General features: G+C 69.8%; 110 protein-coding genes and 3 tRNA genes (2 of these 113 running past the window's edge). 54 read left to right on the plus strand and 59 right to left on the minus strand.

Annotated features, from left to right (window positions below; all coding sequences use genetic code 11):
* On the plus strand, positions 1 to 1,154 hold the 3' portion of the coding sequence (locus J2Y42_RS06295) for an ABC transporter ATP-binding protein (RefSeq protein WP_309855960.1). Its footprint begins 826 nt before the window's first position; only the last 1,154 of its 1,980 coding nucleotides appear in the window; the start codon falls outside the window, past its left edge; the stop codon is at positions 1,152 to 1,154.
* A 144-nt stretch (positions 1,155 to 1,298) separates the two neighbouring features.
* Here the strand turns inward: J2Y42_RS06295 and J2Y42_RS06300 are convergent, their stop codons facing one another.
* Complete coding sequence (locus tag J2Y42_RS06300) at positions 1,299 to 1,865, minus strand: hypothetical protein (protein ID WP_309855961.1); 567 nt, start codon at positions 1,863 to 1,865, stop codon at positions 1,299 to 1,301.
* A gap of 24 nt (positions 1,866 to 1,889) precedes the next feature.
* Complete coding sequence (locus J2Y42_RS06305; protein WP_309855963.1) at positions 1,890 to 3,038, minus strand: zinc-dependent alcohol dehydrogenase; 1,149 nt, start codon at positions 3,036 to 3,038, stop codon at positions 1,890 to 1,892.
* A gap of 147 nt (positions 3,039 to 3,185) precedes the next feature.
* Between J2Y42_RS06305 and J2Y42_RS06310 the strand changes: the two genes are divergently transcribed.
* Positions 3,186 to 3,608 (plus strand): hypothetical protein, encoded by a 423-nt coding sequence (locus J2Y42_RS06310; protein ID WP_309855964.1) that lies wholly within the window; start codon positions 3,186 to 3,188, stop codon positions 3,606 to 3,608.
* Between the two features lie 56 nt (positions 3,609 to 3,664).
* Here J2Y42_RS06310 and J2Y42_RS06315 read toward each other — a convergent pair whose 3' ends face one another.
* Both J2Y42_RS06315 and J2Y42_RS06320 read right to left on the minus strand, forming a co-directional pair.
* Positions 3,665 to 3,946: a Fe-S cluster assembly protein HesB gene (locus J2Y42_RS06315; protein WP_309855966.1), complete on the minus strand. Its 282-nt coding sequence runs from the start codon at positions 3,944 to 3,946 to the stop codon at positions 3,665 to 3,667.
* 104 nt (positions 3,947 to 4,050) lie between these two features.
* Positions 4,051 to 4,593 (minus strand): type 1 glutamine amidotransferase domain-containing protein, encoded by a 543-nt coding sequence (locus tag J2Y42_RS06320; RefSeq protein ID WP_309855968.1) that lies wholly within the window; start codon positions 4,591 to 4,593, stop codon positions 4,051 to 4,053.
* Between the two features lie 58 nt (positions 4,594 to 4,651).
* Between J2Y42_RS06320 and J2Y42_RS06325 the strand changes: the two genes are divergently transcribed.
* Positions 4,652 to 5,476, plus strand: a complete 825-nt coding sequence (locus J2Y42_RS06325) for an aldo/keto reductase (protein WP_309855970.1) — start codon at positions 4,652 to 4,654, stop codon at positions 5,474 to 5,476.
* Positions 5,477 to 5,488: 12 nt separating this feature from the next.
* On the opposite strand, the gene J2Y42_RS06330 is transcribed toward J2Y42_RS06325, so the two are convergent.
* The 13 genes from J2Y42_RS06330 to J2Y42_RS06390 form a co-directional block, all read right to left on the minus strand.
* Complete coding sequence (locus J2Y42_RS06330; RefSeq protein ID WP_309855971.1) at positions 5,489 to 6,112, minus strand: GyrI-like domain-containing protein; 624 nt, start codon at positions 6,110 to 6,112, stop codon at positions 5,489 to 5,491.
* Positions 6,109 to 8,247, minus strand: coding sequence for a S9 family peptidase (locus tag J2Y42_RS06335; protein ID WP_309855972.1), 2,139 nt, complete (start codon positions 8,245 to 8,247; stop codon positions 6,109 to 6,111). Before J2Y42_RS06335 ends, J2Y42_RS06330 begins: the two co-directional genes overlap by 4 nt.
* Positions 8,248 to 8,309: 62 nt before the next feature.
* Positions 8,310 to 9,287, minus strand: coding sequence for a zinc-binding dehydrogenase (locus tag J2Y42_RS06340; protein ID WP_309858052.1), 978 nt, complete (start codon positions 9,285 to 9,287; stop codon positions 8,310 to 8,312).
* A 21-nt stretch (positions 9,288 to 9,308) separates the two neighbouring features.
* Positions 9,309 to 9,731 carry an organic hydroperoxide resistance protein gene (locus tag J2Y42_RS06345; protein ID WP_309855974.1) on the minus strand — a complete coding sequence of 141 codons (423 nt, stop codon included), beginning with the start codon at positions 9,729 to 9,731 and terminating at the stop codon, positions 9,309 to 9,311.
* On the minus strand, positions 9,731 to 10,204 hold the full coding sequence (locus tag J2Y42_RS06350; RefSeq protein ID WP_309855976.1) for a MarR family transcriptional regulator: 474 nt from the start codon (positions 10,202 to 10,204) through the stop codon (positions 9,731 to 9,733). The genes J2Y42_RS06345 and J2Y42_RS06350 overlap by 1 nt, the downstream gene beginning before the upstream one ends.
* A 108-nt stretch (positions 10,205 to 10,312) precedes the next feature.
* On the minus strand, positions 10,313 to 11,803 hold the full coding sequence (locus tag J2Y42_RS06355) for an FUSC family protein (RefSeq protein WP_309855977.1): 1,491 nt from the start codon (positions 11,801 to 11,803) through the stop codon (positions 10,313 to 10,315).
* Positions 11,804 to 11,877: 74 nt separating this feature from the next.
* Positions 11,878 to 12,780, minus strand: coding sequence for an ROK family protein (locus J2Y42_RS06360; RefSeq protein WP_309855979.1), 903 nt, complete (start codon positions 12,778 to 12,780; stop codon positions 11,878 to 11,880).
* On the minus strand, positions 12,777 to 13,532 hold the full coding sequence (locus J2Y42_RS06365; protein WP_309855981.1) for a copper homeostasis protein CutC: 756 nt from the start codon (positions 13,530 to 13,532) through the stop codon (positions 12,777 to 12,779). Before J2Y42_RS06365 ends, J2Y42_RS06360 begins: the two co-directional genes overlap by 4 nt.
* The gene (locus J2Y42_RS06370) at positions 13,529 to 14,545 is read right to left on the minus strand and encodes an asparaginase (protein ID WP_309855982.1); all 1,017 of its coding nucleotides are present in this window, start codon (positions 14,543 to 14,545) and stop codon (positions 13,529 to 13,531) included. The genes J2Y42_RS06365 and J2Y42_RS06370 overlap by 4 nt, the downstream gene beginning before the upstream one ends.
* Positions 14,538 to 15,491, minus strand: a complete 954-nt coding sequence (locus J2Y42_RS06375) for an amino acid ABC transporter permease (RefSeq protein ID WP_309855983.1) — start codon at positions 15,489 to 15,491, stop codon at positions 14,538 to 14,540. The genes J2Y42_RS06370 and J2Y42_RS06375 overlap by 8 nt, the downstream gene beginning before the upstream one ends.
* Positions 15,488 to 16,132, minus strand: coding sequence for an amino acid ABC transporter permease (locus J2Y42_RS06380; RefSeq protein ID WP_018189376.1), 645 nt, complete (start codon positions 16,130 to 16,132; stop codon positions 15,488 to 15,490). Before J2Y42_RS06380 ends, J2Y42_RS06375 begins: the two co-directional genes overlap by 4 nt.
* A gap of 107 nt (positions 16,133 to 16,239) precedes the next feature.
* On the minus strand, positions 16,240 to 17,178 hold the full coding sequence (locus J2Y42_RS06385; RefSeq protein WP_309855985.1) for a glutamate ABC transporter substrate-binding protein: 939 nt from the start codon (positions 17,176 to 17,178) through the stop codon (positions 16,240 to 16,242).
* Between the two features lie 73 nt (positions 17,179 to 17,251).
* Positions 17,252 to 18,004: an amino acid ABC transporter ATP-binding protein gene (locus tag J2Y42_RS06390; RefSeq protein ID WP_309855986.1), complete on the minus strand. Its 753-nt coding sequence runs from the start codon at positions 18,002 to 18,004 to the stop codon at positions 17,252 to 17,254.
* A gap of 164 nt (positions 18,005 to 18,168) precedes the next feature.
* Between J2Y42_RS06390 and J2Y42_RS06395 the strand changes: the two genes are divergently transcribed.
* Genes J2Y42_RS06395 through J2Y42_RS06410 form a run of 4 tightly spaced genes read left to right on the plus strand, consistent with a single transcriptional unit; the run spans position 18,169 to position 22,512 of the window.
* Complete coding sequence (locus J2Y42_RS06395) at positions 18,169 to 19,356, plus strand: ROK family transcriptional regulator (protein WP_309855988.1); 1,188 nt, start codon at positions 18,169 to 18,171, stop codon at positions 19,354 to 19,356.
* Positions 19,353 to 20,261: a Gfo/Idh/MocA family oxidoreductase gene (locus J2Y42_RS06400; protein WP_309855989.1), complete on the plus strand. Its 909-nt coding sequence runs from the start codon at positions 19,353 to 19,355 to the stop codon at positions 20,259 to 20,261. Before J2Y42_RS06395 ends, J2Y42_RS06400 begins: the two co-directional genes overlap by 4 nt.
* 9 nt (positions 20,262 to 20,270) lie before the next feature.
* Positions 20,271 to 21,995, plus strand: a complete 1,725-nt coding sequence (locus J2Y42_RS06405; RefSeq protein WP_309855991.1) for an alpha-glucosidase — start codon at positions 20,271 to 20,273, stop codon at positions 21,993 to 21,995.
* 46 nt (positions 21,996 to 22,041) lie between these two features.
* Positions 22,042 to 22,512, plus strand: coding sequence for an SRPBCC family protein (locus J2Y42_RS06410; RefSeq protein WP_309855992.1), 471 nt, complete (start codon positions 22,042 to 22,044; stop codon positions 22,510 to 22,512).
* A gap of 36 nt (positions 22,513 to 22,548) precedes the next feature.
* Here the strand turns inward: J2Y42_RS06410 and J2Y42_RS06415 are convergent, their stop codons facing one another.
* From J2Y42_RS06415 to J2Y42_RS06440, 6 genes are all read right to left on the minus strand, one after another.
* Entirely contained in the window at positions 22,549 to 23,133 is a 585-nt protein-coding gene (locus J2Y42_RS06415; RefSeq protein ID WP_309855993.1) for a TetR/AcrR family transcriptional regulator, read from the minus strand.
* A 98-nt stretch (positions 23,134 to 23,231) separates the two neighbouring features.
* On the minus strand, positions 23,232 to 25,511 hold the full coding sequence (locus J2Y42_RS06420; protein WP_309855995.1) for a transglycosylase domain-containing protein: 2,280 nt from the start codon (positions 25,509 to 25,511) through the stop codon (positions 23,232 to 23,234).
* Positions 25,512 to 25,643: 132 nt separating this feature from the next.
* The gene (locus tag J2Y42_RS06425; protein ID WP_309855997.1) at positions 25,644 to 26,111 is read right to left on the minus strand and encodes a MarR family transcriptional regulator; all 468 of its coding nucleotides are present in this window, start codon (positions 26,109 to 26,111) and stop codon (positions 25,644 to 25,646) included.
* Between the two features lie 372 nt (positions 26,112 to 26,483).
* On the minus strand, positions 26,484 to 26,924 hold the full coding sequence (locus J2Y42_RS06430) for a DoxX family protein (RefSeq protein WP_309855998.1): 441 nt from the start codon (positions 26,922 to 26,924) through the stop codon (positions 26,484 to 26,486).
* 167 nt (positions 26,925 to 27,091) lie between these two features.
* Entirely contained in the window at positions 27,092 to 27,325 is a 234-nt protein-coding gene (locus J2Y42_RS06435) for a histidine ammonia-lyase (RefSeq protein WP_309856000.1), read from the minus strand.
* A gap of 78 nt (positions 27,326 to 27,403) precedes the next feature.
* Positions 27,404 to 27,601, minus strand: coding sequence for an excisionase family DNA-binding protein (locus J2Y42_RS06440; RefSeq protein ID WP_309856001.1), 198 nt, complete (start codon positions 27,599 to 27,601; stop codon positions 27,404 to 27,406).
* 136 nt (positions 27,602 to 27,737) lie between these two features.
* Between J2Y42_RS06440 and J2Y42_RS06445 the strand changes: the two genes are divergently transcribed.
* The 3 genes from J2Y42_RS06445 (at position 27,738) to J2Y42_RS06455 (ending at position 30,401) form a co-directional block, all read left to right on the plus strand.
* Positions 27,738 to 28,412, plus strand: coding sequence for a PadR family transcriptional regulator (locus J2Y42_RS06445; RefSeq protein WP_309856003.1), 675 nt, complete (start codon positions 27,738 to 27,740; stop codon positions 28,410 to 28,412).
* Between the two features lie 154 nt (positions 28,413 to 28,566).
* Complete coding sequence (locus J2Y42_RS06450) at positions 28,567 to 29,580, plus strand: ABC transporter ATP-binding protein (protein ID WP_309856004.1); 1,014 nt, start codon at positions 28,567 to 28,569, stop codon at positions 29,578 to 29,580.
* The gene (locus J2Y42_RS06455) at positions 29,577 to 30,401 is read left to right on the plus strand and encodes an ABC transporter permease (RefSeq protein ID WP_309856006.1); all 825 of its coding nucleotides are present in this window, start codon (positions 29,577 to 29,579) and stop codon (positions 30,399 to 30,401) included. Before J2Y42_RS06450 ends, J2Y42_RS06455 begins: the two co-directional genes overlap by 4 nt.
* Before the next feature lie 98 nt (positions 30,402 to 30,499).
* On the opposite strand, the gene J2Y42_RS06460 is transcribed toward J2Y42_RS06455, so the two are convergent.
* Together J2Y42_RS06460 and upp are read right to left on the minus strand one after the other, a co-directional pair.
* On the minus strand, positions 30,500 to 31,231 hold the full coding sequence (locus J2Y42_RS06460; RefSeq protein WP_309856009.1) for a winged helix-turn-helix domain-containing protein: 732 nt from the start codon (positions 31,229 to 31,231) through the stop codon (positions 30,500 to 30,502).
* 382 nt (positions 31,232 to 31,613) lie between these two features.
* Positions 31,614 to 32,246 (minus strand): uracil phosphoribosyltransferase, encoded by a 633-nt coding sequence (gene upp, locus J2Y42_RS06465; RefSeq protein ID WP_026307013.1) that lies wholly within the window; start codon positions 32,244 to 32,246, stop codon positions 31,614 to 31,616.
* A gap of 58 nt (positions 32,247 to 32,304) precedes the next feature.
* Here upp and tadA point away from each other — a divergent pair, with 58 nt between their 5' ends.
* Positions 32,305 to 32,772 (plus strand): tRNA adenosine(34) deaminase TadA, encoded by a 468-nt coding sequence (gene tadA / locus J2Y42_RS06470; protein WP_309856012.1) that lies wholly within the window; start codon positions 32,305 to 32,307, stop codon positions 32,770 to 32,772.
* Positions 32,773 to 32,812: 40 nt separating this feature from the next.
* Here tadA and J2Y42_RS06475 read toward each other — a convergent pair whose 3' ends face one another.
* Both J2Y42_RS06475 and J2Y42_RS06480 read right to left on the minus strand, forming a co-directional pair.
* The gene (locus J2Y42_RS06475; protein WP_309856014.1) at positions 32,813 to 33,514 is read right to left on the minus strand and encodes a glutamine amidotransferase; all 702 of its coding nucleotides are present in this window, start codon (positions 33,512 to 33,514) and stop codon (positions 32,813 to 32,815) included.
* Positions 33,511 to 34,473 (minus strand): cation diffusion facilitator family transporter, encoded by a 963-nt coding sequence (locus J2Y42_RS06480; RefSeq protein WP_309856016.1) that lies wholly within the window; start codon positions 34,471 to 34,473, stop codon positions 33,511 to 33,513. Before J2Y42_RS06480 ends, J2Y42_RS06475 begins: the two co-directional genes overlap by 4 nt.
* Positions 34,474 to 34,496: 23 nt before the next feature.
* Between J2Y42_RS06480 and proC the strand changes: the two genes are divergently transcribed.
* Entirely contained in the window at positions 34,497 to 35,342 is an 846-nt protein-coding gene (gene proC, locus J2Y42_RS06485) for a pyrroline-5-carboxylate reductase (RefSeq protein ID WP_309856018.1), read from the plus strand.
* A gap of 70 nt (positions 35,343 to 35,412) precedes the next feature.
* Here proC and J2Y42_RS06490 read toward each other — a convergent pair whose 3' ends face one another.
* From J2Y42_RS06490 to J2Y42_RS06500, 3 genes are all read right to left on the minus strand, one after another.
* A complete protein-coding gene (locus tag J2Y42_RS06490) occupies positions 35,413 to 36,309 on the minus strand; it encodes a hypothetical protein (RefSeq protein WP_309856020.1) in 897 nt (298 codons plus the stop codon).
* A gap of 137 nt (positions 36,310 to 36,446) precedes the next feature.
* Positions 36,447 to 37,118: a TrkA family potassium uptake protein gene (locus J2Y42_RS06495; RefSeq protein ID WP_018189412.1), complete on the minus strand. Its 672-nt coding sequence runs from the start codon at positions 37,116 to 37,118 to the stop codon at positions 36,447 to 36,449.
* Positions 37,111 to 38,550, minus strand: coding sequence for a potassium transporter TrkG (locus tag J2Y42_RS06500; RefSeq protein WP_309856025.1), 1,440 nt, complete (start codon positions 38,548 to 38,550; stop codon positions 37,111 to 37,113). The genes J2Y42_RS06495 and J2Y42_RS06500 overlap by 8 nt, the downstream gene beginning before the upstream one ends.
* 78 nt (positions 38,551 to 38,628) lie before the next feature.
* On the opposite strand from J2Y42_RS06500, the gene J2Y42_RS06505 reads away from it, so the two are divergent.
* The 5 genes from J2Y42_RS06505 to J2Y42_RS06525 all read left to right on the plus strand — a co-directional run bounded on the left by J2Y42_RS06505 (position 38,629) and on the right by J2Y42_RS06525 (position 40,107).
* Positions 38,629 to 39,054, plus strand: a complete 426-nt coding sequence (locus tag J2Y42_RS06505; protein ID WP_309856027.1) for a metalloregulator ArsR/SmtB family transcription factor — start codon at positions 38,629 to 38,631, stop codon at positions 39,052 to 39,054.
* 41 nt (positions 39,055 to 39,095) lie between these two features.
* Positions 39,096 to 39,308 (plus strand): helix-turn-helix domain-containing protein, encoded by a 213-nt coding sequence (locus J2Y42_RS06510; RefSeq protein ID WP_020075898.1) that lies wholly within the window; start codon positions 39,096 to 39,098, stop codon positions 39,306 to 39,308.
* 70 nt (positions 39,309 to 39,378) lie between these two features.
* Positions 39,379 to 39,477 (plus strand): 30S ribosomal protein bS22, encoded by a 99-nt coding sequence (locus tag J2Y42_RS06515; RefSeq protein ID WP_003792170.1) that lies wholly within the window; start codon positions 39,379 to 39,381, stop codon positions 39,475 to 39,477.
* Between the two features lie 70 nt (positions 39,478 to 39,547).
* A complete protein-coding gene (locus J2Y42_RS06520; protein ID WP_309856030.1) occupies positions 39,548 to 39,811 on the plus strand; it encodes a glutaredoxin family protein in 264 nt (87 codons plus the stop codon).
* Positions 39,808 to 40,107 carry a Dabb family protein gene (locus J2Y42_RS06525; RefSeq protein ID WP_309856032.1) on the plus strand — a complete coding sequence of 100 codons (300 nt, stop codon included), beginning with the start codon at positions 39,808 to 39,810 and terminating at the stop codon, positions 40,105 to 40,107. Before J2Y42_RS06520 ends, J2Y42_RS06525 begins: the two co-directional genes overlap by 4 nt.
* 51 nt (positions 40,108 to 40,158) lie before the next feature.
* On the opposite strand, the gene J2Y42_RS06530 is transcribed toward J2Y42_RS06525, so the two are convergent.
* Positions 40,159 to 40,860: a GntR family transcriptional regulator gene (locus tag J2Y42_RS06530; protein WP_309856034.1), complete on the minus strand. Its 702-nt coding sequence runs from the start codon at positions 40,858 to 40,860 to the stop codon at positions 40,159 to 40,161.
* Positions 40,860 to 41,528, minus strand: coding sequence for a GntR family transcriptional regulator (locus J2Y42_RS06535; RefSeq protein ID WP_309856036.1), 669 nt, complete (start codon positions 41,526 to 41,528; stop codon positions 40,860 to 40,862). Before J2Y42_RS06535 ends, J2Y42_RS06530 begins: the two co-directional genes overlap by 1 nt.
* A 214-nt stretch (positions 41,529 to 41,742) precedes the next feature.
* Here J2Y42_RS06535 and J2Y42_RS06540 point away from each other — a divergent pair, with 214 nt between their 5' ends.
* Positions 41,743 to 42,963 carry an isochorismate synthase gene (locus J2Y42_RS06540; RefSeq protein ID WP_309858055.1) on the plus strand — a complete coding sequence of 407 codons (1,221 nt, stop codon included), beginning with the start codon at positions 41,743 to 41,745 and terminating at the stop codon, positions 42,961 to 42,963.
* Between the two features lie 32 nt (positions 42,964 to 42,995).
* Here J2Y42_RS06540 and J2Y42_RS06545 read toward each other — a convergent pair whose 3' ends face one another.
* Positions 42,996 to 43,850: a PPK2 family polyphosphate kinase gene (locus tag J2Y42_RS06545; protein WP_309856038.1), complete on the minus strand. Its 855-nt coding sequence runs from the start codon at positions 43,848 to 43,850 to the stop codon at positions 42,996 to 42,998.
* 135 nt (positions 43,851 to 43,985) lie between these two features.
* On the opposite strand from J2Y42_RS06545, the gene J2Y42_RS06550 reads away from it, so the two are divergent.
* The 5 genes from J2Y42_RS06550 to J2Y42_RS06570 all read left to right on the plus strand — a co-directional run bounded on the left by J2Y42_RS06550 (position 43,986) and on the right by J2Y42_RS06570 (position 49,063).
* Positions 43,986 to 44,372 carry a hypothetical protein gene (locus J2Y42_RS06550; RefSeq protein ID WP_309856041.1) on the plus strand — a complete coding sequence of 129 codons (387 nt, stop codon included), beginning with the start codon at positions 43,986 to 43,988 and terminating at the stop codon, positions 44,370 to 44,372.
* A gap of 101 nt (positions 44,373 to 44,473) precedes the next feature.
* Complete coding sequence (gene ubiE, locus J2Y42_RS06555) at positions 44,474 to 45,529, plus strand: bifunctional demethylmenaquinone methyltransferase/2-methoxy-6-polyprenyl-1,4-benzoquinol methylase UbiE (RefSeq protein ID WP_309856043.1); 1,056 nt, start codon at positions 44,474 to 44,476, stop codon at positions 45,527 to 45,529.
* Positions 45,530 to 45,549: 20 nt separating this feature from the next.
* Entirely contained in the window at positions 45,550 to 46,605 is a 1,056-nt protein-coding gene (locus J2Y42_RS06560; protein WP_309856045.1) for a polyprenyl synthetase family protein, read from the plus strand.
* A 30-nt stretch (positions 46,606 to 46,635) separates the two neighbouring features.
* Positions 46,636 to 48,033, plus strand: a complete 1,398-nt coding sequence (locus tag J2Y42_RS06565; RefSeq protein ID WP_309856047.1) for an FAD-dependent oxidoreductase — start codon at positions 46,636 to 46,638, stop codon at positions 48,031 to 48,033.
* 13 nt (positions 48,034 to 48,046) lie between these two features.
* On the plus strand, positions 48,047 to 49,063 hold the full coding sequence (locus J2Y42_RS06570; protein ID WP_309856049.1) for an alpha/beta hydrolase: 1,017 nt from the start codon (positions 48,047 to 48,049) through the stop codon (positions 49,061 to 49,063).
* Here J2Y42_RS06570 and J2Y42_RS06575 read toward each other — a convergent pair.
* The gene (locus J2Y42_RS06575; protein ID WP_309856050.1) at positions 49,050 to 49,538 is read right to left on the minus strand and encodes a YajQ family cyclic di-GMP-binding protein; all 489 of its coding nucleotides are present in this window, start codon (positions 49,536 to 49,538) and stop codon (positions 49,050 to 49,052) included. The genes J2Y42_RS06570 and J2Y42_RS06575 overlap by 14 nt on opposite strands.
* A gap of 128 nt (positions 49,539 to 49,666) precedes the next feature.
* Here J2Y42_RS06575 and J2Y42_RS06580 point away from each other — a divergent pair, with 128 nt between their 5' ends.
* The 5 genes from J2Y42_RS06580 (at position 49,667) to J2Y42_RS06600 (ending at position 54,482) form a co-directional block, all read left to right on the plus strand.
* Positions 49,667 to 50,356 (plus strand): VTT domain-containing protein, encoded by a 690-nt coding sequence (locus J2Y42_RS06580; RefSeq protein WP_309856052.1) that lies wholly within the window; start codon positions 49,667 to 49,669, stop codon positions 50,354 to 50,356.
* On the plus strand, positions 50,353 to 51,585 hold the full coding sequence (locus J2Y42_RS06585) for a sensor histidine kinase (RefSeq protein ID WP_309856054.1): 1,233 nt from the start codon (positions 50,353 to 50,355) through the stop codon (positions 51,583 to 51,585). The genes J2Y42_RS06580 and J2Y42_RS06585 overlap by 4 nt, the downstream gene beginning before the upstream one ends.
* On the plus strand, positions 51,582 to 52,253 hold the full coding sequence (locus tag J2Y42_RS06590) for a response regulator transcription factor (RefSeq protein ID WP_309856056.1): 672 nt from the start codon (positions 51,582 to 51,584) through the stop codon (positions 52,251 to 52,253). Before J2Y42_RS06585 ends, J2Y42_RS06590 begins: the two co-directional genes overlap by 4 nt.
* Before the next feature lie 176 nt (positions 52,254 to 52,429).
* Positions 52,430 to 53,806, plus strand: a complete 1,377-nt coding sequence (locus J2Y42_RS06595; protein ID WP_309856058.1) for an acyltransferase — start codon at positions 52,430 to 52,432, stop codon at positions 53,804 to 53,806.
* Between the two features lie 28 nt (positions 53,807 to 53,834).
* A complete protein-coding gene (locus tag J2Y42_RS06600; protein WP_309856060.1) occupies positions 53,835 to 54,482 on the plus strand; it encodes a biliverdin-producing heme oxygenase in 648 nt (215 codons plus the stop codon).
* 30 nt (positions 54,483 to 54,512) lie between these two features.
* Here the strand turns inward: J2Y42_RS06600 and J2Y42_RS06605 are convergent, their stop codons facing one another.
* From J2Y42_RS06605 to J2Y42_RS06615, 3 genes are all read right to left on the minus strand, one after another.
* Positions 54,513 to 55,250 (minus strand): nucleotidyltransferase domain-containing protein, encoded by a 738-nt coding sequence (locus J2Y42_RS06605; protein WP_309856061.1) that lies wholly within the window; start codon positions 55,248 to 55,250, stop codon positions 54,513 to 54,515.
* Between the two features lie 15 nt (positions 55,251 to 55,265).
* A complete protein-coding gene (locus J2Y42_RS06610) occupies positions 55,266 to 55,409 on the minus strand; it encodes a hypothetical protein (RefSeq protein WP_166645306.1) in 144 nt (47 codons plus the stop codon).
* Positions 55,410 to 55,476: 67 nt separating this feature from the next.
* Complete coding sequence (locus J2Y42_RS06615; RefSeq protein ID WP_309856064.1) at positions 55,477 to 55,959, minus strand: nucleoside deaminase; 483 nt, start codon at positions 55,957 to 55,959, stop codon at positions 55,477 to 55,479.
* Between the two features lie 127 nt (positions 55,960 to 56,086).
* Here J2Y42_RS06615 and J2Y42_RS06620 point away from each other — a divergent pair, with 127 nt between their 5' ends.
* The 3 genes from J2Y42_RS06620 (at position 56,087) to J2Y42_RS06630 (ending at position 57,677) form a co-directional block, all read left to right on the plus strand.
* A complete protein-coding gene (locus tag J2Y42_RS06620) occupies positions 56,087 to 56,437 on the plus strand; it encodes a helix-turn-helix transcriptional regulator (protein ID WP_309856065.1) in 351 nt (116 codons plus the stop codon).
* 110 nt (positions 56,438 to 56,547) lie between these two features.
* Positions 56,548 to 56,629: transfer RNA gene (locus J2Y42_RS06625), tRNA-Tyr, on the plus strand.
* Positions 56,630 to 56,864: 235 nt separating this feature from the next.
* A complete protein-coding gene (locus J2Y42_RS06630) occupies positions 56,865 to 57,677 on the plus strand; it encodes an inositol monophosphatase family protein (protein WP_309856067.1) in 813 nt (270 codons plus the stop codon).
* A gap of 13 nt (positions 57,678 to 57,690) precedes the next feature.
* On the opposite strand, the gene J2Y42_RS06635 is transcribed toward J2Y42_RS06630, so the two are convergent.
* The 3 genes from J2Y42_RS06635 to J2Y42_RS06645 form a co-directional block, all read right to left on the minus strand.
* On the minus strand, positions 57,691 to 59,439 hold the full coding sequence (locus J2Y42_RS06635) for a glycoside hydrolase family 13 protein (RefSeq protein WP_309856069.1): 1,749 nt from the start codon (positions 59,437 to 59,439) through the stop codon (positions 57,691 to 57,693).
* A gap of 25 nt (positions 59,440 to 59,464) precedes the next feature.
* A complete protein-coding gene (locus J2Y42_RS06640; protein WP_309856070.1) occupies positions 59,465 to 60,493 on the minus strand; it encodes a LacI family DNA-binding transcriptional regulator in 1,029 nt (342 codons plus the stop codon).
* Between the two features lie 133 nt (positions 60,494 to 60,626).
* On the minus strand, positions 60,627 to 61,484 hold the full coding sequence (locus tag J2Y42_RS06645) for a pentapeptide repeat-containing protein (RefSeq protein ID WP_309856072.1): 858 nt from the start codon (positions 61,482 to 61,484) through the stop codon (positions 60,627 to 60,629).
* 110 nt (positions 61,485 to 61,594) lie between these two features.
* Here J2Y42_RS06645 and J2Y42_RS06650 point away from each other — a divergent pair, with 110 nt between their 5' ends.
* The 3 genes from J2Y42_RS06650 to J2Y42_RS06660 all read left to right on the plus strand — a co-directional run bounded on the left by J2Y42_RS06650 (position 61,595) and on the right by J2Y42_RS06660 (position 62,860).
* Positions 61,595 to 62,551 (plus strand): aldo/keto reductase, encoded by a 957-nt coding sequence (locus J2Y42_RS06650; RefSeq protein ID WP_309856073.1) that lies wholly within the window; start codon positions 61,595 to 61,597, stop codon positions 62,549 to 62,551.
* A 118-nt stretch (positions 62,552 to 62,669) separates the two neighbouring features.
* A tRNA-Thr gene (locus tag J2Y42_RS06655) sits at positions 62,670 to 62,741 on the plus strand.
* A gap of 45 nt (positions 62,742 to 62,786) precedes the next feature.
* Positions 62,787 to 62,860: transfer RNA gene (locus J2Y42_RS06660), tRNA-Met, on the plus strand.
* A gap of 236 nt (positions 62,861 to 63,096) precedes the next feature.
* On the opposite strand, the gene J2Y42_RS06665 is transcribed toward J2Y42_RS06660, so the two are convergent.
* A complete protein-coding gene (locus J2Y42_RS06665; protein ID WP_309856075.1) occupies positions 63,097 to 64,611 on the minus strand; it encodes a hypothetical protein in 1,515 nt (504 codons plus the stop codon).
* Between the two features lie 136 nt (positions 64,612 to 64,747).
* On the opposite strand from J2Y42_RS06665, the gene J2Y42_RS06670 reads away from it, so the two are divergent.
* Entirely contained in the window at positions 64,748 to 67,501 is a 2,754-nt protein-coding gene (locus tag J2Y42_RS06670; RefSeq protein ID WP_309856077.1) for a BTAD domain-containing putative transcriptional regulator, read from the plus strand.
* On the opposite strand, the gene J2Y42_RS06675 is transcribed toward J2Y42_RS06670, so the two are convergent.
* Positions 67,435 to 67,668: a hypothetical protein gene (locus tag J2Y42_RS06675; RefSeq protein WP_309856079.1), complete on the minus strand. Its 234-nt coding sequence runs from the start codon at positions 67,666 to 67,668 to the stop codon at positions 67,435 to 67,437. The two genes, J2Y42_RS06670 and J2Y42_RS06675, sit on opposite strands and share 67 nt — an antisense overlap.
* The gene (locus J2Y42_RS06680) at positions 67,665 to 68,051 is read right to left on the minus strand and encodes a DUF4870 domain-containing protein (RefSeq protein ID WP_309856081.1); all 387 of its coding nucleotides are present in this window, start codon (positions 68,049 to 68,051) and stop codon (positions 67,665 to 67,667) included. Before J2Y42_RS06680 ends, J2Y42_RS06675 begins: the two co-directional genes overlap by 4 nt.
* Positions 68,052 to 68,404: 353 nt before the next feature.
* Here J2Y42_RS06680 and J2Y42_RS06685 point away from each other — a divergent pair, with 353 nt between their 5' ends.
* Both J2Y42_RS06685 and J2Y42_RS06690 read left to right on the plus strand, forming a co-directional pair.
* Positions 68,405 to 71,011, plus strand: a complete 2,607-nt coding sequence (locus tag J2Y42_RS06685) for an Ig-like domain-containing protein (protein WP_309856083.1) — start codon at positions 68,405 to 68,407, stop codon at positions 71,009 to 71,011.
* A 66-nt stretch (positions 71,012 to 71,077) separates the two neighbouring features.
* Positions 71,078 to 71,296 carry a dodecin gene (locus J2Y42_RS06690; protein WP_309856085.1) on the plus strand — a complete coding sequence of 73 codons (219 nt, stop codon included), beginning with the start codon at positions 71,078 to 71,080 and terminating at the stop codon, positions 71,294 to 71,296.
* Positions 71,297 to 71,307: 11 nt separating this feature from the next.
* Here the strand turns inward: J2Y42_RS06690 and J2Y42_RS06695 are convergent, their stop codons facing one another.
* Both J2Y42_RS06695 and J2Y42_RS06700 read right to left on the minus strand, forming a co-directional pair.
* Positions 71,308 to 71,826, minus strand: a complete 519-nt coding sequence (locus J2Y42_RS06695) for a hypothetical protein (RefSeq protein WP_309856087.1) — start codon at positions 71,824 to 71,826, stop codon at positions 71,308 to 71,310.
* A gap of 158 nt (positions 71,827 to 71,984) precedes the next feature.
* A complete protein-coding gene (locus tag J2Y42_RS06700; RefSeq protein ID WP_309856089.1) occupies positions 71,985 to 72,887 on the minus strand; it encodes a LysR substrate-binding domain-containing protein in 903 nt (300 codons plus the stop codon).
* Between the two features lie 85 nt (positions 72,888 to 72,972).
* On the opposite strand from J2Y42_RS06700, the gene J2Y42_RS06705 reads away from it, so the two are divergent.
* Entirely contained in the window at positions 72,973 to 73,965 is a 993-nt protein-coding gene (locus tag J2Y42_RS06705) for a nitrilase family protein (RefSeq protein ID WP_309856091.1), read from the plus strand.
* A gap of 68 nt (positions 73,966 to 74,033) precedes the next feature.
* Here the strand turns inward: J2Y42_RS06705 and J2Y42_RS06710 are convergent, their stop codons facing one another.
* On the minus strand, positions 74,034 to 75,758 hold the full coding sequence (locus J2Y42_RS06710; protein WP_309856093.1) for an RICIN domain-containing protein: 1,725 nt from the start codon (positions 75,756 to 75,758) through the stop codon (positions 74,034 to 74,036).
* Between the two features lie 233 nt (positions 75,759 to 75,991).
* On the opposite strand from J2Y42_RS06710, the gene J2Y42_RS06715 reads away from it, so the two are divergent.
* From J2Y42_RS06715 to J2Y42_RS06735, 5 genes are read left to right on the plus strand one after another with little or no spacing between them, the layout of a single operon-like run.
* Positions 75,992 to 77,305, plus strand: coding sequence for an extracellular solute-binding protein (locus J2Y42_RS06715; protein WP_309856095.1), 1,314 nt, complete (start codon positions 75,992 to 75,994; stop codon positions 77,303 to 77,305).
* A 5-nt stretch (positions 77,306 to 77,310) separates the two neighbouring features.
* Positions 77,311 to 78,219: a sugar ABC transporter permease gene (locus J2Y42_RS06720; protein ID WP_309856096.1), complete on the plus strand. Its 909-nt coding sequence runs from the start codon at positions 77,311 to 77,313 to the stop codon at positions 78,217 to 78,219.
* Positions 78,219 to 79,106: a carbohydrate ABC transporter permease gene (locus J2Y42_RS06725; RefSeq protein WP_309856098.1), complete on the plus strand. Its 888-nt coding sequence runs from the start codon at positions 78,219 to 78,221 to the stop codon at positions 79,104 to 79,106. The genes J2Y42_RS06720 and J2Y42_RS06725 overlap by 1 nt, the downstream gene beginning before the upstream one ends.
* Positions 79,103 to 80,203 carry a LacI family DNA-binding transcriptional regulator gene (locus tag J2Y42_RS06730; protein ID WP_309856099.1) on the plus strand — a complete coding sequence of 367 codons (1,101 nt, stop codon included), beginning with the start codon at positions 79,103 to 79,105 and terminating at the stop codon, positions 80,201 to 80,203. Before J2Y42_RS06725 ends, J2Y42_RS06730 begins: the two co-directional genes overlap by 4 nt.
* A complete protein-coding gene (locus tag J2Y42_RS06735; RefSeq protein ID WP_309856101.1) occupies positions 80,200 to 82,530 on the plus strand; it encodes a glycoside hydrolase family 3 N-terminal domain-containing protein in 2,331 nt (776 codons plus the stop codon). Before J2Y42_RS06730 ends, J2Y42_RS06735 begins: the two co-directional genes overlap by 4 nt.
* Positions 82,531 to 82,558: 28 nt before the next feature.
* Here the strand turns inward: J2Y42_RS06735 and J2Y42_RS06740 are convergent, their stop codons facing one another.
* The 4 genes from J2Y42_RS06740 to J2Y42_RS06755 form a co-directional block, all read right to left on the minus strand.
* Complete coding sequence (locus J2Y42_RS06740; RefSeq protein ID WP_309856103.1) at positions 82,559 to 83,521, minus strand: hypothetical protein; 963 nt, start codon at positions 83,519 to 83,521, stop codon at positions 82,559 to 82,561.
* 28 nt (positions 83,522 to 83,549) lie between these two features.
* The gene (locus tag J2Y42_RS06745) at positions 83,550 to 84,503 is read right to left on the minus strand and encodes a hypothetical protein (RefSeq protein WP_309856104.1); all 954 of its coding nucleotides are present in this window, start codon (positions 84,501 to 84,503) and stop codon (positions 83,550 to 83,552) included.
* A 42-nt stretch (positions 84,504 to 84,545) separates the two neighbouring features.
* The gene (locus J2Y42_RS06750) at positions 84,546 to 85,064 is read right to left on the minus strand and encodes a cyclophilin-like fold protein (RefSeq protein WP_309856105.1); all 519 of its coding nucleotides are present in this window, start codon (positions 85,062 to 85,064) and stop codon (positions 84,546 to 84,548) included.
* Between the two features lie 96 nt (positions 85,065 to 85,160).
* Complete coding sequence (locus tag J2Y42_RS06755; protein WP_309856106.1) at positions 85,161 to 86,117, minus strand: DUF389 domain-containing protein; 957 nt, start codon at positions 86,115 to 86,117, stop codon at positions 85,161 to 85,163.
* Positions 86,118 to 86,305: 188 nt separating this feature from the next.
* On the opposite strand from J2Y42_RS06755, the gene J2Y42_RS06760 reads away from it, so the two are divergent.
* Positions 86,306 to 87,436 carry a ScyD/ScyE family protein gene (locus J2Y42_RS06760; RefSeq protein WP_309856108.1) on the plus strand — a complete coding sequence of 377 codons (1,131 nt, stop codon included), beginning with the start codon at positions 86,306 to 86,308 and terminating at the stop codon, positions 87,434 to 87,436.
* 61 nt (positions 87,437 to 87,497) lie between these two features.
* Here the strand turns inward: J2Y42_RS06760 and J2Y42_RS06765 are convergent, their stop codons facing one another.
* Entirely contained in the window at positions 87,498 to 88,283 is a 786-nt protein-coding gene (locus J2Y42_RS06765) for an SDR family oxidoreductase (RefSeq protein ID WP_309856109.1), read from the minus strand.
* Between the two features lie 61 nt (positions 88,284 to 88,344).
* Here J2Y42_RS06765 and J2Y42_RS06770 point away from each other — a divergent pair, with 61 nt between their 5' ends.
* On the plus strand, positions 88,345 to 88,935 hold the full coding sequence (locus J2Y42_RS06770) for a TetR/AcrR family transcriptional regulator (RefSeq protein WP_309856111.1): 591 nt from the start codon (positions 88,345 to 88,347) through the stop codon (positions 88,933 to 88,935).
* 65 nt (positions 88,936 to 89,000) lie between these two features.
* On the plus strand, positions 89,001 to 89,762 hold the full coding sequence (locus J2Y42_RS06775; RefSeq protein ID WP_396427139.1) for a GntR family transcriptional regulator: 762 nt from the start codon (positions 89,001 to 89,003) through the stop codon (positions 89,760 to 89,762).
* A 30-nt stretch (positions 89,763 to 89,792) separates the two neighbouring features.
* On the opposite strand, the gene iolD is transcribed toward J2Y42_RS06775, so the two are convergent.
* The 5 genes from iolD to J2Y42_RS06800 are packed head-to-tail and all read right to left on the minus strand — an operon-like array spanning position 89,793 to position 95,753.
* The gene (gene iolD / locus J2Y42_RS06780) at positions 89,793 to 91,688 is read right to left on the minus strand and encodes a 3D-(3,5/4)-trihydroxycyclohexane-1,2-dione acylhydrolase (decyclizing) (protein WP_309856114.1); all 1,896 of its coding nucleotides are present in this window, start codon (positions 91,686 to 91,688) and stop codon (positions 89,793 to 89,795) included.
* Positions 91,685 to 92,602: a 5-deoxy-glucuronate isomerase gene (gene iolB / locus J2Y42_RS06785; RefSeq protein ID WP_309856116.1), complete on the minus strand. Its 918-nt coding sequence runs from the start codon at positions 92,600 to 92,602 to the stop codon at positions 91,685 to 91,687. The genes iolD and iolB overlap by 4 nt, the downstream gene beginning before the upstream one ends.
* Positions 92,599 to 93,543: a deoxyribose-phosphate aldolase gene (locus tag J2Y42_RS06790; protein WP_309856118.1), complete on the minus strand. Its 945-nt coding sequence runs from the start codon at positions 93,541 to 93,543 to the stop codon at positions 92,599 to 92,601. The genes iolB and J2Y42_RS06790 overlap by 4 nt, the downstream gene beginning before the upstream one ends.
* The gene (iolC, locus tag J2Y42_RS06795; RefSeq protein ID WP_309856119.1) at positions 93,530 to 94,504 is read right to left on the minus strand and encodes a 5-dehydro-2-deoxygluconokinase; all 975 of its coding nucleotides are present in this window, start codon (positions 94,502 to 94,504) and stop codon (positions 93,530 to 93,532) included. The genes J2Y42_RS06790 and iolC overlap by 14 nt, the downstream gene beginning before the upstream one ends.
* Before the next feature lie 37 nt (positions 94,505 to 94,541).
* A complete protein-coding gene (locus J2Y42_RS06800) occupies positions 94,542 to 95,753 on the minus strand; it encodes an ROK family transcriptional regulator (protein ID WP_309856120.1) in 1,212 nt (403 codons plus the stop codon).
* 219 nt (positions 95,754 to 95,972) lie between these two features.
* Here J2Y42_RS06800 and J2Y42_RS06805 point away from each other — a divergent pair, with 219 nt between their 5' ends.
* The 7 genes from J2Y42_RS06805 to J2Y42_RS06835 all read left to right on the plus strand — a co-directional run bounded on the left by J2Y42_RS06805 (position 95,973) and on the right by J2Y42_RS06835 (position 106,673).
* Positions 95,973 to 97,316 (plus strand): extracellular solute-binding protein, encoded by a 1,344-nt coding sequence (locus tag J2Y42_RS06805; protein ID WP_309856121.1) that lies wholly within the window; start codon positions 95,973 to 95,975, stop codon positions 97,314 to 97,316.
* Complete coding sequence (locus J2Y42_RS06810) at positions 97,316 to 98,260, plus strand: sugar ABC transporter permease (RefSeq protein WP_309856122.1); 945 nt, start codon at positions 97,316 to 97,318, stop codon at positions 98,258 to 98,260. The genes J2Y42_RS06805 and J2Y42_RS06810 overlap by 1 nt, the downstream gene beginning before the upstream one ends.
* A gap of 1 nt (position 98,261) precedes the next feature.
* Positions 98,262 to 99,155 carry a carbohydrate ABC transporter permease gene (locus tag J2Y42_RS06815; protein ID WP_309856123.1) on the plus strand — a complete coding sequence of 298 codons (894 nt, stop codon included), beginning with the start codon at positions 98,262 to 98,264 and terminating at the stop codon, positions 99,153 to 99,155.
* Between the two features lie 8 nt (positions 99,156 to 99,163).
* Positions 99,164 to 100,327: a Gfo/Idh/MocA family oxidoreductase gene (locus J2Y42_RS06820; protein WP_309856124.1), complete on the plus strand. Its 1,164-nt coding sequence runs from the start codon at positions 99,164 to 99,166 to the stop codon at positions 100,325 to 100,327.
* Complete coding sequence (locus tag J2Y42_RS06825) at positions 100,324 to 101,139, plus strand: ThuA domain-containing protein (protein ID WP_309856126.1); 816 nt, start codon at positions 100,324 to 100,326, stop codon at positions 101,137 to 101,139. Before J2Y42_RS06820 ends, J2Y42_RS06825 begins: the two co-directional genes overlap by 4 nt.
* 171 nt (positions 101,140 to 101,310) lie before the next feature.
* Positions 101,311 to 104,448 carry a glycoside hydrolase family 2 TIM barrel-domain containing protein gene (locus J2Y42_RS06830; RefSeq protein ID WP_309856128.1) on the plus strand — a complete coding sequence of 1,046 codons (3,138 nt, stop codon included), beginning with the start codon at positions 101,311 to 101,313 and terminating at the stop codon, positions 104,446 to 104,448.
* A 32-nt stretch (positions 104,449 to 104,480) separates the two neighbouring features.
* Complete coding sequence (locus J2Y42_RS06835) at positions 104,481 to 106,673, plus strand: alpha-galactosidase (RefSeq protein WP_309856129.1); 2,193 nt, start codon at positions 104,481 to 104,483, stop codon at positions 106,671 to 106,673.
* A 37-nt stretch (positions 106,674 to 106,710) separates the two neighbouring features.
* Here the strand turns inward: J2Y42_RS06835 and J2Y42_RS06840 are convergent, their stop codons facing one another.
* The 3 genes from J2Y42_RS06840 to J2Y42_RS06850 are packed head-to-tail and all read right to left on the minus strand — an operon-like array spanning position 106,711 to position 109,521.
* Positions 106,711 to 107,370 (minus strand): response regulator transcription factor, encoded by a 660-nt coding sequence (locus tag J2Y42_RS06840; RefSeq protein ID WP_309856131.1) that lies wholly within the window; start codon positions 107,368 to 107,370, stop codon positions 106,711 to 106,713.
* Positions 107,367 to 108,641 (minus strand): histidine kinase, encoded by a 1,275-nt coding sequence (locus J2Y42_RS06845; protein WP_309856132.1) that lies wholly within the window; start codon positions 108,639 to 108,641, stop codon positions 107,367 to 107,369. The genes J2Y42_RS06840 and J2Y42_RS06845 overlap by 4 nt, the downstream gene beginning before the upstream one ends.
* 7 nt (positions 108,642 to 108,648) lie before the next feature.
* The gene (locus J2Y42_RS06850; RefSeq protein WP_309856133.1) at positions 108,649 to 109,521 is read right to left on the minus strand and encodes a type II CAAX endopeptidase family protein; all 873 of its coding nucleotides are present in this window, start codon (positions 109,519 to 109,521) and stop codon (positions 108,649 to 108,651) included.
* 261 nt (positions 109,522 to 109,782) lie between these two features.
* Between J2Y42_RS06850 and J2Y42_RS06855 the strand changes: the two genes are divergently transcribed.
* Positions 109,783 to 111,300: the 5' portion of a DUF4832 domain-containing protein gene (locus J2Y42_RS06855; RefSeq protein WP_309856135.1), read on the plus strand. Its footprint extends 276 nt past the window's final position; 1,518 of the gene's 1,794 nt are visible here — the first part of the coding sequence; its start codon is at positions 109,783 to 109,785; the stop codon falls past the right edge of the window.

Here is a 111,300-nt window from a genome sequence, read left to right on the forward strand (position 1 = left end):
GCCGCGACGAGGTCATGCTCGGCGAGTTCGACGAGCGCAACTCGAAGCTGCACCGGGCGCAGGTCGGCGCGCAGTTCGTCTCCGGCAGCATCATGCCGGCGATGAACTTCGTCTCGTACCTCTCGTACGTGCTCATCGCGGTCGTCGGCGGCCTGATGGTCGCCGGGCGCACGCTGACCATCGGCGACGCGACCGCGTTCATCCAGTACTCCCGCGAGTTCTCGCAGCCGATCGGACAGATCGCCGGCATGGCCAACATGCTGCAGTCGGGTGTCGCCTCGGCCGAGCGGACCTTCGAGTTCCTCGACTCGGAGGAGCAGATGCCCGAGACGCCGACCCAGCACCTACCGGAGCGTGCGGACGGCCGCGTGGAGCTCGACAAGGTGGAGTTCTCGTACGACCCCGAGACGCCGCTCATCCAAGACCTGTCCCTCAGCGTCCAGCCGGGCAGCACGGTCGCGATCGTCGGTCCGACAGGCGCGGGCAAGACCACGCTCGTCAACCTGATCATGCGGTTCTACGAGCTGAACGGCGGCACGATCCGCCTCGACGGGATCGACACCACGCACCTGTCGCGGGATGAACTCCGCGGCCAGGTCGGCATGGTGCTGCAGGACGCCTGGTTGTTCTCGGGGACCATCCGCGAGAACATCCGGTACGGGCGCCTCGAGGCGACGGACGACGAGGTGATCGAGGCGGCGAAGGCCACCATGGTCGACCGCTTCGTCCGGCAGCTGCCCGACGGCTACGACACGGTGATCGACGCCGAGGGCGGAAACGTCTCGGCCGGTGAGCGCCAGCTCATCACCATCGCCCGGGCGTTCATCGCCAACCCGTCGCTGCTGATCCTCGACGAGGCCACCTCCTCGGTCGACACCCGGACGGAGCTGCTCGTCCAGCACGCGATGGCGGCGCTGCGCACCGACCGGACCTCGTTCGTCATCGCGCACCGCCTGTCCACCATCCGCGACGCGCACACCATCCTCGTGATGGAGCACGGCCGGATCGTCGAACAGGGCGACCACGCGACCCTCCTGGAGAGGCGCGGGGCGTACTACGACCTATACATGACGCAGTTCCGTGGCGACGACGCGGGGAGCGAGGCCGACCAGCAGGATGCGGCCGGCGTGCCCGAAGAGGTCGCCGCTCCGTAAGGGGTGGCGCGCGGACCGCCTAGCGGGGTTGGGGCGGTCCGCACGCCGGACACCAGTGAACAACCACCGCGGCACCGGGTCACTCTCGTTGACACCGGTGCCGCGGCGTGCGGCTAGACCGAACGGTACAGCGGCACCAGGCGCCTAGCGCCGGGCCAGCTTGGCCACCGTTCGCACCGCCACGACCCCAGCAAGCACCCAGGGCCCCAGGACGATGATCGGGTCGAGCCAGGTGTGTTTCAGGTCGGCGCGACGCATCCCGAACCGCGAAGACACGGGACGGTGGCCGGCCTCGGCCAGCACGCCCGACTCCGTGATCGGGTCGTCGGGCCGACGGGACGCAAGCGACTTGACATGTGCGCTCACCGAATCCACCCGATCCCCCAGCACTAGCAGCAGCCAGTGCGCGGTCTGGCCCTCGCTGTAGCGGTCGTAAGCGAACCGCCGGACCGCACCCGAGATGCCGTGGAGCGGCTGCGCCGTTCCGAACACGGGAGTCATCCGGGTGTGCTCGATCGAGCGCTCACGTCCCTCCGCCGGCTGTTGCTGCGGCGGTACCTCCCAGTGGGCCCCCGTCGGCTCCAGGTCGAGACGCTCCCGCGGGTGCGACGGCCGGTCGGCCGGGTCGCTGTCCACCCCCCAGCCCGGGATGCGCCGCCGGAGCTCCTCCGGGTCGAACTTCTTCGTGTGATCGCTGGCGACGTACGGCATCTGTGATCCTCCCTGCGTTCGCGGTTACGCCGCGCTCGGCACGACGAGCGGCTTGATGATCCCGTCGAGCTTCGACGAGAACAGGTGGTACCCCTCTGCGATGTGCTCCAGGGGGATGCGGTGGGTGACGATGTCCGACGGCGTGAGGTATCCGTTCCGGACATGCTCGAACAGGCGGGGCCACTGACGTTTCACCGGGCACTGGTTGGTGTGGATGGTGAGGCCCTTGTTCATGGCGTCGCCGAACTTCACCGCGCTGAACAGCGGGCCGTACGCCCCCATCACGGAGATCGTGCCGCCCTTGCGGACGGAGTCGATCGCCCAGTTCAGCGCGATCGGGGAACCGCCCTGCAGCTTCAGCTTCGAGGCGGTGATGTGCTGCAGCGCAGCGCCGTCGGCCTCCGCACCCACCGCGTCGATGACGACGTCCGCGCCGAGGCCGTCGGTCGCCCGCTTGAGCGTGAGCACCACATCCCCCAGCTCGACGAAGTTGTACGTCTCGGCGTGCGCGAACTCGCGCGCCTTGGCCAGCCGGTAGTCGAGGTGGTCGACCACGATGACCCGGCCGGCGCCCATCAGCCACGACGACTTCGCGGCGTACAGGCCCACCGGGCCGGCACCGAACACGACGACCGTGTCACCCTCGACGATGTCGCCGAGCTGAGCGCCGAAGTAACCCGTGGGGAGGGCGTCCGTGAGCGTGACGGCGTCCTCGTCCGACATCCAGTCCGGGATGATCGTCGGCCCGACATCGGCGAGCGGGACCCGGACGTACTCGGCCTGGCCGCCGTCGTAGCCGCCGGTCGTGTGCGAATAGCCGTAGATTCCCCCGACCGCGGTGGCGTTCGGGTTCACGTTGTGGCAGTTGGAGTAGAGCCCCCGCTGGCAGAAGTAGCAGGTGCCGCAGAAGATGTTGAACGGCACCATCACCCGGTCGCCGACCTTCAGCGTCTCGACGTCCGGCCCGACTTCGTCGACCACCCCGATGAACTCGTGGCCGAACGTGTGGCCGATCCGGGTGTCCGGCATCATGCCGTGGTAGAGGTGCAGGTCGGATCCGCAGATCGCGGCCAGCGTGACCCGGACGATGGCGTCTCCCGGGTGCTCGATTTTGGGTCGGTCCTTCTCCTCCACGCGGACCTTGTACGGGCCGCGGTACGTCATCGCCAACATGGCTCTCCTCTCGTCCCGACCCACTTCATGCCGGATGCACGAGTGAATCGAGGAGTTGACAGCCCGGAGGGGCGGTGTAGCCCTACACCTTTTTGCTAGGCAAGTGAACGAGTTGCCGGGCGGGTCGGAGCGCCGTACAACGGGGACATGACGAAAGACGAGCGCGCCTCCCTGCCTCCCGGACCCGACTTCTCCTACGGCGGGTACACGGTGAAGCTGGAGCCCGAGCACGGGCAGACCGGGCGCTGGCGCGTTGTCGACGACGAGAACTACTACGGTCTGGTGGCCGCGGCGGAGCCGCTCCGGGGTGAGCCCGAGGTCCATTTCGCGGCGCACTTCCCGGGCGAGGAGGACATCCCGCCGATGAAGATCGTGCCGCTGTGGACGCTGGCGGTCGAGTTCCTGCTGGATGCGGGCAAGGGCGAGGCGCTGTGGGGCCTCCCCGACGACCGGACGGCGCCGCATCCGATCGTCGCGGACGCCCTTCCGGAACCGCCGGCCGAGCCCGAGCCCGAGCCCGAGCCCGAAGCCGAGCCCGAGCCCGAAGCCGACGCGAGCAGACAGGCCTGACAACGCACGAAGGCCCGGAGCCGAGTGGCTCCGGGCCTTCGTCGCGTCGCGTCGCGCTAGGCGGTGACGCCGATCGCGAAGCTGACGGCTCCCTGGTCGTCGACCTGTGCGTCGAGCACCTTGTCGTCGAGCACCTCGGCCGCCTGCGTCTCGAGGAAGATGCGGGCGCCGCCTGACTCGACCACCTGGTCCGAGGCCTCCGGCTCCGGGGTGACCGCCGCGGCGAACGCGGTGTTGTCGGGGTTGCTGCTGCTGATGCGCAGACCCGCGGAGTCGTCCGGGGACTGGTCGGTCAGCGTCTTGACGATGGTGCTGGCGTTCTCGGTGAGGGTGAGCATGTGCTCTCCTTCCTATCGATGGTCCAGGAGTCGACTACGTTCCCGCGCACTCCCGCCGGCCGCAACCGGCTCGGAGGCCATTGCCAGGGAACGCTCACGAGGCTCTACTCGAAGGCCTTCACGAGCTCGCGGCCGAAGGCGTCCAGGTCGTCGGGCTTGCGCGACGAGACGAGGGCGAACGGGCCGTCGTCGACCACCACCTCCTCGTCGACCCAGGTCGCCCCCGCGTTGCGGTAGTCCGTCTGCAGGCTCGGCCAGCTCGTCAGCGTCCGGCCGCCCACGACGCCCGCCTCGATCAGCACCCAGCCGCCGTGGCAGATGACGGCGATGGGCTTGCCGGCTGCGGCGAAGTCTTTCACCAGCGACACGGCCTCGGGGAACGTGCGGACCTGGTCACCGTTGGCGACACCGCCCGGAAGCACGAGGGCGTCGAACTGGTCGGCGCTCGCAGAACCGAGGGTGACATCCACCGGGAAGGTGTCGGCCGGAGTGAGGTGGTTGAACGCCTGCACCTCGCCCTCCTCCTTCGACACGAGCTTGGGCGTGCCGCCGGCTTCTGTCACCGCCTGCCAGGGCTGCACCAGCTCGGCCTGCTCGATGCCCTCGGGGCCCACCAGGAATGCGATCGTCTTGTTGTTCAGTGCCATCTTGTCGGTCTCCTTCCGATGCCCCACCTGTACGCCGGGGGCACGGCAGAATGAACCCATGGCGAGCATCCCGCAGCTGACTCTCAACGACGGCAACACCATCCCGCAGCTGGGCTTCGGCGTGTACAAGATCCCGGAGGCCGAGACGGCGGACGCTGTGGTGGCGGCGCTGGAGGCGGGGTATCGCCACATCGACACGGCGGCGTTCTACGAGAACGAGCGCGGGGTCGGCGAGGGCGTGCGACGCAGCGGGCTCGACCGGTCGGACGTGTTCGTCACGAGCAAGGTGTGGTGGACGGAGAACGGGTACGACTCGACCCTGCGGTCATTCGACGCCAGCCTGGAGAGGCTCGGCTTCGAGACGATCGACCTCTTCCTCATCCATTGGCCGGCGCCGCGCAGCGATCGCTACGTGGACACCTGGCGGGCGTTGGAGAAGGTGCGGGAGGAGGGTCGCGCGCGGTCGATCGGAGTGGCGAACTTCCACACGCATCACCTCGACCGGCTGGCGCGGGAGACCGCCACGGTGCCCGCGGTGAACCAGGTGGAGCTGCATCCCTGGCTCCCGCAGGCCGAGGTGCGCGCGTATGACGCGGCCCACGGGATCGTGACGGAGGCGTGGTCGCCGCTGGCGCGTGGGCGCGTGCTCGGCGACCCCGTCCTCGACGCGCTCGCCGCGAAGCACGGGGTGACGCCGGCGCAGGTGGTGATCCGGTGGCAGCTGCAGCTGGGCAACGTGGTCATCCCGAAGTCGACCTCGCCGGAGCGCATCCGGTCGAACATCGACGTCTTCGGCTTCGAGCTGGATGCGGAGGACCTGGCCGCTATCGCGACGCTCGAGTCGGGGGAGCGCACGGGCAAGGACCCGGACGACCTGGGCTGAGCGCGCTGCGACCTAGTCGGCGCGGGTGACCGGCTGCCGCAGGATCGTCCGCAGCTTCTCCGGCGCCGTCCTCCGGGCGTCGCTCAGGTAGATCTCGTGGTGGCGCCCGGTCATCGTGAGTCCCGCATCCGGGATGAACACGTCGTGCAGCTCGGCCAGCACCGGCGCCTCGTCGTCGTAGGAGCCGACGTGGAGGGTCTGCACACTCAGCCCTTCGTCGAGGGTCTCGACGCGCAGCTCGTCCAGGCGCGGGGCGCCGCCCTTGCTCCGCAGGGTCGCCGTCGCCTCCTCGACGTGCGCGTCGGTGATCCAGTCGGGGACGAGGGTGAGCGCGGTCCAGTGCCACTGGGACTTGTCGCGGGCACTCGTGAAGGACGCCATGTCGTCCGCCCACCACAGCGCCTCCAGCGGCATGACGGTGTAGTCGCGGTCGAGGCTGCGCTTGCTGAGGAACTTCAGCGCGTAGGCGAGCGGGAAGATCGTCTGGATCGCATCCCGGTACTCGTCCGAGGTGTTCGGGTCGCCGTGGCCGTCCACCATCAGGTAGCGCAGCGGCGGAACGGTGACGACCTCGAAGCGCCCGCGCCGGGGAGCGTAGAGCCCCAGCTCCTTCTTCAGGTCGGTCTTCACGGTCACTCGCCCGATGGATGCGCCCCGACGACGTCGAGGAGCCATGCCAGCGCGAACGCCCGCTCGCGCCAGGCGGCGTATCGCCCGGAGACGCCGCCGTGGCCGGCGGCCATCTCGATCTTGAGCAGCGGGTCCGCATCCACCTCGCGCAGTTTCGCCACCCACTTCGCGGGCTCGACGTAGAGCACGCGGGTGTCGTTGAGGCTCGTGATGGCGAGGATGCGCGGGTAGTGCGTCGCGTGCACGTTCTCGAGCGGCGAGTACGACTTCATGTAGTCGTAGACCTCCGGATCGTGCAGGGGGTCGCCCCACTCGTCCCACTCGATCACGGTGAGCGGCAGGGACGGGTCGAGGATGCTGGTGAGCGGATCGACGAAGGGCACCTCGGCGAGGATCCCGGCGAAGTCGCGGGGCGCCAGGTTCGCCACGGCGCCCATAAGCAGGCCGCCGGCGCTGCCGCCCTGTGCGGCCATGCGCGACGGATCCGTCCATCCGCGGTCGACGAGGTGGCGGGCGGCCGCCACGAAGTCGGTGAAGGTGTTCTTCTTGTGGAGCTTCTTGCCGTCCTCGTACCAGAGCCGGCCGAGTTCGCCGCCGCCGCGGACATGGGCGATGGCGAACACGACGCCGCGGTCGAGCAGGCTGAGGCGCGGGATGCTGAACGACGGGTCCATGCTCGCCTCGTACGAGCCGTAGCCGTAGAGCACGAGCGGGGCCGGCTCGCCGGGCGTGACCAGGTCGCGGCGGTACACGAGCGAGATCGGGACGCGTGCGCCGTCCGGTGCCGTCGCCCACTCCCGGCGCTGCTCGAACAGCGAGGCGTCGAACGCCCCGAGCACCGGCTGCTGCTTGCGCAGGGCGAGCTCGCGGGTGCGGACGTCGTAGTCGTACACCGTGGAGGGCGTCACGAAGCTGCCGTAGCCGAGGCGCAGGAACGGCTGCGTCCACTCGGGGTTGCCGCCGACCCCGACGGTGAAGAGCTCCTCGTCGAAGTGCAGCTCGTGCGGGGTGTCGTCCGCCGGTTCGTCGCTGTTCGGATCGGGCACGCAGGCCACGGCGACCCGCGTCATCCCCTCGCGGCGGTACTCGACGCTGACGAAGTCGCGGAACGCATCCACGCCCTCGATGCGCACGGCCGGATCGTGGGCGAGGAGCACCCGGCGGGGCCCCTGCGGGTCGTCCGCCGAGACGCTGACGAGCTCGAAGTTGACGGCGCCGTCGTTGTGGACGATGAGGAGGCGGTCGTGGCCGCCGACGATGGCGTGCTCGACGTCGTACTCGACGCCCTCCTTCCGCGGCCAGACCACGCGGAACTCGCCGGTGGGGTCGTCGGAGCGGAGCAGCCACGCCTCGCTGGTGATGTTCGAGCCGGCCTCGATGACCAGGAAGCGCCGGCTGCGGGTCAGCCCGACGCCGATCCAGTAGCGCTCGTCCGGTTCGTGGAACACCTGCGTGTCAGGGACCGCAGGAGCGTCGCCCACCCGGTGGCGCCAGACGGTGTCGGGGCGCCAGGACTCATCCACCGTCGTGTAGAAGATGTAGGCGCCGGTCTGGTCGAACAGGGCGCCGCCCGCGGTCCCCTCGATCTCATCGGGGAAGGTCACGCCGTCGTCGACGAGCGAGCGGACGCGGAGCGTGTAGCGCTCGTCGCCCTCGGTATCGACGGCCCAGAGCAGGCGCGTGCCGTCGGCGCTCACGTCGAAGCTGCCGAGCGCGTAGAAATCGTGCCCTTCCGCCTCGGCGTTGTCGTCGAGCAGGACCTGCTCGCCTGGAAGGCCGCTGCGCTGGGCCGACTCATCGAGCGTCGGGGGAACCCAGTCGTCGGCGGAGGCGATGGGGGCCCGGCAGTGGATGCCGTACTGCTTGCCCTCGACCGTGCGGGTGTAGTACCACCAGTCGCCCTCGCGGACCGGCACGCTCAGGTCGGTCTCGCGGGTGCGCGCCTTGATCTCGTCGAAGATCTGCTCGCGGAGCAGCGCGAGGTGCTCGGTGCGGGCGTTGGTGTACGCGTTCTCCTCGTGGAGGTGCGCGATGACCGCCTGATCGTCCTTCTCGCGCAGCCACTCGTAATCGTCGACGTAGACGTCGCCGTGGTGGATGCGTTCGACGGGCTTCTTGGCGGTGACCGGCGGGGTGAGCATGTGCCCAGGCTATCGGGCGGTGCCCACCCCGCACGCCGTCGCGGCCGTCGTCGCGGCCATCGTCAGGGGCGCAGCAGCACCTTGCCGACGCGTCCGGCCTCGCCGCTCGCGGCGACGGCTCCGGCGATGTCGTCCAGCCCGTGGACGCCTGCGACCGGGAGGGTCAGCGTGCCGTCCTGGAGGCGGGCGAACAGCTCCTGGAAGAGCCGCCCGCGCTGGTCGGCCGGCATCTCGCGGCTGACGACGCTGCCCCAGAAGCCCTTGACCGTGGCCTGCTTGAAGATGATGTCGCCGGAGGCGAGCTCGAGCGTCGGCGATGCCATCGCGCCGAACACGACGAGGGTGCCGTTCTCGGCGAGCGTGGAGAGCACATCCCCTGCCGACGAGCCGCCGACGGAGTCGACGCCCGCGGTGATCGGTGCGCCCCCGGTGATGTCGGCGAGTCGGTCGCGCCAGCCCGCGTCGTCGGTCGCGACGACGCGCTCGATGCCCTGGGCGCGCAGCTCCTCCACACCGGCGGACCGGCGGACGAGACCGACGACGTTGAGCCCGCGTGCGGCGCCGAGCTGGGCGACCATCCGGCCGACAGCGCCGTTCGCGGCGTTCTGGATGAGCCAGTCGCCCTCGCTCAGGCCGAGCGACTCGAGCAGGCTGATCGCGCTGAACGGCATCGACACCAGCTGGGCGGCGGACTCGTCGGGGAGCCCATCGGGCACGGGGATGAGGCCGGCGGCCCGGGTGACGAAGTACTCGGCCCACACGCCGAACGTCCCGCCGGTGACGACCCGCTGGCCGACCGTGAGCTGCTCGACGCCCTCGCCGACCGCATCCACGACGCCGAGCGCCTCGGTGCCGGCCTGCGCGGGAAGCTCGGGCTTGAAGCCGTAGGTGCCGCGCACGGTCCACAGGTCGTGGTTATGGATGGGCGAGAGCAGCATGCGCACGCGGACCTCGCCGGCGCCCGGCTGGGGGAGGGGACGCTCTTCGACCGCGAGCACTTCGGCGGGGTCGCCGAACTCGTGGTGGACCAGGGCGTGCATCGTGGTGGCGTCTGTCATGGCTCAGTCCTCCGAAACCGTGATGGTGACGTCGATGTTGCCGCGGGTGGCGTTGGAGTACGGGCAAACCTGGTGCGCCGCGTCTGCGAGCGCCTGGGCCTGCTCGGCCTCGATCCCGGGCAGGACGACCTCGAGCAGCACGGCGAGCTGGTAGCCGCCGTTGCCGTTCGGGCCGATCTCCACGCGGCCTCCGACCGACGAGCCGTCGAGCTTCACCTTCTGGCTGCGGGCGACCGCCTGCAGCGCCGAGTGGAAGCAGGCCGCGTATCCGGCGGCGAACAGCTGCTCGGGGTTGGTGCCGGCTCCCGATCCGCCCATCTCCTTCGGGACGGCGAGGTCGAGGGCGAACGAGCCGTCGCTGGTGGCGACACGGCCGTCGCGGCCGGCGCCGGTCGACAGGGCTTCTGCGGTGTAGAGGACGTTCATCAGTTCCTTTCGGAGGGTGTTCTGTTGTGCGCGGGGGCCTGCGGCTGCGCTGCAGCGTGCATGGTCTCCGTGAGCCGGTGGAGGGTGTCGATGAGGGCGCCCGCCGCCTGCTGGTCGGGCAGGCCGGTGCCTGCCGCGATCCGGGCGGGGATGTGGGCGAGCTCCGAGCGCAGCTCCTGGCCGCGTTCGCCGAGCGTCACCGTCACGACGCGCTCGTCGCCCGCGCGGCGTTCGCGCCGGACGAGACCGGACTGCTCCATCCGCCGCAGCAGCGGGGACAGTGTCCCCGAGTCGAGTTGCAGGTGTTCGCCCAGCGACCCGACGGTCTGCTCGCCCTCGACCCAGAGGGTGATGAGGACGAGGTACTGCGGGTAGGTGAGCCCCCACGGCTCGAGGAGCGTACGGTACGCCTGCGTGGTGGCACGCGTGGCGGCGTAGAGCGAGAAGCACACCATCTCATCGGTCACCGGCATGACCTTATAGTTGCACACAATCAAGTTGTGCACAATCTAAGTGGCAGGCGATGGGACGCGACACGCCGTTATGCGGAGCGGATAACGGCGTGTCGCGACCTACGGACGTCAGGGGGCGGGGGATGCGCGCAGCGCGGCCGCGAGGGCGACGAGGGCCGCGCGGACGCGGGCGAGCTCCGGAGGGGATGCGAGGGTCGCGCGGGCGCGCTTGACTGCGGTGAGCGCGCGGTCGGCATCCTCCGGTCCGCGTCGGGAGAGATGCTCGTCGAGGGCGTCCGGGAGGTCGGCAGCGGCGTCGATGCAGTCGATCGGCAGCACGGGCCGCGACGTGTTCGTGCGGCCTGGGTGTCGGAGCAGCCGCCGCGCGCGATGCGCCGGCGCCAGTTGCTCGACGCGCGCCGCTGACGCCTGCACGGCGGCGACCGCGCGGGTCCGCTCCTCCTCGTCGTCCGACGGCGCAGCGATCGCCGCCCCAACCGTCGTCAGCAGCTCCGAGAGCCGGCGCCGCAGGACGTCGATGCTGCGCACGGGCAGCACGAACCAGCTGGCGGCGATGCCGAGCGCGGCGCCGAGGATGATCGCCAGCATCCGCTCGGCCAGCATCCCGGTCTCGCCGGTGAGCGATGCCGTTCCAGTCAGCTGCTGAAGAAGCGTCAGGACGAGCGTCACGGTGAGTGCCCAGAAGGCATAGCTGTACGCGCGCAGCCAGGTACCGGCGAAGAGCGCGACGAAGATGATGACGATGCCGCCGAAGCCGGAGGCGTGCGGGGCGGCAGCGGTCAACGCGACGGCAGCGATCGTTCCGGCGAGGGCCCCCACCACGCGGAGGGCGCTCTTGTGCACGACGTCCCCGCGCCCCCGGTTGCCCGAGCACACCAGGAAAGCGGTCAGCACCACCCACATCGCATGCTCGGGAAAGAGCAGCCAGCCGAAGAGAAAGGCGGCGGTGAGCGCGACGGCGAGCTGGATCGCCATCCGGGTGCTCGCGGGCAGACGCGCGCGGCCCGATCCGACCGCAGCGCCGCGGACTGCCGACGGAGAAGGGTCGGCCGGTGCGGCCTCCTGCCGCCGCCCCGGCAGCAGGCGCAGGATCTCGCGGGCGACGGCCACCCACACGGTTGCGATCACCCCGGCGAGCAGGACGAGCAGCGTCGTGACCCATCCGGGCTGGCCGGAGACGGGCGACACCGGCGCGATCAGCATCGCGGTGAACGGCAGGGCGACGAGGGCTCCCAGCCGGGAGAGGCGGGGACCGAACCGCCGGAGCCAGATCGGCACGCTCATCCCGGCGACGAAGAGCGCCGCGCCCACGGGAGGAGCGACGACGAGCAGCCATCCGACGCCTCCCGCCACGAGTCCGATGAACGGCAGCACGACGGCCGAGCGTGCGAACTCAGCCCGGGATGCGAAGGTCCGCCGACCGAGGCTGAGCGCCACGACCGTCGCCAGCACCGCGGCACTCGTCACGCCCGCGGTCGCGCCGCCCGCCAGCAGGGACCCGAGCCACCACACTGTCGCGCACGCGGCGGCGGCAGCGGCGGTGGCGACGAGCGCGGTCGTCCCGTCCGCCAGCATGGCGCCGATCTGCCGCGTGCCCACCGGCACATCCTCTCACCGCGTGGGAGGAGAAGTGGGTGGCGCGGCGAAGGTCGGCCCGGCTCAGCGCGGAACGCTCAGCGCGCGGCGTCGAACGCCAGCAGGGCGGCCCCGGCACGACCGGCGTCGCCGCCGAGGGCGCTCTGGACGACCGGCGGCCGTTCCCGCCAGGCCAGCCCCGCCGACATGCGCTCGCCGAGCGGCCCGAAGAGCGCGTCGCCGGCGTGCGAGACCCCGCCGCCGAGCACGATCAGTCCGGGATCGAGCAGCAGGGTCAGGATGTTGAGGCCCTGCGCGAGCACATCGAGCGCCTCCGACCAGATGCGGTCGGCGAGCGGGTCTACCCCGAGCCGCTCGACGATACGGCGGGTGCTGAGCGCCTCCCCGCCCGCCGCCCGGTACCGCCGGGCCACGCCCGCGCCGGACATGTACACCTCGAGGCAGCCGCGCTGGCCACAGGTGCACGGTTCGCCGTTCGGGATGACGGGGATGTGGCCGAACTCGCCGGCGGCGCCGGTCGCGCCGGTCACGGCGCCGCCGGACGAGACGAGAGCGGCGGCGACCCCCGTGCCGATCGGCACGAGCGCGAAGTCGCCGAAGCCTCGCGCCGCTCCGCTGTTGCGCTCCGCCAGCCCGGCGGCGCGCACATCATGACCGACCGCCACCGGCAGGTGCAGCTCGGAGCGGAGGATGTCGAGGAGGGGGACGTCGCGCCAGCCGAGGTTGGAGGCGTAGTGCACCAGACCGCGCTGCTCGTCGAGCATCCCCGGAGTGGCGACGCCCGCGCCGACGACGTCGTGACCGTCGTCGGCCGCGGTTCGGCGCAGCTCGCCGAGCAGGCCGACGAGCGCGGTGAGGATGCCGTCCGTCGGGGTCGCGAGCGTCGTCTCCGTCACGGTCGCGCCGTCCTCGCGGACGACCGCGCCCTTCATCGCAGTACCGCCGAGGTCGACGGCCAGGACGACCGGGAGGCCGCTCATGCGGACTGCTCGCTCGCCGTGTCGCGGACGGCGGCGACCACGGCGCGGACCACCTCGGCCGAGGTGACATCGCGCGCTCCCGAGTCGTACGCCGTCGGGGCGCCCGCGCCAGGAGTGGCGACAGCGCGCGGCGCCCGCAGATGGACCTCCGCGACGCCGGTCCGCCGCACGACCTCCGCGACGTTGGCGGGACGGACGCCGCCGCCCGCAAGGATCGTCACCCGGTCACCCGAGAGCTCCACCAGTCGCGCGAGCTCGTCTGCGCCCTCCAGCGCCGTCGCGGCGCCGGCCGAGGTCAGCACGCGTGTCACGCCGAGATCGGCGAGCTGCTGCAGCGCCTCCGCCCGGTCCACGACCTGGTCGAACGCCTTGTGGAAGGTCACCGGCGCATCGCCGCACGCGGCCACCAGGCGGCGGGTCGCATCCACGTTCACCCGTCCGTCGGCGCGCAGCGCTCCGACGACGAAGCCCAGGACGACGCCCGAGGGGTTGGGGAGCGCACGGATCGAGTGGATGTCGTCCACCATCGCCTGCAGCTCATCGTCGTCATACACGAAGTCGCCCGGCCGCTGGCGGATGAGCACGTGGATGCCGATCCGCGTCGCCGCGCGCAGCGCTCCTGCGACCGTGCCGATGGACGGCGTGATGCCGCCCTCGCCCAGCGCCGCGCACAGCTCGATCCGGTCGGCGCCGGCCTCCTCGGCCACCCGGACGCCGGCGAGGTCGTCGAGGCAGATCTCGACGACGGTCACGCGAGGCGCTCCAGCGCGGCCGTCAGGTCCGCGCCGAGCTCGATCGCACCGACCGGGACGCCGCCGCCCAACACGGGGAGGTCGGTGAGCGCGCGCGCGTCCGCGATCGGGGTCCCGAGCACCTCGAGCACGCGGAGCGCGATGAGAGTCGTAGCCCGTGGGCTGCCGTCCACGATCTTCATGGCGACGGCCGTGCCGTCCGCTGCCGCGACTCCGATCACGCCCTCGGCGCCGCCCTTGGCGAGCGCTCCGGGGACCGTCTCCATGAGCGTCGTGTTCTGGTGGCCCGTGCCGCCGACGTAATAGGGGTGCTCGCGCATCGCGTCGGCGACGGCGCGCTCGGGCGTGCCCGGCTCCGCCTGCACCAGCCGGCCGAAGGCGCGCGCGATCCCGCGGACGCTCGTGCCGAAGAGCGGTGCGCCGCAGCCGTCGATCGCATCGTGCCCGACCGGCACGCCGGTCAGCTCCGCCATGGTGGCACGAATGTGCTGCTGCAGCGGATGCTGCGGGTCGAGGTAGCCGTCGGTCGGCCACTCGTTGGTCGCCGCGGCGAGGAGCATCGCGGCGTGCTTGCCGGAGCAGTTCATCCGCACGCGCGAGCGTCCCTCGCCGTCGCGCAGCATCCGCTCGAACGTCGCCTCGTCCTCGGGCCGGTCGACCGGGCAGCCGAGCGCAGCGTCGTCGACGCCCGCGCGGGTCAGCAGCTCGCGCACCAGCCGGACGTGCTCGTCCTCGCCCATGTGGCTGCCCGCAGCGATGGCGAGCTCCGGACCGGCCAGCGGCGCGCCAGCGGTCAGGCAGCCGAGAGCCTGCAGCGGCTTCACGGTGCTGCGCGGCAGCACCACGGCATCCGGGTCGCCGAGCTCGATCAGCGGGCGGCCCGCGGGGTCGAGTGCCACGAGGCTCCCGAAGTGCCGGCTCTCGATGAGGCCGGAGCGCCGCACGACGGCCAGCTCGGCCAGCTCGGTCGAGGAGTCGGCGGCGCGGACGGACACGGTGGGGGCGTCAGACATGGTCGGCTTTCGTGGAATCGGTGCCGTCGTCGACGTGCTCGACGGCGACGACGGCGGGAAGCGTCGGGAGGACGGGCTGCGGCGAGGTGCGCCGACGCGAGCCGCGCTGCAGCCGCGACGCGAAGGCCGAGAGGCTGCCGTTGACGATGAGGTAGATCACCGTCACCGCGACGTAGGTGGGGATGAGCAGGTGCAGGTACGAGGCGAGCACCTGCCCGCGGTACAGCAGCTCGGTGAAGGCGACGATGTAGCCGAGCGAGGTGTCCTTGAGGAGGCTGACGAACTGGGTCACGAGCGACGGTGTGACGTTGCGCACCGCCTGGGGGAGCACCACGTACGTCATCGCCTGGACCGGACGCATCCCGAGGCTGAGGGCCGCCTCGCGCTGTCCGCGCGGGAGGCTGAGGATGCCGGCGCGGATGATCTCGGCGAACACCGCGGCGTTCGCGATGGTGAGCGGCACGACCAGCTTCCAGAGCGTCGGCAGGTTGATGCCGATCTGGGGGAGGCCGAACAGCATCAGGTAGATGACCAGAAGTACCGGGACGGTGCGGGCGATCTCGATGTAGAGCCCGCAGATGAAGCGGATCCACCGCACCTGGCTGACCCGGCCGAGAGCGAGCACGGTTCCGAACGCAGCGCCGAGCACCGCGACGATCGCAGCCGCCTCCAATGTGCCCAGGAGTCCGACCAGCAGGTACTGCCAGATCGCCCACTCCGTGAACGGCGCCCAGCGCTCGACCGCGAGCTGGCCGTGGGCCGCGAACTGCCAGAGACCCAGACCGACGATCATGGCGAAGACGACGACGCTGACGATCGACCCGATGAGGATGTTGCGACGGCCGCGCGGGCCGGGAACGTCGTAGATGAAGGAGGCGCCGTACTGGCGCTTCGGGCGGCGAGGGCGCGCAGGAGCCGGCCGGTCCGGGATGAGCTGTGCGGTCATCGGGCGATCGCCACCTTCCGCTCGACCCAGCCGGCGGCAAGGCCGATGGCGAGGGCGATGGCCATGTAGATGAGTCCCGCGCTGGAGAAGATCAGGATGGGCTGCGCGGCGACGAGGTTGACCTTGTTGACCTCGGCGGTGAGCTCGACGACGCCGACGGCCGCCGCCAGCGCGGTGTTCATGGCGAGCGCGATCATGACGTTGCCGATGGGCTGCACGACCGCCCGAAGCGCCTGCGGGACGACGACGTAGCGCAGCGACTGCCACAGCGTGAGTCCGAGCGCACGGGAGGCCTCGACCTGGCCGACAGGGACGGTGTTCACACCCGATCGCACCGCCTCGGCGACGTACGCCGCCTCGTAGACCGTGAGCACGATGATCGCGGTCGGGGTCAGCGGAAGGAGGATGCCTGCGTCCGGCAGGGCGAACACCGCGAGCAGCAGCAGGGCCAGCAGCGGGACGTTGATGAAGAACTGGACGTACAGGAACGCAGCCGCGCGGAGCACCGGGATGGGGCTGACGCGGGCGATCGTGACCAGCACGCCGAGCACGATGGAGCCGACGCCGGCCACCACGGCCATCAGCAGCGTGGTGCCGAGTGCCTGGGCCAGCGGCCCGAGGTTGTCGATCAGGGGATTCATCGTTCTCTCGTCGAGTGGTCGGGAAGGAGCGTCAGCGGAGGGGCCGGATGCGCGCGGGCCTGTGTGGGTGCCTCTCGCGCGCATCCGGCCGGTCTGGTGCGGTCGGATCAGGAGCCGGGGACGGACCCGATCTCCGGCGGCGTCGGGATCTCCGAGTCGGTCACGGTGCCGAGCGTGGTCTTCCACGCCTTGCCCCACTGGCCGTCCTTCTGGATGGTCTTCAGCCACTCGTTGACGAACTTCTTGAAGTCGTCGTCCCCGTGCTTCAGGCCGATGCCGTACGGCTCCTTGGTGAAGGGCTGCCCGACGACCTTGATCTGCTTCTCGCTGGCGGCGTCGCTCGCGAGCAGCGTGTAGTCCTGCACGTAGGCGTCGCCGCGGCCCTGAATGAGCGCCTGGACGGCTGCCGGGTCGGTGCCGAACGCGGTGACGGTCGCCTTCGGGGCGATCTTCGGCACCTCGGTGACGGCCGGCGTGTTGGCGCCGACGATCACGTTCTTGCCGTCGAGGTCCTTCTCGCTCTTGATGTCCTTGTTGTCGCTCTTGACCGCGACGGCGAGGCCGGACTCGAAGTACGGACCGGCGAAGGCGACCTGCTTGGCCCGCTCCTCGGTGATCGTGTACGTGTTGAAGACGACGTCGACGGTGTCGTTCTGCAGCATCGCCTCGCGGGTCTCGGAGGCGGGCGGCACGATCTCGACGTTCGGCTTGCCGATGATGTAGATCGCGAGCAGCTTGGCCAGCTCGGCGTCGAAGCCGTTGACCTTCTGCGGGTCGGTCGGGTCCTGCTGCGACAGCAGCGGGGCGTCGAGGGCCTCGGCGACGATGAGCTTGCCGCGCTTCTTGATCTTCTCCATGGTCGAGCCGGAGAGGATCAGGTCGGCCTTCGCGACGGGCGCGCCGGCGAGGACGGAGTCCCCCGACGCGGTCGAGCTCGCGTCGTTGCCGGGCAGTGCCGTGTTGCCGGAGCAGGCGGTGACGGCGAGCGTCACGGCCGCGAGCAGGACGCCGGCGACGGCGCTCTTCCTGCGGATGCTGCGGGTCATGGGATGCATCCCTTTCTGATTGGACTTCGGTGTGATGTGGAACGGTGGTGCGCGGCCTCGTGCGGTGCGGGTGCTAGTGCGAGAGCACGGAGGCCAGGAACGACTTCGCCCGCTCGGTGGCGGGGGAGTCGAAGAACTGTGCGGGAGGGGCCTGCTCGACGATCTGCCCGCGGTCCATGAAGACGACGCGGTCGGCGGCGCGGCGGGCGAAGCCCATCTCGTGGGTGACGACGATCATCGTCATGCCCTCCTTCGCGAGGGAGGTCATCACATCGAGCACCTCGCCGACCATCTCGGGGTCGAGGGCGCTGGTCGGCTCGTCGAAGAGCATGACCTTCGGCTGCATGGCGAGAGCGCGGGCGATGGCCGCGCGCTGCTGCTGGCCGCCCGAGAGCTGCGCCGGGTGGCTGTCGGCCTTGTCGGCGATGCCGACCCGGTCGAGCAGCTCCATCGCCTGGACGCGTGCGGCATCCTTGCTCAGCTTGCGCACCTTGAGGGGAGCGAGGGTGACGTTCTCGAGGATCGTCCGGTGGGCGAACAGGTTGAACGACTGGAACACCATCCCGACCTCCGCCCGGAGCTTGGCGAGCGGTGCGCCCTCTTCCGGCAGCAGCTCGCCGTCGACGCGGATCTCGCCCGAGTCGATGGTCTCCAGGCGGTTGATGGACCGGCACAGCGTGGACTTGCCGGATCCGGACGGCCCGATCACCACGACGACCTCGCGCTCGGCGACGTCGAGGTCGATGTTCTGCAGCACGTGGAGGTCGCCGAAGTGCTTGTCGACCGCGCGCAGGCTCACCATCGGCCGTGCGTCCGTTGCTGTCATCCGGGTCCTCGCATCGTCGTCGGGAAGGTTTCGATGAGCGTACTAAGTATCGACGCTTGGCCGCAATATCGAAATTAGTTAATCCGATATCGAACGAAGTCGGTACAGTATCCTCGACGCAGGACGGCGGGCAGCAGGCCCATCGCCGCAGAGGGGATGCCGCGATGACGAGCACGATGGAGGGGACGTCCGTCCTTGCCGGGCCGGGCAGTCCTGGCGGCATCCTGGAGCTCGTCCGCTCCGGCCGGTCCCGTTCGCGGGCGGATCTCGCCCGCAGCACCGGCCTCTCGCCCTCGACGGTTTCGCAGCGCGTCGACGCCCTCATCGCCGCCGGTTACCTCCGCGAGGCGGGTGCGGGCGTCTCACACGGCGGCCGCCGCCCGCGCGCCCTCGAAGTGGATGCGTCCACCGGCGTCGTCTGCGCCGCCGACCTCGGCTCGCATCACGCCACCTTCGGGCTCATCGACCTGAGCGGGCGCGTGCTGGCCTCCCGGACCGAGCCGATGGACATCTCCACCGGCCCCACCGCCATTCTCAGCTGGATCGCCGAGGTCGGCGCCGAACTGACGGAGGCGCACGCGCAGCCGGGCCAGACGCTCCGCGGATTCGGGATCGGACTCCCCGGCCCTGTCGACTCCACCACCGGCCGTATGGTGTCGCCTTCGCGCATGCCCGGCTGGAACGGTGTGGATGTGGCCGCCGAGCTCTCCGCGATCACCGGGCTCCCCGCCGCGGCCGATAACGACGCCAACCTGATGGCGCTCGGCGAGTACGACACCCTGGGCGGCAATGTCGGCGAGCTCGTCTTCGTGAAGGCGGGATCGAGCATCGGCTGCGGCATCGTCGCCTTCGGCGGCGTCTACCACGGCCACCACGGCATGGCGGGCGACATCAGCCACGTCACCGTCCCCGGCGCCCCCGCGGTGCTCTGCTCGTGCGGCCGGATCGGCTGCCTGGATGCGGTGGCCGGCGGCGCCGCGATCGTCCAGGCGCTGCGGTCCTCCGGCGTCGAGATCTCCGACACCCGCGAGGTGCTCGCACTGGCCCGGGACGCGCATCCACGCGCCACGCAGGAGCTCCGGGAGGCGGGCCTCCGCACGGGTGGAGTGCTCGCGACGATCATGAACTTCTTCAACCCGCAGCGGCTGGTGCTCGGCGGCATCCTGGGCGAGGCCGAGGCGTTCGTCGCCGGCGTGCGCTCGGCCATCTACTCGGACTGCCTGCCGATGATCACCGACCAGCTCGACATCGCGGTGAGCGTCGCCAAAGAGCAGGCGGGCATCCGCGGGGCCGGGCGGCTCATCCTCGACTCGGTGTTCGACCCGGCGCGCGTCGACCTCGTCGTCCGATGACCCAGGCCGTCGCCATCGTCGGCGCCGGCCGGATGGGCCGGGCGCACGCGGCGGCATGGGCGGCCAACGACGTCCCGGTGCTGTACGCGGTGTCGCCGCGACGCCGTCCGGATCTCCCGGAGGCGCCCGACGCCCGCTGGGCCACCCGGCTGGCGGAGGCGCTCGACGACCCCGCCGTCACCATCGTCTCCATCTGCACCCCGACCCCGTCGCATGCCGACCTGGCCATCCAGGCGCTCGAGGCGGGTCGTCACGTACTGCTCGAGAAGCCCATCGCGCTGACCGTGGAGGACGCCGAGCGTGTGCAGGCCGCGGCGGCCCGGGCGCGTGGGACGCTGATGGTCGCGCACGTCGTCCGGTTCTTCCCCGGCTACGCGGCACTCGCGGAACGCGTCGCGGCCGGGGCCGTCGGCCGTCCACGCGTGGTGCGCGCGTCGCGGATCTCGGCGGCGCCGGTCGGCTATGACTGGCTGGAGGACGAATCGCGGTCCGGCGGGATGCTCGTCGACTTCGCGATCCACGACATCGACCAGGCGTCCTCCTACCTCGGTCGCGCTGTCGCCGTGACCAGCATCCCGTCGGCGGGTGCGGGCTTCGGCGTCCCGGTCATGACGACGATCGAGTACGAGGGCGGCGGCGTCGCCCAGGTGCTCAGCGTGTCCGACCTCCCCGAGGGCCAGGCCTTCCGCACGACGTTCGAGGTCGTCGGCGACACGGGGGTGGATGCGGCGGAGCCGGAGGCCGGCGACGCGTTCGCCGGGCAGGCGCGCTACTTCCTCGACTGCGTGACCGCGGGCGTGCCGACCACCCGAGCGCCCGTCTCCTCCGCGGTCGAGGCACTGCGTGTGGCCGTCGCGGCGCGGGAGTCCGCGCGCACCGGGCGACGAATCCTGCTGCCCCGGTAGGGTGGGCGCGTGAGCGACAAGTGGTGGCAGTCGGCGGTCGTCTATCAGGTCTATCCGCGCAGCTTCGCGGACAGCGACGGAGACGGGATCGGTGACCTGCGCGGGGTGATCGAGCACCTCGACTACCTGAACGAACTCGGCGTCGACGTGGTCTGGCTCTCGCCGATCTACGCGTCCCCGCACGACGACAACGGCTACGACATCAGCGACTACCGCGCGATCGACCCGCTGTTCGGCACGTTCGACGACTTCGACGAACTCCTCGAAGGGATGCACGCCCGCGGCATGAAGCTGGTCATGGACCTCGTCGTCAACCACACGTCCGACGAGCATCCGTGGTTCATCGAGTCGGCGTCCTCCACCGACAACCCCAAGCGCGACTGGTACTGGTGGCGTCCGGCGCGCGAGGGCACGCAGCCGGGCGAACAGGGCGCGGAGCCGACCAACTGGGGCTCCTTCTTCTCCGGACCGGCCTGGCAGCTCGACCCGCAGACCGGCGAGTACTACCTCCACCTGTTCTCGCGCAAGCAGCCGGACCTCAACTGGGAGAACCCGGAGGTGCGCGACGCGGTCTACGAGATGATGAACTGGTGGCTCGACCGCGGGGTCGACGGCTTCCGGATGGACGTCATCAACTTCATCTCCAAGGTCACCTCGCTGCCCGACGGGGTCGTCCCGGAGGGCGCCCTCTACGGCGACGCGTACCCGTACTTCGCGCAGGGCCCGCGCATCCACGAGTTCCTGCACGAGATGCACGAGCGCGTGTTCGCCGGGCGCGAGGACCGCTACCTGACCGTCGGCGAGATGCCGGGCGTCGACATCGAGCAGGCACGCAGGTTCACGGACCCCCGCAACGGCGAGCTCGACATGGTGTTCCAGTTCGAGCACGTCGACCTCGACCACGGACCGGGCGGCAAGTGGGACCACCGCCCGCTCAGCGTCCTCGACCTCAAGCGCAACCTCTCCACGTGGCAGGAGGGGCTCGCCGACCTCGGCTGGAACAGCCTGTACTGGAACAACCACGACCAGCCGCGCGTCGTCAGCCGCTTCGGCGACGACGGCGAGCACCGCATCCCGTCGGCGAAAGCGCTCGGCACCGTGCTGCACCTCATGCGCGGCACGCCGTACGTCTACCAGGGCGAGGAGCTCGGGATGACGAACGTCCCGTTCTCCTCGATCGACGACTTCCGCGACATCGAGTCGCTGAATCACTACGCGGAAGCCGTCGACATCCTGGGCGCTCCCGCGGAGGACGTGCTGGCGGCGCTGCGGCGGACCAGCCGCGACAATGCCCGCACGCCGATGCAGTGGACGTCCGGTCCGCACGCCGGCTTCACCACCGGGACGCCGTGGATCACGGTCAACCCGAACGCGGCCGAGATCAACGCCGAAGCCGAGGTGGCCGATCCGAACTCGGTGTTCGCCCACTACCGGGCGCTCATCGACCTGCGCCATCGGTCGGAGGTCGTCGCGACCGGGGACTACGCGCTCGTGCTTCCGGAGCATCCCCAGGTCTTCGCGTACACCCGCAGTCTCGGCGAGCGGTCGTTGCTGGTGCTGGCGAACCTCAGCAGCGAGCCGGCGACGTTCGATGCTGCGCAGCTTCCCGCCTGGGCGGTCGGTGGTGGCGATGCGCGTGCGGCCGAACTGGTGCTCTCCAACCTGGGCTCCGCGACCGAGGCGACGAGCGGATCGCTGCGCCCCTGGGAGGCCGTGGTCTACTCCCGGGCCTGACGCTCAGGTGAGGTCGTCCTTGCGCCGGCGGCGTGCCGGGTGTGGGATGGGCGACACGACCCGGGAGGCGACGATGGGCAACTATGTGGCGCGTGCGGAGATCGACGTGGCCGCACCGCGGCGTGCGGTGTGGGATGTGCTGACCACGAACGGCGCGCGGCCGGAGATCCTGTTCGGCGCCGAGGTGGTGTCCGACTGGCGCCTGGGGTCGGAGATCGTCTGGCGCGGCGAATGGCAGGGCAAGGCGTTCGAGGACCACGGGCGGGTGATCGAACTGGAGGATCGCGAGGAGCCGTGGCGCGTGGTGCTGACGCATTTCAGCCCGTTGAGCGGCCTGCCCGACGAGCCGGAGAACTACCACACGCTTCGGTTCGAGCTGGATGAGATCCCCGGCGGAACGCGGGTGACGCTCGACCAGGACAACAACCCGACGCGGGAGGCCGCCGAGCACTCCCGGGCGAACTGGGCGCAGATGCTGGAGGGCGTGAAGACGGTGGCCGAGCGCGACGCGCGGTAGGCGTCCGGTCGCCGGTTGGTCGGCGCGGGCGTCCGATCAGGCGTCGAAGGCTTCGCGGAGGAACGCGACGAGGAACACGTCGAACGCCTGCACGGTGCCGTTCCGGTCGCCGGTCATCAGGAAGCCGAAGTGGAGTCCGGCCGCGGAGTCGACGAGCCAGGTGGCGAGGATGCCCGCCCGCCGGGTCTCGACGCCCTGCTTCTTGAGCCACGCTTTGACCGTGTCGCGCCACTGCATGAAGGACGTCGTCACGCGCTTGCCGATGTCGGGGTCGATCGGCTCCAGCGCTCCCGCCTCGAACTGCAGCCGCAGTCCGGTGCGGTTGCTCTCGCGCAGGGAGTGGCGGAACGCCTCCTTGTACCAGTCGTGGAACTGGTCGCGGTCGAACGCCGTCACGTCGACACCGGCGAGCGACTCGGTCTGCTGACGGACGCCCTCTTCGAGGATGGCGTCGATCATCTCCTGGCGGGAGCCGAAGTGGTACACGAACGAGTAGGTGCTCACCCCGAGGGCGCTGGCCAGGCTGCGGAAGGTCATGCGGGAGAGCGGCTCCGTCGCCACGTGCTCCATGATGCGGCCGAGCAGTTCCGGTTTGCGGTTCGGATCTGGTGTGCGTCCCACGCGATAACACTAGTCCGGATATCGGGCCGGATGGCTAGACAGCAGTGGGCTTTCTCGCTGTCGATCGGCCGGCCGGAACTGCCCCTCCGGGTCGCCGATCAGGGCTTGCCGGGCTTGCCTGGACCGCCGCCCTGACCGCCGCCGTTACCGGGGTTCCCACCGGCTCCCGGAGCGGGTGCTGTGGGCGCTCCCGGAGCGGTCGGCGGCTTGGGCGCGACCGGAGCCGTCGTGAACTTGCCGCTCGGCGACGGGAAAGCCCCACCACCGTAGGCCGCGTTCAGTGCGGTCAGGATGCGCTTGGCGATCGAGAACTTGACGTTGCCGCCTCCGACGCCCTGGAAGCCGACGCTCCGGAGCGCCACCCCGCCCTGGACGTTGCCGACCCAGGTGGCCTGGGCGACCTTGGTGGTGGAGGTGACGAGCCAGTTCTCGACGGAGTTGTCCGTCGTGCCGGTCTTGCCGAAGATCGGGATGCCGTCGCCGGGGTTGGCCGACGCCGCTGTTCCGCCACCGCGCAGCACGCCCTGCAGGGCGTAGATCGCGGCAGCGGCGACCTGCGGGTCGATCGGAGTCGGCGAGCACGTCGACTTGGGCACCGCGTGCTCAGCGCCGTCGGCGTCGACGATCTTGTCGATCGCGATCGGGCTGCAGGCGACGCCGTTGTTGGCGAGTCCCGCGTACGCGGTCGCCATGGTGATCGGGGCGATGTAGTTCGTCCCGAGCACGGCCGACGGGTTGGCCATGAACCGGTTGGCCGACTCGTCGGCGCCGTGGACCAGCAGATCCTGTGCGCGCTGCTTGATGCCGCAGAGGTCGAGCTGGGTCGCCATCTTCGCGAAGACCGTGTTGATGGACTGCGCGGTCGCGTTCATCACGGTCGTCGCCGTGACGCTCTCGCCCTCGTCGTTCGACACGTTCCAGGGGGCGCCGCCGATGTCATTGCACGGGTCGCTCGCGTGGAACTGCGTCTGCGGGAAGACGTGCTGGGTTCCGCTCACCGTCTGGTAGAGGGAATGCCCCTCCTGCAGCCACTCCAGCAGGTCGAACACCTTATAGGCCGAACCGGTCTGGAAGCCCTCGGAGCCTCCGTAGTCGTAGTCGGTGTTGTAGTTGACGGCCGTGGTCGCCGGAGCGGGATTGGCCGTGTTGTCGTACGGGCGGTTCTGCACCATGGTGACGACGCGCCCGGTGCCGACCTCGACCGAGACGTTCGACGATCCGACGTCGAGGCGCGGGTCGGCGGGCGGGATGTACGCGCTGATGGCCTCCTGCGCTTGGCTCTGCAGGTCGAGGTTGAGCGTCGTGTAGATCTTGAGGCCGCCGCGGGTGAGGAAGTTGGAACGGTCGTCCTCCGTCTTGCCGAAGATGGGGTTCAGTTCGATGGTGCGCTCGACGTAGTCGCAGAAGAACGCGGCGTTGTACTGCTGCGCCGTCATGCAGCCGTTCTGGGTCGGAGTGATCTTCGGCTCCACCTTGGTGGCGCGCGCAGCGTCGTGCTCCTCCTTGGTGATCTTCCCGTTGGCGAGCATCCGGTCGAGCACGTAGTTGCGCCGGTCGAGGGTCTCCTTGTACCCGTTGGCCGCGCCGTTCTCCTTGTCGTCCGGACGGTCGATGCGCAGGTTGTCGGGGTTGTTGAGGATGGCGATGAGGGTCGCCGCCTGCTGGATGTTCACATCCTTCGCCGCGACACCGAAGTAGTACTCGGCGGCGGACTGGACGCCGTACACACGGCCGCCGAAGAGCGCGATGTTCAGGTAGCTCTGAAGGATGTCGTTCTTCGAGTACTCCTTCTCGAGCCCGATCGCGTAGCGCATCTCCTTCAGCTTGCGCGACGGGTCCACCTTCGTGGCGTCGTCGTAGCAGGCCTCGTAGATGGTCAGCTGCTTCTTCTGGACCGCATCGCTCGCGGTCGGGTCGGGCTGCTTGTTCTCGCAGCGCTGCACGAGGATGTTCTTGACGTACTGCTGGGTGATCGAGGATCCACCCTGCACGGATTTGTGCAGCGCCGTCAGGACGGCCCCGCGCACGGTGCCCGTGACATCCACGCCTCCGTGCTCATAGAACCGCGGATCCTCCGTGGCGATCGCGGCGTCCTTGAGGTTCTGCGAGATGCCGTCCCAGCCGACCTCGACGCGGTTCTGGGAGTAGAAGCTGGCGATCGGGACCTGCTGGCCGTGGCTGAGCGCGTACATCGTCGACGCCTGCGCGAGCGGCTCGACCTTGATGTATTCCGGCAGCCCGTCGAAGACGCTGATGGTCGAATCGGCCGCGCTGCCGGTGAGCGCGACAGCCGGTGTCACAGCCGCCGCAGCCAGCACGCCGGCAAGCCCGCTCAGTGCCACGAAGCCGGCCAGGGCAGGCGCCCATCCCCATCTCATGCGTCTTCTCCCTCAGTGGAACTACCGTTCGTCCGTGGCGGCAATGATACGCGTCGCATCCGACGCGTCCGGGACGCGCACGCTCAGGTTGGTGGATGGAACGAAGACCGCCGAGCCTGTGGAGAACTTCCGTCAGGACGGGTCGCGCAGCTTGTCGCAGAGCACGGCGAGGGTCTCCAGCTCTTCCGGGGTCAACCGGCCGCCGACCCGATCTGTGATGGTCTTCATATGATCGACGGCGACACGGCGGAACATGTCGTATCCCGTGTCGGTCAGCCGGATCACCGTGCCGCGCGCATCGGACGGCTCAGGGCATTTCGCCACCAGTCCGCGTGCGACGAGCCGATCGACGAGACGGCTGACACTCGGCTGGGTGAGCAGCACGTGCTTGTTCAGATCGCGCAGACGCAGTTGACGGTTCGGCTGGCGCGACAGGTTGAACAGCACGTCGTACTCGTTGAACGAGATGTCGCGGGTGGGGAACTCGGCCGCCAGCGTCCGCATCACGGCCACCTGGGCCCGGAACAGAGACTCCCACGCGGAGACGGCGCTGATTCGGGTACGTTTCGTGGGCTCCGCCGCCGTCGCGCTCTCGGCCATGACCCGTCCTCCCTACGCGAGCTCAATGCATTCGCATCTTCCCATCATGCGCGCGCGACCGACATCCGTGCCACCACGGGGGAGCGGCGAGGGCGGAAGGAGAGGACGGGCGAGAAAAAGATTGAGGGCCGGCCGCAGAGGCTAGCGGCCGGCCCTCTCCCTTGCACCAAGAGTGTCCTGCAATCACATTCCGCGATGGCTGCCACAGCAAACAACCATTGCTCTTGAACTATATAACGAAGAGGTAACGGCATCTAGTTATCAAGTCGTTATTTTTTCTGCGAGTTCGCTATGCGTACGTGAGAACCGTCGACGGAACGACATCGCCGATCCCGCACGCCGCGGTTTTCCCTCGAACTCGACCGACCGGGCTCAGGCCGCCAACGGCATCCGCCCATGCAGGACGGCCGCGTGCAAGGACAGGCGTCCGGGACCGGTCAAGGCGAGTGCGACGGCCGCACAGGCCAGCAGCAGCGGGAACTCGAATCCGCCGTCACTGGCGAAGAACCCGGCGGAGAGGTGCGCGGTGAATACCGCGCCCAGCATTGCGACCGCGGCGAAGAGCCCGGCGATGCGTGTGCCGACTCCCGCCACGATGAGCGCGCCTCCGAGCAGCTCGATGGTCGCGACCGCCGGCGCCACGAGTTCCGCGGCGGGGACTCCCATCCCTGCGAAGGATTCCGTCACCCCGGGCAGGGTGTAGACGAACAGCTTCTGGATGCCGTGGGCGATGAGTATGCCTCCGACGGCGATGCGGAGCAGGAGCAGACCGAGGTCGCGAGTCGACGGTCGAGACGTTGCACGTGGGCTCATGGAGTCCTCCAGGTCGTGGTGACTTCCGGTGTGGGATGCACCGTGCGGTCTACCCTCGCAACGCTTTCTGGAGCGCCGGTGGACATGCTCCGGGAATCGGCGGACAGCGGCGTGTCAGGTGAACCGATCCGATCGCGATCTCGTGTCGCCGAGCGCACCGCACCCGCTCAGGCGTGCGACGCGCCCGGGAAGGCCGGGTTCCCTGGGCCGTGGTGGCGGCCGGTCGCCGGGTCGATCCAGTTGCCCGAGCCGGTGAGCCGGTGCCAGCGTTTGTGGAACGCGAGGTCGGTGCCCTCACCTTCGACGACGGCCGCACCGCACAGATCACAGATGCGGAGGATGACGATGTCGCCGTCCGCGGTCGTGACTGAGATCATCCCCTCTGGGAATGCAACGCTCATGGTGCTCCTCCTCCTGCCGCCATCGCGCCCCGCATCCATGTTCCGGAACTTCTGTCAGGGTACGTGATCGACCCCGTCTCACCTTCCAACCCGTTGAGTCCCGACACCCGACAGGCTCTCGAGATAACGGTTCACTTCGTCGAGTGCTATCCGTACGGCTCCGCGGTAGAACACGGTCCGAATTCCGCCGGCAGCGATGAGTTCATGCACCTGCAACTCTCCGACGCCGAGCCGGGAAGCGGCCACCTCGGGGAGGAGAAAAGTCGGGTCGTCCACACGAAGACCGTAACCGCGTGCGTCGAGGCGGGCAGCCGCGAGTACGGGTAACCGAACCCCGTGGGCTGCGGGGGTGGACAGCGTTACTCTGAATCGAATACTCTACTCAGAGTAATCACCGTTCGGAGGAGACGTCATGGCGAAGCGCGCGGTATCCAACCCGCTGGCGTTGGCCGTTCTGGCCTGCCTCTGGGAGCGGCCGATGTACCCGTACGAGATGACGACGACCATGAAGGAGCGCGGCAAGGAAGACAGCATCCGCCTGAACTTCGGGTCGCTCTACGCCGTCATCAAGTCGCTCGAGAAGCACGGCTTCATCGAGGTGGCGCAGACCGAGCGCGAGGGCAACCGGCCGGAACGCGTCGTCTACGCGATCACTCCCGCCGGGCGGCAGGAGGCCGAGGAGTGGCTGCGGGAGCTCGTCGAGATCCCGGTCAAGGAGTACCCGGCGATCGAGACCGGGCTCTCGCTGCTCCCCATGCTGCCGCCGGACGTCGCGGCCGAACTGCTCGAACGTCGCCGCGACCGGATCGACACCGACCTTGCCGAGCGCACCGTGCTGCTCGCAGAAGCGGGCAGCCTCCCCGAACTCTTCATGGTCGAGTTCCACTACCGGATGGCCGTGCTGCAGGCGGAGCGCGCGTTCGTGGCCGACCTGGCCGCACGCATCCGTGACCGCTCGATCGGCGGCTACGACTGGTGGGAGCAGCTGCATGAGCTGCTCGCCCAGGGGATCGGCATGGAGGAGCTGCGCGAGCGCATCGCCGCGGGCGCCTTCGGGAAGGAGGCGGCCGAGCTGTTCCTGTCGTAAGGCCTCGTGCCACAGAACGATGGCCGGAGAGCGGCAACTCTCCGGCCATCCACACCTTCAGTCGTTCCGTGAGGAACCTGCGTCAACAGTCACCGAGGGCTGTCTTCAAGGATATCCCCGTCGGTGGCTGCCTACCTGAAAGAGAGAAGCCACCATGGCAACCGCAAACGGTCCGGCGCTCGCCGCCGACCACCTCGTGAAGACGTATCCGGGAGGGCGGGGGAACCCTCCGCTCCGCGCCCTCGACGACCTCGGCTTCGAAGCCGAGAAAGGCACCGTGTTCGCCCTGCTCGGCCCCAACGGCGCCGGCAAGTCGACGACCATGAAGATCCTGTCGACGCTCACCCGCCCGGACTCGGGAACGGCCTACGTCGCGGGAATCGATGTCGCGCGTCATCCGGCACGCGTGCGCCGAGCCCTCGGGTTCGTCGCCCAGAAGCCGGTCTCCGATCCGATGGACACCGGAGTGGAGAACCTCGTGCTCGCCGGCCGACTGCAGGGCATGTCCGGCCGGGAGGCCGCGGCCCGCGCACGCGAACTGCTCGACCGGTTCGGCCTGACCGATCACGCCCGCCGTCAGGTCAAGACGTACTCGGGCGGCATGGCGCGAAAGCTGGATGTGGCGATCGGCCTCATGCACCGGCCGGAGGTGCTGTTCCTCGACGAACCGACCACCGGCCTCGACCCGGAGGCGCGCGCCGAGCTCTGGCTGGAGCTGGAGCGGATGACCACCGCCGAGAACCTGACGGTGCTGCTGACGACGCACTACCTCGACGAGGCAGACCGCCTGGCCGACCGGCTGGCGATCGTCGACCACGGCCGGGTCGTCGCCGGCGGGACTCCCGAGGAACTCAAGAACGACCTCCGCGGCGATGCCGTGATCGTCGAACTGGCCGGCGACGCGGATCCGTTCGCGGGGCTCACCGCCCTGCAGCGGGTGGATGCGCTCCGCGAGGTGGGCGGAGACGGCCGCACCCTGCGCGCCCGCGCCGACAACGGCGCTGCGACGCTCCCTCTGGCACTCGCCGCGCTGGAGGCCGCGGGCGTCGCCGTCGCCTCCGCCACTGTCGCCCGACCGAGTCTGGACGACGTCTACCTGCGGCACACCGGCCGCACATTCACGCGGGCGCAGGAGTCCGCCGAGTTCGTCCTGGAGAACGCATCATGACCACGACCGCCCTTCCCGCATCCCGCCCGCAGCGGCGGAACGGCCCCACGTTCCTGACGCACACGCTGCTGCTGACCGGACGGCAGCTGCGCGCCGCCTGGCGGATGCCGGCCTTCCTGGTGATGAACCTGGTGCAGCCGGTGATCTGGCTCCTGCTGTTCGGTCAGCTGTTCAAGTCGGTGATCGACATCCCGGGCTTCGGCGTCGGGCAGAGCTACCTGGAGTACCTGACGCCCGGCGTCGTCATGATGCTGGCGTTATTCGGGTCTGCGTGGTCAGGGACCGTCTACATCCAGGACATGGATCGCGGCGTGATGGACCGCTTCCTCACCTCGCCGACGAACCGCGGGGCGATGATCGTGTCGACGCTCGTGTACCAGTCTCTGCTCGCGGTGGTGCAGTCGCTGGTGGTGGTCGGCATCGCGTTCTGGGCAGGGGCTCGCTTCGAGGGAGGTGCCGTCGGCATCCTGCTCCTCCTCCTCGGAGTGGTGCTGCTGACCGCGGTCTTCTGCTCGCTGTCGAACGCGGTCGCGCTGCTGGCTCGTGAGCAGACGGCGCTGATCGGCATCTCGCAGCTCATCACGCTGCCGCTGATGTTCCTCAGCTCGGCGATCATGAACACGAAGCTCTCGCCGGAGTGGGTGCAGAACGTCTCGGCCTACAACCCGTTCGAGTGGGCGGTGATCGTCGGTCGCCAGGCGCTCAGCGCACATCCCGACTGGGCGACACTGTGGGCGCACGCCGGTCTGCTGGCGGCACTCGCGGTCGTCATGGCCGCCTGGGCGACCAGCGCCTTCCGCGTCTACCAGCGCTCCGCCTAGCTCCCAAGCCGACAGCTCCTGAGTTTTTCGCGTTAACGGGGTCGAAAACGCGGAAAAACTCAGGAGCTGTTGGCTGGGCTGCGGGGCGGGGGCGAGGCTCAGAAGAGGTCGGGGGAGGGAGCGCTCGCGTAGCGGATCGAGACGTCGGCGTGACGGTCGAAGCGGTAGCCGACGCCACGGACGGTGCGCACGATGTCCTCGTAGCGGCCGAGCTTCGCGCGCAGACGGCGCACGTGCACGTCGATGGTGCGCTCGTTCGGGATCTCGTCCTCATCGGCGCCGCTCCACAGCGACGAGATGAGCTCGGAGCGCTCGATGGTGCGGCCCTCGCGCAGCACGAGGTACTGCAGCAGCTCGAACTCCTTGTACGTGAGCGCGACGGTCTGGTTGTCGAGCACGAGACGCTTCCGCGAGATGTCGACCACGACGCCGGATGCGGCGCGGTCCTCATCCTCGTCGACGGTGACGGCGTGGCGGTGCTTCGCGATGGCGGCCGGGTCCTGCAGGGCGAGGCGCACCACATCCACGTCGCGTCCACCGGCGCCGGCCGGGGCGAGGGCGACGGCGGCGTAGGTCTCGGCGGTCGGGGCGATCTCGGCGGTGAGGCGCTTCAGCGCCTCCACGATGCGACCGAGGTCGGTGCCTGCGGCGGCGGCCTTCGCCTCGTCGATGCCGACGTAGAGCACGAAGCCGCGGGCCTCGGTGCCCTCGGGGACGGCGCGGATACGGGGGGCCGGCTCAGCAGCCGGTGCGGGCGCCGGGCGGACCGGGCTGACCGGAGAGACGGCGGAGGTGCGGGGGAAGGCGGTGTCGACGGTGGCCAGAGACATGGGAATCGAGTCCTTAGTGATGATGTTCCGGATCCCGATGCGATGAGGCTCCGCGGGTACGGCGGAGTGCGGGGATTTCCGGGGAATGTCGTGTTGTGTGCCCCTAGACGGTGGGGCGGATGCGCGGGAGCGTGAGTGTGGCGCTCCCGGGGAGCGTGCGCCCGGTCACGACGAGATGACGTCGGAGGGCTGCTGCTCGGCGAAGGGTCGTCAGATCAGCGACACATTCGGCAACACATGACGGAGTCGCGGCCGGCCATCATCATGCCGGCATCCCCAAGGGCCTCGAAGGAGGTCAGGGTACGCGAGTTGTCAGTCATGCAGGTTAGTAAAACCGACGATGACTCGACGTGTCAAATCATTACGCAATGTTTCGTGCTGGCTAGACCGTGCCGTAGAGGCGGTCTCCGGCGTCTCCGAGGCCCGGGACGATGTAGCCGTTCTCGTTCAGCCGCTCGTCGAGCGCGCCCAGGACGATGGTCACATTGCGGCCCTCTGTCGCCTTCTCGAGCGCCTCCAGGCCCTCCGGGGCGGCGAGCAGGCAGATGGCCGTCACGTCGACGGCATTGCGCGCGAAGAGGAACTCGATCGCTGCGCCGAGCGACCCGCCCGTCGCGAGCATCGGGTCCAGCACGAAGCACTGCCGGTCGGACAGGTCCATCGGCAGGCGCTCCGCATACGTGGTGGGCTCGAGCGTCTCCTCGTTGCGGACCATGCCGAGGAAGCCGACCTCGGCGGTCGGCATGAGCCGCACCATCCCCTCGAGCATCCCGAGGCCCGCACGCAGGATCGGGACGACGAGCGGGCGCGGCTCGCTCAGGGCGACGCCGGTCGTGGTGGTGACCGGGGTCTGGATCTCGACGGGCTGCACACGGACACCGCGCGTCGCCTCGTACGCGAGCAGCGTCACGAGCTCCTCGGTGAGCTGGCGGAACACCGGCGACGGCGTCCGCTTGTCACGGAGCACCGTCAGCTTGTGGGTGATGAGTGGGTGGTCCGCAACGTGCACTCGCATAGGCTCAAGGCTAGCCGAACCCCGAACAGCCGAACCCCCGAACGCCGAGAGGACCGCCGTGAGCCTGCCCGTGCCCAGCGACTACGAGCAGTGGATGCGGCGCGCGCTCGACGACGCCCGGCTCGCCTTCGACACGGGCGACGTACCGGTGGCCGCCCTCGTGCTCGATGAGCGCGGCGAGGTCATCGGACGGGGCCGCAACGAACGCGAGCTCCGGCACGACCCGACGGCGCACGCCGAGGTGCTGGCCCTGCGGGAGGCTGCGGCGACCCGCGACGACTGGCACCTCGAGGGATGCACGCTCGTGGTCACGCTGGAGCCGTGCGTGATGTGCGCGGGCGCCGTGCTGGCGGCACGCGTGCCCACCGTCGTGTTCGGGGCGTGGGACGAGAAGGCGGGCGCCGCGGGATCGGTGTACGACGTCCTGCGCGATCGCCGCCTCAATCATCGCGTCGAGGTGTTCGCGGGCGTGCTCGCGGAGGACTGCGGCGAGGTGCTGCTCGACTTCTTCCGCGCAAAGCGCTGAACGCTCGGCGCTGAACGCTGGGTGCTGACGGCACGACCCGTCAGGCGGGAAGGCGCTCCAGCCACTCGGAGAACGCCGCGCGCGACGCCTCCTGCATCCGCGCCGAGTACGCCTCGCGGTCGCGCCGCAGGGCGTCCGGGTCGATGGCCAGCTCATCCAGCTCGTTGTATCCGTCCGCGACCCACGCCTCGTGCATCTCGTCCGTGACCTCGGGATGGAACTGCACGGCGAGCGTGAAGTCGCCGATCGCGAACGCCTCGTTGGAGTAGTCGCTGGAGGAGGCCAGCAGCGTCGCCTGCTCGGGCAGCTCGAATGTGTCGCCGTGCCACTCGACGACGGGAACACCGTCGAAGTGGCGGATCGGCGAGTCCGCGCCGGCCTCCGTCGGCTCGACCCGGCGGTAACCGATCTGGGTGGTGTCACCCTTGTAGACCCGCTCGCCGAGCGCACCGGCGATCAGCTGAGCGCCCAGGCACACGCCGAGCACGGGCCGCTCCGCGCTGATGCGCTCGCGCAGCAGCTCCTTCTCCTGCTCGAGGAACGGGAACCGGTCGGTCTGGTAGGCGCCCATCTCTCCCCCGAGGACGACGACGAGGTCGGCCTCCGCCGGGTCGATCGCCGATACGTCCTCGGTGGTCACATCCACGATCCGCAGGTCGTAGCCGTGCTCGGTGAGCACAGGGCCGATGTTGCCGAGGTGGATGCTGGGGTCGTGCTGCAGGATGACGGCGGTGCGGGTCACTCGAGTCCTTTGATCACGATGGTGTCGGTGGCGGGAGCGGCGTCGTTGGGGTCGACCCAGACATCCGGCTCGATGTAGATGACGCGCGCGGCGGGCACGGCCTCCCGAATGCGGCGTTCGACGACGTCGATCGCGGCGGCGACATCCGCCAGGCGATGCTCGCCCGAGAACGCCAGCTTCGCGGCGACCATCAGCTCGTCCGGGCCGAGGTACAGGGTCTTCATGTGGATGATGCGCTCGACCTCGGGGCCGGCGGTCACCGCGCCCTCGATCGCGGCGAGATCGGCGTCCGACGCACCCTCGCCGACGAGCAGGCTCTTCGTCTCGATGCCCAGCACGACGGCTACCGCGACCAGCAGTGCGCCGATGAAGAGGGTGCCGATGCCGTCCCAGACGCTGTTGCCCGTGATGATCGTCAGTCCGACGCCGATGAGGGCGAAGACGAGGCCGGTGAGTGCCGCAACATCCTCCAGCAGGACGACGGGGAGTTCGGGAGCCTTGGCGCGGCGGACGAACTGCGGCCACGACATCCCCTTTTTGTGCGGGCGGGACTCGTGGACCGCGGTGCGCAGCGAGAAGGACTCCAGACCGATGGCGATGAGCAGCACCAGGATCGGTAGCCAGGCGTTCTCGAGCGGATGCGGGTGGGTGAGCTTCTCGATCCCCTCGTAGATCGAGAACACGCCACCGACCGAGAACAGGATGATGGAGACGACGAAGGCGTAGACGTAGCGCTCGCGCCCGTAGCCGAACGGATGCTCGCGGTCGGCCTTGCGGCGCGACTGCCGCCCGCCGAGCAGCAGGAGCAGCTGGTTGCCCGAGTCGGCGACCGAGTGCACGCCCTCCGCGAGCATCGACGACGAGCCCGAGAACGCCCACGCGATGAACTTGGTCAGGGCGATCCCCAGGTTGGCCGCGAAAGCAGCGATGATCGCTCTGTTACCGCCGGATGCGCTCATGCCCTTCATCCTAGGATGGCCGCATGGACGACGCGCAGAACGTGACCCTTCCGACCATCGCGATGCTCGGCGCGGGCTCCATGGGCCGCGCGATCCTGAGCGGTCTGCTCGCGCCCGGCGTGCAGGTCGCCGGCATTCGGGTCACGAACCGGTCGGAGGCGCGGGCGGCAGAGCTCGCCGGGACGCCGGGCGTGACCGCCTACGCGACGGAGACGAAAGCGGACGCCAACCGGCTCGCCGTCGATGGAGCGCAGGTCGTGATCGTTGCGGTCAAGCCGGCGATGGTCCGGGAGCTGCTGGCGGAGATCACTGACTCGCTGGCACCGGGGACCGTCGTGGTCAGCGTGGCGGCCGGGGTCACCACCCAGACGATGGAGTCGCTCCTGCCGGACTCGGTTTCCGTCATCCGCTCGATGCCGAACACCCCCGCCGTCGTCGGTAAGGCCGTGACCGGCATCAGCGCGGGTTCGCGCACCGACCCGGAGGATCTGCAGGTCGTGCGCGCCCTGTTCGAGACCGTCGGCGAGGTCGTCGAGGTCCCGGAGTCGCAGCTGGATGCGCTAAGCACGATCTCGGGATCCGGCCCCGCGTACGTGTTTCTCCTCATCGAGGCGCTGACCGAGGCGGCCGTGCAGAAGGGCTTCACGCCGGAGCAGGCGGCGACCCTGGTCAACGGGACGTTCCTCGGGGCGTCCGAGCTGCTCGTCTCCTCCGGAGAGGACCCGGCGGAGCTGCGCCGCCGCGTCACCAGCCCGAACGGCACCACCGAGCGGGCGATCGCCGTGCTCTCCGAGGCTGACCTCCCGGCCCTCTTCGCCCGCGCGACCGACGCCGCCCTCGCCCGAGCCCGCGAACTAGCCGCCGGCTGACCCCCGCCCCTCTCTCAAGCCAACAGCTCCTGAGTTTTTCGCGCGAAACGCCGCGGCCCGCGCGAAAAACTCAGGAGCTGTTGGCGTGGGCGCGCGCGAGGGCTCGGCGGACAAGCATCACCGCTCGAGGGACGGGCTCGCGCACGTCGGCCGACGTGATGAAGACGGTGTCCCATCCCGCGCCGGTGAGCCGCTCGCGCCGGTTGATGTCTTCTTGGTAGGTCGCCTGATCGGTGCGGTGATGGTCACCTAAGTACTCGATCGCAATCCGTTCGATCGGATACGCAAGGTCGACCATGGCGACGCGACGTTCGCGATCGAAGACCCGGTAGTTCAGCTCCGGTTCGGGTAGCCCGGCATCCACGAGCATCAGCCGGAGCCGGGTCTCCTGCGGGGACAGCGCTCCGAACCGCACGAGCTCGATCGCCTGTCGGAGGCGTTGGACACCGGGCCGCCGACCATGATGGCGGAGTGCCCGCTCGAGGTCCTCTCTCGTTCCGTGGGCCGTGTCGCCTGAGTACGGCTCGTCGCCCGTGACGATGTAGTCGCCGATCACGACGAGCTCGGCGACAGAGAGGGTCGATGACAGCTGCGCCCAGGCGTCCTCAGCCGAGAAACAGCGCAGCTCATCCACGCGCGTGATGCGGTGTCCTGCGGGACGGAGCTCGTGCGCGGCGACTCCCTTCATCTGCGGCGGCTTCGTGGGTGTGAACGTCGCGACATGCACGTCGTCGGGAACACGCGAGCGCGATAGGGGGAGGCCGTGGATCAGTGCGGCGGAATGGTGGCTGAACAGGTGCGCGTCTCTCTCGAGCAGCGCGTAGGCACGGCACTTGGCGAGATGGTCCGTCAAAACGCCCGATCGCGCTCGCACTCCGCGGAACGGTCGTGTGGACGCATCCCGATACAGCCGCGTGCGCGACATGCCCGATTCCAGCGCCGCGCGAATGGTGAAGCTCTCCTGCATCCGGACATCATCGCCGCCCGCCGCCGGCCCGAAGCACTTATGCACACCCCAGCCAACAGCTCCTGAGTTTTTCGCTCGATTGGCGCGCGAAACGCAGAAAAACTCAGGAGCTGATGGCTTGTGTCTGGGGGGAGGGGTCAGGCGTCGAGGGCGGCGAAGCGCTCGATGTCGGCGGAGGCGCCCGAGACGATGACGAGGTCGTGGTCGGAAACGACCGTGTCCGGCGTCGCGTAGGTGAACGGCTTGCCGGGGCTCTTCACGCCGACGACCGTGATGTTGTACTTGGAGCGGACACCGGATGCGCCCAGGCGCAGGCCGCGGATCGGCTTCGGCGGGTACATCTTGACCAGCGCGAAGTCGTCGTCGAACTCGATGAAGTCGAGCATGCGGCCGGACACCAGGTGCGCCGCCCGCTCGCCCGCCTCCGCCTCCGGGTAGATCACGTGGTTGGCGCCGATGCGCTCCAGGATCTTGCCGTGCGACTTCGAGATCGCCTTAGCCCAGATCTGCGGAACCTTCAGGTCGACCAGGTTGGCCGTGATCAGCACGCTCGCCTCGATCGACGACCCGACGGCGACGACCCCGATGGAGAAGTCCTCCGCGCCGATCTGCCGCAGCGTCTCGATGGAGCGCGCGTCGGCCTGCACGGTGTGGGTGACGCGGTCGGCCCACTTCTGCACGAGGTTCGCATCCGTGTCGATCGCGAGCACCTCGCGGCCGAGGCGGTCGAGCTGTCCGGCGGTGGCGGCGCCGAACCGCCCGAGTCCGATGACGAGGACGGGCGCGTTGTGTCTGATCCGGTCAACCAACGAGCGGCCTCTCCTCCGGGTTGTGGTACAGCTGGCGGCGTTGGCTCTGGGCCAGCGCCGCGGCGAGAGTCACTGTACCAACGCGCCCGCAGAACATCGTCGCGGCCATGACGTACACCCCGGCGTCCGGAAGACGCTCGGTCAGACCGGTGGACAGACCGCAGGTGGCGAACGCCGAGATCACGTCGAACAGCACATGGTCGAGCGGCGCCTTGGTGATCTGCAGGATGAGGATGCTCGACACCGCCACGATCGTCGCGCCCCACAGCGCAACGGCGACCGACAGCCGCAGCACGTCGATGGGGATCCGGCGGCGGAACGCATCCATCGACTCCACCCCGCGCGCCTCGGCGAAGGCGGCCAGGAAGAGGACAGCCAGCGTCGTGACCTTGATGCCGCCGGCGGTGGATGCGGACCCGCCGCCGATGAACATGAGCATGTCGGTGACGAGCAGGCTCGACCCGTGCAGGTCGTCGATGGGGATGGTCGAGAAGCCGCCCGATCGCGCCATGGTCGACAGGAAGAACGACTGGAACACCGTGTGCCCGGCATCCAGTCGGCCGAACGTCTTCGGGTTGTCGTATTCGAGCACGATGTAGAGCACGGCCCCGGCGACGAGCAGGATGACCGAGGTGAGCAGCGTCAGCTTCACGTGGATGGACCAGCGGCGACGCTTCTGACGCAGATTGGATGCGATGGCCAGGATGACCGGGAACCCGATCGCGCCGAGGAAGACGCCGATCATGAGCGCGCTCAGGAACCAGTAGTCCGTCGCGAACGCAGCGATGCCCTCCCGGTTGGGGGTGAAGCCGGTATTGGTGAACGCCATGGCCGAGTAGTAGAGCGACTCCCACGCGGCGGTGCCGACGTCGATGCCCGCGATGAGCATCCGCGGGAAGAGCAGCAGGGCGACGGCGCCCTCGATGACCACCATGCTGATCGCGACGGTGGTGAGCAGCTTGCCGACCTCGCCCAGCCGGACCGCCTGTCCTTCGGCGACCGGGCCGCCGTGCACGCGGAGCGGGTTGCTGTCGCTCGCCGCCATCAGCTTGGCGCGCAGCCCGAGCTTCCGCGAGATGACCAGCCCGAGGATGGACGCCATGGTCAGCACCCCGACGGCGCCGACCTGAACGCCGATGTAGACGAGCAGGTGTCCGAACACCGACCAGTGAGTGGCCATGTCGACGGTCGCGAGCCCCGTGACGCAGATGACGGAGACCGCGGTGAACAGGGAGTCTGCCAGCGGCGTCCACCGCCCGTTCGACGACGAGATCGGCAGCGAGAACAGCAGCGTGAAGACCAGGATCAGGAGGGCGAACACGAGGATCGCAAACCGGGAGGGGCTGCGTGCCGCGAAGCCGTTGAGGGCGGCGCGGATGCGCCCGACGGCCGACGCGGGCCGTCCGGGGACCGCCCGGGTGGTGGCGCTCATGTCTCGTCCTTCCCGTCTTCGGCTGTCGGGCGGGCTTCGGACATGGTACTGCGTCGGGGGAATGGCTAGCCTGGGGACATGGCCGACATCTTCGACGTGATCGCCGATCCGACGCGGCGCGACATTCTGCGCGTGCTGCTCGATCGCAATACGGACGCGGCGCATTCCGTGGGCGAGATATCCGTTTCCGAGATCGTCGCGACGCTCGAGCTGAGCCAGCCGACGGTGTCCAAGCACCTGAAAGTGCTGCGCGAGGCAGGCCTCGTGTCCGTGCGCGAGGAGGGTCAGCACCGCTATTACAGCCTGGACGCCCGCCCCCTGGTCGCGGTCGAGGACTGGATCATTCCGTTCACGGCATCCGACGAGGACATGGAGTTGAGCGTCCGGCTGGCGGAGGAGACGCGCGAGTTCGCGAGCACGGTCGGAAAGGTGCTCGCCGACACGCGTCACCGGGTGTCGTCGGCGACCGAGCGCGTGACGCCGAAGAAGTGGCGCAAGGACTGACCCTCCGCGAGTACGATGACCGGAAAGAGGAGGACGGACTCATGGCACACGATCTGAGGGACGTGCGCTTCCTGACGGTCGCCGAGGTGGCCGACATGATGCGCGTCTCCCGTATGACCGTGTACCGGCTCGTCCATTCGGGCGAACTGCCCGCCATCCGGTTCGGCCGATCGTTCCGGGTTCCGGAGTCCGCGGTCGACCAGCTCCTGCAGGCCGCGACGTTCCGTGAGGGCGGCGTCGCGGACTCTGCGTGACGTCAGGTAGACTGGCTGCTCGTGTCGCCGCGCGCCCCGCGGCATGCCCCCGATTCTTTGTGAGGTCCACGTGGGTTCCGTTATCAAGAAGCGTCGCAAGCGTATGGCGAAGAAGAAGCACCGCAAGCTTCTTCGCAAGACGCGCCACCAGCGTCGCAACAAGAAGTAGACCTCGAGTCTGCGGCTCCAAGCGTCGGTCCATCCGGTCCGGCGCTTTTTGCTGCGTCTAGAGTGGATCCGTGTCCAGCGTCTCCGTGACTCTCATCGGCAAGCCCGGCTGTCATCTGTGCGATGACGCGCGGGAGGTCATCCACTCGGTCATCGGCCAGCTGCCGGACGGCTCGCCCACGGTGACCGTGGAGGAGCGCGACATCCTTCAGGACGCCGAACTGCACGAGAAGTACGTGGAGGAGATCCCCGTCGTGCTCCTCGATGGACGCGTCCACACCTATTGGCGGGTCGACCCGGCACGCCTGCGCACCGCACTCCTGGAGGCCGAATGACCATCCGCCACGTCGTCTCGTGGAAGCTCGCGACCACTGACGAGTCGGAGCGCGCCGAGCAGGCCGCCGAGATCAAGCGCGGCCTGGAGTCGCTTCCCGCTGTCATCCCGCAGCTGCGTTCGCTACAGGTCGGTGTCAACGCCGTGCCGGGGGACAACTTCGACGTCGTGCTGATCAGCGATTTCGACGACCTGGATGGCATCCAGGCGTACCTCGACCACCCCGCGCATCTCGAGGTGGCGGGATACATCCGCTCCGTCGTGGGCTCTCGGGCCGCGGTCGACTTCGAGGTCTGACCCCGCAGGGCGACGCTGCAGCGCGACGCCACAGCGCGACGCCCGCAGGGGTCAGAAGACCGGCGTCTTGGTGATGTCCGCGTCGCGGCGGCGGTAGTCCTCGAGGAACTGCGCGAGGGTTCCGGCGTAGAGCTCCTTGACGAGGTCTCCCGCCTTGGCGCCGTCACGGTCCTTCGCGGCGGTGAGGATGTCGGCCAGCGCACCCGGGAGGTCGTCGATCCCGAACGGCTTCTCCCAGACCGAGATGTAGCGGAGCAGCTGCGGGCTGAGGCCCTCGCTGACGGAGGCCAGGACGTCGTTCCCGCCCGCTCGGGTCAGCTCGAGGAAGAAGTCGTTGAATGCACGCCCGAGAGCGGGGAGGTCGCGGGCCTTGGCGGACTTCTTGACCTCCTTCTGCGCTTTGTCGAGGCGCGTGACGACCGCGTTCTCGAGCTCGGGCACGTTCGCGCGAGCCGCGTGCTCGTGGAGCAGACCGGTCGTGTAGATGGCCTCGTCGATCGCCTTGAGGTCGATCGGCGCGACGCGGGTGTACCGGTTGGGCGCCATCTCAACGAGGCCGATGTCGGCGAGCTTCATCAGGGCTTCGCGGATCGGGGTCCGCGAGACGCCGAGCCAGGCGGTGAGCTTCTCGTCGAGGAGGGTCTCACCCGGCTCGAGGGTGCCGTCGAGGATGCCCTCGTACAGGCGGTTGTAGACCACATCGCGCAGCAGCCGGCGCTCGACCGGTGCGGTGTCGCTCACGGGCAGCGGCATCAGCGGGCCTCCTTCGATGACGTGCCGAACTCGTCGGCGATCGAGACGATCGACTTGTCGAACAGGTCGCCGGCGGCACGGGCGGCCTTGTCGGCCTTGCCGGAGACAGCGGCGTCGATCAGGGTCTTGATCGCGGGGAGGGCCTTGTCGAGCGGCGCGGAGGAGGGAGCGGCGTTGAGCGCTCGCTGCACCTCCGGAAGGTGTCGCTTGAGGAGGCGCGCGACGGTCGCGTTGTCGAGACGGCGGACGAAGACACCGAGGAAGCCGTCGGCGGAGAGCCCGGTCCGGACGGCCTCGGATGCGTCGCCGGAATCGAAGGAGCGGAGCGTCTCGCGGTCGCCCTCGGTGAGGAGCGGCGTCGCGTCGCGCACGACACCGGCGACGAGCACACCGACGGTGGTGAGCAGTTCGCGGAGCCGGCGCGACTCGATCGGCGTGACGCGGGTGCGTCGCTGGGGCAGGATCTCGACGAGGCCCATGGCCGCCAGCTGGTTGAGCGCCTCACGGACCGGGGTGCGGGACACCCCGACCCAGCGTTCGATCTCGGCGTCGTAGAGCTGCTCGCCGGGGAGCAGGTCGCCGTCGACGATGGCGTCGAGCAGGCGCAGGAAGACTTCGTCTCGGATCAGCCGCCGGGGGCTGGCGGCTCCGGTCACGGGCACGGGCATAGTTGGATGTTACATCCAGGTGGATCGGTCATCGGGCTGATGTACTGAGTGTCGAAAGCGCGCATTGCGTGCTCTATTTATCTGGTGGAGCGGCTCCTTCGTCGGCCGGCGTCCATGCAGTCCCCATCCGCTCCCCAACGGGCGCACAGCATCGCGGGCGTAGGCTGGCTCCGTGAGATCAGCCCCGACCGCTCGGCGGGATACGGGCGTTACGGTGCTCGTGGCCGAGACCGCACCGCTCGACGACGTCCGCCAGCTCATCCCGTTCCTCGACTCCCGCGCACCCCTGCTGTGGCTTCGCAAGGGCGAAGGGATGGCGGCGATCGGGGAGGTGCTCCGGCTCGACTTCACCGGCCCGGACCGCATCCAGGAGGCGTCCGCCGCCTGGCGGGCCACCGCGGCCGCCGCGGAGGTCGACGACACCGTCCGCACGCCCGGAACGGGTCTCGTCGCATTCGGCACTTTCGCGTTCGACGACGAGAGCACGGCGACGAGCACGCTGATCGTGCCGGAGGTGGTCATCGGCCGTCGCGGAAGCCGCAGCTGGATCACCCGCATCCGTCGCGCCGACGCACAAGCTTCGGCATCGCTGCCGCGGCCGACCGCGTTCGGCGACGAGTACCGGCTCGCCCTCCTCCCTGGTGAGCTGGGCGGCGATGGCTACCGTTCGGCTGTGGCGGCCGCGGTCGAGCGCATCCGCGAGGAGGATCTCTCGAAGGTTGTGCTGGCGCGCGACCTCCGCGGCCACCTGCCGGTCGAGTCGGACCTCCGCCGAGCGCTGGTCGAACTCGCGCTCGGCTACCCGGACTGCTGGACGTTCGCGGTGGACGGCCTGGTCGGCTCGTCCCCCGAGACGCTGGTGCGCGTCCACCACGGAACGGTGACGGCACGGGTGCTGGCCGGCACGATCTCGCGCGGCTCCGACGCCACCCTCGACGCCGCCGCGGCCGCCGAGCTGGTGGCCAGCGCGAAGGATCAGGGCGAGCACCGCTTCGCCGTGACGAGCGTGATGGATGCGCTCCGCCCGCACAGTGCGGACCTCGCCGCGAGCGACGAGCCGTTCACGCTCAAGCTGCCCAACCTGTGGCACCTCGCGACGGACATCGCCGGGATGCTCAGCGACGGATCCAGTTCCCTCGACCTCGCCGCCGCGCTGCACCCGACGGCCGCGGTCGCCGGGACGCCCCGCCGCGAGGCGCTGGAGCTGATCCGCGAACTGGAGCCGTTCGACCGCGGACGTTACGCGGGCCCGGTGGGCTGGGTCGGCGGGGACGGCGACGGTGAGTGGGCGATCGCGCTCCGGTGCGCGCAGGTGACGCCGAGCGGTGACCTCACGGCGTATGCGGGTGCCGGCATCGTCGCGGACTCCGACCCCGAGCGGGAGCTCGCCGAGACGACGATGAAGTTCCGGCCGATCGTGGAGGCGTTCGGCTGAGCGGCATCCCTGCGCTCGTCTGACTCCGGCGGTCAGGAGTCGGCCAGGCGGCGCTTCTGCTCCTGCACGTTGTAGTCGGGCATCGGCCACTCGAGGTCGAGCCCCTGGAGTGCGCGGATCAGCAATTGCTGGACGGCCACGCGGGCGTACCACTTGTGGTCGGCGGGGACGACGAACCACGGCGCCTCCGCCGTGCTCGTGCGCTCGAGGGCGATCTGGTACGCCTCCTGGTAGTCGTCCCAGCGGAGCCGCTCGTCGACGTCTGCGGGGTTGAACTTCCAGAGCTTGGCACGGTTCTCGAGCCGGGCGGCGAGGCGCTTCTTCTGCTCGGCCTTCCCGAGGTGCAGCATCACCTTGACGATCGTGGTGCCGGAATCGGCCAGCTCATGCTCGAATCCGGTGATCGCGCCGTAGCGGCGCTCCAGCTCCTCCGGCGGGGCGAGCTGGCGCACACGACCGATCAGGACGTCCTCGTAGTGGGAGCGGTCGAAGACGCCGACCTGGCCGGCGGCCGGGACCTCGCGCCAGACGCGCCAGAGGAAGTCGTGCGAGAGCTCCTCCGGGGTCGGCTTGCCGAAGCCCGCGTAATGGACGCCGCCGGGGTTCATCGCTCCGATGACGTGCGAGACGATACCGCCCTTCCCGGCCGTGTCCATCGCCTGGAGCACGAGGAGGACGGACAGCGGGGCGCCCTCCCTGCCGCACGCGAACAGCTTCTCCTGCAGTTCGGCGAGCACGTCCTTGCCCGCCGAGAGCGCATCCTTCCCCTCGTCCTTGCCGCCCGCGAAGCCGGGAGTGCCGTCGGTGGGCTGGTCGGCGAGGCGGAAGCCGGGTCTCACCCGGAGCAGCTCGGAGGGATCCGTCGTCCAAAACGTGTCGTGGGACACCGTCGCTCCTCACCCGTGAGGCGGCCGTCCGCCCCGCGATCTCTGGGATCGCCATGGTAGTCCCGCTGGTTCAGATGTGGTCTAGCCGTGGGTCGGCGCGCAGCATTACGGTGTGCGCGATGAGAGGCGGCTGAGATGGGCTCTTTCTGGAATGTGTTCTTGTACGTCTTCTGGATCTTCGCGTTCGTGGCATTCGTGATGATCCTGTTCACCGTGCTGGTGGACCTGTTCCGCGACAGCGCGCTCAACGGATGGTGGAAGGCCCTGTGGGTGATCTTCCTCATCTTCGTCCCGCTGCTCTCGGTGCTGGTGTACCTGATCGCGCGCGGACGGGGCATGGCGGAGCGGAGCATGGCGCGTCGCGCGCAGGTGCCGGAGGACGACGACTGGGGAGCGAGGCCGACGGCATCCGCGACTCCGGCGGCCGACATCCAGCAGGCGCAGGCCCTGCTTGACCAGGGCGTGATCTCGCGGGGCGAGTTCGACGCTCTTCGGGCGAAGGCGCTGGGACAGCGGTTCTGATGGCCGGATGCGCGCTGTTGCGCCGGGTCGCCTGGCTGACCGTTCGGCGTGCATCCTGTCGTCGGCATGCACCCGCTGACGGCGCAGCCTAAGCTGGTGGGGTGAGTAAGGCCGACCTCAGCAAGCAGCCCGCGCAGGTCGCCGCCATGTTCGACCAGGTGTCGACGCGCTACGACCGGACCAACAACGTCCTGTCGGTCGGCAATGCGGCCCTCTGGCGCGTCGCGACAACGCGTGCGGTCGCCCCGCGCGCCGGCGAGACGATCCTCGACGTCGCGGCCGGGACGGGCACGTCGAGCGCCTCCCTCGCCCGCAACGGGGCCTCGGTCGTCGCCGCCGACTTCTCGGCGGGGATGATCGATGTCGGCCGGCAGCGTCAGTCCGGCAATCCGTTCATCCGTTTCGTCCAGGCCGACGCGATGGACCTCCCGTTCGACGACGACACCTTCGACGCGGTGACGATCTCGTTCGGCCTGCGCAACATCGTCGACCCGAAGAAGGCGCTCGCCGAGTTCTTCCGTGTCGTGAAGCCCGGCGGCCGCGTGGTGGTGTGCGAGTTCTCCCAGCCGCCGCTCGCTCCGGTTCGTGCCGGATACTCGGCCTACCTCAAGTTCGGCATGCCGATGCTGGCGCGTGTCGCCAGTTCGAACCCGGCCGCCTATGAGTACCTCATGGAGTCCATCCAGGCGTGGCCGGACCAGCGGGCGCTCGCCGGGTGGATGCGCGAGGCCGGTTTCGAACGCGTCGCGTACCGCAACCTGACGGCCGGCATCGTCGCTCTGCACCGCGGTTTCAAGCCAGAGCGCCAGGCAGCGCCGGTGGCGCCGGTGGAGCCGGTCGCGGCGACGCCCGCCGTGAATGCGCAGCCCGAGGCGCCGGCCGAGAAGCCGGCTGCCCCGACGAAGCCCAAGGCCGCTCCGAAGCCGAAGGCCGCTGCGACGAAGGCGAAGCCCGCTGCGGCGAAGCCCGCCGCTGCGAAGCCTGCCGCTGCGAAGCCTGCCGCTCCGAAGCCTGCCGCCGCCAAGCCCACGACGCCGAAGCCCGCGGCACCCAAGCCGAAGCGCTCGACCTCCGCCGGCTCCGCGTCGCGTCCGGCATCCGCCGGACCCGCCGGCTCCGAAGAGTCAGCGTCCACCATCCCGTCCGAGGGGGAGTAGTGCCACGAAGTGTCCCGGCTGTGCGGCGCCCGTCGCTGACCAGCCAGCTCGGCTTCACCGAGCGGATCTTCCTCCGCGGTGACGACCGCGAGCTCGCGAACGCCGTCGACGCCGGTCTCGCGCAGGTCGAGGAGAGCCTCCACCGCGAGATGCACTTCGCGGACAACCTCGCCGACGTGACCGCCCGGTACCTCCTCGAGGCCGGCGGCAAGCGGGTCCGTCCCATGCTGACGCTGCTGGCCGCCCAGCTCGGCGACGGCACGAACGCCGACGTCATCCAGGCGGCCGAGGCCGTCGAGATCACCCACCTTGCCTCGCTGTACCACGACGACGTCATGGACGACTCCCAGATGCGCCGCGGGGTGCCGAGCGCGCAGTTCGTCTGGGGCAACTCCGTCGCCGTGCTGACCGGCGACCTGCTGTTCGCCCGCGCCAGCAAGCTGGTCTCCGCGCTCGGTGAGCGCGCCATCCAGCTGCAGGCCGACACGTTCGAGCGGCTGTGCCTCGGCCAGCTTCACGAGACCATCGGACCCCAGGAGGGCGAGGACCCGATCGAGCACTACATCGGGGTGCTCGAGGACAAGACCGGCTCCCTGATCGCGGTCGCCGCACAGATGGGCGTGCTGTTCTCGAACGCTCCGAAGGAGTTCGAGCAGCCCGTCGTGGTGTTCGGCGAGAAGATCGGTGTGGCCTTCCAGCTCATCGACGACGTCATCGACCTGTCGTCGGAGGGGGTGGCCGAGACCGGCAAAACCCCTGGCAACGATCTGCGCGCCGGCGTCGCGACCCTCCCCGTCCTGCGCCTCCGCGAGCGCGCCTCCACCGACCCCGAGGCCGCGGCCCTGCTCGAGCGTCTCGAGCGCGACGTCATCGGCTCGGCCGAGGACGGCGAGGTCACTCCCGCCGCCATGGAGGCGATCGCCGCGCTCCGTGAGCACGATGTGACCCGCCAGACGCTGGAGGAGGCGCACCGCTGGGCGCGCGAGGCGGTCGAGGCCCTCGAGCCCCTTCCGGACGGCCCGGTGAAGAAGGCTCTGATCCGGTTCGCGGACACGATCGTCGAACGCTCCAGCTGAGCGACCAGTAACCCCAGAAGGAATCAACGAATGACCAAACTGCGACTGGCCATCGTCGGCGCCGGACCGGCGGGCATCTACGCCGCCGACATCCTGCTGAAAGCGGAGCGGGGCTTCGACGTATCGATCGACCTGTTCGAGCAGCTTCCCGCCCCGTACGGCCTCGTCCGCTACGGCGTGGCCCCCGACCACCCGCGCATCAAGGGCATCATCACCGCGCTGCGCGAGGTGCTGGACAGCGGTGACATCCGGATCTTCGGCAATGTGCAGTACGGCCGCGACATCACGCTCGACGACCTCAAGCGCCACTACAACGCCGTCATCTTCGCCACGGGCGCCGTGCGCGATGCCGACCTCGAGATCCCCGGCATCGAACTCCGGGGTTCGTATGGTGCGGCCGACTTCGTCAGCTGGTTCGACGGGCACCCCGATGTTCCGCGCACGTGGCCGCTCGACGCGACGTCCGTCGCCGTCATCGGCAACGGCAATGTCGCGCTCGACATCTCCCGCATGCTCGCGAAGCACGCGGACGACCTCCTGCCGACGGAGATCCCCGACAACGTCTACGAGGGGCTCAAGAACTCGCCGGTCACGGACGTGCACGTCTTCGGCCGTCGCGGCCCGGCGCAGGTGAAGTTCACGCCGCTGGAACTGCGCGAGCTGGGCGAGCTGCGCGACGTCGACATGATCCTCTACGACGAGGACTTCGACTACGACGAGCAGTCGAAGGCGGCGATCGCGAGCAACAAGCAGGTGATGGTCATCGACCGCGTGCTGCAGCAGTGGCGGCAGCGCGAGGTCGGCAGTGCGTCGCGCCGACTCCACCTTCACTTCTACGCGAAGCCGCTCGAGGTCGTCGGCGATGAGAACGGCCACGTGCGCGCCTTCCGCTGGGAGCGCACCGAGCCGGACGGCGAGGGCGGCGTGCGCGGCACGGGGGAGATCCGGGAGCTCGAGATCGACGCGCTCTACCGGGCCGTCGGCTACTTCGGCTCGCCGCTGCCCGGCATCCCGTTCGACCGGAAGCACGGTGTCATCCCGAACCACGAGGGCCAGGTGCTGCGCAAGGGCGATAACGAGCGCATGTACGGGGTCTACGCGACCGGATGGATCAAGCGGGGGCCCGTCGGGCTCATCGGTCACACCAAATCGGATGCCATGGAGACGATCAAACATGTCATCAACGATCAGGGAAACTGGTGGTCGCCGTCCGACCCCGACGAGCAATCTGTGGAGAACCTCCTCCACGAGCGGGGTGTGGAGTACACCACGCTCGACGGCTGGCACAACCTCGACGCGTACGAGCAGTCGCTCGGCGCCGAGCGTGGCCGGGTGCGAGTGAAGGTCGTCCCCCGGGACGAGATGGTGCGGGCCTCCAACGGGGAGCCGGTCGGCAGCGGCCCGGCGAGCGGGCAGGCCGCCGAGTAGGCGTGCCGGCGGCATGGCGAACGCGCGCGAGTGGGTCCCCGACGTCCTCGGGGAGCCGTTCGAGCAGCTGACGCTGCCACTGCAACCGGATGCGGAAGGCGACGTCGTCGCCACTCTGGTCCGGTACTCGCCGCCGCCGCGCCTCCACCTGCATCGTCGGCCCGCGGCCGACACCGACGTGCTGTACGTGCACGGCTGGTCGGACTACTTCTTCCAGACCGAGCTCGCCGAGTTCTGGAACGACCAGGGCGCGCGGTTCCACGCGCTCGATCTGCGCAAGTACGGCCGTAGCCTCCGGCCGGGGCAGACTCCGGGGTTCGTGGACGACCTGGCCGTCTACGACGAGGACATCGCGGCGGCCCTCGACGCGATCGGCCACGGCGAGGCGCCGACGGCGGACGCGGCACACCGCCCGCGGTCGCGCCGCCTCATCCTGCTGGGCCACTCGACCGGCGGCCTCACCCTCAGCCTGTGGGCCGACCGCCACCCCGGTCGAGCGGATGCGCTCATCCTGAACAGTCCCTGGCTCGAGTTCCAGGCCCGGTCGGCGGGTCGCGCCGCGCTGACGCCGCTCATCGACCTGCACGCGCGCATCGATCCGAAGGCGGCGATGCCCAACGTCGACCTGGGCTTCTACAGCCGGACGGTGTCACGCACCATGGACGGCGAGTGGGACTACGACCTGGCCTGGCGCCCGATCCGCGGCTTCCCGGTCCACCCCGCCTGGCTGGTGGCCGTTCTGGCCGGGCATGCGCGGGTCGCGGCCGGTCTGCACATCGACGCACCCGTGCTCACCCTGCTGTCCGAGCGTTCGACGCTGCTGCCGCACTGGACCCCGGACATGCTGACCTCCGACGTGGTGCTCGTCGTCCGCGACATCGCCCAGCGCGCGCTGCAACTCGGGCCGACGGTCACCGTGTCGTGGCTGGAGGACGCCCTCCACGACGTCTTCCTGTCGCGACCTCCGGTGCGTCAAGCGGCGTACGCATCCATCTCGCAATGGATGCGCGGGTACCTCAGCGGAAGTTGACGAACTGGACGGCCACGTCCAGGTCCGCGTTCTTGAGCAGCGCCATGGTGGCCTGCAGGTCGTCGCGGCTCTTGGAACTGACGCGCAGCTCGTCGCCCTGGATCTGCGATTTCACGCTCTTGGGCGCCTCATCGCGGATCAGCTTGTTGATCTTCTTCGCCGCATCCTGCTCGATGCCGTTCTTGAGTCCGACCTCGATGCGGAACTCCTTGCCGGACGCGTACGGCGCCCCGGTGTCGAGCGACTTGAGGGTGATGCCGCGCTTGATGAACTTCGACTCGAGCACCTCGAGCACCGCCTTCACGCGCTCCTCGGTGTTGGCCTTGAGCAGGATCTTCTCGCCGCTCCACTCGACGGATGCGCCGACGTTCTTGAAGTCGTAGCGCTGGTCCACCTCTTTGCGGGCCTGATTGACGGCGTTGTCCGCCTCCATCTTGTCGACCTTGCTGACGACGTCGAACGAGGAGTCTGCCATGGTGTCCGTCCTTCCCGTAGTGAGCTGCTCCCAGTCTACGAGGCGGGGGCGAATCCCTCCGCGGTAGGGGTCTGACCGGTACTCCCGGGGGACGCGCGGAGGGCACTCCGATTCCTATCGTCGGGACCATGGACGCCATCAACGACTTCATCGCGGCAGCGGCCGCCTCTCCGTGGGTCTATCTCGTCGTGTTCGCGGTCGTGCTGGTGGACGCCTTCTTCCCGCCCGTTCCGAGCGAGTCGGTCGTGATCGGCGCCTCTGCTGCGGCGGTCGCCGTCGGCATCCCGAACCTGCCCCTGGTGCTTGCATGCGCCGCGGCGGGGGCGGTCGTCGGCGACAACCTCACCTTCGCGCTCGGGAGGACGCTGGGGCTCGACCGGTTCCGGGTGCTGCGGAGGCCTCGGATGGCCGCCGCCGTGGAGCGCGCACGGCGCGGCGTCCATGCCCGCGCCGGCGTGCTCATCCTGTCGGCGCGGTACGTCCCGGTCGGCCGGGTGGCCGTGAATCTGGTGGCCGGCGCCTCCGGACTGGCCTGGCGTCGGTTCGTCGGGCTGTCGGTGATCGCGGGCGTCTCGTGGGCGCTCTACTCGGTTACAGTGGGGGTGGTCGCGGCCCAGTGGCTGCACGGCAACGCGTTCCTCGCGATGGTCGTCGGCATCGCGATCGGAGTCGGCACGGGGGTCGTGGTGGATGCGCTCCTGCGCCGCGCCGCTCGCCGGCGGGGATTGCGGGAGGGCGACGAGTCGTCGTCCGTCGTCTCATCCGAGCCCGAGCACGCCGGAGCGCGAACCGCCGCGCTGGAGGGAGAACGCCGATGACCGCGAACAGTCTCCCCACCACGGCACGGGTGGACCGGTGGCTCCTGGTGCTGTGGATCGCCGCCGCGGCGGCGTCTGTCGCCATCGTCGCGGTGTCCGCTTCCCTCGCTGCGGCCGTCTACGGCGTGCAGGTCGCCCTCGCCCTGCTTCTGGCGCTCCTCCAGGGCGCGTCCATCGTCGGGGCTCTGCTCTGGCCGCGCGTCGCGGCCGCTGCCGCCGCTGTCGCACTGCTCGGCTTCGCCGTCGCCACACCGGCGACGGCGACCGCTCCGTGGCCGGTGTCGGCCCCATCCATCGTCGCGTTCTCGGCCACGATCGCACTCGTCGTCGTCCGGGGCGCCTGGCGTCCCGGACTGGGGGCGTGGGTCGTCGCGGTCGCGGGAGTGGTGATCGTCGGAGTCGTCGGCGGAGCGGCGGCAGGCGCGGCCAGCGGGGTCGACGGCACCGCGACGGCCGACCTGATCGTGTTCGCGTCCGTCAGCGGAGCGGTGCTCCTCGCGGCGCTGCTCGTCTCACGCTGGCAGGACGTTCGCCGCCAGTTGGTGCGCGAACGCCAGACCTCCGCGGGCGAGCTCGCGCGGCGTGAGGTCGCGGAGGAGCGGACGCGCATCGCGCGCGAGCTGCACGACATCGTGGCGCACGGGATGTCGGCGATTCAGGTGCAGGCGTCGAGCGCGAAGTACCGCATCCCCTCGCTTCCGGACGAGGCGGTCGCCGAGTTCGACGACCTCGCCGCGACCGCGAGGACCGCGATGGGCGAGATGCGGCGACTCCTCGGGGTGCTCCGCAGCGACGACAGCGGGGTGGAGACGGCGCCGCAGCCGGGCGTGACGGACATCCCGGCGTTGGTCGCCGATGCGGCGCGGCGCGGACGGGTGGAGCTCGTCGGCGCCGACGTCGACACGAGCGGCATGGACGCGATCACCTCCCTCGCCGCCTACCGCATCGTGCAGGAGTCGCTGAGCAACGTCGCGCGGCACGCGACCGACGCCGCCACCGTGGTCCGCCTGGACCGGGTGGACGACTCGCTCGCGATCGAGGTGCGCAATGCCCCGGCCCCCGGTCGCCCCGCCTCGCCGCCTGCTCCCGACGGCGGAGGGCACGGCATCCGCGGGATGCGGGAGAGAGCCGAGCTGCTGGGCGGCACGCTGACCGCCGCCGCCCAACCCGACGGCGGGTTCGTCGTGCGTGCGGTCCTCCCGCTCGCCGGGAAGAATGGGACGCCGTGACGATCTCCGTGCTCGTGGTCGACGACCAGGCGATGGTCCGCGCCGGCTTCGCCGCCATCCTCGCCGCTCAGGACGGGATCGACGTGCTCGGCCAGGCGTCGGACGGCGCTGAGGGTGTCGAACTGGCGCGCCGGCTGCGACCGGATGTCGTGCTCATGGACGTCCGGATGCCCGGCATGAACGGCATCGACGCGACGCGCGAGCTCGTCCACCCGTCGCGCGGCGAGCCGCATCGACCGCTCGTGCTCGTGCTGACCACGTTCGACGCCGACGAGTACGTCTACGACGCGCTCGCCGCCGGGGCGAGCGGGTTCCTGCTCAAGGACGCGCCGCTGGACGACCTCGTCCACGCCGTCCGTGTCGTTGCAGCCGGCGAGGCGCTGCTCGCCCCGCGCGTCACCAAACGACTGCTGGAGCGGTTCGCGACCCAGCGGCCGGCAACCTCCAGCCGTGCGCTCCTGCTCGCCGACCTGACCGAGCGCGAGCGCGAGATCCTCGTGCTCATCGGGCGGGGGATGTCGAACGCCGAGATCGCGGCGCAGTTGTTCATCGCGGAGCAGACCGTGAAGACGCACGTGAGCCGCATCTTCACCAAGCTGGGCCTGCGCGACCGGGTGCAGGCCGTGATCCTGGCCTTCGACGCCGGGCTCGTCGAACCGGCGCCGTAACACCGCTCACAGCGCTGCGCCGTTGGCGCCGCTGTGCCGTTCGCACCGCTGGGCCGCTGACGCGACCCCTACCGCAGTAGTGCCCGGGGTTGGCTCCGGGGAGGGACGCGGCGGCCGGCACCGCATCGAGACGCTCGTACCGACCGGTCACCGGGACCGGACGGAAGGAACGCCCGATGTCTCTCGCAGCCGCCACGCTCGTGCCCGACTCCCCGCCGGTTCCGGCGAGAGCGGCCGCGGCTCCACATCCCGAACGCGTTCCGACCTCCCGCCGTGACGCCGCAGTGGATGTGGCCCGCGCCTGGTGCCTCACCGTCGTCGTCGCCCTCCACGCTCTGATGGTGGGCGTCTCCGTCACAGCGGACGGGCCCGTGTTCCAGAACGCGATGGAGCATTGGAGCGGGTTCGGCATCCTGACCTGGTTCGGCCAGGTGATGCCCCTGTTCTTCGTGCTGGGCGGGTTCTCCGGGTTCCTTCAGTGGGAGCGTGCACGCCGGCGCGGAGCCGGCTACGGCGTCCAGCTCGCCGGCCGTCTGCGGCGCCTGTTCGTGCCCGCGATCGCGGCCGTACTCGCGATCGTGGTGGTGCTGGGCCTGCTGCAGCTGACCGGCGTGCCGGAGGACATCGTGGCGACTGCGGGCTTCCGGCTCAGCCAGCCGCTGTGGTTCCTCGGCGTGTACGTCGTGTGCACGGCGGCGCTTCCCCTGCTGGCCGCCCTGCATCGGCGTCGTCCCGTGATCGCGCTCGCAGGTCTCGGTGCTGCGGTCGTCGCCGTGGACGTGGTGCGCGCATCCACGGGCGTGGCCGCCGTTGGCCTCATCAATCTGCTCTTCGTGTGGCTGCTCGTCCAGCAGCTGGGATTCGTTCTCGCGACGGCGCCCCGGGACGGCTGGTCAGCACGTCGAGCGAGCTGGCTGGGGGTCGCCGGCTTCGGGACTCTGGCCGTGCTCTGCGCCGTCGGCGTCTACTCTCCCGACCTCTACCTCAATCTCAACCCGCCGACCGGGGCCCTCGTGCTCCTCGGCGTCGGTCAGCTCGGCGTGTTCTCCCTCCTGCGTGCCCGACTCGCGCGCCTCGCGGAGGGCCGCCTCCTCGGCCGGTACGTGGCCGCCATGAACCGGCGCGCCATGACCGTGTACTCGTGGCACATGCTCGTTCTGGTGCTGCTGGCGGGGGCGCTGCTCGTGGTGGGCGGCGAGTCGCTGCCTCAGCCGCTGTCGGCCGAGTGGTGGCTGACCCGGCCGCTGTGGCTGGCCGCCGCCGGGGTGGCGGTCGCCGTGGTCGCGGCGGTCGCCGGGCGGTTCGAGGCGCGGCGGTCCGATGCAGGGACCGGGACGGGATGGCGCGCTGCAGGGCCGGTCCGTGCGGTGTGCGCCGCGGCGGCGGGCGCGGGCGGCGTCCTGCTCATCCTCGTCTCCGGGTCGGCGTTGGCAGGATGGGTGATGGGTGCCGCGCTGATCCTCGCGAGCCTGGGTCTCCTGCGCTCGCCGGGCGGGTCAGCGGGGCAACGGCCGGCTGCCTTGACGGGAGTCGCACGGGTAGGAGAGGCTTAGGCAAGCCTCCCCTAAGTCAGGAGACCCGATGGCTGAACTGATCCCCTTCTCCGAAGCCCTCCGCGAACGCACGCGGGGTGTCCACCAGGAGAGCGAGGGCGCCGGCTTCATGCAAGACCTGATGAGCGGGCGGGGTTGCCGCGAGGACTACATCCAGCTTCTATCGCAGCACTACTTCATCTACGAGGCCCTCGAAGAGGCGGCCGTGTGGATGCGCGAAGACCCGATCGCCGCGCTGTTCATCAGCCCTAAGCTGACCCGCCTGCCGGCGATCGAAGCCGACCTCGCCTACCTGCTCGGCGACGATTGGCGCGAGCGGATCGCCCCGCTGCCTTCCACGGCGCGGTACACGGCTCGCATCCGCGAGGTCGGCCGCACCTGGCCGGGCGGCTTCATCGCGCACCATTACACGCGATACCTCGGCGACCTGTCCGGCGGCCAGATCATCCGCACCCTGCTGCAGCGCCAGTACGGGTTCGAGACCAACGGCGTCGGGTTCTACCTCTTCGGCGACATCGCCAAGCCGAAGCTGTTCAAGGACACCTATCGGGCACAGCTGGATGCGGTCGAGTGGACCGAGGAGGAGCGAGACCGCGTCATCGGCGAGGTGTCCCTGGCGTTCCGCTTCAACACGGAACTGTTCGACGACCTGGCCACGGCGAAGGCCGCGGCCTGACGCTGAGCCGCTCTCCGCGGATCCCGGGTCTCAGCGCACGAGGTCCTCGTCGACGCGGCCGCCCAGTCGGTCGAGCAGGACGGCGGCGATGCTGGCCGCCTCACGGTCGTCCCGTTCGCGGGCGAAGGCGGCCAGCACATCGGCCGATGTTGGGTCGGCTGCACGCAGCCGGCGGGCGAGCCACTTGCCGCTTCCGAGCCACGCGCCGGCACTGAGCAGGGCGAGCTCGCCGAGGCCGCGAAGGAGGTCGGCGCGGATGGCCGCCGACACCAACTCGTCCGTCGCATCCGTGAGGTCGTCGATCAGATCCGTGACCGCGTAGCGTCGGAGTGCCAGCTGATGCGCGGTCGTCCGCGGACCCGGCGTCAGGCGGTCAGCCGACCAGCGACGTAGGTCCGCGAACTCGTCGCCCGTGCGCAACGGGACGCCTTCGGTCAGCAGAACGGGCAGGACCGGGCGCAGCGAGGCGAAGTCGTGTTCCGCCCACTCGCGGTATCCCTCGACCGTGTAGGCGAACACATCGAAGCGCTCGCCGTCGTGGTGCGTGACGCGGGCCTCGGCGGTCGGGCTGCCGCTTCGCCCCTCGAAGGTCGATGGTGGCGCGATCAGCAGGATGTCGACATCGCTGGTCGGCGTCCGTTTCCCGGTCGAGGAGCTGCCGCCCAGGACGATCGTGGTGGCCTCGGGGTACTCCGCATCGCAGAAGCGGAGCGCGGCGTCTGCTGCCCGCTCAGCGTCGGCGGAGCCGCCCGATCGAGGCGATGCCATCGATCGTGGTCGGGATCAGGCCGTCTGCGCGAGTTCGGCGTAGTAGGTGACGTGGCAGCCGTCGCCGTTGCACTCGACGCAGAGGGTGATCTCCTCACTGCGCTGGGCGGGGTCGGCCCCGGTCCCGTCGCACCGTTCGCAAATCTCCAACGTTCTCATGCCCATGATTGTGCGCCCGACCACCGACATCGGCGGCAGGCCCGTCGGGGTGTCGCGATCGTGGCGTTCAGTCGTGCCAGAAGCCGCGATGCGGATCGGCCGCTTCGTCTTCGAGGATGGGGCCGATGACGGTGACCTCGCGGCTCCCGTCGGCGAAGATGAGCCGGCACGGGTGGTCCAGCGTCGGATTCTCGGGATGGTCGCCCGTGAGGGCGCGCAGACCCTGCTCGGAGAGACCATAGACGACCGTGCCGATTCCGGCCCAGTAGATCGCGCCGCTGCACATGGCGCACGGCTCGCACGACGTGACGAGGGTGTATGCGGGGAGTTCAGTGTGGGGGATGGCCTCCCACGCCTTACGCACCAGGTTGGTCTCCGCGTGGCCGGTGATGTCGTTCTCCGTGACCACGGTGTTCTCCGCTTCGAGGGCGATCGTGCCGTCGGGGGCCACCAGGACCGCGCCGAACGGGTGGTTGCCGTGGGCGCGGGCGTCGACGGACACCTGGATCGCGCGTCGCATGTGGTCTTCGATCGCGGCTGCCGGGGTCATGTGTCGGGTCCTCCTGAGCGGATGCGCGGGCGTCGGGCCCGGTACCTGTCTACCGGAGATTCTGCCCAGAGCAGAACCGCCGAAATCGACGGGCGCGGAAACGGCCGAGCCGACATAGGCTGGCCGCATGCTCGTACGGCATGCGATCGGATCGGTGCTCCGCCGGATCAGGACGGAGCGCGGGACGACGCTGCGCGAGCTCTCCGAGACGTCGAGGGTGTCGGTCCCGTACCTCTCCGAGATCGAGCGCGGTCGCAAGGAGGCGTCCTCTGAGATCCTTGCCGCGCTGTGCCGGGTACTGGGCATCAGCGAGGGTGAGCTCCTGACGCGCGTCGCGGCCGAGTTCGCCGGTGCGCAGGTGCTGACTCTGGTGCCGGAGCGGGAGATCGAGCGCGAGCCCGCATCCACTCTGGAGCTGCAGTCCGCTGCGGTCGGCGGTGCCGCGCAGACCTCCGGCGTCGTCGCTCTCGCCGCCTGACCCCGGCCGTGTGGCCGCTGAGCGGGCGCTGATTTCGTCTGCAGCCGCCCGCCGAGTATTCTTGTGTGGCGCCTTCGGTCACGAGTGAACTGGTGGTCGAAAGCGCCAATGGCGAGTTACCCAAGCGGCCAAAGGGATCTGACTGTAAATCAGCTGTCTACGACTTCGGGGGTTCGAATCCCTCACTCGCCACCGCGTTCGGAACGTTTCGCGACAAGCCCTCGGCCACCGGCCGGGGGCTTTCGTCATGAGCGGGGGCGGGCGCATCGTCGGAGAAAACGGCCCAAATCTCCGGCCGGCCGCGGTGGGGATGGCGATCGGAAGGGTTTCAGCCGTGATCGCCGACGGGGGCGGGCGTATCTCCGACGGGAGAGGGCGCACCGGGCGCACCGGGGCGCACCGCGCACAGGTCTGACAGGCTGGAGGCATGACCTCCAACGCCGAGCTGCTCGAGATCGCCGCCACCGTCGCCCGCCGCGCCGCCGCCTTCGCGCTGCAGCGCCGCCAGGACGGCGTCGAGATCGCCGCCTCCAAGTCGTCGCTCAGCGACATCGTCACGCGCGCCGACCGCGAGACGGAGCAGCTGATCCGCGACGCGCTCTCGGCCGCACGCCCGCGCGACGGGTTCCTCGGCGAGGAGTCCGGCGGCGGCAGCAGCCAGAGCGGTCTGACCTGGGTGGTCGACCCGATCGATGGGACGGTCAACTACTTCTACGGCATCCCGGCGTGGGCCGTCAGCATCGCCGTCGTCGAGGGGGATCCGGAGCCCGCGACCTGGAAGACGCTCGCCGGTGCCGTGGTGAACCCGGTCTCCGGCGAGGTCTTCACCGCCTACACCGGGGGAGGGGCGCGGCTGAACGGGGAGCCCATCCACGTCACCGAAGGGGTGGAGCTGCCGCTCGCCCTCATCGGCACCGGCTTCGGCTACGACGCCGAGGTGCGGCGCCGGCAGGCGGGATTCGTCGCCGAGCTGATCGGCGACGTGCGCGACATCCGCCGCATCGGCGCCGCGTCCCTCGACCTGTGCTCCGTCGCCGCCGGCCGGCTCGACGGGTACTACGAGCGCGGACTGAACCCGTGGGATCACGCCGCCGGCGCCCTGATCGCTCAGGAGGCCGGAGCGCGCGTCGCTGGAATCGACGGAGGCCCGGCCGACCGCCGCCTCACGGTGGCGGCCGCGCCGGACCTCTTCGAGCAGCTGCACCCCCGCGTCGAGCGCTTCTACGCCGACTGGGAGTGACGCGCGGGAGGGCTCAGACGATCCAGGCGGTCGTGTCGCGGGGGAGCATCCGCCCGTCGAGCGCCCCGCTCGCCAGGACGACCTCGCCCTCGGGCAGCTCCACCGGCTCGTCCCCGAAGTTGACCACCACGGTGACCTCACCGGAGCGGAAGGCGAGCGTGTCGCCGCCCAGGTCGATCCATTCGGGGGAGCCGAACGCCAGGTCGTAGCGACGCCGGGCCTCCAGGGCGTCCTGGTACATCGTCAGCGTCGAACCCGGAACGCCCGCCTGCGACGACCGCGTATACGCCGCCCAGGTCGCCGGCTGGGGCAGCCAGCTCGCGGCCGTCGGCCCGAAACCGTACGACGCCTCGGTGCCCTCCCACGGGATGGGGACGCGGCAGCCGTCACGGCCGTACCGCTCGCCGTTCGTGCGGAACCACGTCGGGTCCTGGCGCGCGTCGTCCGGCAGATCGATCGCCTCGGGCAGCCCGAGCTCCTCGCCTTGATAGAGGTAGGCGGAACCGGGCAGGGCCAGCATCAGCGCGGTCGCCGCGCGCGCCCGGTGCAGGGCGAAGACCGGGTCGGGGAGGCCGGTGGTCTTCGGACCGATGCCGTGCCCCTGCAGGTTCTCGCCGTGCAGCGCAAGGCGCGTGGCGTGGCGGACGACGTCGTGGTTGGACAGCACCCAGGTGCTCGGGGCGCCCACGCTGCTGAACGCGGCGATCGAGCGGTCGATCACGCTGCGGAGGGCGGACGCGTTCCACGGGGTCTCCAGGTACGCGAAGTTGAAGGTCTGCTGCATCTCGTCCGGCCGGACCCAGCGGGCGAGCTTGTCGAGGGGCTCCACCCAGGCCTCGCCGCACAGCACTCGGTCGCCGGTGTACTCGTCGAGGACCTTGTGCCAGTCGCGGTAGATCGCGTGCACGCCGTCCTGCGCGAAGTAGGGAGGCGTCGGCGGCTCGCCGCCGGCATGCGCCGCGATCTCCGGCTCCAGCGGGATGCCGCCGGTCTCGAGCGTCGGCGTCGTCCCGCCCATGCTGCCCATGTGCGCGGGCGGGGTGTAGTCGGGGAGGCCGGCCTCCTTGATCATGCCGTGGGCCACATCCACCCGGAAGCCGTCGACGCCGCGGTCGAGCCAGAAGCGCAGGACGTTGCGGAACTGCTCCCAGACCCAGGGGTTCTCCCAGTCGAAGTCCGGCTGCGACTTGTCGAACAGGTGGAGGTACCACTGACCGGGACGGCCGTCGGCCTCGGTGATGCGCGTCCACGCAGCGCCGCCGAAGATCGACTCCCAGTTGTTCGGCGGCAGTTCGCCGTTCTCGCCCTTCCCGTCGCGGAAGATGTAGCGCGCCCGCTCGGGGCTTCCCGGGCCGGCAGCGAGCGCCTCCTGGAACCAGCGGTGATCGCTCGACGAGTGGTTCGGGACGATGTCGATGATCACGCGCAGACCGAGGTCGTGCGCGGTCGCGAGCATCGCGTCGAAGTCGGCGAGGGTGCCGAAGCGGACGTCGACGTCGCAGTAGTCGGAGACGTCGTACCCGGCGTCGCGCTGCGGAGAGCTCTGGAACGGAGACAGCCAGACGGCATCCACACCCAGCTCGCGCAGAGCGGGGAGGCGGTGCGTGATGCCGGGCAGGTCGCCCATCCCGTCGCCGTCCGAGTCGGCGAAGGAGCGCGGATAGACCTGGTAGATGACGGCGGAGCGCCACCATTCGCGGCCGGGGGCCGACGGCGTGAGCTCGGTGTGGGGGAGGGGGGTCGGAGCGGCGATGGTGGTCACCTCGTGTTCGTGTCGGTTGTGATGGTCAGGGGTGGACGGCGGTGCTGGACCGCACGATCAGATCCGCCGGAGCGGTGTGGCTGAGGGGTTCGGGACGCGCTCGGGCAGGAGCGGCGCGCGCGGCCTGGAGGGCGTCCAGCAGCAGAGCAGCGGCCCGCTCGCCCTGCCGGTCGGGATGCTGCGCGACCGTGCTGAGCCCGAAGAAGTCGGCGAGCGGGTGGTCGTCGATGCCGATGATGGAGACGTCGCGAGGGACGGAGAGTCCGAGATCGCGGGCGGCGAGGATGGCGCCGATGGCCATCTCGTCCGAGGCGGCGAAGATCGCCGTCGGGCGCTCGTGCGGCGAACCGAGCAGCTGTTTCGCGGCGTCGTACCCGCCGGGGAGGGTGAAGTCGGAGGCGCGGTGCAGCTGCTCGTCGACGGGGAGGCCCGCATCCCGCAGCGCCTGCTCGTACCCGAGCCGCCGGCTGGTCGGGATGTGGAAGTCGAGGTCGAACTCCTGCGAGCCGCCGATGTGGGCGATGCGGCGGTGGCCCAGCGATATCAGGTGGTCCGTCGCCAGGCGCGCGACGGCCAGATCGTCGATCGTCAGCGTGCTGACGCCGGGCAGCGGCCCGCCCACGCCGACGACGGGCTTGCCGAGCGCCAGGAGGCGGCCGACCTCCTGCTCCGCGAGCTCGAGCGAGACGGTGAACACCGCATCCACCCGGTTGCGCAGGAGGTGGTGGTCGAAGACGCGACGGCGCTCGCCGCCGTCCCCGCTGAGGTTGTAGAGCGTGAGGTCGTAGCCCTGCCCGAGCAGGACGCGCTCGGCGCCCTCGATGACGGACGTGAAGAACCAGCGGTTGAGGTGCGGCACGACGGCCCCGATGTTGCGCGTGCGACCGGAGGCGAGGCTGGACGCGTCAGAGGAGACGACATACCCGAGCTCCGACGCCGCCTGGACGACTCGCGCTCGTGTTCGGTCGGAGACCGGGCCGTTGCCGCTCAGAGCGCGGGAGACAGTGGCGGTGGAGACGCCGGCGAGACGCGCGACATCGTCGATCCCGGGCATCCCACCTCCTGCGTCTCGCGTCGTGTCTGATGCGGTGGAAGCGTTTGCGTCCGCCGGTGCCGGGCGGCTGGCCGCGCACAGCGGCAGTATAGCGAGTGGGGTGGAAGCGTTTGCACTCTGTGACGCGATGCGGTCAGGCCCAGTGGCCGGGGCGGTCGAGCGTCGGCGGCAGAACGGTGCTGGCGTCGCCGGTCGCGGCGTTGACCTGCACCTGGGTGAGATAGATCGCCTCGCGCAGGTCGGCACCATGGAGGCGGGCATCCCGGAGGTCGGCTCCGATCAGCTCGGCACGGGAGAGGTCGGCGCCGCGGAGGTCGGCGGCGATGAGAAGTGCGCCGCGGAGTTCGGCTCCGCGGAGGTCCGCTCCCCGGAGGTCGGCGCCCAAGAGGTCTGCACCCGGCTGGATGCGTGAGCGCGCCGTCTTCTTCCGGCCGGAGCCGAGGGGTCCGGTGCCGACCGGACCGGCCTCGCGGGTGAGCCGGGCGGCCTCGCGGAGGAGCTCGGCGGCCGGCCCCCGCAACTCCTCGATGTCCGTATCGACGATGACCGAGCTCGGCGCGTCCGTCAGCGTCCGCACGTCGGCGCGTGCACGCCGGAGGGCCGGATGGATGCGGGCTGCCGCGGACAGGGCGAGTGCCTCCTCGAGGTACCAGAGGAGCTCGTGCAGCTGGCGCATGAGCGGGAAGACGGCGAACATCTCACGACGGCGGTCGGCGTCGTCGCGCCATCCCCTCCCGTCGAAGGTGTGCTGCGTCACCTGCTGACCGGCTCCGAAGCAGTCGAAGACCGTGCAGCCGCGGAAGCCGCTCTCGCGGAGCCTCGGATGGATGGTGCAGAGGTCGTCGTGGTCGAGGTTGACGCAGGGGTCGCCGGCAGGCTTGTCGAACGCGAAGTCGGCGGAGCGTGCGAAGGCGAGGGCGACGCAGCAGAGCCCGACGCACCGGGAGCAGTCGGCTTTCAGCTCGCGGCGGGGGTCTTCAGCGGTGCGCACCCGTCCACAGTACGGGTCCGCCGCAACCTTTCCACACCCTCAGGGAGAGCCGGAATAGCCCCGGGCCGACCGCGTTAGCGTGGAAGAACGACACAACGAAGGAGAACAGCATGACTGCACCGCGCCGCACGATCGGTTCGTCCGACCTCGAGGTCTACCCGCTCTCTCTGGGGGGCAACGTCTTCGGCTGGACGGCCGACCGGGAAACATCGTTCGACGTGCTCGACGGGTACACCGCGGCGGGCGGCAACTTCGTCGACACCGCCGACGGCTACTCGGCGTGGGTGCCCGGTAACACCGGCGGCGACTCGGAGCGCATCCTCGGCGAGTGGTTCGAGGCGCGCGGCAACCGCGATCAGGTGGTGCTCGCGACCAAGGTGAGCCAGCACCCCGACTTCAAGGGACTCGCTGCCGACAACATCCGCCGGGCGGCCGACGCCTCGCTGGAGCGGCTGAAGTCCGACTACATCGACCTCTACTACGCCCACTTCGACGACGAGACGGTGCCGCTGGAGGAGACGGTCGCGGCGCTCTCCGGCCTCGTCGATGCGGGCAAGGTCCGCTACATCGGCATCTCGAACTACTCGCCGGAGCGCATCGACGAGTGGTTCCGGATCACCGAGCGCGAGGGGCTCCACCGCGCCGTCGCCCTTCAGCCGCACTACAACCTGGTCGAGCGCGGGTACGAGACCACGTACCGCCCGATCGCCGAGCGCGAGGGCCTCGGTGTGATGCCGTACTTCGCCCTCGCCGCCGGCTTCCTCACGGGCAAGTACCGCGACGGCGTCACGGTCGACAGCGCTCGCGCGGGCGGTGCCGCGAAGTACCTCGACGACACCGGCCGCGCCGTCCTCTCGGCCCTCGACGAGGTGGCCGCCGCCCACGACGCGTCCGTCGCGTCGGTCGCCCTCGCCTGGCTGGCCGCGCAGCCGACCATCACCGCTCCGATCGCCAGCGCCCGCACCACAGAGCAGCTCCCGGACCTCCTCGCGTCCGTCGACCTCGAGCTCACGGGCGACGAGCTGGAGGCGCTCGCCGGGGCCTCGGAGGCGGCAAAGGCCGCCTGAGCCTCACAGGGGGCGGGGCCGTCGCTGCCGGGCGTCCGCATTGGTACGGAGCACCCTGTCGTGGGTGGTATCCTCGAACGGTTGCCGAAAACGACGTGCCTCCAGCCGTCACGGCTCCGCCCCCTTAGCTCATTGGTAGAGCACTTCCTTGGTAAGGAAGAGGTAGTGGGTCCGATTCCCACAGGGGGCTCCGTCTCCCGTCCTGCGACTGGCTCGCTCGACGTGGGGATGCCACGGCGGGGTAGCTCAGGTGGTTAGAGCACACGGCTCATAATCGTGGTGTCGCGGGTTCGAGTCCCGCCCTCGCTACAGGTCTTGAAACACGGAAACGGCGGCTGATCATCAGCCGCCGTTTCGTCGTTCCTGTGGTTACTTGCCCACATCCGGCCCACGATTCAATCGCTTCGCGTGGTCGGTCGGACTCACCCACGACGTCGTCCGCACGAACGCGGGGGTGCTGCGGACATGGGTCGGGGCCGCCTCCGAACCCGATCGGAGACGGCCCCTGGGTGGGGAAGCGTCGGCTCACCCCCTGACGGTGAGCGTCAGCTCGCCCGGCGCTGTCGGCGGGAGATCGCGATCGCGATCACGCCGAGCAGCACGAGTACCAGCGAGACGGACAGGGCCGCACCGAGGCGGGTGTCGGAGCCTGTGCTGGCGAGCTCGGAGCCGGTTTCGGCCGCGGCGCGGCCGTCGTTCGCCGGCTGGATGGGAGAAACGGCGGTTCCGGCCGGCCGTGCGGGAGCGCCCGGGGCGCCGGGCTCAGCGGGCTGCGCCGGATCCACCGGGTCGGTCGGGTCGGTCGGGTCAGTGGGACCGGTCGGGTCCGTCGGGTCGGTGGGATCGGTCGGATCCGCCGGACCGGTGGGAGCATCGGGGTCGACCACCTGGACGACGACCGAGTCCTGGGCCATGTTGCCCGCCTTGTCCACGACGGTCACGCTCACCAGCTGGTCGCCGGTCTTCACCGTGTCGATCGCGGAGCCCTGCGGCAGCGTCGAGTCGACCCTGTCCACACCGGAGAGGTCGTCGTCGGCGGTGAAGCCGAACCGGGCGTACTCGCCCAGGTCGAGCAGACGCTTGCCGTCAGGGCCGGGGCGCCCGATCGGGTCCAGCACAGCCGTGGGGGACTGGTGGTCGGCGTGGATCACCAGGGTCTGCCGCGCGCTCTCGTTGCCGGCCATGTCGTCGGCCCAGACGGTGACGGAGTTCTCGCCGTCGCGCAGCAGGTAGCTGAGCGTATTGCCCTCCACCCGCAGGGTGCGCTGCGAGTCCTTCGCGTAGATCGCGTCGACGCCGCTCTTGTCGTCGGTCGCGTTCACCGTGAGCCACCAGCGGTTGGTCCAGCCGTTCACGGGCTGCGTCCAGTCGGTGGTGACGTCCGGCGCACTGACGTCGTCGTTCGTGACCGTGAACGGGATGAGCGTCTCCGTCTTCAGGCCGGCACCGTTGATCGCGGTGCCGAGCCACTCGTAGTCGCCCGCCGCGAGGGTCACCTGCTGGCCGAGGCCGTAGGAGTCGCCGGTCGCGGTGTCGACCAGGGAGCAGCTGTCGATGCCGGACTCCGGGTCTTCGCACCAGTAGTCCACGAACATCGCACGGTCCGCGGCGTAGACCGCGTAGGGGACCGGCGAAAGGTTCCGGACGATCGGCGCCGTGGTGTCCGCGGGCGGCTCCGGGTCGGTCGGCTCGGGGTCCGTCGGTTCCGGGTCCGTGGGGGCCGGGTCGATGGGCGGCTCGGGGTCGGTGGGCTCGGGGTCGGTCGGCTCCGGGTCTGTGGGGGCCGGCTCGACGGGCGGCTCGGGCTCCGCCGGCGTCTCCGGAGCGGCCGCCGAGGGTGCCGCGGCGGGCTCGGTCGCGCTCTGCTCCGGCGCCGTCGAGTCGGCCGCGGAGAGGGGTGCGGTGGAGGCGGATGCGGCGGCATCGGCGGCATCGGAGGCGTACGCGGGAGTGCCCAGCGTCGGAAGCAGCAGGGTGGCCGCGGTGATCGCGGTGCCCGCCAGGGCCAGGGTGGCGCGTCGGCGCGGCGGGTGCTTCGCTGACGCGTGCTTCGCAGTCATTGTCGTGTTCCTTCGAGGTCGGTGTTGGGATGACGACAACGACGCTACGGAGGCGGAGAACCCGCTGGGCCAGCCGCAGCAGGCCGCTAACGATTCGTTTACGGACGGGTCCGGCGCGGCCTATATGCTGACATCCATGTCAGGGGGAGGCGTCCGAATCGCGGTGCTCGGAGCCATGCACGTCGAGGTGGACGGCGAGGCCGTCCCGATCGGCGGAGGCATCGCGCAGGCCCTGGTGGCGCGGCTCGCACTCGCCGCGGGCCGTCGGCTGAGCACCGCCCAACTGGTGGCCGACCTGTGGCAGGACGCGCCGGAGAACGCCGCCACGACCCTGCGCGTCTACCTGTCGCGCCTGCGCTCCGGTCCGCTCGGCCCGGCGCTGCTCGGCGGCCGCACGGGCTACGCGCTCGTCGGTGCGGAGGTCGATCTGCTGCGGTTCTGCGAGGCCGTCGCCGAGGCGCGCGACGCCGAGGACCGGGCCGCGCACGACGTGCTGCTCGCGGCACTGACGACCTGGGACGAGCCGCTGACCGACCTCGGCGAGTTCCCCTTCGCCGAGCCGGAGCGGCAGCGGGCGATGGATGCGCGCCGCGCCGCCCTCCAGCGCGTGGGCGACACCGCCGTGGCGCTGGGCAGGCCCGGCGACGCCATCGGGCCGCTCAGCTCGGGCGTGCGCGCGCATCCGCTCGACGAGGCGCTTGCCGGAGCGCTGGCTCGTGCCCTCGCGGCTGCGGGACGGACGACGGAGGCGCTGGAGGTGCTCGACGAGCAGGGTGCCGCGTTCGCCGCTGCTGGTCTCGCGATGCCGGAGCGCATCCCGGAGCTGAGGCAGTCCATCCTGCGCGCCGCCACCTCGGTGGCGGTGCCCGAGGCCGCCGCCGTCGAGCGGCACGGCATCCCCGTTCCCCTCACGCCGTTCATCGGACGGGACCGGGAGCTGGCCGAGATGGAGCGCGTGCGCGGCGAGCAGAGGCTGATCACCATCGCGGGGCCGGGCGGTGCGGGGAAGACCCGGCTCGCGATCGAGAGCGCGCGCCGCGCGACCCGGACCATCGACGCCGAGCAGTGGCTCGTCGACCTGACCGGAGTCGCGCGGGAGGAGGGCGTGCTGCGAGCGGTCGCCGAAGCGGTCGGCGCCGGCGACGCGACGCTCGACGCGGTGATCGCGCGGGTCTCCCGTGCGCCCGGCCTCGTCATCCTCGACAACGCGGAGCACCTCATCCCGGCCGTCCGGGTGCTCGTGCTCGACCTGCTCGGGCGGGCCGCAGGGCTCGGGATCGTCGTGACCTCGCGGGAGCCGCTGGGCGTGCCGGGTGAGTTCGTGCTGCGCGTGACCGGACTCGGCGAGGAGGCGGAGACGCTGTTCCGCCAGCGCGTGACCGAGGTGCGGGGCGGCTCCGAGCCGTCCGCGTCCGAGCGGCCCGCGATCGAGCGGCTCTGCCGCCTGGTGGACGGCCTGCCGCTCGCACTGGAGCTGGCGGCGGCGCGCGCGGACGTCCTCTCCATCGACGAGCTCGATGCGACTCTCCGGGACGACCACGCGGAGGAGGACGCCGCGGATGGAGACGCCGCCCGCGACCGTCATCGCAGCCTCGCCAGCACCCTCCGCTGGAGTGCCGGCCTGCTGAGCCCGGCCGAGCACGACGTGTTCGTGCAGCTCTCGGGCTTCGCCGGCTCGTTCACGATCGAGGCGGCCGAGACGGTGTGCACGGCGCAGCCCGGCCATTCCGTCCGCGCGGCGGTGGTGGCGCTCGCGCGCAAGTCGCTGGTCGCTGTCGAGCAGACCGACCTCGGCGCGCGGCGCTACCGCCTGCTGGAGTCGGCTCGCGAGTTCGCGCGGCCGTTGCGCGACCCCGACGAGCTCGCGGGCTGGTACCGCCGCCACCGGGACTACTTCGCCCGGCTGGCCGAAGATCTGGCACCGCGCGTCCGCACGCACGACGCTCCGGCGGCGCACGATGCGTTCGACTCGGCGGCGCCCGATCTGCAACTGGCTCACGAGACGGCGGTGGCGGCCGGCGACCGCGAGACGGCGCTGCGCATCTCGGCGGCGCAGGCGTGGCACTGGTTCAAGCGCGGGCTGCTCGTGCAGGGCCGTGCCGCGATCGAGGCGGCCCTGGCGCTTCCCGGCGATGCCGCACCGGCCGTGGAGGCGGCGGCCTTCGGCGGGCTGGTGAACCTCGCCTACCAGTCCGGGGACGCCGAGGCGGCGTTCGGATTCGTGAGTGCGGGCATCGACCGTGCGCAGGCCGCCGGCGACCACGCGACGCTCTCGTCGCTGCTCGCCTACGCCGCCTACGGCCACTCGCTGCTGCGCGATCCCGGGACGGCGCAGCAGCTCGCCGACCAGGCCGCGCAGCTCTCGGTGGCCGCACCGGACTGGGTTCGCAGCGAGGTGCTCATGTCGCGTGGTCAGATGCTGCGTGCGCTCGGTCGACCGGCGGAAGCGCTCGAGAGCCTCGGCCGGGCGCGCGCCCTCGCGGCGAGCACCGGTCACGCCTGGGCGCAGACCTCCAGCGAGTACGTCACGGGCAAGGTGCTGATCGATGTGCGACGACCGCGGGACGCCATCCGCATTCTCCACAACGGCGCGCGCACGGCTCTGCGCGGGGGCGACCCCACCGGTGCGCTTGCGCTGCTCAACCTCCTCGGCGGCGCGGCAGCCCGCGTCGAGCGGCATCGAGAGGGCGCCATGCTCTTCGGCGGAGTGGACGAGATCGGCCTGCGCTACGGCTACAACCCGGTGGCGGCCGAGGGTGACGACGCGCAACGGCACCGCGACCTCACGGCCGCCGGGCTGACCACCGACGCCTACGCCGAGGCCTATACCGCGGGCCGTTCGCTCGACTTCGACGGGATGATGCGGCTGGCCGCCTCGCTGGACCGCTGATTGGCGACGTGCGCCGTCGCCGGCAGCGGGCCGACCTCGAGCGCCGTCTGGACGGCCCGGAGATCGGCGAAGGCGCGCTCCGACTCCCGGGTGCACTCGCCACCGCGTGCGCGGATGGCGGCGGGAAGCAGGTCGCTCAGGACGAAGCGGTTCCGGTGCGCCTTCATCGCACGAACCGGATCGCGAGCGGATAGACGTACTCGGCCCCCTGGTTGGCCTTCAGCGCGGCGATGATGCTGAAGACGACGTTCACGACGAACACGGCGAGCAGCAGCAGCAGGCCGATGGCAACGATGCTCAGCATGTAGCCGACGAGCGCGGCCAGGAACAGGGTCAGCTGGAAGTTCAGCGCCGTGACGACGTGGCGGCGCACGAAGGCGCCGCGGTCCGTGAGCAGCAGGAGGCCGAGGAGGGGCGCCAGCCAGCCGAGCAGGATGCCGCCGAGGTGGACGAGCATTGCCCACAGTCTCTGATCGGAGGCCGCCCACTCGTCGGGTCGGTGGGCGGCGGGCTGCGGATTCGGCTGCGGGCGGTCGGGCGCGGTGGACATGGGATTCCTCTTCTCAGGGTTCGTGTCCGCGCCGGTCGGGGCGGACGAGGACCGAGCGTAGGTGCGGGGACGCCGCCGGAGAGGGGGCCGCGAGGACGTTGCAACGTTGCGTTTACGCACCGCGCGGCGCCGCGACGCCTCGCACATGCCCGGGCGGGTATGTGTCCACCTTGGGGGCGTCGGGGCTCCGTGACGGCCAGGGTGATCCCGGGGTGATGCCGGGGTGAAAATCGGCGTTCGGGGGCTGGTCCACCGGTACATTCGACCCCGACAGCCGACCTGGATCGACTCCGCGTCGAGCCCTCGCGGGACCAGCGGTCGCAACCAGTCTCGAACACACCGGATGGAGTTCCGTGAGCCAGAACAGCGCAGCTTCGCCCGGCGTGCCCCGACCGAGCCGGATCGCACGCAACTCGGCCGGGCTTCTCGCCGCCGCCGCCCTCGCCCTCGGGATGGCCCTCGTGCCTGCCGTGCCGAGCCAGGCGGCCACCTTCACCGTGACCACGACGGCCGACAGCGGGGCCGGGTCGCTCAGACAGGCCATGACCGACGCGAACAGCACGGCGGGGACGCACACGATCACCTTCGCCATCCCGGGACCCGGGCCGCACCTCATCGCTCCGCTGACGGCCCTCCCAGTGCTCGGTACCATCAGCGCCTCGGTCACGCTCGACGGCTGCTCACAGCCTGGCGCCGTCTGCGGGCCCGGCGTGACGCCCTCACCGCAGGTCCAGCTCAAGGGGGCCACCATCCTGGTCCCCAAGACCCCGCAGCCCGTCGCCGTCCGGGGTCTCTCGATCACCGGAACCTCCAGGGGTGTCGTCGGTGCTCGCACCGCCGTCGGCGGCTCCTTCCGCTTCCCGGACGGTCTGACCGTGGAGGACAACAGCTTCGGCGTCTCCCCGAGCGGCGCAATCGACCCGGACGGCACCGGCGTGCTCTGCCGCAACACCCTTTCGGGCGAGGCAGGCCCGTCCGGAGTCACCATCCGTCGCAACGTGTTCGGCGGCAGTACCGCCATCGGCATCAACTGCAGCAACAACTACGCCTTCGGGGTCGGCGGACTGTCCAGCGGACTCGTCATCTCCGACAACCGATTCGGCGTGGATGCGGCAGGCGGAGTCGCCGGGCCGAATGCGACGGCCATCGGGATCGGTTCCACCTCCGGTGCACAGATCACCGGCAATATCGTGGCCAACAGCACCGGCTCCGGCATCACGATCCAGCGCGCGAACAGCGGGCTCCTGATCCAGGCGAACGAGATACGCGACAACGCCACCGACGGCATCGCCCTGGTCGGCGGCACGGGCAGCGGCGCATTCGCCGGACCGGTCGCCATCACCGGCAACACGATCACCGGAAACGGCCGGCACGGCGTCTCCACCGTCAGCGCGGCCGACGTGACCATCGGTGGCGCGTCGACGACCGACGGCAACGCCATCACCGGCAACGGGGGCGACGGCATCGCGATCGGCGCGGGCACCACCGACACCAGCTCCCGCGTGACCGTTCGCGGCAATGCCATCGACGGCAACGGGGGCCTGGGCATCGACCTCGCCGACGACGGCGTGACGGCGAACGGCCCCGCCGGCGTCGTGCGGACAGGGCCGAACACGCTCGTTGACTATCCGGTGCTCGAGCGTGTGCAGCGCGGTTCCACGCAGGTGACCGGCACCTACACAGGCGCCGTGAACGCCACCTACACGCTCGACTTCTACCTGAGCGCCACCCGCGACGCCACCGGTCACGGCGAGGGCGCCGCGCCGCTCGGCTCCTCACCCGTCACCACGGACGCGGCCGGCGTCGCCTCCTTCGACGTCACCTTCCCCACGACGATCCCCGCACAGGCCGTTGTGACCGCGACGGCGACGGATGCTGCAGGCAGCACCTCGGAGTTCAGCGCGGCACTGTCCGTCGGGCCGACCGCCACCGACGACCGGCTCCGCACGGCAGCGGGCCAGCCCGTGACGGCTCAGCCCGCCGCCGACGATGTCCCGGGCGATGCGCCGGTCGATGCGTCCACTCTGCGGCTGATCGATCCGGCGACCGGCGCGGCGACGACCTCCGTCACCCTGCCCGAGGGCGAAGCGGCTGTCGCCGCGGACGGCTCGGTCACCTTCACCCCGGCCGCGGGCCTGGCCGGCGCCACGGCGTCGGTCCAGTACTCGGTCGCGGACACCACAGGAGCGCGCTCGGCGCCCGCGACGCTCGCACTCGTGATCGGTCCGGCTGCGGCGGACAGGAACCTCGCCACGACGTACCGCGAGGCGATCGACGTCGACCTCTCGTCCGGAACGGCGGCCGGCTCCGCGTTCACCGTGACCACCTCGCCGGCCCATGGAGAGGTCACCCTCGTCGGCGGAGGCGTGCTTCGGTACACCCCGGGTGCCGGGTTCGCCGGCGACGACCAGTTCGTGTACCAGGTCTGCGCGCCATCGCCCGACGAGACGCTGTGCGCCACCGGTCAGATCCGCGTGACGGTCTCGGCCCCGGCGCTCGCCGCCTCCCCGTCGCCGCTCAGCGGCACGCCCGCCGGAGGGACTGCGGGCACCGTGATCGGATCGGGAAGCGTCGACGGACAGCCGAGCACCGCCGCCGATGTCGTCGCATCCGCAGTGAATGCTCCCGCCGGTGTCACCATCGAGCCGGGCGGCGATGTCCGGCTAGCCGCAGGCATCGCCGCAGGACAGTACGCATTCGAATACCGGCTCTGCCTCGCCGCCGACCCCACCACGTGCGCAACCGCCGACATCAGCGTGCGGGTCGTCTCCGTCGCCGCACCGGCCGGCACACCGGGCGCCGCCCCCGTCGTCGCCTCGTCCGGCGACGGAACACCTGCCCCGCTCGCCGCGACCGGTTGCGACCTCCTTCCGCCCCTGCTCGGGGCGCTGGCGGTTCTGCTCGTCGGCGGCACTCTGCTCGGCTTCCGTCGCCGTCGCGCCGGTCGCTCGAGCATCTAGCGGCGCTGCGCGGCACGCGGCAGACTGATCCCATCCGCAGACGGATCGAGCGTTGGGAGCGTGGCCGTGACTAACCGCACATACCGAGTGATCGAGATCGTGGGCACATCGCCGGACGGGACGGATGCGGCCATACGCAACGGGATCGAGCGAGCGTCGAAGACCATCCGCGAGATCGACTGGTTCGAAGTGACCGATACCCGCGGCGAAGTGGAGGACGGACGCGTCGCGCACTTCCAGGTGACGATGAAAGTGGGATTCCGGCTCGAGCAACTCGCCGACTGACGCGGCGCGTGTCAGGAGCGACGGGTGAACTTGTCGAGGAAGCCCGCCACCGGTCGCTGCTGCTCACCCTGCTGCGCGCCGAGCACGATCAGAACACCGGTGAGCGCCGGAAGCACCCACTGCAGGATGCGCTGCTTCTTCTGAGCGGCGGCGAGCTTCTCCGACGCCGTCGGGTCCGGCTCGGTCACGCCTTCGGCGCCCTCGTCGGCGTTCTCGCCGATCGTCTTGCCCAGCATGGCCGAATACAGACTGGCAGCTCCGGCCAGCCCGGTGATCACGAGCTTGACGACCGTGTTGCCGCGCGCCTCGGGCTGGGCGGCGAGCCGCCCCTTGTTGCCGACGATCAGGCCTGCGCCCCCGATCCCGTGCACGATGATCGCGCCGAGCTGGACCGGCGCCCACTTGGCCCATCCCGCCGACGACAGCCGGAGTCGCTCCGATGGATCCTTCGCTTTCGCGGTGCCGCCGTTGAGGCCGACGGCTCCCATCAGGGTGCCGCCGAACCAGGCGGCCAGGCCCAGATCGTGCATTGCTCGAACTGCTGTATTCCGTGCCGACATGCTGCATCCGTTCTCGTCGAGCAGGCGCTCGTGCCCCGCTGATCCTGGGCCCCAGGCAATCACCCGCCTCGCGGATCAGGGAGAGGTTGACTTGCGCGGATTCGGTGGAGACACGTGCGCGGGTCTTGTCAGCTGGTCGATCGTCGGGGCGAATCGGCTGGCGCGTTGGCGGCGACGCCTTCCAGGAACTTCCGGATGACCGGGGTCACCCGACCGGGATGCCAGACCACTCCGACGTGCCAACTGGAGGCGGCGGCTCGGATCGGTTGGAACGTGATCCCCTGGGGAGCGATACGGCGCGCGCTGTAGGGGACGACACCGACCCCGGCACCGGCGGCGACCAGGGCGAGAACGGTCTGGATGTCCCGCGCATACTGAGCCGGCGCGGGGCTCGATCCCGACTCCGCGAAGTACCGGCGGACCTGCGCGGACAGACCAGGACCGCGGTCCTCGGCCAGCGCGATCACGGGATGCGCATCGAGCCACGGGACCAGACCCGCGGCGTCTTCGGGTGGATCCCATCCCGCGGGTGAGGCGACGGCGAGAGTATCGGTCTCGAGCGAGACGGAGTCCAGCGGCGCCGGCGCGGGGAGCCTCATGAAGCCGACGTCGAGCAGGCCCCGCTCGATGCGTTCGGCCTGCACCGCCGAGGACATGTCGTCGAGCACGACCCGGACATCCGGATGGTCTCGCCGGAAACGAGCCACCGCGCGTGGAGCGATCGTCAGCGTCGAGAGCCCGAATCCGATCCGCAGTTGACCGACGTCGCCCGCCGCGATGCGGCGGGCCTGCGCTTCCAGCTGATCGGCCCGTTCGACGAGCTCGCGCGCTGAGGGAAGCAGGAGCTCCCCGAGAGCGGTGAGCTCGGCGCCGGAGCGTCCGCGGATGAACACGGGCGCGCCGATGAAGGCCTCGAGCTGCTGTATCTGCTTGGTGAGAGCGGGCTGCGTGATCGACAGGGTCTCGGCGGCGCGGCTGAACGACGACGCGTCGGCGACAGCGACGAGAGCGCGATAGAGACGCAGGTCCATTCCTAGAAGTTATATGAATTGCCGAAACTTCATTGGACTTTATGGCGGCGGTGCACTGGGCTGGACGCAGAGGAAAGGACTCACCGTGACCACCGAATCCGGCTTTCGAGCTTCCGTCGTCCAATTCGAGGCCGTCCCGCTGGGGAAGGAGAGGAATCTCGCCACGGTCCGATCCCTCGCCCGGTCAGCCGCGGAGAACGGCAGCCGGCTCGTCGTCTTTCCCGAGATGTGTCTGCTGGGTTACTGGCATCTGACCAAGCGGAGCGAGGCCGAGCTCTGGGAACACGCCGAACCGGCGGACGGCCCCCTGGTCTCCGCCCTGGCGCGCATCTCCCGCGAGCTGGGAATCGGAGTCGGGGCAGGCTTCCTGGAGAGCAGCGGTTCGCGCCTCTTCAATTCGTATGCCGTCTGCCTGCCCGACGGTGGCGTCCACATCCACCGCAAGCTGCACGCCTTCGAACACCCCGCCATCTCCAGTGGCGACTCCTTCACCGTGTTCGACACTCCGTGGAACATCCGGATGGGGATCCTGATCTGCTGGGACAACAACCTGGTCGAGAACGTCCGCGCCGTCGCCCTGCATGGCGCGACGGTGCTCATCGCGCCGCACCAGACGGGCGGGACCAACTCGAGGAGCCCGTACGGGATGAAGCCCATCCCCACCGAGCTGTGGACGAATCGGCATCGCGACCCGCAGGCGCTTCAGCAAGCCGTCAACGGCCCATCCGGTCGCGAGTGGCTGATGCGCTGGCTGCCGTCCCGAGCGCACGACAACGGGCTGTTCGTGCTGTTCTCGAACGGCATCGGCCAGGACGATGACGAGATCCGCACGGGCAACGCGATGATCTTGGACCCGTATGGACGGATCGTCGCCGAGACGGATGTGGCGGATGAGGCGACGGTCACGGCAGAGCTGGACCTGTCGTTGCTGCCGCTGGCGACGGGCCGACGCTGGCTGCTGGGCCGGAGACCCGAGCTCTACGGCATCCTCACCCGCCCCACCGGTCTCGAGAGGGATGCGCGGGCGGCCCGCCACTCGTCGGATCCTGTCCCTCTCGACGTGCGCGCGAAAGACTGAACCCGTCGACGTCGAGACGACGGAAACGGCGGCTGATGATCAGCCGCCGTTTCGCTGTCGTCAGCGCGTCACGGCGTTGCTTGGACCAGCTGCCACTCCTGCGAGTGGTCGCCGGCGGGCACAGCGTTCGCAACGGTGGTCCCGCTCCAGGCTGCGCCGGTCAGGTAGAGCGCCGGATTGCGCACGGATTGGATGCGGACGTAACCGTCACCGGTGGAGACGAGATTCCACAGCTTGTCGGTAGCGCCGTCGTCGACCCACTGCGCTACTCGCTGTCCGGCCGTTGCCGACCCCGTCCAGATGCCGATGCTGCGGCCACCCGCCTTGTTGAGGAAGGTGACGCTGGAGCCTTTCGTCACGACATGCCAGCGCTGGGTGTCGTTCGATGGTGCGTTCGTCCAGGAGATGATGTCCGGGGCGTCGCCGGTGAAGTCGGCGTCCTGCGTCTTATTCGCATCGGTGCTGAGCACCTGGCCGGTCGCGCGGTTCACGATCGTGTAGTAGGCGCCGGCGGAGTAGCCGAGGTCGACCTGACCGTAATGGACGGGACCGATGCTGCCGTTGCCCCAGGTGGCCTGAAGGATCTCGAGCCGTCCTGTGCCCTGCACATACTGGAGCGCCCGGCTGTAACCGGCGGCGACGGGAGTCCGGTACTCCTTCCAGGTTCCCGTGCTCGATCCCGACGCGTTGACCCACACATCGGAGCTCCCGGCCGCGTTGTATGCAATGCGGCCGTCCGGGAATCGGCTCAGGACGGGGCTGCCGCCCTGCGCGAGGGGGCCGGACGTGGCGACCGGGAGTGAGGAGATCGGATCACCGGACGGCTTGCCGTCGGCGAAGAACCGTGTCGGGTCGTCCGCGATCTTGTAGCGGACGTCGGCGCCGCCGCCCCAGTACTCGAATGTGAGGAGCCACTTGCCGTCGGTGGTGGGAACGACGTTGGTCATCCCCGGCCGGCCACCGCCGATCTCGGTCTTTCCGTTGGCCAGAGTCTGGGTGTCGCCGGCGACGTCGACCACCGGCGCACTCCAGGCGCCGATCCCGTCCCAGGTGCGATGCGCGAGGATCTGGCCGCCGGAATCGGGCGCGGTCGTGTTGTTCGGGTCCAGCACGGCCACGCCGGTCGTGGCGTCGTACCCGACATAGTCGTTCTCGTCCGAGTAGTAGGCGACGAGTTTGCCCTGGTACATCATCAGGTACGGTTCCCACACCGGGTCCTGCGCCTGATTCGGCCCGGTCGCGATGATCCCCTTCACGGTCCAGGTCACGCCCTGGTCGGTGCTGCCGTACAGGGCGATGGCGACGTCCTGCCGGTTGCCGTTCCCGTTGGGGTTCGGGGCGATGTCAGCGCCGGACACGACGTCCGCAAGGAGGAGCGTGCCGGCCTTCAGGGTGCCGAGGTCCTGGGGGAGCACGTAGAAGAACGGGTTGGTCCAGTTGCTGGTGTACTTCGCGTACGCAGGGCTGGAACTCAGCGCGGCAGGAGGCTTGATATCGGTGAGCTTCTGCCACGTGTCGCCGAGATCGTCGCTCTTGTAGAGAGGCAGCGTCTGGCCGACGACCGGGGACTCGTCGTCCTCGAACGCCGCGACGAGCCGGCCGCCGGGCAGTTGTGCCGACTTGGGGTAGAGGACGCACGGGCTCTTGTTGCAGGACCCGGGGGCTGTGGCTTGATAGAGGTCCTGCTGGCTCGGTTGATACGCGTTGGCGCCGGCAGCACTCATCAGGGACAGGCCGAAGACGGCCCCGATCGCAGTTGCAGTGCCGAGCACGGTTCGCAGAGTTCGTCGCATCGTTGCGGCTCCTTCGAGTGGGCGAGTGGTGCAGGCCAGTCTGAACACCGTCCGCTCGCAGGTCCAGACGCCGGAAAACGTTTCGCGCGACCCCACGACCGCGAAACCTTTTCCGTCTGATGCGATTTATTTGCGTAGCCTTGCGCGTGCCTTCTAGCGTCAGGGCGACACCAGCAAACGGATGGACGGCGACCCTGAGCACCGTCTCTCCCGCAACCGAAAGAGAGCCAACGATGACTCGCAGCACGTTCTCGCGCCGCCGCCGCATCCGCGCCGCGTCGGCCGCGGTCCTGGCAACAGCGGCCCTGGTCGGCGGGCTGACCGCCTGCTCCTCCGGGGGCTCCAGCGCCGGCGGACCGACGACCCTCTGGGCGCTGACCGGAGACCAGACCGGCGTCGTCCAGCCCGCGGTCACGGCGTGGAACTCGGCGCACCCCGATCAGAAGATCACCGCGCAGTACTTCGCCAACGACGCGTACAAGACGAAGATCAAGACCGCTGTGGGCGCCGGTTCCGCACCCACGATCATCTACAGCTGGGCCGGCGGTACGCTCGCCGACTACGTCAAGGCCGGAAAGGTCGCCGATCTCACCGAGGACACCGCGAAGGTGAAGACGAAATACAACGAGTCCGTCTGGAATCTCGGGGTCGTCGACGGCAAGACCTACGCCGTTCCCATGGATCCGTCGTATCCGGTGCTCATGTACTTCAACAAGGAGGTCCTGGACAAGGCGGGGGTCGATGTCCCGAAGACGTGGGAGGACATCCTCGCCGCCATCCCGAAGCTGAAGAGCGCGGGTGTCCTCCCGTTCGCTCTGGCCGGCGGGAGCAAGTGGCCCGAGCTGATGTGGGAGGAGTACCTGGTCGACCGGGTCGCGGGGCCGGACGCGTTCGCGGCAGTCGAGGAAGGCAAGAAGGACGCCTGGAGCGATCCCGGCATCATCAAGGCGAACACGATGATCCAGCAGCTGGTCGACGCCGGCGCGTTCGGAAGCGACTTCAACTCGGTCGTCGCCGACAGCAACGCGGACGTCGCGCTCCTCTACACCGGTAAGGCCGCCATGCTGCTCCAGGGAGCGTGGGCATACGGCGCGTTCCAGTCGGGGGACGCGAAGTTCACCTCCTCCGGCCTGGGGTACACCAACTTCCCGTCCGTCGAGGACGGCAAGGGCGACCCCAAGGACATCGTCGGGAACGTCTCCGGGTACTTCTCGGTCTCGGCGAACGCGTCCGACGAGCAGAAGAAGAACGCGGTCGACTTCCTCACCGAGGGCGTCTTCGACGACGCTTACACCAAGCGGCTCCTCGACAGCGGTCAGGTGCCGCCGGTGAAGGGCGTCTCCAGTCTTATCCAGGGAGGAACGGAGTCCTTCCTCGGGCAGACCTCGTCGTTGATCGACCAGGCGCCGAGCTTCCAGATGTCGTGGGATCAGGCGCTCCCGTCCGCACAGGCGACCGCGCTGCTGACCAACCTCGACAAGCTGTTCAGCAAACAGATCACTCCGAAGCAGTTCTCCGACGCGATGAACGAGACGATCGGCAAGTAGGCCACATGTCGTCAAGCACCATCAAGACCGGTGGGGCGCGACTGCGCTCCACCGGTCCGTCGGGCTGGTACCTGGCCCCGGCCCTCGGCGTCTTCGTCCTCTTCGCCGTCGTGCCCCTGGTCGTAGCGCTCTGGTTGAGCTTCACCCAGTGGGATGCGATCGGCACACCGGTATTCGTCGGCATCCAGAACTGGGCGCAGGTCCTGGCGGATGGCGGGACCTGGCATTCCCTCCAGCTGACCCTGGAAGTCGTCGTGCTCTCGTGGCTCTTCCAGACGCCGATCAGCCTCCTCCTCGGCGTGTTCGTCGCCGGGAAACAGCGCCATCGTGCCGTGCTCGCCGCGATCTACTTCGTGCCGCTCATCCTCTCTTCTGCCGCGATCGGCATCGCCTTCAAGGCGATCCTCGACCCCAACTTCGGCCTCGCAGACTCCCTCGGGGTGCCGTGGCTGAAGCAGAACTGGCTCGGAAGTCCCAGTCTGATCCTGCCTGTCGTCGTGTTCGTCATCGCGTGGCAGTTCGTCCCGTTCCACACGCTGCTCTATCAGGGCGGAGCGCGCCAGATCCCGGCCAGCCTCTATGAAGCGTCGGAAATCGACGGTGCGTCGCGTGTGCAGCAGTTCTTCTCCATCACGCTCCCGCAGCTGAAGTACACGATCATCACGTCGTCGACGCTGATGATCACCGGGTCCCTCACCTACTTCGACGTCGTCTTCATCCTCACCGGAGGGGTTCCCTCGGATTCGATCAACATCCTGCCCATCGACATGTACGTGACCGGTTTCTCCGCGAGCCAGTTCGGGACCGCCAGCGTGCTGGCCATCATCCTGGCGGCCATCGGGCTGATCGTGTCGCTCGTACTCACCCGGTTCAGCGGATTCAACCGCATGTCCAGCCAACAGGAAGGAGCATGATGAGCACGCTCACTCAGACGAAGGCTCGGACCACCGGATCCGGGATGGCGGCCGTCACCCCGGCGCGCCGGTTCCGCCGCCCCAACATCCTCGGAGCGATCGGCGGATACCTGTGGCTCGCCGTGATCGTCCTCCCGATCTACTACATCGTCATCACCAGCGTTCGGCCGCAGCAGGGGTTCTACTCCTCCAACCAGCTGCTGCCACCCGCCGCCCCCACGTTCGATCAGTACGCGCTCGTGCTGCAGAGCGACTTCCTCCTCTACCTGGCGAACAGCGTCATCGTCACGGTGGCCAGTGTCTTCGTGACCGTCGCCCTGAGCCTGGGGGCCGCCTACGCGATCGTTCGATCCGACACGCGCTTCACGCGGTGGGGGTTCGCCGTGTTCCTGCTCGGGCTTGCCGTGCCGCTGCAGGCGACGATCATCCCGCTGTTCTACATGATGAGCAAAGTGGGCCTCTACGACTCGCTCCTCGCCCTGGTGCTTCCCTCCATCGGGTTCGCCATCCCGTTGACGGTTCTCGTCCTCAGCAACTTCCTGCGCGACCTTCCCAACGAATTGTTCGAGTCGATGCGCGTCGATGGGGCGTCTCATTGGAAGATGCTGACTTCCCTCGTGGTCCCGCTTTCCCGCCCGGCGATCATCACCGTGGTGATCTACGATGCCCTGACCGTCTGGAACGGCTTCCTTTTCCCTCTGGTGCTCACACAGAGTCCGGACAAGCGAACGCTGCCGCTGTCGTTGTGGACCTTCCAGGGCCAGTTCAGCGTCAACGTGCCCGCCACGCTGGCAGCGGTGGTGCTCTCGACACTCCCGATCTTCGCCCTCTACCTGATCGGCCGGCGTCAACTCGTCGCGGGCATCACCGCCGGGTTCGGGAAATGATCTCCACCGAGACGGCGGCCGCCGGCGGTCACCGCACGACGCTGTCCGCGGTTGCGCGGGCGGCGGGGGTGTCGATCGGGACCGCCTCGAAAGTGGTCAACGGACGCACAGGGGTCGGGCCCGAGACACGCCAGCGGGTGCAGGAGGTCATCGGGGAGCTCGGCTACGTCAGCATCGGGGAACGCCAGCAGAGCTCGCTCAACCGCGGCGAGATCAGTGTGGAGCTCCTTCTCGATTCGAAGGACATCGCGAACCCCTACATCTCGACCTTCCTCCAGGGCGTCATGGATGCCGCGGGGACGTTCGACGTCGGCGTCACCCTGCGGAACCTCTCCGGAGTCGAACGTCGTGATCCCGTGCGCTGGGCCCAGAAGCTCGCGCGGGCCGGACGCAGTGGGGTCATCGAGCTCACCAGCGCCTACTCGGCGAACCGCGCGAAGGCGTTGAGGGCGGTGGGGCTGCAGATGGTGCTCGTCGACCCGATCGACGTCCCTCGGACGAGCATCCCCAGCATCGGCGCCACGAACTGGCAAGGCGCGTATTCCGCGACGCGTCATCTGCTGGACCTCGGGCACGAGCGCATCGCGTACATCGGAGGCCCGGAAGGCGCCGCCTGCGACATCGCTCGCGCCCACGGCTGGGCGGCCGCTATGGCGGAGGCCGGCATCATGGTGGACGCGACCTCGGTACCGCGTGCCGGCTACACGTTCCAGCACGGGCTCGCCGCCGGGACGGAGCTCCTGCGTTCGGCGGACCGGCCGACCGCGATCTTCGCCGGCAGCGACGTGTCGGCCACGGGCGTTCTCGAGGCCGCCCGCCGCGCGGGGCTCTCCGTGCCGGAGGACCTCAGTGTCGTGGGGTTCGACGACACCCACATAGCGTCGATCTCCACACCTCCGCTGACCGCCGTCCATCAGCCCATCGCGGACATCGGACGCGCCGCCCTGTCGACGCTGCTGCGCCTGGCCAGAGGCGAGGTGCTCGTCACCAAGCGCATCGAACTGTCCACCGAACTCGTCGTCCGGGCCTCCAGTGCTCGTCCGCCGAAGAAGATTCGCCCCGCCGCCGACAGCGCGCCCGAGAACGGAGCCCCATGACGATCACCGATGAGACCACGGAGCTGTGGCGCGACCCCGCCCGGCTGCCCGATGAGCGAGCCCGCGATTTGCTGCAGCGGATGACGCTCAGGGAGAAGCTGCACCAATTGGGGAGCACCTGGCCGGACGCGGAGGGCGCAGGCGCCGACGTGGCGCCCATGCAGGACACGCTCGTGAGGGCGGAACCGTTCGACGACGCCGTCCGAGACGGCCTCGGCCAGATCACGAGGCCGTTCGGGACTGCTCCGATCTCGGTCTCCGCCGGGAGAGAGAAACTCGTCGCGTTGCAGCGGCGGGTCATGGAGGCCAACAGGTTCCGCATCCCCGCCGTGGCGCACGAGGAGTGCCTGACCGGTTTCACCGCGTGGACGGCGACGGTCTACCCGACCCCGCTCGCGTGGGCATCGACGAACGACCCGGAGCTGATCGAGGAGATGGCCGCCGCGATCGGAGAGGACATGCGTTCGGTGGGCATCCACCAGGGCCTGGCGCCCGTGCTCGACGTCGTGCGCGACTACCGGTGGGGTCGCGTCGAGGAGACGCTGGGAGAAGACCCGGCCCTTGTGGGCGAACTCGCGACCGCCTATGTGAGAGGCCTGCAGTCGTCCGGGGTGGTTGCGACCCTCAAGCACTTCGCCGGCTACAGCGCGTCCCGTGGCGCGCGCAATCACGCGCCCGTGACGATGGGGCCGCGCGAGTTCGCGGACGTCGTCCTCCCACCCTTCGCCAGAGCAGTGATCGACGGTGGCGTGCGATCGGTGATGAACTCCTACGCCGACGTCGATGGCGTGCCTCCGGCCGCCGACCGCGAACTCCTCACTCGCGTTCTCCGCGATGAGTGGGGATTCGAGGGCACCGTCGTGTCCGACTACTGGGCGATACCGTTCCTCCAATCCACGCACCGCATCGCCGAGAGCATCACCGACGCCGGGATCCAGTCCCTCACGGCAGGCATGGATGTCGAGCTCCCGCACACACTCGGCTTCGATGACTCGCTGCTCGGGGCTGTGGAGGACGGCCGTCTCGACGCGAGCACCATCGACGAGGCGGCTTTCCGCGTCCTGAGGCAGAAGGCCGAGCTCGGGCTGCTGGACCCGTACTGGACTCCGGAGGAGGACGGGCTCTCCTCGTACGATCTCGACTCGCCTCGCAACCGGCGCATCGCCCGCCGGGTCGCGGAGGAGTCGGTGATCCTCCTCCAGAACGAGCAGCGGGCACTTCCGCTCGCGGCGCCTCCCCGCATCGCCGTCATCGGCCCGGGGGCGGACGACTCCGGATGCCTGTTCGGGTGCTACTCCTTCCCCAACCACGTCATCCCCGGGTACCCGGAAGCCGGGATCGGCGTGGACGCTCCCACGGTTCTGCAGGCCGTCCGAGCCGAATTCCCGGACAGCGTGATCGATTACGACCCGGGCGTCTCCATCAGCGGCACGGACACCTCCCGGATCGCCGCCGCCGCCGAACTCGCCGCGCGAGCGGACGTGACCATCCTCGTCGTGGGGGATCGGTCGGGCATGTTCGGCCACGGCACCTCCGGCGAAGGATGCGACGTGACGGACCTCGCCCTCCCGGGCGTGCAGGAGCAGCTCGCCGACAGCGTGCTCGATGCATCCCCCCGGGTAGTGCTCGTGGTTCTCTCCGGAAGGCCGTACGCCATCGGCGCCATCGCAGCACGCTCCGCCGCGGCGCTCCAGGTGTTCTTCCCCGGCGAGGAGGGTGCAGGCGCCATCGCCGGGGTGCTCTCCGGGCGCATCGAACCGTCGGGTCGGCTCCCGGTGCAGATCCCGGGGGAGGCGGCGAGCCAGCCCGGAACGTACCTGGCGGCTCCTCTCGCATTGAGAAGCGACGGCGTCAGCAACATCGACCCGACGCCCGCCTTTCCCTTCGGGCACGGACTCTCGTACTCCTCGTTGACGATCGAGGAGGTACGGGCGGACCGCAGTGAGACGGATACAGGTGGTCGCGTACGCATCTCGGCCACGGTGGCGAACATCGGCGACAGGGTCGCCTGGGCCGTCCCGCAGCTCTATGTCAGCGACCCCGTGGCCTCGGTGACGCGGCCCGTTCGCACCCGCCTCGCCTCACGGAGAGTGCGATTGGAGCCAGGCCGACGGTCGGTCGTGCATTTCGACGTGCACACCGCTGTGCTCGGATTCACCGGTCGCGACCTGCGCTATCGCGTGGAAGCGGGGGACCTGGTCTTCACCGTCGCGCAGAGCGCCGCCGACCCGGGGCTCGCGGCGACCCTCCGCCTGCGCGGAGCGACACGGTACCCCTCGGTATCGCGCCGACGATCGGTCCCGACCACGGTGGCGCCTGGGGCATGAGGTCCGGCCCCGGGCCGGTCGACTGAGTTCAGGACGACTCGTCGGCCGGCTCCCGCTCACCCTGCCGCCAGACGTGTGGTCCCCACAGGCGGAAGGACGCGTACTGCAGCACCGCCACCAGGCCCACCAGGTATCCGTAGCGGAGGATGGCGTACCACCACGCGTCGGGGGAGGGGACGATCCCGACCGCCTGCAGCAGCAGGACGATCGCGGCGGCGACCGCTGCGCCCTTGTAACTGCCGACCGAGTGTCCACTCGAGACGAAGGGGATGGCGGCGATCAGGCAGGCCAGCGCCACGCCTCCGCCGATCATCGCTGTTCCACGCGAGACGGCCCTGGCGCGGGTGAGCGACGGGTCCCCTGGATCACGGCGAGCGGAGGCGATGAGAGACACTCCGGCCACGATCAGCCCGACGACCAGCAGGATCACGATGAGCACGACGAACAGCACCAGCGGAACGAGGAACCAGCCGAGCGTCCCGATGAACAGCACCAGTACGACGGTGCCGAGCCGGTCGTCGTCGTACTCCGCCGACTGCACGAGCGTGAACGCGAGGGCGGTGACGACCAGGATGTGAGCCGCGGCCAAGGCAACCACCTGCCACCAGCGGAGAAGCCAGGTGCCCGAGGTCCGCTTGCGGGGTCTGGCGACCGTGCCGGCCCTGCGGGCCGTGCCGGCTCTGCCGCCCCTGCCGGCTCTGGGGCGCGGGGCGTCCGTCCCGAGGGGGAGGAGTGCCAGCAGCTGGCCCACGCCGACGAGGCCGCAGATCAGGAGCATCGCCCAGAGTGCCTCGTCGTCGGTGTCGCCGGATGCCATCCAGAAGGCCAGGGCGACCCAGCCGGCAGCCGTGACACTCGCGAGCAACCACCAGCGTCCCCGCCGCGAGGTGAGCGCCGCGCGGAAAGGCGCACCGGCCGAGCGGACGAAGCGCTGGACGCTTGCTTCGTTTTTCTCCGCTGCGGCGTCCCTCGTTCCGCTCCGGTCGGTCACCGTCTCTCCTTCGTATCCGTGTGTCGTCTCACGCGTCGGGGTCGGCGAGCGCCTCGCTTCGACGTCCGCCTCGGGCGACCGCCCAGCGGACGACGACGATGGCCGCGCCGAGAAGGGCCGCCAGGATGACCGGACCGACACCGATGTCGAGGACGGCGGGGAAGATCTTTACGGCGATCTGGGCCATCTCCCGGAGGTCGCCGTCGAGCACCCGCATGCCGAGCGCGTTGGAGACGGCTGTGAAGAGGGCGGGCGTCACCCAGAGCGCTGCCAGCCCCGCCACCCACACGCCGAGGCGTCGCAGCGGCACGACGCCGCACCAGCCGAGGACGGCTCCGACGATGACCGCGGGGAGCCAGCGGAACACCGACCCGATGACGAGCGCCGCCGCGTAGGGGTCGACCACGGCCGTGATGGCGCCCACGATCCAGGAGGTGACCGGGACCGCCGCCAACACCAGGCCCAGTGCCGCGGGGCCGACGCTGCGGCGGGAGATCAGCCAGAACAGTGCCTGGGCGAGCATCACCGAGACGATCGTGCCGCCGAGCATCCCGGTGAAGTACAGGAGGGAGCGGCTGTCGACGCCGGGCCGGCCGATGCCCAATCCGTCGGCGACCACGATGAACGCCTGAAGCAGCGCGGCGACCTGGAGGAGCAGCAGCCCGACGGAGACGCTCCACGCCTCCACCCGTCCGGTCCGTCGCAGCAGCCGCGTCGCGCCGCCCGCGACCACGCCGCCCACCAGGAGCAGCACGAGGAGCGTCGTGGCGGAGTACTGGCTCACCGGCAGCAGGGCGTAGGGCATTGCGTCGGGCCGAGTCTCGGTCTGCCAGAGGTTCTGCAGCGGGAGACGGCCGCCTTTCAGGAGCCACGGGAGGAGCCCGATGACACCGGACGCGAACCCGAGCGCTCCTCCCATGACCAGCGATTCGGCCCGGCGCTCCTCGCGCATGGCTGTGGGACCAGGACGTGACGACGACATGAATGAGCGCTCCCCCCGAGGCGACGTGCAATGAGCAGAACGCTAGCGCATGACCGCGCGAGCTCCGTCCACGAGGCTCCAGACGGCGGAGACGTCGTCGAACGTGCCGATGGGGATGATGCCGGGATAGTAGCCCACGTGCTCGTAGTAGAGCACGATGACCTGATCCGGTGCGTAGTACCCGATGGTCCCCGGGCTCGCGGCGCTGCCCGCCGGCATGCCCTCCAGGGGGAGGGCGCTCGGGAGGTCGGCGACCTTCTCCTGACCGCCGAAGTCGCGGAGCGTCAGCTCGAGCGGGAGCTGCTCCAGCAGCGCCGAAGCGGTCGAGTTGTGATCGAGCGTTCCCGTCAGGGTCTGCCCGTCGACAGTGATGCTGATGCGTGTTCCAGGCACAGGAGCCTCCGAGATGCGGGTGTCGGTCGGGCTGGGGAGCGCGGACGGCCCGGGCGAGCCGGCCGTCGGGAGGGGCGTCGGGGAATGCGAGGCCGGGCTCGCTGTGCAACCCGTCGCCACGGTCAGGATGAAGATCGTGGCGGCCGCCCCGGCGGTTCGACGGTGCATGGGACGAGGCTACGTCGCCCCGAGCTGGTCAGGGGTTCCCTGTCGGTACACCCCACGGGTGCCAGGTCTGACCGGACACGCGTGGGTGGGGAGAGGTCAGACCGTGCCGCGCTGCCGTCCCCGCAACGCGCGCGCCGCCCGCCGTCGCTGGTTCACCCGCTGCACGGTCAGGGTCGCCACCCCGCCGAGCGTGATCGCGGCGAGGTTGACGACCAGCTGGATGAGCGCGCCGACGGACTGTTCGGCGGCCCCGTAGGTGAGGGCGACGGCGGCGTTCGCGGCGGCCGGGATCGTCGTCACCGAGATCAGCACGCCGACGAGTGCGCCCGACTTCGCGGTCGACAGGGACAGGAGGCCGGCGACGCCGGCGAGGAATCCGACCACCCAGCTGAGCGCGTTCGGTCTCCAGATGAAGTCCGTCAGCGGACGGGAGTGCAGCAGGTCGGCGGGTGACATCAGGTGGAGCGCCGTGAGGAGCGCGGTGAAGAGGACGGTGATCCCGATGGCGACGGCGAATCCGACGGCGAGCGCGAGGACGGATTGCGCGATCATCCGACCCCGCCATCGCACGAGGCCCACGGAGAGCGCGGCGAGCGGTCCGAAGTCCGGTCCGACGACCATGGCGCCGACGATGAGGATGGGTTCGTCGAACACCACGCCGATCGCCCCGATCATGGTGGCGACGGACATGAACGTCAGGAACGTGGGGGAGAGGCCGGTCTCCTCGTGCGTGCGCTGCTCGATCTCCTGCCACACCACCGCGTCGGCCGCATGCCCGGGGGCTGCGCGGCTTGCGCGCTTGGCCGCATCCGAGATCTCGACGCCGATGTCGTCGACGGAGATCGAGCCCTCATGCTGCACGCCGAGTTGCTGGAGCTGGTCGAGGAGGGTGCTCAACCCTTCGCGGGCGACATCGCAGAGCACCAGGTCGCCGGGAGGCCGGGTGGCGGCCTTCGGCATGCGGACGATGTTCGTCGTCGCAACGCTGTCCTGAAGAGTGGTCAGCACCCGGTCGACAAGGTTCTCGGGGGCGATGATCCGCAGATGCTGCACGTGGACAGTGTCGCCGCAATCGAGCCGGGCGTCCGGCGATCGAGGGCGTGTCGAACAGGATGACCGGCTATCCGCACCCTCCCTCCCGGTGCTAGTTTCTGCACTGTTTGCGGGGGGAGACGTGGCCGTATCGAGGGAGATAAGGAGTCATGTCGATGAGATCACTGCACATCGCCATACGCGCGGGGATGCCCGCGTTACTCGTCGCGGCGCTCGTCGCCGCCGGAGCCACCTCCGCTGAGGCCGTCACGGTCACCGCGCCGAAGCCGCCGGCCGGATCGGTGCAGGTGGTCGTCTCGGGGTTGGACAACCCGCGCGGCCTGTCGTTCGGGACCGGAGGGCAGCTGTTCATCGCGGAAGCGGGGCACGGCGGCTCGCTTCCCCTGGGCGGCGGACCCGAAGGGGACCAGTTCGCCGGCCTCACGGGCAGGCTCGGGGTGTGGAAGGACGGCGTCCTGACGCATCCGATCACCGGTTTCTTCTCGGCTGCGGACCAGTCCGGCGCAGCTGCCGAAGGACTGGTTTCGGTCGACGCGCAGGGAAGATGGGTGACCGGCCAGATCGCGTTGAACACCGCGCCGATCCCGCCGGTGCCGCCGGGCAATCCGGTCGTGGATGCCGCGCGGGCGCAGCTCGGTCGCACGGTCGCACTGGACCCGTCGTCGGGGACCTGGTCTCCGATCGCCTCCACCGGGGATGCCGACTACGCCTGGACTGCCGCGCACAAGGACCTGGTCCCGGATCAGTTCCCGGACGCCAACCCGAACTCGGTGATCACCGTGGGCAACACCCGTTACGTCGCGGACGCCGGCGCCAACATCCTCGCCAAGGTGGATAAGAACGGCACCGTCTCCACCCTGGCGTTCATGGATGTTCCGGCCGGGTCGGTGACGGACGGCGTGAGCACCTGCGTGGCGAAGGCTCCCGACGGTTCGTTCTACGTGACGGAGCTGCTGGGGGGCACGTATGCGCCGGGTGGCGCTCGCGTCTGGCAGGTCTGGCCGGACGGCACCGCGCGGGTCAAGTGGAGCGGCTTCAGCACCATCCAGGGCTGCGGCTTCGACGGATCCGGCAACTTCTACGTCACGGAGTTCCAGATCAACGGACTGAACCCCAGCCCGACAGGTGACCCGAGCGGGGCGCTGGTGAAGATCACCGCGAGCGGGCAGCGCACCACCTACGGTGTCGGACAGCTGTTCTTCCCGTCGGGCTTCGCCTTCCGCGGCGGCAGCGTATACGTGTCCAACTGGTCGATCATGCCCGCAACCGGGATGAACGGTCACAGCGGACAGGTGGTCCGGATCAACGTGGGGGAGTGAGGGATCGGGAGCCGGCCCTCAGGAACGTTCCGGGGGCCGGCCCCCGCTCGCAGTCCGCGGCTCAGGCCAGCACACGACCGCTGATGGTCAGTGCGGTGCGCCGGGGCATGAGGCGCACCAGCCGGGCCGAGAGGGCGTTGGCCGCACCGGAGACGATGCTCGGCGGTGTCTTCCTGCGGTCGAGCTGGCGCAGGGCGAGCCGGACGACCTGCTCCGGCGTCTGGAATCGTCCCACGGCCGCATCCTCGCTTCCGACGACGTCGAAGAACTCGGTGCGGGTCGCGCCGGGGCTCAGGGCGAGTACGCCGAGGCCCGTGCCTCTCGTCTCGTAGGCGAGCGCTTCGGTGAAGTTCAGGACGAACGCTTTGGTCGCTCCGTACAGCGCCATGTTGGGGCACGGCTGGTACGCGCCGGTGCTGGCGACGCTGATCAGCGCGCCACGACCGTCCTGCACCAGGTCGGGGAGGAACTCGCGGGTGAGGGCGACGACGGCCGCGACGTTCACCTGCACCATCTCGGCGGTTCGGGCGGGATCCGCCTCGATGAAGGCGGACTTCATCCCGAACCCGGCGTTGTTGACGAGGGACTGGACGGTGATGCCGCGGTCGTCGAGTTCGCGTCGCAAATCCTTCGCCGCGCCGGGAGCGGTCAGATCGAGCGCGATGACCGTCGCCCTGATGGCGTGCTGCTGCTCCAGCCTCTCGGCCAGGGCGGTAAGGCGATCGACGCGCCGGGCGACGAGGACGACGTCGGCGCCGCGGGCGGCGAACTGGGTGGCGAACTCCGTGCCGAGGCCGGAGCTCGCGCCGGTGATGAGGGCGGTGGTGCCGCGGTAGTTTCTGCTCATGGCCTCAATGTAGACAGTGTCAGCATTGTTGTCAACGTCTACATTGGGGTAGGGTTGTCGCGTGTCCGAACGCTCCTATCACCATGGCAACCTGCGCTCGGCGCTCCTCGACCGCGCCGGCAACGTCATCGAGTCCGACGGCGTGGAGGAGCTGTCCCTCCGGCAGCTCGCCCGTGACGTCGGAGTGAGCCACGGCGCATCAGCCCGGCACTTCCGCGACAAGCACGCCCTCCTCGACGCGCTCGCGGTGGAAGGCTTCCACCGGCTCAACGCCGAGCTGGCCGCCGCCGCAAGCTCCGCCGGGTCGTTCGCCGACCGGTTCCGAGCGGTGGGGATGGCGTATGTCGAGTTCGCCGTGGCGCAGCCGGCGCTGCTCGGCTTGATGTACCGCGCCAAGCACCATCCGCAGGCCTCCGCCGAACTCGTCGGAGCGAGCGGGGTCGGGATGCGCGGACTCGTCGCGCTCTTCGAGCAAGGGCAGGAGTCGGGGGATCTGCGGGAGGGGTCCGCGGACGAGGACGCGCTCGTCGCGTTCGCCGCCGTCCACGGCGTCGCGACGCTGGCCACCGACGACCTGCTCGACGGCGTCCCGTGGCGGGACGCGGCGGAGCGCACCATCGACTTCGTCTGGCGCGGGCTGATGGGCGGCTAGCGCCGGTCTGTCACAATACAAAGCGTCATTGTTAACACAATCTCGCGAACAGCTCGGAGGCGCAGATGGTTCAGGCGGAGCATCCGCTGCCGACCGACCTTTTCATGGATCTCGATCGCTCCGGCCCGGTGCCGATGTACTACCAGGTGGCGAGCCGGCTCGAGAAGGCGATCAAGGACGAGACGCTCCCCGCCGGTGCGCGGCTGGAGAACGAGGTGGCGCTCGGGCGCCGGCTCGGCCTGTCCCGCCCGACGATCCGCCGCGCGATCCAAGAGCTGGTCGACAAGGGTCTGCTGGTGCGCCGCCGCGGAGTGGGCACGCAGGTCGTCCACGGCAGGGTCACCCGCAACGTCGAGTTGAGCAGCCTCTACGAGGACCTGGAGAACTCCGGGCAGAAGCCCGAGACGAGGATTCTGGACTGCACGATCGTGCAGGCGGACGAGCGTGCCGCGGCCATCCTGGACATCGAGCGCGGCAGCCCCACCCTCCACCTGCGGAGACTGCGTCTGGCCGACGGCGTGCCGATCGCCATCCTCGACAACACGCTGCCTCCCGACTACTCGGACATCGCCGAGGAGGACCTCGCGACTCACGGGCTGTACCAGGTCCTCCGTTCGCGAGGAGTGACCATGCGTGTCGCCAACCAGCGGATCGGCGCGCGCGAGGCGACGGCCAATGAAGCCTCCCTCCTCGACATCCGGCGGGGCAGCGCCGTCTTGACGATGTCGCGTACCGTCTTCGACAACTCCGGGCGTGCGGTCGAGTTCGGTCAGCACTGTTACCGCCCCGACCTCTATTCGTTCGAGGTGACTCTGGTCAACCGCTGATCGGCCGAGCGGCGGTCAGCCGAGCGGCGCTCAGCCGAGCAACGGGCGCTGCCGTGTCCGCTGCCGCTCGTACGTCTCCCGCGCCGCGCGCGTGCTGTCGAGCGTCGACACCTCGGCCACGGGCACGTCCCACCAACCCTCGCCGTCCGGGCCGTAGACGAGCGGGTCGCTGTCGACGTGGATGAGGGTCGCCCTATCGGACCCCTTCGCCTTCGATACGGCTGCGCGTAGCCGGCCGATCGCATCCGGTCCCGGCTCCACCACGATGACGTCGACGCCGTAGCTTCGCGCGTTGGCCGCAAGGTCGACAGGCAGGACCTCGTCGCCGTCGAAGCCGCCCTGCGCGTCCTGACGGCGGTAGCGCGTGCCGTACCGCTCCGAGCCGACGGTCTCGCTCAGATGACCGATCGACGCGTATCCGTGATTCTGCACGAGGACGACGATGATCTTGATGCCCTCGGCGACGGCGGTGAGCAGTTCGGTGTGCAGCATCAGATAGGAGCCGTCGCCGACCATGACGATCACATCCCGGTCGGGGGCCGCCCGCTTCACTCCGAGACCGCCCGCGATCTCGTAGCCCATGCACGAGAACGCGTACTCGACGTGATACCCGAGCGGGTCCCGCACCCGCCATAGCTTGTGGAGGTCTCCGGGGAGCGAACCGGCCGCCTGCACGACGACGTCGCGCGGGTCGCTGGCGTCCTGGACCGCGCCGATGATCTCCGGCTGACCGGGGAGGTCGGCTCCTGAGCCGCGGAAGGCGGTGTCGACCGTGTCGTTCCACCCGGCGGTGAGGCGTCGCAACTCCTCCGCGTAGCCGTCGGAGACCCGGTAGCCCGCGAGCTGCTCGCGGAGCGCCAACAGGGCCTCCCGCGCGTCGGCGACGACCGGCAGCCGGGAGCCGTGCTTGTAGGCGTCGAAGGAGGCGACGTTGATGTTGACGAACACCACGTCGGGATTCTGGAACGCGGTCCGGCTGGCGGTGGTGAAATCGCTGTACCGGGTGCCGATCCCGATCACCACATCCGCCGTCGCCGCGGCGCGGTTGGCGGGGATGGTGCCGGTCGCGCCGACGCCTCCGAGATACTGAGGGTGGTCCCAGACGAGGGAACCGCCGCCGGCCTGGGTCGTCCCGACCGGGATGCCGGTCGCCTCGACCAGCTCGCGCAGCGCGTCCTCCGCCGCCGAGTACAGGACGCCGCCGCCGGCCACGATGAGCGGCCGCGACGCTCCTCGGATGGCGCGCACAGCGCGCGCCAGCGCTCCGCGCTCGGGCAGCGGCCGCCGCAGATGCCACTCCCGGTCCTGCAAGAACTCGATCGGCACATCCAGCGCCTCCGCCTGCACGTCCTCGGGCAGGGCGATCGTCACAGCGCCCGTCTCCGCCGGGTCGGTGAGCACGCGCATCGCTTGGAGGGCGATGGAGTAGAGCTGCTCGGGCCGCTGGACGCGGTCGAAGAAGCGGGAGAGCGGGCGGAACGCATCGTTGACGGTGATGCCGGTGTCGTGCGGCAGCTCCAGCTGCTGCAGCACGGGATCGGCGACCCGGGTCGCGAAGGTGTCGCTGGGGAGCAGCAGGGCCGGGAGGCGGTTGGCGGTGGCCAGCGCGGCGCCGGTCAGCATGTTCGCCGCACCGGGACCGACGGATGCCGCGCTCGCCATGGTGCCGAGCCGCCGCCGCATCCGGGCGTACCCCACCGACTGGTGGACCATCGCCTGCTCGTTGCGGGCCTGGTGATACGGCATCAGCCCCGGCTGGTCGTGCTCCAGCTGTTTGAGGGCCTGCCCGATCCCGGCGACGTTGCCGTGCCCGAAGATCCCGAGAGTCCCCGCGATCGTGCGCTCGCGGTGCTCGCCGTCGACCGTCCACTGGTGCGCGAGGAACTCGACGAGGGCCTGGCTCACGGTCATCCTGCGGGTCGTCATCGATGGTCTCCACTTCGGTCGGTCGCCGGCAGGTAGGGGAGGCGCGGGTCGACCTCCTGGCCCTCCCACGTCGCGCGCACCCAGCCGTGAGCGGGGTCGTCGCTGATGTTCCACACGCGCTCGGGGTCGGGCCCCGCCATCACGTTGAGGTAGTACAGGTCGTACCCGGGCGCCGCCATGCAGGGGCCGTGCCAGCCGTGCGGGACGAGGCCGATGTCACCGGTCCTCACCTCTGCCAGGGTGTCGATCTCGCCGGCTTCGGAGGAGTACGTGCGCAGGTAGCCGAAGGCGTCGGGATGAGAGGGGACGGCGGCGTTCCGCGCGGACCGCGAGACGGCGCTCTCGAAGTAGTAGATCTCCTCGAGCCGCGATTCGCTCTCACTCCGCACGTCGTGCTTGTGCGGCGGGTACGACGACCAGTTCTCGGCGGGCGTGATGACCTCGCAGACGATGAACCGGTCGGCCGCGAGCGTCTGCGGCGTCCCGAAATTGTGCACCTGGCGACTGGAGCGACCCGCCCCGCGCAACTCGACGGGCACCTCGTCCCGCCGGATGTGCCGAGCGGGATAGGCGACCGACGCCGGAGCCTCCGCCACGGCGACCCGGCCGCGGCCGCGGATCGACGCTGCGGTCCCGGTCCCGAGGTACAGCACGTCCGTCGGGCCCGCGAAGACCGAAGGACGCCCGGCGAGCTCGGTCGAGCTCCCGTCGTGGCTCACCGTGAACGACCCGTGGAGCGGGATGATGAGCCGCTCCACCGACCCCGCTGCGAGCGACGACTCGTCCTCGTCCGTCAGTTCGGCGATTCGCAGCCCGGTGTGGTGCCATCCCGGAATGCGGTCGTCGACCACCGACTCCCATCCCTCCCGCGCCAGGTCGCCGCGGGAGAAGAACCACTCGTTCCGGCGCGTCATCGGGTGAGCCGCGCCCGGTCGGAGGTGTGGACGAGAGCTGCGGCCCGGTCGACGGCCGCGGACACATCGTGATCGGAGGGGTAGATGAGGCTCCGCCCCGCGACCAGCCCCCGGACGCCGGGGAGCCGCAGCGCGCCCTCCCAGAGCTCGAACACCTCGTCGTCGGCGGTCCGCGCCTCGCCGCCGAGCAGCAGGGTGGGAAGGGTCGTCGCCGCCATGACGCGCTCCATGTCGGGTACGACGGGCAGCTTCAGCCAGGTGTAGACGGAGGACGTGCCCAGCCCGGCCGCGATCGCGACGGATCGGATCACGGCGTCCGTGCTGAGGTCGTTGACCACCCGACCGTCCACCCAGTCGCAGATGAACGGTTCGAGCATGATCGGAACCCCCGCCGCTGCCGCCTCGTCGACGGCACGCGCGTTGGCCTCGATCGTGGCGGCCGAACCGGCGTCGGCGAAGTTGATGCGGAGGAGGGTCTTGGCGAAGTCCAGGCCGTCCCGCACGATCCCGGCGACGTCGTAGGCGGTGAAGCGGTCGTCCATCTCGAAGGTCGCGTGCCGGAGACCGCCGCGATTCATCGAGCCGACCACGATCTTGTCGTCGAGGAGGCCGAGCAGCGCCAGGTCGTCGATGATGTCGGGAGTCCCGAGCACCCCGTCCACGCCCGGCCGGCTGAGCGCCGTCGCGAGACGATCGAGCAGGTCGTACCGGTCGGCCATCGCGAGATCGTCGCCGCGGATGCCGAGGGCGCCGCGGGCAGGGTGATCGGCGGCCACGATGAAGAGCCGGCCGTCGTCCCGGATGATCGGACGACGCCGACGGGCGGCCAGGATGCTGCGCAACCGCGCCGGGTCCTCCGCGCGGGCGCGCCGCAGACCGTCGAAATCGGCTTCGCTCAGACGCCCGCCGTCCACGGCGACGCCGCTCTCATAGCGCAGCATGCGCGCCCCCGACCAGGAGGGCGTCCACTTCCGACGTCGTCGGCATCGCGGTCGAGCACTCGCGTCGGGAGGCGACGATGGCGCCCGCCACGTTCGCGAAGGTCAGGACGCGTTCGAGGTCCCACCCCTCGAGGAGTCCGTGGCACAGGGCCCCGCCGAAGCCGTCTCCCGCGCCGAGGCCGTTGACCACGGTCACCGGGAACGGCGGGACTTCCACCATCTCCGTCGCGGTCTTGGCCAGGACCCCCTTCGGCCCCTGTTTCACGATCGCGAGCTCCACGCCCCGTTCGAGCAGCGCATCCGCGGCCCGCACAGGGTCGGTCTCGCCGACGGCGACCTCGCATTCCTCGCGGTTGCCGACGGCGACGGTGACGTGGGGGAGTGCGCGTTCGATCTCGGCGGTGGCGCGCTCGGCCGAATCCCAGAATACGGCGCGGTAGTCGAGGTCGAGGACGGTGAACTCCCGCCGGCCTCGGGCCTGCCACGCGCGATGGTGGGCGCCGCGGCTGGGCTCCTCGCTCAGCCCGGTGACGGTCGCCCAGAAGACCCGGGCCCGGGCGATGGCGTCGAGGTCGAGGCCTTCGGCCGTCAGCGTCAGATCCGGTGCCTTGGGTTTCCGGTAGAAGTAGATGGGGAAGTCGTCCGGCGGGAAGATCTCGCAGAAGGTGACGGGGGTCGGAAGCCCGGGGGCGATGCCGACGAAGTCGTCCGAGACGCCCAGCCGGCGCAGTTCGCGATGCACGTAGCGTCCGAACGGATCGTCTCCGGTCGCCGACACGAGTGCGGTCGGGTGGCCATGGCGGGCGGCTGCGACGGCGACGTTGGCCGCGCTGCCCCCGAGGTATTTGCCGAACGTCGTGACGTCTTCGAGCCCGACGCCGTCCTGCAACGGGTAGAGGTCGACGCCGACCCGCCCCATCGTCAGCACGTCGTAGGTGCCGGAGGTCGTTTCCTGGTTCACGCGGCCTACGATACTATGTCCTGACAAGAGAACATAGTCATTCCATCAGCAGGACGCTGGCATGCGGCGCCAGGAAGTGGTCCATCACCAGTTCCGCCGCACCCTGGGCGGCGATCTGCTCGCTCAGGGCCGAGCCGACGACGGCGAGCGAATCCCGAGGCACGACGAGTTCGGCTCGCACGGATTCCTGGAGCACGGGCAGGAAGGCGGCACTGAGCCGGCTCCAGGTCGGTCCGCCGAGGACGACCCGGGGCACATCGAGGAAGTTCACGAGCACCCCGATGCCGACGGCGACGCGCCGGGCAGCCCGGTCGAGAAGGTGGGAGGCCGTCGGGTCCCCGTCCGCCGCCAGGCGGGTCAGTGTCGTGCAGGCGTCGTCGAGCGCCAGGTAGTCCTGCAGATCGGGGAGGGGGAGGAGGCCGGCCTGGGCCGCCTGGATCACGAGCGCCTCCGGCACGCAGGCCGCCGCCATGCCGCCGCGCCGACCACCCCAGCCGAGGTCCTCGGCAGTCGGATCGACGAGGATGTCGCCGATCTCGCCGATGTTGTTGCTGTCGCCGCGGAGCACCTGACCGCCGATGACGACGGAGGCTCCGACTCCTGAGCCCAGATAGATGAAGAGGAAGTCGGGACTGGCCGAGTTCCGCAGCTCTGCCGTGGCCGCCGCGGTGACGTCTTTGTCCAGGAGCACGGGCATCCCGGTGGCGTCATGCAGATCGGCTCGCAGGTGCACATCGTGCCAGGTCGGCAGCTGGGGCGGTCGCAGGACCACTCCCGCCCGAACGTCGAGCGGGCCGGGCACGGCGACCCCGAGCCCGAGGACCTTCTCGCGGTCGATCCCGAACTCGCGGATGAGGCGACCGGCGCTGACGGCGATGAGTGAGGTCAGTTCGTTCGGGCCCGCGGTCTGCGGCATGCGCAGCTGCTGCCGGTGGCGCACCTGGCCGGCCACGTCGACCAGGACGAGGGTGAGCAGGGCCGGGTCGACGTGGACGCCTACGGCGAAGGCGCTGTCGGCGTTGACCGTCAACGGGATGCTGGGCCGGCCGCGGATGACCTCGGTGGGCTCGCTCTCGCGGACCATGCCCGCGTCGATGAGCCGCCGTGCGATGTTGGAGACGGTCTGCGAGGCCAGGCCAGAACTGCGCTGGAGTTCGGCCCTGCTGGTGCCGGGTTCGCGTCGGATCAGGTCGAGGATGACCGCCTGGTTGTAGTCGCCCAGGCGCGGGAGGTTCGTGCCTCGAAGCATGCCGCCCTCCCGTCCGGACCGTGGGCCGCGCGGCATCCGTTGCCGCGTTCGCGGATTAGTCTATCGAGTAGAGTCGCCGGGAACAGATCGCGAGGTCGAACAGGCGGCCGCTGGTTCGGGCTCTTGACGGCCTGTGACAATATGTCCTAACATTCGGACCAAGGTTTGTCCCATCGAATAGGCAAAGTAGCCAAAGGGGCAAGCAGGAGAGGCACCGCAATGAAGCGCACCCGCGTGATCTCCGCTCTCGCCGTCGCCATCGTGGCACTGGGCGGGCTCAGCGCCTGCTCCCCCGGCGGCAGCAACACCAGCGGCGGACCCGTGACCATCTCGGTCATGGAGTACCAGCAGACCCGGATCGACTCGATGAAGAAGCTGCTCCCCGGCTTCGAAGCCGCGATGAAGAAGCAGGGCAAGGACATCAAGGTCAAGCTCGTGGCCGACGTCCTGACGGATGACCAGTTCAAGACCAAGATCACCCAACAGCTCATCGCCGGGCAGGCGCCGGACCTCATCGACATGGGGGACAGCCTGGTCCCCGGTTTCGCCGGTGCGGGTTACCTCGCGCCCATCGACGACTACCTGAACAAGTGGGACGGCTGGAAGCACTTCTACCCGCAGTTCAAGAAGGCGATGGTCCGTCAGGACGGACACATCTACGCCCTCGTGCACGACACCGGAGTGCAGAACCTCTTCTACCGCAAGGACATCCTCACCTCCCTCGGCATCGACACCAGCCAGCCGAAGACGTGGGACGACCTGATCTCGCGCCTCGAGCAGATCAAGGACAAGACGGGTGACACCCCGATCGTCCTCCCCGCCGGCACCGCCTGGGGCGGTGGCGCCTGGAACGAGGGCTTCCAGCCCATCCTGGGCGGCACCGACAAGGACTACTACAGCCTCAAGTCGGGCAAGTGGGATCTGAAGAGCAGCGGCTTCCCGGCTGTCTTCGACCTGTACAGCCAGCTCTACACCAAGGGCCTCCTGCCGGTGCAGGACCTCGAGAACCCCAACCCGTGGGAGCCCACGAAGTACGTCAAGTTCCCGGCGGGCAAGATCCAGGTCGCGGCGCAGGGCACCTGGGGATGGAAGTACGACTGGGGCCCCGAGGGCGCCACGCCCATCCCGGACCTGACCACCAAGGTCGACACCTGGCAGTACCCGGCGCTTCGCAGCGGCGACAAGCCCTTCGGATGGAGCGGCCTCGGCTTCGGCTACGCCACCCCGGCCAAGTCGAAGCACAAGGACGAAGCGATGCTCCTCGCGCAGTACCTCACCAGCGGGACGCCGCTCGCGGACCAGCTCGTCGCCTCCGGCGCCGCTGCTCCCCGCGACGACCTCGCCGGGGTGAAGCCGTACGCGGACGAGCCGAAGCTGCTGCAGGCGGGCAAGGACCTCGCGACGAGCGTGTACGTCCCGACCGGGGACGGATCGGACCAGATCGCGCAGGCGATCGCCACCTCGACCGAGCTCATCCTCAACGGTAAGGCCGACGGCAAGCAGGCGTACGAGGCATTCGTGAAGGATGCCACCGACCTGCTCGGCCCCAACCTGGTGAAGTAGTGACCTCGTTCACCGACGTACCCGTCACGGCGACGGCGGCCACCCGGTCGCCGTCGCCGCGGCGGCGCGGAAGGCGGCGCTCGTGGCCGCTGCTGCTGATCCTGCTCGGGCCCGCGGTCGCGCTGATCCTGCTCTTCATCGTGGTCCCGGCCGGATACGGCATCTACCTCAGCTTCACGAACACCCAGCTCACCGGCTTCGCCGCCCGCGATCCGAAGTTCGTCGGCCTCGACAACTACTCGTACCTGCTGACCAGCGCCGACTTCCTCTCGTCGCTCGGCCACACCGGCCAGTTCGTGCTGTACTCGGCGATCATCGGGCAGACCGTGCTCGGCATGGTCGCGGCCATCCTCCTCAGCCGCCCGTGGGTGCGGGGAAAGGGCGTCTTCGGCGCCGCGATCCTGATGCCCATGGTGGTCCCCGAAGTCGTCGCGTCGCTCGCCTGGGCGAGTGTGCTGTCGAACGGTGCCGCGGGCACGCTCAACCAGCTGACCGGGATCTTCGGCGCCGGCCCGACCGACTGGCTGCAGGTGGTTCCGATGGCGTCGATCATCACGGTCAACATCTGGCGCGGCATCGCCTTCGCGATGATCATGTTCCAGGCGGCCCTCGAAGACGTGCCGGTCGAACTCATCGAGGCCGCCAGGATCGACGGAGCCCGGGCGCTGCAGGTGTTCCGGTACGTCACATTGCCGCTCATCCGCGGGCCGGTGTTCCTCTACCTGCTGCTGACGACGATCAGCACGGTCGGCGTGTTCGGCCTCGTCTACTTCCTGACGCAGGGAGGCCCCGGCGGTCAGACGCGTCTGGCCGCGATCTACATCTACGAGCGCGCGCTGCAGTTCTCGCAGGTCGGCATCGGCAGCGCCGCGTCGATGATCCTCCTGGCGATCGTGCTGGTTCTCGGAGTCGTCTACGTACGGCTCGCGAAGGTCGAGGTGTGACATGACGTCCCTGACAAGTCGTCCCGCCCAGCCGCAGGCCATCGCTCCCGAACGGCACTTCCGGAAGCGCCCCCTGACCCCGGTCGACCGGATCCAGCGGGTCCTCGGCTACGTCCTGCTCACGATCCTCGCTCTGTTCTGCCTGGTGCCGTTCGCCTGGGTGGTGCTGAGCTCCGTCGACGGGCACGCCGGGCCGAACGTGCAGCTTCCGGCGTGGACGTTCGAGAACTTCGTGCGCTTCTTCACCAACTCGGGCACCCCGCAACTGCTCATCAACAGCCTGATCATCGGGATCGGCGCGACCGCGCTGAACCTGATCCTCGGCGTCGCGGGCGGCTACGCCCTTGCGCGCTACAACTTCCCCGGGCGCCGGACTTTCATGTACGGCATCCTGCTGATCCGGGTCATCCCCGCGCCCGCCACGATCGTGCCGCTGTACCTGATCATGGTGAACCTCCAGCTCACCGATACCCTCGTCGGGCTCATCCTGGTCGAAGCGGTGCTGCAGCTCCCGATCACCCTGTGGTTGCTGAAGGGCACGATCGGCGCCGTGCCGATCGAGCTCGAGGAGGCGGCCTGGGTCGACGGCAACACCCGGTTCCTCGCGATCTGGCGCGTCGTCCTCCCGCTCATCGGGCCGGGACTGGGCGCCGCCGCGATGCTGACCTTCATGAACGTCTGGGGCGACTTCCTCACCCCGCTCGTCATGCTGCAGAGCCAGGACCTGTACCCGCTGTCGATCGGCCTGTTCCGAGCGTTCAGCGAGCACAACCAGGTCGACTGGGGACTGCTGGCCGCCAGCGCCATCGTCTACGTCGCCCCTCCCGCCATCCTCTACGTCTTCGTGCGCAAGCACCTCCTCCGCTCCAGCCTCGGTGGCGCGGTGAAAGGATGACCAGTTCTATGACCGATCCCACCGAAGCAGGAGGTTCGGCGGACGGCCGGCTGCCGGTCGTCGTCGTCGGCGCGGGCGCCATGGGCGGCGAATGGATCCGGATGCTCGCGCGATCGCCGTATGCGATGGCCGTCGGCGTCGTGGACCTCGACGTCGAGCTGGCGGCCGCGACCGTCGCGTCCGCCGGCCTCGACGGCGTCGTCATCGGCTCGTCCGTCGCGGAGGTCGCCGAGCGGGCGGATGCCGCTGCCGTGATCAACGTGACCGTGCCGCAGGCGCACCGGGTCGTGAACGAGCAGGCGCTGCGCGCCGGCCTCCCCGTGCTGTGCGAGAAGCCGTTGGCGCCGACGGTCGCCGAGGCGCTCCGCCAGGTGGCGCTCGCTGATATCACCGGAGAGCTGCTGATGGTGAGCCAGTCCCGCCGCTACTTCAACCACCTGGCGGCGTTCCGTCGTGCCGTCGCCGCCCTCGGGCCGCTCTCGACCGTGAACGCGCAGTTCTTCCACGCCGACCATGAGCCCGGATTCCGGGAGCAGATGGCGCACCCGCTGCTCGTGGACATGTCCATCCATCACTTCGACCAGCTGCGCTCCCTGACGCGCGACGAGCCCATCGCGGTCCGCTGCAGCTCGTGGAACCCGCCGTGGAGCTGGTTCGCCGGTGACGCCGCGGCGTCCGCCGAGTTCGAGCTGGCGTCGGGCGCGCGGTTCGTCTACGCGGGAAGCCGCTGCACCCCCGGATCGCAGACGTCGTGGAACGCCGACTGGCGGGTCTGGGGCGAACAGGGTTCCGCCTCGTGGGACGGCGACGACGTGGTGCGGGTGGAAGCCGACGGTGTCGGCATCGATCTTCCGGACGGCCGCGAGGGCATCGAGGGATCCCTCGAAGAGTTCGTGACGGCGCTGCGTGCGGGGGCCACGCCGCAGAACGAAGTGCGCGCGAACGTCCTCAGCCTGGCGATGGTCGAGGGGGCCATCCGCAGCAGCGAGCGCGGTGGTGAACGGGTGGTCCTCGCCGATCTCCTGGAGGCGTCGCTCGCCGACGCCATCGCCGACGAGCGCAGCGACGACGTCGCCGCACTGCTCGCATCATGGACCAGCGCTGCCGAGGGCATCGCCACACCGGCCTGGGGCTCCGCTCCGGCCACGATCGCGTCAGGAGGCGCCCGTTGACCACTACCGAACCGATCCGAGTCGTCGTCTGGGGCGAGAACCGGCACGAGCAGGTGAACCCCGTGGTGCGCGGGATCTACCCCGACGGCATGCACACCACCATCGCGGACGGCATCACCGCCCTCCTCGGCGACGATGTGACCGTGTCGACGCGCGTGCTCGACGAGCCGGAGCACGGCATGACGGAGGAGACGCTGGCCGCGACGGATGTGCTCCTCTGGTGGGGGCACACCGCTCACGATGAGGTGGACGACGAGGTCGTCGACCGCATCCACCGCCATGTGCTGGAGGGGATGGGCATCATCGTGCTGCACTCCGGGCACCACTCCAAGATCTTCCGCCGCCTCATGGGCACGACCTGCAGCCTCCGCTGGCGCAACGACGCCGACCGCGAGCTGGTCTGGACCATCGCGCCGCGGCATCCCATCGCCGAGGGCGTTCCCCAGCCGATCGTCATCCCGGGCCAGGAGATGTACGGCGAGTTCTTCGACATCCCCGAGCCCGACGAGCTCGTGTTCATCAGCAGCTTCTCCGGCGGGGAGGTGTTCCGGAGCGGCGTCACGTACCGCCGCGGCTACGGCCGGGTCTTCTACTTCAGCCCGGGCGACGAAGTGTTCCCGGTGTACCACCAGCCGGAGGTGCAGCGCGTGATCGCGAACGGCGTCCGGTGGGCGCGGCCCGAGCGTGCGCGCGAGCCCTACGTCGTGACGCCGATGTACCTGACCGGGGAGTTCGACCGCCCCGTCCTGCCGTCGCCCGACGGCCTCGTCGACTACTACACCCGCGAGCCCATCGCTTCGCAGAAGAGCTGAGCCCGACGGAAGAGTCCCACCCCGAGGAGGGCCGGGCGCGGCGTCACCGCGATCCGCTGTGCGACGGCGATCCGCTGTGCGACGGCGCGTCGCGTCGCGCTCACCCTCCTTCCGTTCGAGATGCTGACCGTGACCGTCCGCGCGTTGCCCGCCGCGGTGTGAAGGAGCCCTGTGCCTGAGACCGTCCACTACCTCGATGACATCGGGCCAGGGCGGGGCCGCCGCCGCGCGCCCCGCTCCTGGCTGCACACGGACGCTCCGACGCTGACGCTCGACGGCGACTGGCGCTTCCGTCTGCTCGCTGGCGTGCCCGGCTCTCTCGGTGCCCCGGATGCGCTGCCGCCGGGCGAGTCGGAGGAAGCGTTCGCCGACCCGGCCTTCGACGACTCGGGCTGGGACGAACTCCCTGTGCCCAGCCACTGGGTGCTCCACGGTGACGGACGATACGGTGCTCCGCAGTACACGAACGTGCAGCTGCCGTTCCCCCAGGACCCTCCCTTCTCTCCCGATGAGAATCCGACCGGTGACCACCGCCGCACGTTCGAGCTGCCGGCCGGCTGGCTGGATCGTCGCGAGTATTCTGCGGTCGTCTTGCGCTTCGACGGGGTCGAGTCCCGCTACCGCGTCTGGCTGAACGGGGAGGAGATCGGCGTCGGCACCGGCTCGCGGCTCGCGCAGGAGTTCGACGTGACGGAGGCGCTCCGCGAGGGTCTCAACACCATCGCGGTCCGAGTCCACCAGTGGTCCGCATCGACGTACATCGAAGATCAGGACCAGTGGTGGCTGCCCGGCATCTTCCGGGAGGTCACCCTGCAGGCACGGCCTGTCGCGGGGATCGAGGACGTCTGGATCCGCGCAGAGTACGACCACCGGACGGGAGAGGGGACGCTGCTCACCGAACTCGTCGCGGAGGCGGCGGCCTTCCCTGTGCGTCTGCAGATCCCGGAACTGGACATCGCCGTCGAGTGGGCGGACGCGTCCGCGGTCGCGCCGATCCGCATCGATCGGGTGGAGCCGTGGACGGCGGAGAGCCCCCAGCTCTACGACGCGACGTTGGTGGGCGGGGACGGCGCCGAGACCATCAGCCTGCGCCTGGGCTTCCGGACGGTCGAGATCGTGGGCGACCGCTTCCTCGTCAACGGTCGGAGGGTGGTGTTCCATGGGATGAACCGGCACGAGACGCATCCGGACCTCGGCCGGGGCTTCGACGAGGAGTTCGTCCGGCGCGACCTCGAGCTCATGAAACGGCACAATGTGAACGCCATCCGCACGTCGCACTACCCGCCGCATCCTCGCGTGCTCGACCTCGCAGACGAACTGGGGTTCTGGGTGATGCTCGAGTGCGACATCGAGACCCACGCCTTCCACCACGGCGGCAGTCAATTCGAGCCGGGCACCGACGAGTGGATGGACAACCCCAGCGAGGATCCCGGCTGGCGCGCGACCTACCTCGACCGCATCGAGCGGACGGTGGAGCGCGACAAGAACCATCCGAGCATCGTGATGTGGTCGCTCGGCAACGAGTCCGGCACGGGGGCGAACCTGGCGGCGATGGCCGAATGGGTCCACGCGCGTGACGCGGGCCGGCCGGTCCATTACGAAGGCGACCACGCGGGCGACTACACCGACGTCTACTCGCGCATGTACGCCTCCATCGCGGAGGTCACCAGCATCGGCGCCGATTCGACCGCCCTGCTGCTGAATGCGTCCGCAGCCCAGTCGGCGCGTCAGCGGACGAAGCCGTTCCTGCTCTGCGAGTACGTGCACGCGATGGGGAACGGCCCCGGGGGGATCGACCTCTACGAGGGCCTCGTCGACCGCTACCCCCGGCTCCACGGCGGTTTCGTATGGGAGTGGCGGGATCACGGCATCCGGACCCGAACGTCCGACGGGGTGGAGTTCTTCGGGTACGGCGGCGACTTCGGGGGCGACGGAGTGCATGACGGCCACTTCTGCATGGACGGCATGGTGCTGTCCGACGGCACCCCGACTCCCGGTCTCGCGGAATTCGCGGCCGTCACGGCGCCCATCCGCTTCGCGATCGAGGTCGGCACGGGGAGCGTGACCGTCCGCGTCAGCAATCTGCGCCATTCTTCGGACGCGGGCGACCTCGTCTTCCCGTGGCGGCTGGAGAGCGACGGGGAGCTGCTGACGGACGGCATTCTGGAGGTCGCGGGTGAGGACGGGCGACCTGTTCGCGCCGGCGAGTCCGCGGTCGCGGAGATCGCCCTGGGCGACCGCGTAACCGGATCCTCGGGCGAACTGTGGTTCACGGTCACGGCGGCGCTCGCCGCCGACACCGCCTGGGCCCCCCGAGGTCACGTCATCGCCGCGGCACAGGCGCCGATGCCGGTGGGCCGGGTCGCAGGGCAGCCTGCATCGCGGGGAGCAGGGACCGGCGCCAAGCGCGCGAGTCGCACGGAGCAGCGGGATGCGACGGGCCGCTTCGCGCTCGGACCGGCCGAGTTCGAGCACGGCACGCTGGTGGCGCTGGGCGGCAGGACGGTCGCGGGACCGCGCCTCCAGCTCTGGCGCGCTCCGACGGACAACGACGGCGGATCGCACCTGGGGAGCTACGACGTCAGCGACCCGATGGAAGGGCGCGGGTCGGGCATCCCCGGACCGTCGTACGCGTCGCTCTGGCGCGGGGCGGGGCTCGACCGGTTGACCGGCCGCGTCATCGGGCTGGAGCGGACCGCCGGCGGACTCGCACGGCGTACCCGGTGGGCGGCGGCGGACACCCGGGAGTCGGTCGTCCTCGACGAGGCGTGGGAGGCCGATGGCGATGACGTCCTGCTCACCCTGCAGATCATCCCCAGCTCCCGCTGGTCGATCGTCTGGCCGCGGATGGGTGTGCGGTTCGACCTGCCCGTCGATGTGGACGAGGCGGCATGGTTCGGCACCGGGCCGGGGGAGTCGTACCCTGACTCGCGGCGGGCTGTGCTCGTAGGCGCCTACCGCGCGGGGATCGACGAGCTGACCGTGCCGTACGCGTGGCCCCAGGAGAGCGGCCACCGCAGCGATCTGCGTCGCCTCGACCTCCTGAGCGCCGGGCACGACTGGCTGCGCGTGGTGGCCGAGCAGGATGTGCGCGGCCGCAGACCCGGGTTCACGCTGGCACGGCACACCGCCGAGGAGGTCGCCGCCGCGGCTCACCAGCACGAACTGGGAGATCCTGTCGCGAGCTACCTCTACCTCGATGCGGCCCAGAACGGCCTCGGATCGCGCGCCTGCGGTCCCGACGTCTGGCCGGATGCGCTGCTGCGTCCGGAAGCGCGGTCGCTCGCGCTGCGTTTCACCTCCCGCTGATACCGACACCCTCCCCCGACGATGGAGCGAAAGTGACGACCACCGACCTGCCCGCCGACGTGTTCCTCCACCTCACGGCGGGCGGCGTGAGCGTGGTGCTCGACGCCGCCGCCGGCCGGTTGCCCGCGGTCGTGCACTGGGGTCCGTTCCTCGGGCCTCAGAGCAGCGACAGCATCCGCGCGCTCGCCGCCGCCGTCGAGGAGCCCGACACCGGCAACGTGGTCGACCAGGCGGTGCGCGTGGCCCTGCTGCCCGAGCACCATGCGGGGTGGGAGGGGCGGCCTGGCGTGATCGGACATCGGGGCGGTGCCGACTGGTCCCCGCTGTTCACGGTGGCATCGATCGACGTGGCCACGGAAGCAGGGGGCGACGTGCGTCGTGACGGCCGCCTGGTGGAGGTCGGGCCTGCCACGGCGACCTTCCGCGCCCACGACACGGTGGCCGGTCTGGAGCTGACGGTGGAGTTCGAGCTGCTGGCCAGCGGGCTCGTGCGCACCCGAGCCGCGATCGCCAACGTCGGTTCCGGCGTCTACGAGGTCTCGGAGCTGAATGTCGCCCTCCCCGTGCCGACGCGCGCGCGGGAGATACTCGACTTCGCCGGTCGCTGGAGCAAGGAGCGCATCCCGCAGCGCCGCGAACTCGTCGTGGGCATCCACGAGCGCGAGGGGCGAAAGGGGCGCACAGGTCCCGACGCCGCCACGGTGCTCAGCGTCGGCGTCCCCGGCTTCGGCTTCCAGCGTGGAGAGGTCTGGGGCATCCACGTGGCCTTCAGCGGCAACCACCGCCACTACGCCGAGCGGCTGTCGACGGGGGCGCAGGTGGTCGGTGGAGGCGAGCTGCTCCTGCCGGGCGAGATCCTCCTCGAGACGGGCGGGAGCTACCGCGGCCCCTGGGTCTACGGTGCGTACGGCGACGGATTGGACGACCAGGCGCACCATTTCCATCGATACCTGCGCGCGCGACCGACGCATCCCCGGCGCCCCCGGCCGGTGACCCTGAACGTCTGGGAGGCCGTCTACTTCGACCACGACCTCGACCGGCTGCTCGGCCTCGCCGACCGTGCGGCCGCGGTGGGCGTGGAGCGTTTCGTGCTCGACGACGGCTGGTTCCAGGGGCGCCGCGACGACACCAGCGGTCTCGGCGACTGGGTGGTCGACACGCAGGTCTGGCCGGACGGTCTCGGACCGCTGATCGACCATGTCCGCGGGCTCGGGATGGAGTTCGGGCTCTGGTTCGAGCCGGAGATGATCAGCGAGGACAGCGACCTGGCTCGCGCGCATCCCGAGTGGATCATGCAGACCGGTGGCCGACTGCCGCTCCGCTCCCGCAACCAGCAGGTGCTCAATCTCGGAATCGCGGAAGCGTTCGACCACATCCTGGACCGCATGACGGCGATCCTCACCGAGTACGACATCGCCTACATCAAGTGGGATCACAACCGCGACCTCATCGACGCCGGGACGTATCCGATAGGAGCAGCAGGCGTTCACGAACAGACCCTCGCCGCGTACCGGCTGATGGACGAGCTGAAGCGCCGGTTCCCCGGACTGGAGATCGAGTCCTGCTCGTCGGGCGGCGCCCGCGTCGATCTCGGGGTGCTGGAGCGGACCGATCGCGTGTGGGTCAGCGACTGCGTCGACCCGCTCGAACGCCAGCAGATGAACCGTTGGACGATGCAGCTGCTCCCTGCCGAACTCCTCGGGTCGCACGTCGGGTCACGGGTGAACCACACCACCGGTCGTGACCTCGCGCTGTCGTTCCGCGCGGGTACCGCGGTGTTCGGACACTTCGGGATCGAGTGGGATCTCGCACGGGCGACGGACCGCGACCTGCACGACCTGACCGAATGGGTGCGCTTCCACAAGGCCCACCGAGCACTTCTCCACACCGGCGAGCTGGTGCGCGCCGACCCGGTGGACCCCGCTTTCCAGCTGTACGGCGCGATCGCGTCGGACAAGGCCGAGGCGGTGTTCTTCCTCGCCTTCCTGGGGCGCCCGAACGAGTCACCGCACGGCCGCTTCACGATTCCCGGTCTCGATCCGGACACCCGCTATCGCGTGGCGCCGGTCGTCGTGGGCACCCCCGATCCGGGTCGCGCAGACCCGCTCTGGTATGCCGACGGGAGGGGGACGGTGCTGACGGGCCGAACTCTCGCCGCGGTCGGTCTCCAGGTTCCGCGGTCGCTGCCCGAGCGGGTGGTCGTGCTGCACATCTCCGCGGTGTGAGGCCCTCCGTGAAACGCCCCTCCCGCCGCTGACCGCATCAGGAGGGCGCGATGACCTTGTTCTGGTAGGCCCAGGCCACCGCCTGGAGACGCGAGCGCACCCCCAGCTTGGGCAGGAGACGCGCCATGTGCGACTTGACCGTGGCCACCTCGATGACGAGGGTCCCTGCGATCTCGTCGTTGGACATCCCCTGCGCGAGGAGGAGCAGGATGTCCCGCTCGCGCGGCGTGAGGATCTTCAGCGCGGCGGTGGCGTCGAGAGGCTGCAGCCGTCGCCGGTGGACGTACTCGTCGACGATCCGGCGCGTCAGCGTGCGGTCCAGCGTCCCGTGGCCGTCGGCGATCGAGCGGATGGCGCGGACGAGCTCGTCCGGCTCGGAGTCCTTGAGGAGGAAGCCCGCGACGCCGGCCTCCAGGGCGCGGAACACGTAGTCGTCGATATCGAAGGTGGTGAGGATGAGGATCGCCGGGCGCGGGCCGTCGAGCTCCGCGATCCGGTTGGCGACCTGGATGCCGTCCATCAACGGCATGCGGATGTCCAGGCAGATCACGTCGGGGCGCAGTTCCGACACCAGGCGGAGTGCCTCCATCCCGTCGGCGGCTGCTCCGACGACCTCGAGGTCGGGCTCCGCCTCGACGAGCGCCGAGATGCCGGCGCGGGCCAGCGGTTGATCGTCGACGACGAGAACCCGGATCACACCGCCTCCTCTCCGAGGGCGACGGCATCCGAGTCGGGCCGGTCGCGGGGCACCCGCATCCGCGTCTCCCAACCGCCGTCCGGTGTCGGCCCGTATTCGAGGGTTCCGCCCACGAGCTCGGCCCGCTCGCGCATCCCGACGATCCCGAAACCCCTCGAGCTGCCGGCGCGGGCCACCGGACTCGCCGTGGGCACGGCCGGGTCGGTCCGGACCGTGACCGTCAGATGCCGATCGTCACGATCGTCGATCGTCACCACGGAGGCGGCGGACGCCGCGTGGACCACCGCGTTCGTCAGCGACTCCTGGACCATGCGGTAGACGGCGAGCTGCCCCAGCGGTCCGACACCCGAGCCGAGCAGGCGGGAGGGGCGCGGCAGCACCTCGAGGTGGACGGGATTGCCCGCAGCCCGAGGCGCGTCGAGCAGGGAGGGGAGCGTTTCCAGGGTCTTGACGGTGTCGGTGGCCTGATCCTGAGTGCGCAGAAGGCCGACCAGTCGCCGAAGGTCGGCGAGCACCGCCATGCTCTGCGATCGGACCTGTCGGATGCTCTCCCGGGCGGCATCCGGGCGGGTCTCGATCTGACGCTCGATCGCGGACGCCATGAGGGCGATGGCACTCAGGTGATGGGCGGCGATGTCGTGCAGCTCCCGGGCCATCGCCGTGCGCTCCTGCGCCAGCGCCTCTCCGACGAGCGCCTCCCGCTCGCGTTCGAGCGCCAGGACGGTCTCCTGCTGCGACGTGCGTGCCGCTCGCTGCCCCGCGATGGCGAGCGAGACCAGGAGCGGTCCGCCGACCACGACGAAGGCCTGCCCGAGGGCGGCGCCGACGGCCAGGAGGAGGGATTCTTCGCCGGTCGCGACCGTGTCGATCAGATGTCCGGCGAGCACGGCGGCAGCAGACGCCGCGGCCCCCAGGACCAATGGGCCGCGCGCGGGCATCAGTAGACCCGCGCGGAAGACCGCGACGACGACCGGCACTGCGGAGATGGTGAACAGCGGACCCGGCGCCACCAGCGCCACGACCACCGGTATCGCCGAGACCGCGATCAGGATCGTCATCGGCCACCTGCGCTGGAGGATGAGCAACGCGGACTGCGTCGTCATCGCCGCGGCGAGGACGATGAGAGCGGGTATGGCCACCGTGTCGACGCTGTCGAGCATGCCGGCGGAGGAGGCCGCGAACGCGGCCGCCAGCGCGACAGCGGAGAGGACCGCTGTCGCGCCGGCTGTGACGATCTCCGAGGCGCGAACGTGCCGCAGGACCGCTGTCATGAACCGATCATAGGTCGGCGTGCGCATCGGCCCGACCGGCGTCGATGGACGTGGAGGCGGGGAGCCCGAGACGACCACGTGTCGTCACGATGATCGCCGCCGCGGCGACCGCCGCACCGGCGGCCATCGCGATCAGCGGGAGCTCCCCCTCGATCGTCGGGAAGAGCTGCGCCCACATCACCGAGGCGAACGTGTTGACGCTCACGTGCATCAGCATCGACAGCGGGAGACTCTGCCCGGTGCGGTTGAACACCCACGACATGACGATGTTGAAGAAGATGCAGAACGCGGCGAAGACGAGCGGCCGCCACCACGACGCGTGCGGATATCCGCCCCAGTCCGTCAGGAAGAGGGGCATGTGCCACAACGCCCACAGCGGCCCGAGGATGAAAGCGGCCCGCAGCGGGGAGAACCGGGCCTGCAGCCGGGGCAGCGCGAAATCGCGCCAGCCCGGCTCCTCCGCGAGCCCGGTGGTCACGAACTGGAGCAGCAGGACGGGGACGAACGCGACGAGGGCTGCGGTCGTCGGCGAAGCGATCCGGCCACCCGAGAACACGAGCCCGGTCAGGAGCATGGCGGCCGGCACCCCCAGCAGCGTGATCGCATACCAGCGAGCGGGTACCCGCCACCTCCACAGTCGCCCGGCCCACGCGCGGAGTCCCGGGCGGCCTGCGACAACGGCAGTGACGAGGAACGCGGAGGCGATGGGCCCGAGGTAGGCGCCCGGGAGGACGCCGGAGATCTGGCTGCTGCCCAGGACCTCCGGGAAGCGGAAGGCCCAGACGCCGAGACCGTTCTGCGACAGCACATAGGGCAGCCAGGCGGTCCAGCTCAACAGGTTCGCGAGCACGAAGAACACCAGCAGAGGGTGCGCTCGCACGAGGCTGCGAAGCCCTGGACGCTCCGGGCCGGCCGGAGGGACAGCGCCTGCCGCCGGGAGGGCGGGGCGATTCGTTGTCGATGGCGTATTCATGCTGTTCACGCTAGAAAGCGCCGCCGCACGCCTCTAGCGGCCGAAGGCGCTGATCCCTGGATTGCATCCAAAGGATGAACCGGGACTCCGCAGTCCTCACCATTGCGCATTATTACTGCAAGTTGCAGAATTATCGAACCACTCGTCGTACGTTCAGAGAGGAACACTATGAAGAGGATCATCCCCGCGGTCATCGCGTCGCTCGCGCTCGCCGCAGCGGCCGTGATCGCGCCGGCGATCGGAGCGGCGCCGACACCGCCCTCCACCGCAGGAACACCCGGCTGGACCGCGCTCGCCGCGGGCTCCGAGCCGCAATCGAACCCGCTCAAGGGCTTCATCCCGTACCAGGGGTCGTACTCGGCTTTCCCGTACACGATGGAATGGGCCTACTTTCCGGTGAACGCCGTGATGAGCGGGCCCAACACCTTCAACTGGTCGTCGGTCGACAGCGTGCTCAACGACATCGCCTCGCGCGGGCACCAGACGGCGTTCCGCTTCTACCTCGACTATCCGACGAAGCCGAGCGGCATCCCGCAGTACCTGCTCAATGGCGGCCTGGTGACGCACTCCTACAACGACTACGGCAACAACGGCGTCAGCGTCTCGCCGAACTACGACGACCCCAACCTGCGCACCGCCATGGACCAGTTCATCGCCGCGCTCGGCGCCCGGTACGACGGCGACGCCCGCGTCGGCTTCGTCCAGGCGGGACTCCTGGGCTTCTGGGGCGAGTGGCACACCTATCCGTACAACGGGACGAACGGCCAGCCGGACTGGTTCGCCTCGAGCGCGACGCAGGGCGAGATCCTCAACGACTTCGTCAATGCGTTCCACACCACGAAGCTCGAAGTGCGGCAGCCGAACAGCCAGAACGCCTCCCTGCCGATCGGCTACCATGACGACTCCTTCGCGCTGGAGACCAAGACCAGCTCGCTGGGATGGCACTTCATGGACAACATGGCGGCCGCGGGTGCGACGAACAAGTGGAAGACCCAGTCCATCGGCGGGGAGCTGCGACCCGAGCTCCAGTCGTGCATCTTCAGCACGTCCGGCTGCCCGGTCATCGAGGACGGCGGGGACAACGACTTCCCCGGCAGCGTCAGCCAGACCCACGTGAGCTGGCTGCTGAACCAGTACGCCTTCCAGACCGGCTACTCGTCGTCGGACAAGCCGCGTGCCCTCGCCGGCGCGCAGTCGATGGGCTACTCCCTGCGGGCCACGGAGGCGCTGGTGCCGGCGACGATCGCGACGGGGAGCAGCCCTTCCGTCGGGATCACGATCGCGAACATCGGGATCGCGCCGTTCTACTACAGCTGGCCGATCACCCTCGCGCTGGTGGACGCGTCGGGCGCGATCGTGAAGACGTCGACCACGTCCTGGCACGTCTCCGACATCGCGAGCGGGGCCTCCGCCCAGTTCACGGGGACCTTCCCGACGAGCGGCGTCGCGAACGGCACGTACCGGATGGTCGCCCAGGTGACCAACCCGCTGTCGGGCGGCGCGCCGATCCGGTTCGCCAACGCGACGCAGGACTCGGTGAAGTCCGGCTGGCTCACGCTCGGCACGACGACCATCTCGACCGGCGGGACGACCGCCGCCAGTTACGAAGCGGAGTCCACGTCGAACACGCTCACCGGCACCGCGGTCGTGGCCTCGTGCTCGGGATGCTCCGGCGGCTCGAAGGTC

This window comes from Leifsonia sp. 1010, assembly GCF_031455295.1.
Lineage (GTDB): Bacteria > Actinomycetota > Actinomycetes > Actinomycetales > Microbacteriaceae > Leifsonia.

Bases quoted from the DNA above. Each gene is read 5' to 3' on its own strand.
- upp (WP_026307013.1), bottom strand. From the start codon at position 32,246: ATGCGAGTGCACGTTGCGGACCACCCACTCATCACCCACAAGCTGACG.
- J2Y42_RS06750 (WP_309856105.1), bottom strand. From the start codon at position 85,064: ATGCACCGTCGAACCGCCGGGGCGGCCGCCACGATCTTCATCCTGACC.
- J2Y42_RS06500 (WP_309856025.1), bottom strand. From the start codon at position 38,550: ATGAGCGCCACCACCCGGGCGGTCCCCGGACGGCCCGCGTCGGCCGTC.
- J2Y42_RS06450 (WP_309856004.1), top strand. From the start codon at position 28,567: ATGGCAACCGCAAACGGTCCGGCGCTCGCCGCCGACCACCTCGTGAAG.
- J2Y42_RS06820 (WP_309856124.1), top strand. From the start codon at position 99,164: ATGACCGATCCCACCGAAGCAGGAGGTTCGGCGGACGGCCGGCTGCCG.
- J2Y42_RS06765 (WP_309856109.1), bottom strand. From the start codon at position 88,283: ATGAGCAGAAACTACCGCGGCACCACCGCCCTCATCACCGGCGCGAGC.
- J2Y42_RS06370 (WP_309855982.1), bottom strand. From the start codon at position 14,545: ATGTCTGACGCCCCCACCGTGTCCGTCCGCGCCGCCGACTCCTCGACC.
- J2Y42_RS06730 (WP_309856099.1), top strand. From the start codon at position 79,103: ATGATCTCCACCGAGACGGCGGCCGCCGGCGGTCACCGCACGACGCTG.
- J2Y42_RS06320 (WP_309855968.1), bottom strand. From the start codon at position 4,593: ATGGCACTGAACAACAAGACGATCGCATTCCTGGTGGGCCCCGAGGGC.
- J2Y42_RS06600 (WP_309856060.1), top strand. From the start codon at position 53,835: ATGGCTGAACTGATCCCCTTCTCCGAAGCCCTCCGCGAACGCACGCGG.
- J2Y42_RS06605 (WP_309856061.1), bottom strand. From the start codon at position 55,250: ATGGCATCGCCTCGATCGGGCGGCTCCGCCGACGCTGAGCGGGCAGCA.
- J2Y42_RS06340 (WP_309858052.1), bottom strand. From the start codon at position 9,287: ATGCACGCCCTGGTCCACCACGAGTTCGGCGACCCCGCCGAAGTGCTC.
- J2Y42_RS06570 (WP_309856049.1), top strand. From the start codon at position 48,047: ATGGCGAACGCGCGCGAGTGGGTCCCCGACGTCCTCGGGGAGCCGTTC.
- J2Y42_RS06360 (WP_309855979.1), bottom strand. From the start codon at position 12,780: ATGAGCGGCCTCCCGGTCGTCCTGGCCGTCGACCTCGGCGGTACTGCG.
- J2Y42_RS06760 (WP_309856108.1), top strand. From the start codon at position 86,306: ATGCCCGCGTTACTCGTCGCGGCGCTCGTCGCCGCCGGAGCCACCTCC.
- J2Y42_RS06680 (WP_309856081.1), bottom strand. From the start codon at position 68,051: ATGTCCACCGCGCCCGACCGCCCGCAGCCGAATCCGCAGCCCGCCGCC.
- J2Y42_RS06310 (WP_309855964.1), top strand. From the start codon at position 3,186: ATGACGAAAGACGAGCGCGCCTCCCTGCCTCCCGGACCCGACTTCTCC.
- J2Y42_RS06375 (WP_309855983.1), bottom strand. From the start codon at position 15,491: ATGACCGCACAGCTCATCCCGGACCGGCCGGCTCCTGCGCGCCCTCGC.
- J2Y42_RS06790 (WP_309856118.1), bottom strand. From the start codon at position 93,543: ATGCTGCGCTATGAGAGCGGCGTCGCCGTGGACGGCGGGCGTCTGAGC.
- J2Y42_RS06395 (WP_309855988.1), top strand. From the start codon at position 18,169: ATGACGAGCACGATGGAGGGGACGTCCGTCCTTGCCGGGCCGGGCAGT.
- J2Y42_RS06735 (WP_309856101.1), top strand. From the start codon at position 80,200: ATGACGATCACCGATGAGACCACGGAGCTGTGGCGCGACCCCGCCCGG.
- proC (WP_309856018.1), top strand. From the start codon at position 34,497: ATGGACGACGCGCAGAACGTGACCCTTCCGACCATCGCGATGCTCGGC.
- J2Y42_RS06695 (WP_309856087.1), bottom strand. From the start codon at position 71,826: ATGCACGATCTGGGCCTGGCCGCCTGGTTCGGCGGCACCCTGATGGGA.
- J2Y42_RS06595 (WP_309856058.1), top strand. From the start codon at position 52,430: ATGTCTCTCGCAGCCGCCACGCTCGTGCCCGACTCCCCGCCGGTTCCG.
- J2Y42_RS06455 (WP_309856006.1), top strand. From the start codon at position 29,577: ATGACCACGACCGCCCTTCCCGCATCCCGCCCGCAGCGGCGGAACGGC.
- J2Y42_RS06580 (WP_309856052.1), top strand. From the start codon at position 49,667: ATGGACGCCATCAACGACTTCATCGCGGCAGCGGCCGCCTCTCCGTGG.
- J2Y42_RS06550 (WP_309856041.1), top strand. From the start codon at position 43,986: ATGGGCTCTTTCTGGAATGTGTTCTTGTACGTCTTCTGGATCTTCGCG.
- J2Y42_RS06430 (WP_309855998.1), bottom strand. From the start codon at position 26,924: ATGAGCCCACGTGCAACGTCTCGACCGTCGACTCGCGACCTCGGTCTG.
- J2Y42_RS06670 (WP_309856077.1), top strand. From the start codon at position 64,748: ATGTCAGGGGGAGGCGTCCGAATCGCGGTGCTCGGAGCCATGCACGTC.
- J2Y42_RS06745 (WP_309856104.1), bottom strand. From the start codon at position 84,503: ATGTCGTCGTCACGTCCTGGTCCCACAGCCATGCGCGAGGAGCGCCGG.
- J2Y42_RS06610 (WP_166645306.1), bottom strand. From the start codon at position 55,409: ATGAGAACGTTGGAGATTTGCGAACGGTGCGACGGGACCGGGGCCGAC.
- J2Y42_RS06390 (WP_309855986.1), bottom strand. From the start codon at position 18,004: ATGACAGCAACGGACGCACGGCCGATGGTGAGCCTGCGCGCGGTCGAC.
- J2Y42_RS06535 (WP_309856036.1), bottom strand. From the start codon at position 41,528: ATGCCCGTGCCCGTGACCGGAGCCGCCAGCCCCCGGCGGCTGATCCGA.
- J2Y42_RS06490 (WP_309856020.1), bottom strand. From the start codon at position 36,309: ATGCAGGAGAGCTTCACCATTCGCGCGGCGCTGGAATCGGGCATGTCG.
- J2Y42_RS06665 (WP_309856075.1), bottom strand. From the start codon at position 64,611: ATGACTGCGAAGCACGCGTCAGCGAAGCACCCGCCGCGCCGACGCGCC.
- J2Y42_RS06510 (WP_020075898.1), top strand. From the start codon at position 39,096: ATGGCACACGATCTGAGGGACGTGCGCTTCCTGACGGTCGCCGAGGTG.
- J2Y42_RS06300 (WP_309855961.1), bottom strand. From the start codon at position 1,865: ATGCCGTACGTCGCCAGCGATCACACGAAGAAGTTCGACCCGGAGGAG.
- J2Y42_RS06315 (WP_309855966.1), bottom strand. From the start codon at position 3,946: ATGCTCACCCTCACCGAGAACGCCAGCACCATCGTCAAGACGCTGACC.
- J2Y42_RS06800 (WP_309856120.1), bottom strand. From the start codon at position 95,753: ATGCTTCGAGGCACGAACCTCCCGCGCCTGGGCGACTACAACCAGGCG.
- J2Y42_RS06775 (WP_396427139.1), top strand. From the start codon at position 89,001: ATGGTTCAGGCGGAGCATCCGCTGCCGACCGACCTTTTCATGGATCTC.
- J2Y42_RS06640 (WP_309856070.1), bottom strand. From the start codon at position 60,493: ATGCCCGGGATCGACGATGTCGCGCGTCTCGCCGGCGTCTCCACCGCC.
- J2Y42_RS06630 (WP_309856067.1), top strand. From the start codon at position 56,865: ATGACCTCCAACGCCGAGCTGCTCGAGATCGCCGCCACCGTCGCCCGC.
- J2Y42_RS06325 (WP_309855970.1), top strand. From the start codon at position 4,652: ATGGCGAGCATCCCGCAGCTGACTCTCAACGACGGCAACACCATCCCG.
- J2Y42_RS06700 (WP_309856089.1), bottom strand. From the start codon at position 72,887: ATGGACCTGCGTCTCTATCGCGCTCTCGTCGCTGTCGCCGACGCGTCG.
- J2Y42_RS06385 (WP_309855985.1), bottom strand. From the start codon at position 17,178: ATGACCCGCAGCATCCGCAGGAAGAGCGCCGTCGCCGGCGTCCTGCTC.
- J2Y42_RS06710 (WP_309856093.1), bottom strand. From the start codon at position 75,758: ATGCGACGAACTCTGCGAACCGTGCTCGGCACTGCAACTGCGATCGGG.
- J2Y42_RS06345 (WP_309855974.1), bottom strand. From the start codon at position 9,731: ATGAACGTCCTCTACACCGCAGAAGCCCTGTCGACCGGCGCCGGCCGC.
- J2Y42_RS06505 (WP_309856027.1), top strand. From the start codon at position 38,629: ATGGCCGACATCTTCGACGTGATCGCCGATCCGACGCGGCGCGACATT.
- J2Y42_RS06615 (WP_309856064.1), bottom strand. From the start codon at position 55,959: ATGACCCCGGCAGCCGCGATCGAAGACCACATGCGACGCGCGATCCAG.
- J2Y42_RS06815 (WP_309856123.1), top strand. From the start codon at position 98,262: ATGACGTCCCTGACAAGTCGTCCCGCCCAGCCGCAGGCCATCGCTCCC.
- J2Y42_RS06380 (WP_018189376.1), bottom strand. From the start codon at position 16,132: ATGAATCCCCTGATCGACAACCTCGGGCCGCTGGCCCAGGCACTCGGC.
- J2Y42_RS06335 (WP_309855972.1), bottom strand. From the start codon at position 8,247: ATGCTCACCCCGCCGGTCACCGCCAAGAAGCCCGTCGAACGCATCCAC.
- J2Y42_RS06480 (WP_309856016.1), bottom strand. From the start codon at position 34,473: ATGAGCGCATCCGGCGGTAACAGAGCGATCATCGCTGCTTTCGCGGCC.
- J2Y42_RS06305 (WP_309855963.1), bottom strand. From the start codon at position 3,038: ATGTTGGCGATGACGTACCGCGGCCCGTACAAGGTCCGCGTGGAGGAG.
- J2Y42_RS06525 (WP_309856032.1), top strand. From the start codon at position 39,808: ATGACCATCCGCCACGTCGTCTCGTGGAAGCTCGCGACCACTGACGAG.
- J2Y42_RS06720 (WP_309856096.1), top strand. From the start codon at position 77,311: ATGTCGTCAAGCACCATCAAGACCGGTGGGGCGCGACTGCGCTCCACC.
- J2Y42_RS06400 (WP_309855989.1), top strand. From the start codon at position 19,353: ATGACCCAGGCCGTCGCCATCGTCGGCGCCGGCCGGATGGGCCGGGCG.
- J2Y42_RS06575 (WP_309856050.1), bottom strand. From the start codon at position 49,538: ATGGCAGACTCCTCGTTCGACGTCGTCAGCAAGGTCGACAAGATGGAG.
- J2Y42_RS06445 (WP_309856003.1), top strand. From the start codon at position 27,738: ATGGCGAAGCGCGCGGTATCCAACCCGCTGGCGTTGGCCGTTCTGGCC.
- J2Y42_RS06435 (WP_309856000.1), bottom strand. From the start codon at position 27,325: ATGAGCGTTGCATTCCCAGAGGGGATGATCTCAGTCACGACCGCGGAC.
- J2Y42_RS06565 (WP_309856047.1), top strand. From the start codon at position 46,636: ATGACCAAACTGCGACTGGCCATCGTCGGCGCCGGACCGGCGGGCATC.
- J2Y42_RS06420 (WP_309855995.1), bottom strand. From the start codon at position 25,511: ATGAGATGGGGATGGGCGCCTGCCCTGGCCGGCTTCGTGGCACTGAGC.
- J2Y42_RS06715 (WP_309856095.1), top strand. From the start codon at position 75,992: ATGACTCGCAGCACGTTCTCGCGCCGCCGCCGCATCCGCGCCGCGTCG.
- J2Y42_RS06675 (WP_309856079.1), bottom strand. From the start codon at position 67,668: ATGAAGGCGCACCGGAACCGCTTCGTCCTGAGCGACCTGCTTCCCGCC.
- J2Y42_RS06725 (WP_309856098.1), top strand. From the start codon at position 78,219: ATGAGCACGCTCACTCAGACGAAGGCTCGGACCACCGGATCCGGGATG.
- J2Y42_RS06530 (WP_309856034.1), bottom strand. From the start codon at position 40,860: ATGCCGCTGCCCGTGAGCGACACCGCACCGGTCGAGCGCCGGCTGCTG.
- iolB (WP_309856116.1), bottom strand. From the start codon at position 92,602: ATGACGCGCCGGAACGAGTGGTTCTTCTCCCGCGGCGACCTGGCGCGG.
- J2Y42_RS06805 (WP_309856121.1), top strand. From the start codon at position 95,973: ATGAAGCGCACCCGCGTGATCTCCGCTCTCGCCGTCGCCATCGTGGCA.
- iolD (WP_309856114.1), bottom strand. From the start codon at position 91,688: ATGACGACCCGCAGGATGACCGTGAGCCAGGCCCTCGTCGAGTTCCTC.
- J2Y42_RS06585 (WP_309856054.1), top strand. From the start codon at position 50,353: ATGACCGCGAACAGTCTCCCCACCACGGCACGGGTGGACCGGTGGCTC.
- J2Y42_RS06620 (WP_309856065.1), top strand. From the start codon at position 56,087: ATGCTCGTACGGCATGCGATCGGATCGGTGCTCCGCCGGATCAGGACG.
- J2Y42_RS06650 (WP_309856073.1), top strand. From the start codon at position 61,595: ATGACTGCACCGCGCCGCACGATCGGTTCGTCCGACCTCGAGGTCTAC.
- J2Y42_RS06350 (WP_309855976.1), bottom strand. From the start codon at position 10,204: ATGCCGGTGACCGATGAGATGGTGTGCTTCTCGCTCTACGCCGCCACG.
- J2Y42_RS06845 (WP_309856132.1), bottom strand. From the start codon at position 108,641: ATGACAGCGGTCCTGCGGCACGTTCGCGCCTCGGAGATCGTCACAGCC.
- J2Y42_RS06410 (WP_309855992.1), top strand. From the start codon at position 22,042: ATGGGCGACACGACCCGGGAGGCGACGATGGGCAACTATGTGGCGCGT.
- J2Y42_RS06425 (WP_309855997.1), bottom strand. From the start codon at position 26,111: ATGGCCGAGAGCGCGACGGCGGCGGAGCCCACGAAACGTACCCGAATC.
- J2Y42_RS06460 (WP_309856009.1), bottom strand. From the start codon at position 31,231: ATGTCTCTGGCCACCGTCGACACCGCCTTCCCCCGCACCTCCGCCGTC.